Genomic DNA, 112,403 nt, shown 5'->3' with positions numbered 1-112,403 from the left:
CTGATCAACAGCGACAAGGTCGATGCGCTGTCGGTGATCGTGCACCGCTCCAACTCGCAATACCGCGGCCGCGAAGTAGCAGCCAAGATGCGCGAGATCATTCCGCGCCAGATGTACGACGTGGCGATCCAGGCGGCGATCGGCTCGAATATCATCGCGCGCGAGAACGTCAAGGCGCTGCGCAAGAACGTGCTGGCCAAGTGCTACGGCGGCGATATCAGCCGCAAGAAGAAGCTGCTGGAAAAGCAGAAGGCCGGCAAGAAGCGCATGAAGCAGGTGGGTACGGTCGAGATCCCGCAGGAGGCCTTCCTGGCCATCCTGCAGGTGGACGACAAGTAAGGCACCGGCAGCACGATGCCACGCGCAGCGGTTCGCCGTGCGCGTAACAGAACAGGCTGTACCAGGATTTCCAAGAACCAGAAGCCGTCATGAATTTTGCACTGATCCTTTTTGTGCTGGTGGTGATTACGGGTGTTGCGTGGGTCGCGGACAAGCTCGTGTTCGAGCGGCAGCGCCGCGCCTCGGCGCGGCTGGCGCTGGCCGAATTCGATTCCCGCCAGGCGGCGCTGCAAGGCGGCTTTGGCGCGACCGATGCCGACGCCACGCGCAAGCGCCTGGCCGAAGAAAAGCTGCGCCAGCCGTGGTGGCTGGAATACTCGGCCAGCTTCTTCCCGGTGATCCTGGCGGTGTTCGTGCTGCGCTCGTTCGTGGTCGAGCCGTTCAAGATCCCGTCGGGCTCGATGATCCCGACGCTGCTGATCGGCGACTTCATCCTGGTCAACAAGTATGAATACGGCATCCGCCTGCCGGTGGTGAACAAGAAAATCATGGACATGCGCGAGCCCCAGCGCGGCGACGTGATGGTGTTCCGCTACCCGAAGGACCAGTCGCTCGATTACATCAAGCGCGTCATCGGCGTGCCGGGCGACACGGTGCAGTATTTCAACAAGCGGCTGACCATCAATGGCAAGCCGGCCGAATACACGGTGCTGCCGGATTTCCTGGACGAAGAGCGCCTGGCGTATTCCAAGCATTTCCGCGAAAAACTGCCCGGCAGCGTCGACCATGGCATCCTTAACGATGCCGACCGGCCGGCGTTCGTGGCGGGCGCCGACCCGGATTTCCCTTACCGGGAAAACTGCACTTACAATCAGCAGGGTGTGACGTGCAAGGTACCTGCAGGTCACTATTTCGTGATGGGCGACAACCGGGACAACAGCCTCGACTCCCGCTACTGGGGATTCGTGCCGGACGAGAATATCGTCGGCAAGGCTTTTGTCATCTGGATGAACCTGGGCAATTTCGGACGCGTGGGCTCCTTTAAATAAGCCAATCCGCGCGGCGCAAGAACACTCAACACAACAGAGGGCAAGCGCAAATGGGTCAGACCGGGAAGGTTAAGGGGAAAGAACAAGGCCGGAAGTACGGGCAGGCCGGGCCACGGCGCCGCGGGCAGGGCGGTTTTTCCGTCTGGACGCTGCTGGTGGTCGTGGTCTTCGTGATTGGCGTGGCCTTGCCGGCCGTACGCTCGATCCCGAGCCTGGTGGAGTATTTTTCAGTCAAGCGCGCCGCCAGCTTCGCGAAGCAGCGCGCAGTCAACAAACGTGAAGTCGTCGAGTATTTCGACAAACAGGCAGCCATCGACCGGATTGCCGCAGTCAAGGGCGAAGACCTGCTGGTCCGCGAGGACGATAACGGCAACATCCGCTCGGTCGATTTTTCGTACCGGACCGAAGTGCCCGTCTACGGACCCCTGAGTCTTCTGATCACCTATTCGGGAACGCAGCACTGATATGAACCTCGACGCCTTGCAGCAACGACTCGGCTACCGATTCAGCAAGCCAGAATTGCTGCAGCAGGCGCTGACGCACCGCAGCCACAGCGCCCAGCACAACGAACGCCTCGAGTTTCTGGGCGATTCGGTGCTCAACTGCGCGGTGGCGGACATGCTCTATGGCATGTTCGGCAAGCTCGACGAAGGCGACCTGTCGCGCGTGCGGGCCAACCTGGTCAAGCAGCAGGCCCTGTATGAGATCGCCCAGATGCTGCAGCTGTCCGAGACGCTGCGCCTGGGCGAGGGCGAGTTGAAGAGCGGCGGTTTCCGCCGTCCGTCGATTCTCGCCGACGCGCTCGAAGCCATTGTCGGCGCGGTCTTCCTCGATACCGGCTTCGAGGCCGCGCGCGCGCTGATCCGCAAGCTCTATATCCCGATCCTGGAGCAGGTGGACCCGCGTACGCTCGGCAAGGACGCCAAGACCCTGCTGCAGGAATACCTGCAGGGCCACAAGATCGCGCTGCCGCAATATAACGTAATCGCCACCCACGGGGCCGCGCACAGCCAGCAGTTTGAAGTCGAGTGCACGGTGCCTAAACTGGAAGTCCGGGTGTTCGGCACCGGTGCCTCGCGGCGCGCCGCCGAGCAGGCCGCCGCCAAGCTGGCGCTGGACGAAGTCCAGAAGCTGGTACCGCAGCTGCTCAAGCGCAGCCGCGCCGAGCGCACCGGCAAGACCCGCAAGCAACCCCAGCCGCAGGACCCGCAGCTGTCTCTCAGGTTGAAGGAATGACCGAATCTAACCATCCGCAGCAAGACGCGGCGGATACCCCGGCCGCGGCGTTCCGCTGCGGCACCGTGGCCATCGTCGGCCGCCCCAACGTGGGCAAGTCCACGCTGATGAACGCGCTGGTCGGCCAGAAGATCAGCATCACCTCGCGCAAGGCGCAGACCACGCGGCACCGCATCGTCGGCATCCAGACCACGGATGACGCGCAGTATGTGTTCGTCGATACGCCCGGATTCCAGACCCGCCACGCCAGCGCGCTGAACCGTTCGCTGAACCGCGCGGTCACGTCGACGCTGTCGTCGGTGGACCTGATCCTGTTCGTGGTCGAGGCCGGCTATTACGGCGCCGACGACGAGAAGGTGCTGTCGCTGCTGCCGAAGAACACGCCGGTGCTGCTGGTGACCAACAAGCTCGACCGCATCGGCGAGAACCGCTCGGAAGTGATGATGCCCTTCCTGGAAAAGATGGGGCAGCTGTTCCCGTTCCGCGAAGTGGTGCCGATGTCGGCCAAGACCCGCGACCATATCGCGCGGCTGTTCGACATCATCCGGCCCTACCTGCCGGAAGGCGAGCCGATGTATGACGCCGATGCGATGACCGATCGCAGCGAGCGCTTCCTCGCCTCGGAAATCATCCGCGAGAAGGTGTTCCGCTGGACCGGCGACGAGCTGCCGTACACCAGCACCGTGGTCATCGACAAGTTCGAGACCGAGGGCCGGCTGCGCCGCGTCTTTGCCACGATCCTGGTCGAGCGCGACGCGCACAAGGCCATGATCATCGGCAACAAGGGCAGCAAGCTCAAGCAGATCTCCACCGAGGCGCGCCTCGACATGGAGAAGTTGTTCGACGGCAAGGTCTACCTTGAAATGTGGATCAAGGTGAAGAGCGGCTGGGCCGACAACGAAGCCGGACTGCGGGCCTACGGCTACGAGTGAGCGCACTGCGAGCGAAAGGCGAGCGACCCTTGAGCAAGACGGCTGACATCGCGCGCGCGCCGGCGCCCCGCGCCCGCCGCGCCGATCCGGTGGTGGACGAGGCGGCCGAACTGCTCGACAGCAAGGCGCTGCCCGGCATGGCTGGTGTTGGCGATGTGGCGGCGGCACGCGCCATGATGGACCGCGCCATGCGCATCGTGCCGGCACGGCCCGAATCGCGCGTCGCCGACGAGCCGGGCTTTGTGCTGCATGCCTGGCCGTATCGCGAGACCAGCCTGATCCTCGATGTCTTCACGCGCGACCATGGCCGCATCTCGATGGTGGCCAAGGGCGCCAAGCGCCCGCATTCGGCGTTGCGCGCGGTGCTGCAGCATTTCCATCCGGTGTCGGTGTCGTGGAGCGGCCGCGGCGAGGTCAAGACGCTGACCAAGGCCGAATGGGTCGGCGGCATGCCGCCGCTGGCTGGCGATGCGCTGCTGTCCGCGTTCTATCTCAACGAACTGGTGATGCGCTTCTGCCCGCGCGAAGATGCGTACCCCGTGCTGTTCCGCCATTACCTGGCCACGCTTACGCGGCTGGCGCATGGCGAGCCCGCCGGGCTGGTGCTGCGCAGCTTCGAGCGTGTGCTGCTGCAGGACACCGGCTTCGCCGTGGCCTTCGACCAGTGCCTGAGCACCGGCGAGCGCGTGCAGCCGGGGCTCGACTATGTCTACCAGCCCGAGCGCGGCGTGCGCCGCGCCCAGCCGAGCGACCCTTCGTCCTGGCCGGTGGTGTCGGGCCAGACGCTGCTCGACATGGCACAGGACGATTACAGCCGCGCGCAGACCGCGGCGCAAAGCCGGGCGCTGATGCGCTTCCTGCTGCATTATTATCTGCAAGGCGAACCGCTGAAAACGCGCCAGATACTGATCGACCTGCAGTATCTGTGACCGAATCATTCCAATCCGAATCTCTCCTGCTCGCATGATCTTCCACGCAAATCCGGGCGTCATCGACCTTGGCGTCAATATCGACCACGTCGCCACGCTGCGCAACGCGCGCGGCACCGTGTATCCCGACCCCATCCAGGCTGCGCTGCAGGCCGAGGAAGCCGGCGCGGACCTGATCACGCTGCACCTGCGCGAAGACCGTCGCCATATCCGCGACGCCGACGTGCGCGCGCTGCGCCCACAACTGGCCACGCGCATGAACCTCGAATGCGCGATCACGCAGGAGATGCTCGATATCGCCTGCGAGATCCGCCCGCAGGACGTGTGCCTGGTGCCCGAGCGCCGCGAAGAAGTGACCACCGAAGGCGGCCTCGACGTGGCCGGGCGCTTCGAGCAGGTCAAGGCCGCCTGCGCGCAGCTGGCCGGCGCCGGCATCCGTGTGTCGCTGTTCATCGATGCCGATCCCGACCAGATCGCCGCCGCGGCCGCGTGTGGCGCGCCGGTGATCGAGCTGCATACCGGCGCTTATGCCGATGCGCATGCGCCCGACCAGCAGGCGGCGGAATTCCGCCGCATCGCCGAGGGTGTCGACGCAGGCCTGAAGCATGGGCTGGTGGTCAACGCCGGACACGGCCTGCACTACACCAATGTCCAGCCCATCGCGGCGCTGCCCGGCATCAAGGAGCTGAACATCGGCCATGCCATCGTCGCGCATGCGGTGTTCGTCGGCTGGCAGAACGCGGTGCGCGAGATGAAGGCCATCATGGTGGCCGCGCGCCTGGGCACGCGCTATCCCATCGCGGGCGCGCCGGCGTGATCTACGGCGTCGGCACCGACATCATCCAGATCGCCCGCGTGCAGGGCGTGATGGAACGCACCCACGGCCGCTTCGCGGAAAAGGTGCTGGGACCCAACGAGCTGGCCAAGTACCACGCGCGCAAGGCGCGTTCCGAGAAGCGCGGACTCGCCTTCCTGTCCACGCGCTTTGCCGCCAAGGAAGCCTTTTCCAAGGCGATCGGCCTGGGCATGCGCTGGCCGATGACGTGGCGCGCGATGGAGCTGATGAACCTGCCTTCGGGCGAGCCTGCGCCGGTATGCCACGGCGAACTGGCGGCATGGCTTGCGGAACGCGGTCTCACCGTGCGGGTCAGTGTCAGTGACGAACATGACTATGCGGTCGCCTTCGCCATTGCCGAGCGCACCGGCGGGGCGGCTCCTCAAACCAAAGCCTTGTGAATCCAACCACTTCCATGTCCAAGAAGAACTCCGGCAAGCGGCCGGGCCCGGTGGTCCTCGACGTCGTCGGCAAGCAGCTCGATACCGACGATGCGCGCCGCATCGCGCATCCGCTGACCGGCGGCGTGATCCTATTCGCGCGCAATTTCGAATCGCGCGCGCAGCTGCAGGCGCTGACGCGCGCGATCCGCGCGGTGCGCGACGACGTGCTGATCTGCATCGACCATGAAGGCGGCCGTGTGCAGCGTTGCAAGACCGACGGCTTTACCCACCTGCCGGCGATGCATCGGCTGGGCGAGCTGTGGGACCGCGATGTGCTGGCGGCCACGCGCGCCGCGGTGGCATGCGGCTATGTGCTGGCGGCCGAGCTGCGCGCCTGCGACATCGATTTCAGCTTCACGCCGGTGCTGGACCTCGACTACGGGCGCAGTGCCGTGATCGGCGACCGCGCCTTTCATGCCGACCCGCGCGTGGTGACGATGCTGTCCGGCCACCTCAACCACGGCCTGCTGCTGGCCGGCATGAGCAACTGCGGCAAGCACTTTCCCGGCCACGGCTATGTCGAAGCCGACTCGCACGTGGCGATCCCGGTCGACGAACGTACGCTGGACGAGATCCTCGAACAGGACGCGCGTCCGTATGAATGGCTGGGCCTGGGCCTGTCGTCGGTGATGCCGGCGCACGTGATCTATCCCAAGGTCGACCCGAATCCGGCCGGCTTCTCGCGCTACTGGCTGCAGGACGTGCTGCGCGCGCAACTGGGCTTCGAAGGCGTGATTTTCAGCGACGACCTCAGCATGGAGGGCGCCAGCGTGGCCGGCAACGTGACCGAGGCCGCGCGCGCCGCGCTGGCGGCAGGCTGCGACATGGTGCTGATCTGCAACCACCCGGATCGCGCCGACCAGTTGCTGACCGAACTCGACACAGGCATCGACAAGGCCTCGCAGCGCCGCGTCCGCAAGCTGTTCCCGCGCCGCAAGCCGATGGACTGGAACAAGCTGCAGGGCGAAGGCGAATACCGCGCTGCGCTGCGCACGCTGCGCGAGTACGAGCTGATCGCCTGATCCGCGGGCGTACAAAAACAGAAAAGGCAGCCGAGGCTGCCTTTTTCCTTGCCGGTCCCGCTGTGCGAGCCGGGACCTTGCGCGCGCCTTAGTTGGCGCGGCTGCGGTATTCGCCGGTACGGGTGTCGATTTCGATCTTGTCGCCGATGTTGCAGAACAGCGGGACTTGCAGTTCGAAACCGGTGTTGATCTTGGCGCCCTTGAGCACCTTGCCCGACGAGGTGTCGCCCTTGACGGCCGGCTCGGTGTAGACGATTTCGCGGACCAGCGTGGTCGGCATTTCGACCGAGATGGCCTTGTCGTTGTAGAACACGACTTCGACGTTCATGCCGTCTTCGAGGTAGTTCAGCGAGTCACCCATGCTGTCCTGCTCGACTTCGTACTGGTTGTAGTCGGCGTCCATGAACACGTACATCGGGTCGGCGAAGTACGAGTAGGTGCACTCGCGGCGCTCCAGCACCACGACTTCGAACTTGTCGTCGGCCTTGAACACCGACTCGCCCGGGGCGTCGGTCAGCAGGTTCTTGTACTTCATCTTGACCACGGCTGCGTTGCGGCCCGACTTGTTGTACTCGGCCTTCTGCACGACCATCGGATCGCCGCCGATCATGAACACGTTACCGACGCGGAGTTCCTGTGCGATTTTCATCTGAACTGTTTTCCTGAATAAGAAAGTAGGAATCTGGAATGGCGAAGGCGCGCTGCCGGCATTACCGCTGCGGTCGGGCAAATGCTCCACCGAAAGCCGCCGAAGCCGGTATCCACGCGCTCGCGACCCCGTGCTCAGCTTGCATTCAGGTCTTCAGCCCCCGCGTTCGACGCATGGGAGAGGACCCGGTTCTCCGGCCCGGTCGCCATTTGAATCAACCGGTTATTTTACCTGATTTTCGCAAAACGCCACCAGGTTGGCGGCAAGATCTCCGGGATGCTGCAAGCGCCGCTCCCAGCGCGGCGCGGTTGCGGCAAGTGCCTCCAGATGCGCTCGCAGGCGTGGCCAGTCGACGGGAACGCCATAGCCGTTCCACGCGTGCCAAAAATCGGTTAATGCAGCGGCGGCGTCGGGTGCCATCCCGCTTTGGCGGAACAGGTCGAGCCAGGCATCGAGCTTGACCTCGTGTGCCGCATCGTCCTGCGGGTAGATATGCCAGACCAGTGGCCGCGCTGCCCACTGCGCGCGGACGAAAGAGTCCTCGCCCCGCACGAAGTTCAGGTCGCAGGCCCACAGCAGTTCGTCGAAGTGCTCCTGGCGTACGAATGGGATCAGCTGCACGCACAGGCTGCCACGTTCCACCGGGTCGCCGATCCGCAGCGGCGCGCCCAGCCATTCGGCGACCTGGTCCGCAGCCAGGCCGGCGGGCACCAGGCAATGGACCGTCTCGGCGCCTTCGCGCCATTGCTCCAGCAGCGCGGGCAGGGCCGGGTTGCGGTAGGCAAACAGGCTCACCCGCAGCGCGTCGGGCCGGGGCGTCACGCTCAGCCGATGCCACAAGGCAGCCTGGGCGGCTGTTCCGCCAAGGAAGGCGGCGCGCTGCGCGCCCAGCATCGATTCCCGCAACAGGCCGCCGGTGCCGGGCTCGAAGCCGGGGAAGAAGAAGTGCTTTACCAGCGGCAGCCGCGGATGGGGCGAGGGCATCGCATGATGCTCCCTCACCCACTGTTCGGCGCTCATGTATTCCAGGTTGATCCAGGCGGGCTTGGGGTCGCGCGCGGCCATGCGGGCCAGGAAGGCTTGCGGCACTTCGCAGGCGAAGGCTTCGATGACGGCATCGTGTGGCGCCACCCCGGCGGTGTCATCCACGTCGCTATCATCACCCGGGCCTGCCGGCCGCCACGGACGAATTTCCACGCCCGCCAGGCGCTGCACGGTGGCGCCGGTATCGAGTTCAGGCGCCAGCCGCGCGAAGCTCGCCAGGTCATCGACCCATAGCCGCACCGCGTGCCCGTGCTCCTGCGCGAGCTGGCGGGCCAGCCGCCAGCAGACGCCGATGTCGCCGAAATTGTCGATCACGGTGCAGAAGATGTCCCAGGAGCGGATAGGCATGGCGGGTAAAGGCGCGCGCGGGCGGGACGCGCGCTGAATTGCTCTAAACTTGCGATTTTAGAGGCCGCGTCACTTTGTTGCGCGCGAGCCGTGTAGCGGTCACCGTCCCCCAATGTCCGACCAGCAATCCGATTCACCGAAACCCGAGGCCGATGTGGCGGCCGAAACGCCGGCCGACGTTCCGGCTGACGTGCAGCCCGAGATCGCCGCCGAAGCTCCGGGCGCTCCGGGCGAATTGCCGCCGGAGCCCTTCGACCCCAAGCCGGTCATCTCGCGCCTGCCGGGCCTGCCCGGCGTGTACCGCTATTTCGATGCCGCCGGCAATGTGCTGTATGTCGGCAAGGCGCGCGACCTGAAGAGGCGGGTCTCGAGCTATTTCACCAAGACCCAGCTGTCGCCGCGCATCGCGATGATGGTCGCGCGCATCGCCCGTATCGAGACCACGGTGGTGCGCACCGAGGCCGAGGCGTTGCTGCTCGAGAACAACCTGATCAAGGCGCTGGCGCCGCGCTACAACATCCTGTTCCGCGACGACAAGTCGTACCCGTTCCTGAAGCTGACCGGGCACCGCTTCCCGCGCATGGCGTACTACCGCGGCGCCACCGACCGCAAGCACCAGTACTTCGGCCCGTTCCCGAGCGCCTATGCGGTGCGCGAGAGCATGCAGATCCTGCAGAAGGTGTTCCAGCTGCGCACTTGCGAGGACACCGTCTTCAACAACCGCACCCGGCCTTGCCTGCTGCACCAGATCCATCGCTGCACGGGCCCGTGCGTCAACGCCATCAGCGAAGAGAGCTACGCGCGTGACGTGGCCAACGCGGCGCGCTTCCTGCAGGGCCGCCAGACCGAAGTGCTGGAAGGCCTGCAGGGCAAGATGGAGCAGCATGCCGAGCGGCTCGAGTTCGAGCAGGCCGCCGCGGTGCGGGACCAGATCGCGGCGCTGTCGACCGTGCTCAAGCGCCAGGCGGTGGAGGAAGTGGGCGGGCAGGCGCGCGATATCGACGTGCTGGCCGTGGCGGTGGAAGGCGGGCGCGCCTGCGTCAACCTGGCCATGGTGCGCGGCGGGCGGCATCTCGGCGACAAGGCCTATTTCCCGGCCCATGCCGACGAGGCCGCGATGATCGTCGAGGATGCCGACCAGCGCGACACGCTGGACGAAGCCGGCGCCGCCGAGGCTGCACTACCGCTCACCGTCGAGCGCATCGCCGCCCGGGTGTTGTCCGCCTTCATGGTGCAGCACTACCTGGAGCAATCCGCACCCCCCATCATCGTCGTCAGCCATATGCCGGACGACGGCGCGGTGTTGGAGGCGCTGTCGCTGCACGCCGGCCGCAAGGTGACGCTGGTGCGCCAGCCGCAGGGCCAGCGCAAGGTGTGGCTGGAGATGGCGCAGCAGGGCGCGGCGCTGGCGCTGTCGCGCCGGCTGGCCGAGCAGGGCAGCCAGGAGGGGCGTACGCGCGCGCTGGCGGAAACCATCGGCCTGGACCTGGAAGACCTGGCGCTGCTGCGGGTGGAGTGCTTCGATATCAGCCATACCGCCGGCGAGGCGACGCAGGCGTCGTGCGTGGTGTACCACCACCATGACATGCAGAACAGCGAATACCGCCGATACAACATCCAGGACATCATCCCCGGCGACGACTATGCCGCCATGCGCCAGGTGCTTACGCGCCGCTACCAGAAGCTGGTCGAGCAGATGCAGGAAGACGGCGGCGGGCAGGCCGGCGGTGAGTCCGCCGCGCTGCTGCCGCAGATCGTGCTGATCGACGGCGGCAAGGGCCAGGTCGAGGTGGCGCGCCAGGTATTCGAGGAGCTGGGGCTGGATATCGGCTTGCTGGTCGGCGTGGCCAAGGGCGAAGGGCGCAAGGTCGGCCTGGAGACGCTGGTGTTCGCCGACGGCCGGCCGTCGCTGGAGCTGGGGCAGGGCAGCGCGGCGCTGATGCTGGTGGCGCAGATCCGCGACGAGGCCCACCGCTTCGCCATCACCGGCATGCGCGCGCGCCGGGCCAAGGCGCGCACGACCTCGCGGCTGGAAGAGATCGAAGGCGTGGGCGCACGCCGGCGGCAGAAGCTGCTGACCCGTTTCGGCGGCCTGCGCGGCGTGATGGCCGCCAGTATCGACGAGCTGGCCAGCGTCGAGGGCATCTCGCGCGGGCTGGCCGAGGAGATCTACCGGCAGCTGCATTGACCCGCGGCAGTTGCCGGCGCGGGCAGGAAAATGACCAATGATGGTCGATTGGTCCCGAAATCGGCGACAATCCCGGGATTGGTCACGTTCCCCCGCCGCCCGAGTTCCATGCCTTTCAATATTCCGATCCTGCTGACCTGGCTTCGTGTCGCCATGATTCCCCTGGTGGTGGGCGTGTTCTACCTGCCCGACGCATGGCTTCCCATGCACACCAAGAACCTGACGGCGGCGGCGTTCTTTATCATCGCCGCGGTGACGGACTGGCTCGACGGCTTCCTGGCGCGGCGCTGGAACCAGACCTCGTCGTTCGGCGCATTCCTGGACCCGGTCGCCGACAAGCTGATGGTGACGGCTGCGCTGCTGTCGCTGCTGGCGCTGGATCGGGTCACCGACCTGATCGCGCTGGTCATCATCGGCCGCGAGATCACGATCTCGGCGCTGCGCGAGTGGATGGCGCAGATCGGCGCGTCCAAGAGCGTGGCAGTGAACTTCCTCGGCAAGCTGAAGACCACAGTGCAGATGATCGCGATCCCGCTGCTGCTGTTCAGCGGTCAGCTGTTCGGCTTCGACGCCTATGTGCTGGGCACGTGGATGATCTACCTGGCCGCGGTGCTGACGCTGTGGTCGATGATCTATTACATGAAGCTAGCCTGGCCGCAGATCCGGGAGCGCAGCAGTGTCGTGGCGGGTGCCGGCGCCCGGAAGTGAAAAGAAATTCCAAAAAGGTGTTGACGCAGAGAAGAGCTTTTTGCATAATCTCATTCTCGTTGCTGACGACGCAAACGAAAGCAGCGAGATAAGGCGGGTTTGGCGCAAGATGTTGTGTGATAGTGCTAAATTGCGAAATAAAATGCCTTAGAAGGTTTTGAAGCAGTACCCTGCGGGAGTAGCTCAGTTGGTAGAGCGCAACCTTGCCAAGGTTGAGGTCGCGAGTTCGAGACTCGTCTCCCGCTCCAGGTTATCGAAGGGTTCGGCAACGTGCATGGCACTGGCCGGGCCGGCAGCAAAAAGTTGTACGCGGGAGTAGCTCAGTTGGTAGAGCGCAACCTTGCCAAGGTTGAGGTCGCGAGTTCGAGACTCGTCTCCCGCTCCAATCCCCAAAGGGAAGCAACGCTTCCCTTTTTGTTTGGGTTGAATTGCCGTGGCAGGCCAGCCGGCAGCATCGGCTGAATGCGGCTACAATCCAGCATCACGTCACCTGGCGGGGTGGCAGAGTGGTTATGCAGCGGCCTGCAAAGCCGTGTACGCCGGTTCGATTCCGACCTCCGCCTCCAGTTGCAAAGCAAAAACGGCGCCCAAGGGCGCCGTTTTTGCTTTGCGCATGTTTAGCGCTCGTTCGCCCAGCCTCGCGCAGCCGCCCCGCGCCGCGAATTGCCTCGCATTTCTGCGCTTTGAGCGCGCGGCGGGCATGTTACATTACTCCTGTCGTACGCTTTTCCGGGTGCGCCGCGCGATGGATCGCGGCGCAGCATGTCATACGCCATTCCCGATCCGTGATGCGCCTCCAGCGTGTCCGGGGCCGCTGCGGCACTTCCCGTTCTTTCCCTGCTTGTCCCGTTACGAGGCTGCCATCGTGCCGCGCCGACCGCTGGTGCGCGCCGCATGGTGGGTCATGGCATCGTGGCGCGCGGGGAGGGCGGGTGGAATCCAGCCATCGCCGTCCAGCCCCTGACACGAGGAACCCCGCGCGCATGCATCACGCCACCCCGCTCATCAGCACCATCGTCGGTGGTATCGTCCTGGCCTTCGTCCTTGGCGCTATCGCCAGCAAGCTGCGGCTGCCGCCGCTGATCGGCTACCTGTGCGCGGGGATCGTGGTGGGACCGCATACGCCGGGCTACACGGCCGACCAGGCGCTCGCGCCGGAGCTTGCCGAACTCGGCGTGATTCTGCTGATGTTCGGCGTCGGGCTGCATTTCTCGATCAAGGACCTGATGGCGGTGAAGCGCATCGCGATCCCCGGGGCGGTCGTGCAGATCGGTATCGCGACCTTCCTCGGCATGCTGGTGGCGTGGGGTTTCGGCTGGTCGTGGGGGCAGGGGCTGGTGTACGGCCTGGCGCTGTCGGTGGCCAGTACCGTGGTCCTGCTCAAGGCGCTGCAGGAGCGCGACCTGGTGGAATCGCCCCAGGGGCGGATCGCAGTAGGCTGGCTGATCGTTGAAGACCTGGCCATGGTGCTGGCGCTGGTGCTGTTGCCAGCGATGGCGGGTCTGCTTGCCGGCGCCGCGGACGCCGGCGCCGAAGGCAGTCCGGGCACCGGCGACGTCCTGCTGGCGGTGCTCTCGACGCTGGGCAAGGTCGCCGCCTTTGTCGCGGTCATGCTGGTGATCGGGCGCCGCTTTATTCCGTGGATGCTCGAGCGCATCGTCTGGACCGGCAATCGCGAGATGTTCCGCCTGGGCGTGCTGGCGACCGCGCTGGGCGTTGCCTATGGCGCGTATTCACTATTTGGCGTGTCCTTCGCACTGGGGGCCTTCTTTGCCGGCATGGTGCTGGCCGAATCTGAATTCAGCCATCGCGCGGCCGAAGAATCGTTGCCGCTGCGCGATGCCTTTTCGGTGCTGTTCTTCGTCTCGGTCGGCATGCTGTTCGATCCCATGGTGCTGGTCAACGACCCATGGGGCGTGCTGTCGACGCTGTTTATCATCGTGGTCGGCAAATCGCTGGCGGCGATGGGCATCGTACGGGTGTTCGGGCACTCCGGGCAGACCGGCATGACGATTGCCGTCAGCCTGGCGCAGATCGGCGAGTTCTCCTTCATCCTGGCGAGCCTGGGCGTGTACCTGAACATCCTGCCCGAGCGCGGCCAGGCATTGATCCTGGCGGGTGCGCTGCTGTCGATCATGCTCAATCCGGTGCTGTTCCACCTGCTCGACCTGTACACCGCGCGCAGCAAGCGCAGCGAGCCGCAGGCGGCATAGCTGTCCGCGCTCAGGCGGCCCGCAGGAGGCGTCACGCGCCGATACGCGGCGCCATGGTGCGCAGGTATTCGGTGAAGGCCAGCAGGCCTTGCGTCGGGAACTTGTCCTGGTGCACGACCAGTTGCAGCGGCCGCACGATGCGCGGCAAGCCTTCGCGGATCGCCACCAGCGTGCCTTGCGCGAGTTCGTCGCGCACCACGTACAACGACAGGCAACTGACGCCGAAGCCGCTCATCACCGCGCGCTTGATTGCTTCGGCGTTGCCCAGTTCCAGCGCGAAGCGCAGTTCGCCCAGCAACGGCACCAGGCGTTCCTCGATCACCTCGCGCGTGCCCGAGCCCGGTTCGCGCACGATCCATTCGGCGTCGCGCAGTGCCACCAGGTCGTTCGGCGTGAGCGCCAGCGGATGCGACGGGCCAACCACCACCACCATCTCGTCATCGCACCAGTGCATGCTGCGCAGGTCGCGCTCGTGGCTGGCGCCTTCCACCAGGCCGATGTCGGCTTCGAACTGCAGCAGCGACTGCAGCACTTCGCGGGTGTTGCCGATGCGCAGGTCCAGCGTGCAGGGCCCGCTGCGCGAATGACGGAATCCCGCCAGCAGCGGCGGCAGGATATAGCTGCCGATGGTATTGCTGGCCGCGATGCGCAACTGCACCCCGGTCTGTGTGGCAAAGCGCTCCAGCTCATGCGCCTGGTCCAGCAGCGCCAGCGCGCGCGGGAAGAACTGGCGGCCGGTCTCGTTGATGCTGAGCCGGCGTGCGATGCGATCGAACAGCGGGCTGTCCAGCGCACGTTCGAGCTCTGCCAGTGAAGCGCTGACCGCTGACTGCGACATCGCCAGCGCCTGCGCGGCTGCCATGGTGCTGCCGTGCTGGGCCACGGCGACGAAGACGGACAGCTGGCGCAGCGTGAGGCGCAGGGGGCGTTGCTCGGGGCGGGGCTCTGGACGGGATTCCATATCGAAAGAATAGATAACGCATAACGATATTACCCGTTTTACGGGTTAGGGGCGGGCCAGTACGCTGGAGTCACTACATAACAAGTGAACTGCCATGTCTTCCGCCACTTCCAGCAGCGCCCCCCGCACCGCAGTCGTCACGCCGGCAGCGGCTTCCCCGCCCTGGTCACAGCGCCTGCTGACGCTGGTGCCGCTGGGCGGCATTGCCTGGCTGGCACTGGCGCTGGCCGAGCATCCGGCGATTGCCCGCTACGGCCTGAGCGCGCTGACGCTCGCCATGTGCGCCGGCATGGTCGCCGCCAATACGCTGCCGAAGCACTGGCTGGCGCCGCTGGCACCCGGGATGCAGGTGGCGCGCCATTACCTGCTGCGGCTTGGCGTGGCACTGTACGGCCTGCGGCTGACATTCGCGTCCATTGTCGCGCTGGGCCTGCCGGGTATCGTGGTGCCGCTGACGATGCTGGTCGCCACGCTGCTGTTCGGCACCTGGGTCGGCACGACCTTCTTCGGCCTGAGCCGCCGCGAAGCGATCCTGGTCAGTTCCGGCAGCGCCATCTGCGGCGCGGCCGCGGCCATCGCGGTGTCGTCGGTGGTACGCACCGACGATCGCCAGACCGCGGTGGCGGTCGCCACGGTGGTGCTGTTCGGCACCGTCGGCATGCTGCTCTATCCCTATCTGTTCGAACTGGCCAACGGCCATTGGCACTGGTCGGTCAGCGAGCGCATGTTCGGCATCTTCACCGGCGCGACGTTGCATGAAGTGGCGCAGGTGATCGCCGCGGGCAAAATGATCAGCGAGCCGACCGCCGATGCCGCGGTGGTGGCCAAGATGGTGCGCGTGCTGGCGCTGGGGCCGCTACTGCTGGTGATGGCGCTGTGGCCGCAAGGCAAGGCCGAGGCAGGCCAGGCACCTGCCGGCAAGGGCCGCTTCTCCGGGATCCTGAAGTCGGTGCCGTGGTTTGCGGTGGGTTTTGTCGCGGTAATGGCACTCAACTCGGCCGGCACGGTGCCCGCTGCCTGGAAGGCCCCGTTGATCGCGCTGGATAACTGGCTGCTGGCGTGTGCGATGCTGGCCATCGGCCTGCATACCCGCATCGGCGACCTGGTGCGCGCCGGACGCAAGCCGCTGGCACTGGCCGGGGTGCTGTTTGTGTTCCTGATGGGGGTCGGTGCGCTGATGTGCTACGTAATGGCCTAAATGATGGCCTAAATGATGGCGTAAAGCGGCGTAAAGCACGACCCAGCGCGAAGGATCTGAAGAGGGGGCGAGAGCCTCCTCTTTTGTATTTGGCGCAAGGTTGCCGCTGCGGTGGCCCTGGTGCGGCCGACGGGACTCGAACCCGTACGCCTGGAAAGGCGGCAGATTTTAAGTCTGCTGAGTCTACCAATTTCTCCACGGCCGCACGGCAAGCCCGGTATTGTGGTGGCTTCGCAATCCGGATGCAAGCGCGCCGCAGGCTTTAATTTGCTTGGCCAAGCAGATGGCGTCGCGGAAGGAAAAAGTGACGCACTGTTACGGCTAGTAACAATGTCGTGCCTTCGGTTGCACCTGGAAAATTCAGGCCCTCTACAATACCGAGTAAGAGAAATCTCAAATTCTGAGAGGCGGATATGAAACGTTGGTGGCTCGCAGCATTCGGTGTCGCAGCCGGGCTGGCATCCGGGGCCGCGATGGCCCATGTGAGCGTCGGCGTCGCGATTGGCGTGCCGGGCGTCGTGGTTGGCGCGCCGGCCTACTATCCGCCCGCTCCGGCCTACTATGCGCCGCCGGTGGTGGTGGCCCCGGCACCGGTCTACTACGGCCCGCCGGCCGTGGTGGTGCGTCCGCGCCCGGTCTACTACGGCCCGCGCTACTATGGCCCGCCGCGCTACTATGGTGGCCATCACCACGGTTACTATGGTCCGCCGGGCTACCGCGGTCATGGCCGCTGGCGTCACGACTGACCGGCCGGCGCCGAAACGCTGTGGAATACAGGGCCCTGCGGGGCCCTTTCCTTTTGGCTTGCATATCGCGACACGAGCCGCAGGCGCCGGTTCCCTGGATGATTCCCTAGTTTGACGCCCATCAAATTATTTGAACGGACTGCTCAAAGCGTCACGTCTATCGTCTTAAGGGTTTTCCCTAAACTAGAGGCATGACATCGCGATGACGGCGGCTTTTTTTGTTTTAGGAGTCGTCCGCCGCGGTGCCTTACCGACCAGAATTGCAAGGGGAATCTCATGAAGCTCAAACAATCAATTGCCGCCGCCTCCGTGCTGGCCGCGCTGTGCGCAGTGTCCACCGCCTCGTTCGCCGCGACCGGCAAGCCTGACCCGTACCTGGACGGCGCCCGCATGGGCAAGGTCGATCCGTTCACCGATGGCGCCCGCGTCGGCAAGACCGACCCGTACACCGACGGCGCGCGCATCGGCAAGCCTGACCCTTACACCGACGGTGCCCGCATCGGCAAGCCGGATCCGTACACCGACGGCGCTTGATTGCCGCCGTGTCTGCATGACGAATGGCCCGCCTGTGCGGGCCATTTTCTTGCCCGCCGCTGCCGCGTGGGCGCGATGACGATGGCATGGGGTGCGGGGTATACTTCGGTCTCCAACCAAATGAATGACCAGGAGAGTGGCATGCAGCAAAAGACGGTTCTGACGGCAGACGATGTGAAGAAGATCATGGCCGCGGCGGAAACCGAAGCGAAGAACCATCACTGGGCTGTGTCCATCGTCGTGGTCGATGACGGTGGCCATATGCTGGCGATGCAGCGCCTGGACGGCGCCGCGCCGATCTCGGCCCATATCGCCGCGGAAAAGGCCCGTACGTCCGCCCTGGGCCGTCGTGAATCGAAGATCTACGAAGACATGATCAACAACGGCCGCTATTCGTTCATGACCGCACCGGTGTTGCAGGGCATGCTGGAGGGCGGCGTGCCTATCGTCGCCAACGAGCAGGTGGTCGGTGCCGTCGGCGTTTCGGGCGTGAAGTCGACCGAAGACGCGCAGATTGCCCGCGCCGGCATCGCCGCTCTGGGCCTGTAATAGCAGGGCCCGTTGCGCGGCACCAGCCGCGCATGAAAGAGCCCCGCAGGCCAGGGCCTGCGGGGCAGAATAAAAGAGGGCATGGCTGGGTGTGGCCGATATGGCGAGGGGTCTGGAATTCCCGCCGCGGCGCCAGCACCTGGCTACTGCCCAACACCTCGTTCCGAGGTGGTCCCCACAAAAGTCTGTACTGCCACTTGCGTGGCACCCGCGGCAGACGCGGCCCTCAAACAGTTCCCTTCGGCTTCAGCGCATGGCCTTGCCGCCAGGATGCGTCATTTGGTCAGGATCAGCTTGCCATAGCGCGTCACGCGCAGCGTGTAGACCTCGCCGTTATGCAGGATCGGCAGCGTGCTGTTGCCGCGCATGATCGCGTCAAGTGCGACCGGTTCGCCGGCGGGCGCCGACGACAGGCTGTCGCGCACCAACGCTTCCAGCCGGGCGGGCAGGGCGGCTACGGCCGATTTCATGGATGCGATCGTCGACGGGGCTGCTTTCGCGGCTGCGGTCTCGCGGCGCGGCTGGGCCACCTCGACACGGCGCAGCGACAGGCGGCGGCGGGTGACTTCACGCGGTTGCGACAGCGGCAGGGAAAGAGTGCTCATCATCTGGCTCCGGGTCGGCCTGGCGCCATGGGCGCGCAGGGGAAAAGGCATCAGGGGTGCGCCACCGATGGCGCAATCGATGGATGAATCATAAATGCGAATTGTTATCATTACAATAGCATGGATCGAAGATTCGACAAACAGCGATCCGGTCCAGCGCCCTGCAGCGGCGAGCGGCCAGTAAACGAAAAAGGGCATCCCGCGGGATGCCCTTCCAGTGCGCAACGCCTGCCGGCGCGCCTCCTTATTGCTTGGGTTCGGTGATAAAGCCGATCTTGCCCAGGCCGCCGTGCTGCGCGGCGGCCATGACTTCGGCCACGCGCTCGTAGCGCACCTCGCGGTCGGCGCGCAGGTGCAGCTCAGGCTGCGGCTGCTGCTGCGCGGCCAGCGAAATATTGCTTTCCAGCGTGGCCTGGTCCACCTCCACCTGGTTCCAGAACACCTTGCCGCTGGCGTCGATCGAGACGTTGATGTTCTGCGGCTTGGGATCGTTCGGGGAGTTGGTGGCGCGCGGCAGGTCGATCTTCACCGCGTGGTTGATCACGGGGATGGTGATGATGAAGATGATCAGCAGCACCAGCATGACGTCGACCAGCGGCGTCATGTTGATCTCGCTCATCACCTCGTCGTCGTCACCGTCGAGAGTACCGAATGCCATGATGACTTCCTTGCTTGCGGATTAGCGCTGGGCCGCGGCCAGGCGCACGGTGCCGTCTTCGCTGCGGGCACCGGTGGGGCGCACGCGGGCGCCGGTCACGAAGTAGGCGTGCAGGTCGTGGGCGAAGCGGTTGAGCTTGGAGATCACCGCCTTGTTGCCCCGCGTCAGTGCGTTATAGCCCAGCACCGCGGGGATTGCCACGGCCAGGCCGAAGGCGGTCATGATCAGGGCCTCGCCCACCGGGCCGGCGACCTTGTCGATGGTCGGAACGCCCGAGGCGCCGATGCCGATCAGCGCGTGGTAGATGCCCCACACCGTGCCGAACAGGCCGACGAACGGTGCGGTCGAGCCCACCGAAGCCAGCACCGCCAGGCCCGACTGCATGTGCGCCACGGCGTCGTCGATCGAGCTCTTAAGCGAGCGGGTCAGCCAGTCGGAGATATCCATCACGTCGTGCAGCTGCGGCTGGCTGGCGCGGTGGTGCTGGGCGGCTTCCTTGCCGGCGATGGCCAGCGTGCGGAACGGGTTGGCATCATTGGCGCCCAGGGTTTCCAGCGCATGGTCGAAGTCGTCCGAGTGCCAGAAGCGCTTTTCCGCGCCTTGCGCCATCTTCTTCAGGCGCACCAGATCCCAGGCCTTGGTGAAGATCACGATCCAAGAGGCGAGCGACATGATCAGCAGAATGATGGCGGTCGCACGCATGACGAAGTCGCCTTGCGTCCAGAGGTGGGAGAGTCCGAGGTCCTGCATGGGTTGGTTCCTGGTGAGTTCGCTTGGTTTAGGTCAGATCGGATGATCGGAAATCGGGTAGCGGATCGGTGATCAGTTCAGTTCGAAGCCGATTGGCTGCTGCGCCGTGACGGCGATGGCACGGCCGTTGTCCATGTAAGGCTTGCAGCGCATGGCCTGCACGGCTTCCACCGCGGCCTGGTCCAGGCGCGACGAGCCGCTCGACGACACCACGGAAGTCTTGACGACCTTGCCGCCTTCATCTGTGGTCAGGCGCACCACTGTCCTGCCGGTCTCGCCCATGCGGCGCGATTGAGAAGGATACTTCGGTTGGGGCGGCGTGCACTGGATTTCACCGATGCCGACGGCGCGCGGCGCGGCGGAAACGGGCGCCGGAGCGGGTTCAGGCGGTGCGGGCGGCGCAGGCGGTGCGGCCGGCGCTTCCGGCGCGCTCGGGGTCGGCGGCAGGTTGGCCACCGGCTGCGGAGTCGGCTTGGGCTGCGGCGCCGGCTTGGGCGTGGTCACCTTGACCTGCTTCGGCGGCGTTTCCTGCTTGGGCTTGGGTTTGGGCGGCTCGGGCGGGGCCTCTTGCTTGGGCGGTTCGAGCGGGATGATGCGGGCGACGATCTCGGGGGCGACCACCGCCTCGGTCAGCTTGCGGCCCAGGCCGCTCTGGATCAGGTAGAGCAGGCCGGCGTGGAACAGCAGGACGGCGAGCGTAATCTTGAAGAAGCGTTGATCGAACATGTGTCAACAACAAAAGTCTGCCGGCAGGCGCAGGAGGGCCTGGCTCGGTACAACCAGCGCCACGAGCAGCAGCGACCGTGCGCCATCACTTGCGGTAAAACAGGATCAGCGAGATGCCGCAACCGACCAGCAGGCTAAGCAGCAATTCCATGATAAACGCTCCTTCAACTAGGTTGACGTGGGAGCGCCACTCTGGGGCAGCGTGTCAGCGCGCTAGTATAAACGATAATGATTCTTATTTGTTGTGATTTGTGCGTCGCAACTGGAATTTTCTGCCGCGGCAAGTTATACCGCCAGATCAGGCAGCCGTGTGGAGCGGTTGGCGCTATCTTGCGCGGGTTTGCGCGCCCGCAAGGATCCGTAGCTTCGGTGGCACAGGCCACAGTCGCTGGTGGCAGCTTTGCCTATCCCCGCGCGGTGGGCAGCAAAGCGCGCTAGCATAGGAAGAAACTGCAGACGAGGCGGTGCGCCGGTCGGTCGGCCCCGCCACGGCGAACTCGGGGAACCGTCCATGGATTTCACACGTTCCGCTGAAGATGACCGATCGACGCTCCTGCGCTCCATGCCCGGGGTGTCGTCCAGCTCCGCGCTGGACTGGATGTGCGCGCAATTTGCCCTGCGCGTGGTGTGCGCATTGGGTCCGCGCTTCAACCTGCGCAGCAATATCAACGATGTGCTGACCGTCAGCGCGCAGGAAATGGTGTGGCCATACGGGGTGGTGCTGCGCGTGCAGCGCTTCCTGGCCGCCCGCTGCGCCGACATGCCCGCGTGGAAGGGCGCGGCGCGGCTGACGCCCGAGGAATTCCTGGACCGCCACGGCCAGTGGAACAGTGCCTTCGACGAAAGCGCGCTGTTCTATTACCTCGACGAGTACGTCAAGCACCACGCCAAGGACATGTTCGCCGTGTTCGACGCCTCGGCCGCCGCCATCGCGCAGCGGCTGGACGGCGAGCGCGTGCTGCTGGTGCGCAATATCGACATGCTCAGCCGCGTGCTGGACCTGCCCGACCACGAGCGCAAGCTGCTGCTGTACGCGGCGCTGGCCAAGTACAAGCGCGACCTGCGCGCGGTCATGGTCGATTGCAAGGTGGCGCACAGCCAGGAAGCCTTCCAGATCCTGGCCGGCCTGACCGGTGCCGGGGCGGCCGACGTGGCCGCGTCGCTGCGACCGGGCTCGCGGCTGGAAACGCTGAACCTGATCGAGCAGCCGCTGCCCGAGAACAGCGTCACCGACCTGGGCGACCTGATGCGCCTGTCCGACCGGCTGCTGCACGTGCTGCTGGGCAATTACGCCAACGAGGCCGAGATGATGGCGGTGTTCACACGCCCGGCCGCGCCGCCCACGCTGACCGTCGCCGACTACCCGCATGTCGAGACCGATGCCCGCTACCTGTGCGCGCTGCTCGCCAACGCCACGCGCCAGCACGCCAGCGGCGTCAACGTGCTGATCTACGGCCCGCCCGGCACCGGCAAGACTGAATTTGCGCGCCTGCTGGCGCGCGAGGCCGGTTGCGAGCTGTACGAGGTGGATTGCCTGGACCGCGACGGCAACAGCCTGTCGGGCAAGGACCGCTACCGCTCGCTGCAGGTATCGCAGGCCTTCCTGCGCGGCCGCGCGCATACCGCGCTGCTGTTCGATGAGGTGGAGGACGTTTTCCCCGGCAGCGCGCGCGAGCTGATGAGCCTGTTCGGCCAGGAAGATACGCGCGCGTCGGTCAACGGCAAGGCGTGGGTCAACCAGACCCTCGAGCAGAACCCGGTGCCGGTGATCTGGATTTCCAATTCGATCCGGCAGATCGACCCGGCCTACCTGCGCCGCTTCCAGTTCCACCTCGAACTGAAGATCCCGCCGCCGCTGGTGCGCGAGAACATCATCCGCAAGCACCTGGGTGGGCTCGATGTCAGCGATGCCTTCATCAGCGGCCTGGCCGCCCGCAAGACGCTGACGCCGGCGCAGGTGCAATCGGCGGCGCGTTTTGTCGAGCTGGCGCGGCCCGACGTGGCGGAACCGGTCGAAGCGCTGATCCTGCGCCAGCTGGAGCATGCCGACCGCGCCATGGGCCTGCGTCCGGAGGCCGAGGCCCGCCCGGTGGTCACGCATTACCGGCTGGAAAACCTGCACCTGGAAACCCGCTACGAGGTGGTGAAGATCGTCGATGCACTGCGCGTGCGCCAGCGCGGCACGCTGTGCTTCTATGGGCCGCCCGGCACCGGCAAGACCGCGCTCGCCGAGCATATCGCCGCCGAGCTGGACCTGCCGCTGATGATCCGGCGCGCCTCTGACCTGATGAGCAAGTACGTGGGCGAGACCGAGCAGCAGATCGCGGCCATGTTCGCGCGCGCGGAGGAAGACGGCGCGGTGCTGTTGCTGGACGAGGCCGACAGCTTCATGCAGAGCCGCCAGCAGGCGGTGCGCAACTACGAGATCTCAGAGGTCAACGAGATGCTGCAGGGCATGGAGCGCTTCAACGGCATCTTCATCTGTACCACCAACCTGTTCGACCGCATTGACGAGGCCGCGCTGCGGCGCTTCTCGTTCAAGATCCGCTTCCTGGCGCTGAGGCCGGAGCAACGGGCGGCGATGTTCGTCGACGAAGCGCTGGGCGGCGACGCCACGCTGCTGACCGATGCCATGCGGCGCGAGTTGGATGCGATGGATTGCCTGACGCCAGGCGACTTCGCCACCGTCAAGCGCCAGTGCGTGCTGCTGGGCGAGGCGCTGACGCCGGACGAATTCCTGGCGCAGCTGCGCCAGGAACATGCCATCAAGCCGGAGGTGCGGGAGCACCGGCCGCTGGGCTTCCTGCAATAACCTGCCGCAGGGCAGGCGCCGGCTAGAACGCTGGCGCCGGCTCGATCACCACCGTTTCCGCATCCGCGTCCACCCGCAGCAGCGCTGCTGCCATCGCGCGCAAGTGCGCGGCGTCCTTGGTGGAAACGAAGCGGTCGCGCGGCAGCGCGCCGGTGTCCGCGCAAAGGCCGTGCTCGGCCAGCTTGCGGGCGAGCTGGCGCGCAATGGCGCTGCCGGTGTCGACCAGCGCCAGTTGGTCTCCGACCATCTCGCGGATCGTGCCGGACAGGAAAGGGTAGTGCGTGCAGCCCAGCACCAGCGTGTCCGCGCCGGCTTCGAGCATGGGAGTGAGGTAGGCATCGAGGCGCTCGCGCACGGCGGGGCCGTCGAGGTCGCCTTGCTCGATCAGCGATACCAGGCCAAGGCCGGCCTCGCAGATAAAGCGGCTTTCGTGCTCGAGCGAGGTCAGCAGCCGGCCGAACTTGGCGCTCTTGAGGGTGTTGGCGGTCGCCAGCACGCCCACCACCTTGCTGCGGCTCGCCGCGGCGGCCGGCTTGAGGCCGGGCTCGACGCCGATGATCGGCACCGGCAGCCGCTCGCGCAAGGTCTGCACCGCGTGCATGGTCGCCGTGTTGCAGGCGATCACCAGCGCCTTGCAGCCCTGGCCGAGCAGCCATTCGCACGCCTGCAGCGTGCGCGCCTCGACGAACGTCTCGGGCTTCTCGCCGTAAGGCGCATATTTCGAGTCGGCGAGGTACAGCAGCGATTCTTGCGGCAGCAGCGCGCGGATCTCGCGCAGCACGGACAGGCCGCCAAGGCCGGAATCGAAGATGCCGATGGGTGCTGGGTTCACTGGGATGCGAGGACGACTGGAAAGGACTGGAAAGAAGAGGGCAGAAAAAAGCCGGGTCGGAACCCGGCTTTTTCGAGTGCTAGGGCAGATTCTACCGCCTCGGCGTGATGCGCTCGCGTGGCGATGCTTACAGCGCGGCGACCGGAATCTTGCCGATCTTGGCCTGCCACTCGGCGGGGCCGGTCTTGTGCACCGAGGTGCCTTCGCTGTCCACGGCGACCGTCACCGGCATGTCCTTGACGTCGAACTCGTAGATGGCTTCCATGCCGAGGTCTTCGAAGCCGACCACCTTGGCTTCCTTGATCGCCTTGGCCACCAGGTAGGCGGCACCGCCCACGGCCATCAGGTAGGCCGACTTGTGCTTCTTGATGGCCTCGATTGCCGCCGGGCCGCGCTCAGCCTTGCCGATCATCGAGATCAGGCCGGTTTCGGCCAGCATCATCTCGGTGAACTTGTCCATGCGCGTGGCGGTGGTGGGGCCGGCCGGGCCGACCGCCTCGTCGCGCACCGGATCGACCGGGCCGACGTAGTAGATCACGCGGTTCTTGAAGTCCACCGGCAGCTTCTCGCCCTTGGCCAGCATGTCGGCGATGCGCTTGTGCGCGGCGTCTCGGCCGGTCAGCATCTTGCCGTTGAGCAGCAGGGTCTGGCCCGGCTTCCACGAGGCGACTTCTTCCGGCGTCAGCGTGTTCAGGTCCACGCGCTTGGAGGTCTCGGTGTTGGGTGCCCACTCGACCTCCGGCCATTGCGACAGGTCCGGCGCTTCCAGCTTGGCCGGGCCGCTGCCGTCCAGCGTGAAGTGCACGTGGCGGGTGGCGGCGCAGTTCGGGATCATCGCGACAGGCTTGGACGCGGCGTGCGTCGGGCAGGCCATGATCTTGACGTCCAGCACGGTGGCCAGGCCGCCCAGGCCTTGCGCGCCGATGCCCAGCGCGTTGACCTTCTCGTACAGTTCGACGCGCAGTTCCTCGACCCAGTCCTTCGGGCCGCGGGCGATGATGTCCTGGATGTCGATGGATTCCATCAGCGATTCCTTGGCCATCACCATCGCCTTCTCGGCGGTGCCGCCGATGCCGATGCCCAGCATGCCCGGCGGGCACCAGCCGGCGCCCATGGTCGGCACGGTCTTCAGCACCCAGTCGACGATCGAGTCCGACGGGTTCAGCATCACGAACTTGGACTTGTTCTCCGAGCCGCCGCCCTTGGCCGCGACCTGGATGTCGACGGTGTTGCCCGGCACCACTTCATAGTGGATCACGGCCGGGGTGTTGTCCTTGGTGTTCTTGCGGCCGCCTTCGGGCGGGCTGACGATCGAGGCACGCAGCACGTTGTCGGGGTGCGTGTAACCGCGGCGCACACCCTCGTTGATCATGTCGGTCAGGCCCATGGTGGCGCCGTCCCAGCGCACGTCCATCCCCACCTTGACGAAGACCGTGACGATGCCGGTGTCCTGGCAGATCGGACGCTTGCCTTCCGCGCACATGCGGCTGTTGGTCAGGATCTGTGCGATCGCGTCCTTGGCCGCCGGGCTCTGCTCCAGCTCATAGGCGCGGCCCAGGCTGGTGATGTAGTCCATCGGGTGGTAGTAGCTGATGTACTGCAGGGAGTCGGCGACGCTCTGGATGAGGTCTTCTTGCTTGATGACTGTCATTTTGTGGGGTGGGCAGCGGTGAAACACAGGCCGAAATCATACACTGCCCCGGGGCTGTCTGCCCGGCTGCATACATTGGTCTACAGCCTCCTGGGGTGTCGCCGGCGCCTCATGGCGCGGACACCGAACGCCAAATGCAAAAACCGCGGCGCATGGCCGCGGTTCGGAGGCAAGTCCTGGCTTTTGGAAAGCTTAATGTGATTCGCGCTTGGCATGCGCGCCGGCCGGGTGCGACACCATCCGGTCGACATACGCCATCGCCACCGCAGAGGCCAGGAACGCCACGTGGATGGCCACCTGCCACATGATGGTGTGGGTAGTGCGCTGTTCCGCGTCGATAAACGTCTTCAGCAGGTGGATCGACGAAATCCCGATCAGCGCCATCGACAGCTTGACCTTGAGCACCCCTGCGTTGACATGGTCCAGCCATTCCGGCTCGTCCGGGTGGTTGTCGATGCCCAGGCGCGAGACGAAGGTCTCGTAGCCGCCCACGATCACCATGATCAGCAGGTTGGAGATCATCACCACGTCGATCAGCCCCAGCACCACCAGCATGATCTTGTTCTCGTCGAACTCGGTCACATGTGCCAGCAGATGCCAGACTTCGACCAGGAAATGGTAGACATAGACGCCCTGGGCCACGATCAGGCCCAGGTATAGCGGCAGCTGCAGCCAGCGCGACGCGAAGATGATGCTCGGGATCGGCCGCAGGCTCTGGGCCTGCGGCTTGGTCATTGGATTGGAAGCCATGGGCGGGGCGAAGAGTGGAAAAATTGCGGCGAGTTGAAAATCGGCGTGGATTGTACCAAGCGACGATGGCAGCGCTGTGTTACCAGCAGTAACCGGTGCCACGCCACGCCGTTCAGGTTCCCGCGCGCGGATCGGCGCCCGCCGCCTTGCCGCGCCACGCGCCGCGCGCAATCCGCCCCGGCCAGCTCGCAAGAACGATTCCGGCCAGCACGCAGGCCAGCGCCACGCCGTGCGGCCAGCCCGGCTGCTCGCCCAGCACAGCGATGCCGTAGGTGGCCGCTGCCACCGGCAGCACCGAGGTAAACACGCCCGCCAATTGCGCCGGCACATGGCGGATGCCCTTCATCCACAGCCAGAACGAGAACACGCTGGCCGACAGCGCGTACCACAGCAGCATCAGCCAGGTCTGCGCCGGCACCGTGGAGGCGTCGAAGGTCAGCAGCGGCACCAGCCCCAGCGGCAGCATCAGCAGGCCGCCGATCAGGTGGGTATAGGCGCAGATCTCGATCGCGGCCAGTGTCTGCGTGAGGCGGCGCGACAGGATCACGTAGACCGATTCGCACAGCACCGCGCCCAGGATCATCAGGTTGCCGAGCCAGGCCTGGCTGTTTTCGCCGGCGCCGTGCGCATCGCTGCGGGCGATGTTGAGCACGGCGATGCCGGCCACCGCCAGCAGCACCGAGGCCACGGTGCGGCGCGACAGCCGTTCGCGCAGCACCAGCCAGGACAGGATTGCCACCGTGGCGGGAATGGTGCTGGTGATGACCCCCGCGGCCATGGCGCTGGTCAGCCGCACGCCGTTGAGCATCAGCAGCGTGAACAGGAAGGTGCCGAAGAACGCCTGCAGGAACAGGTTCAGCCATTCGCCGCGCGACACCCGGCGCATGCGCGCCGGCCGGTACCACGGCGCCAGGCAGACGATGGCGATGACGAAGCGCAGCAGCGCGAACAGCAGCACCGGCACATGGGCGATGATCGATTTGCCCAGCCCCACATTGCTGCCGACCAGCGCCATCGATCCGACCAGGAACAGTGCGTGGATCGGGGAGAAAAGCCGAGAGTGGGCAGGGGCTGAAGTGGAGGTGTTGGTGGGCACGGTCGATGCCTCGGTCAGCCGGCGGCCACGATCGCGGGTGGCGCGAGGCGCGGCGAGCCGGTGCAAGCGTGGAGAGGCCGCGGCAAGGGTAAGCACCGCGTTCAGGTATAGGGCTCGCGGGATTATAGCTGTGCTAGCCTAATGGAGAAGGCTGCACTTTCGCCCCCGATGGCAGGACGTTTCCCGCTGCATTGCAGCATGCGGCGACCTCGGACACCGGCCAGTCACCATAGGCAGCAGCCGCCGACCGTCAGGTTTAAGTAAGCCGTCGGGCGTAACTTGGCAGCCAAAGCCATTCCAAAATCAGGAGACGAGTCTATGTCCGCCATCGAATCGGTGATGCAAGAGAACCGCGTGTTCAACCCGCCCGAGTCGTTCGCCAGCCAGGCCGCGATTCCCAGCATGGACGCCTACCGCGCGCTGTGCGAGGAAGCCGAACGCGACTACGAAGGCTTCTGGGCACGCCACGCCCGCGAGCTGCTGCACTGGAACAAGCCCTTCACCAAGGTGCTGGACGAGAGCAACGCGCCGTTCTACAAGTGGTTCGAGGATGGCCAGCTCAATGCCTCGTACAACTGCCTGGACCGCAACCTGGAAAACGGCAATGCCGACAAGGTCGCGATCGTGTTCGAGGCCGACGACGGCACGGTGACGCGCGTCACCTACCGCGAACTGCATGCGAAGGTGTGCCGCCTGGCCAACGGCCTGAAGACGCTCGGCATCAGGAAGGGCGACCGCGTCGTGATCTACATGCCGATGTCGGTCGAAGGCGTGGCCGCGATGCAGGCCTGCGCGCGCCTGGGCGCGACGCACTCGGTGGTGTTCGGCGGCTTCTCCGCCAAGTCGCTGCAGGAGCGGCTGGTCGACGTGGGCGCGGTGGCGCTGATCACCGCCGACGAGCAGATGCGCGGCGGCAAGGCGCTGCCGCTGAAGGCCATTGCCGACGACGCGCTGGCGCTGGGCGGCTGCGAGGCCGTGAAGAACGTGATCGTGTACCGCCGCACCGGCGGTAACGTCGGCTGGACCGAGGGCCGCGACCGCTGGCTCGACGACGTCTGCGCCAACCAGCCCGACACCTGCGAAGCCGAGCCCGTCGGCGCCGAGCACCCGCTGTTCGTGCTCTACACCTCCGGCTCGACCGGCAAGCCCAAGGGCGTGCAGCACAGCACCGGCGGCTACCTGCTGTGGGCGCTGATGACGATGAAGTGGACCTTCGACATCAAGCCCGACGACCTGTTCTGGTGTACCGCCGACATCGGCTGGGTCACCGGCCACACCTACATCGCCTACGGCCCGCTGGCCGCCGGCGCCACCCAGGTGGTGTTCGAAGGCGTGCCGACCTACCCGAACGCCGGCCGCTTCTGGGACATGATCGCGCGCCACAAGGTCAGCATCTTCTATACCGCGCCGACCGCGATCCGCTCGCTGATCAAGGCCGCCGAGGCCGACGAGAAGATCCACCCGAAGCAATACGACCTGTCGAGCCTGCGCCTGCTCGGCACCGTGGGCGAGCCGATCAATCCCGAGGCGTGGATGTGGTACTACAAGAACATCGGCAACGAGCGCTGCCCGATCGTCGACACCTTCTGGCAGACCGAGACCGGCGGCCACATGATCACGCCGCTGCCGGGCGCGACGCCGCTGGTGCCGGGTTCGTGCACGCTGCCGCTGCCGGGCATCATGGCCGCCATCGTCGACGAGACCGGCCATGACCTGCCCAACGGCAATGGCGGCATCCTGGTGGTCAAGCGCCCGTGGCCGGCCATGATCCGCACCATCTGGGGCGACCCGGAGCGCTTCAGGAAGAGCTACTTCCCCGAGGAGCTGGGCGGCAAGCTCTACCTCGCGGGCGACGGCTCGATCCGCGACAAGGACACCGGCTACTTCACCATCATGGGCCGCATCGACGACGTGCTGAACGTGTCGGGCCACCGCATGGGCACGATGGAGATCGAGTCGGCGCTGGTGGCGAATCCGCTGGTGGCGGAGGCCGCGGTGGTCGGCCGTCCCGATGACATGACCGGCGAGGCGATCTGCGCGTTCGTCGTGCTCAAGCGCGCCCGCCCGAACGGCGAAGAGGCCATCAAGCTTGCCACCGAGCTGCGCAACTGGGTCGGCAAGGAAATCGGCCCGATCGCCAAGCCCAAGGACATCCGCTTTGGCGACAACCTGCCCAAGACGCGCTCGGGCAAGATCATGCGCCGCCTGCTGCGCTCGCTGGCCAAGGGCGAGGCAATCACGCAGGACACCTCGACGCTGGAGAACCCGGCGATCCTGGACCAGCTCAAGCAGGCACAGTAACCCTTCCGCCGTGCCCCCTACCAGCCCGCCGCCGCGTTCCCGCGCGCCGGCGGGTTTGTTACGATAGCGCCCCACCGACCACGGACCGCCGCCCATGCCTGATGCCCAGTCGCGCTTCCGCCGCCGGCTGCTGCTGTACTACGGCCTGTTCACGCTGGGGTTGTTTGGCTTCGTCGGCATGATGGGGCTGCTGGAGCGTTCCAACGCCGATGCCTTGTGGCTCGGCTATGTCTTCCTCTTCATCACCATCGCGATCTATGCCTGCATCGGGCTGATCTGCCGCACCTCCGACCTCAACGAGTATTACGTCGCCTCGCGGCGCGTGCCGGCCCTGTTCAACGGCATGGCGATCGCCGCCGACTGGATGAGCGCCGCGTCCTTCATCGGGCTGGCCGGCATCCTGTTCGCATCCGGCTACGAGGGCCTCGCCTACGTCATGGGCTGGACCGGAGGCTATTGCCTGGTGGCCTTCCTGCTGGCGCCATACCTGCGCAAGTACGGCGGCTACACCATTCCGGATTTTCTCGCCGCGCGCTATGGCAACGGCAAGCCCGGCGGCAACCTGCCGGTGCGCGCGATCGCGGTGCTGGCGGCGTCGCTGTGTTCGTTCGTCTACCTGGTGGCGCAGATCCAGGGGGTAGGGCTGGTGGTGACGCGCTTCATCGGCGTGGAATTCGCCGTTGGCATCTTCTTCGGCCTGGCCGGCATCCTGGTGTGCTCGTTCCTGGGCGGCATGCGCGCGGTCACGTGGACGCAGGTGGCGCAGTACATCATGATGATCGTCGCCTTCCTGGTCACGGTCTCGATGATCGCGTGGAAGCATCACCAGGAAGCGGTGCCGCAGCTCAGCTACGGCACGCTGCTGGCGCAGCTCGATGCGCGCGAGCAGGAACTGGAGCGCGAGCCCGCCGAGCAGGCCGTGCGCGAGTACTACAAGCAGCAGGCCATCCTGCTGCAGGAGCGCATCGCCCGGCTGCCGGCATCCTTCCAGCAGGAGCGCGACACGCTGGACGCGCGGCTGCAGGACCTGCGTGCGCGCAATGCGCCGCTGCGCGAAATCAAGGCGCTGGAACGCGAGCGCCTGGAATTCCCGCGCGATCCCGCCGCCGCACAGCAGCAGTGGAACCTGCAGCGCGAAGACGCGCTTGCGCGCAGCCGGCATTCGATGTCGTCCACCGAGCCATACCCGGCGGCGTCCGAGCAGGAGCGCAAGACCAAGCGGCTCAATTTCGTGCTGCTTGTGTTCTGCCTGATGGTCGGCACCGCCAGCCTGCCGCATATCCTGACGCGCCTCTACACCACGCCCTCCGTCAAGGAGACCCGCAACTCGGTGGCCTGGGCCGTGTTCTGCATTGCGCTGCTGTACGTGTCCGCGCCGACGCTGGCCGCGCTGGTCAAGTACGAGTTCTTCGAGCACCTGGTCGGCACGTCGTATGCGGAACTGCCGCAATGGGTGGTGCAATGGCGCAAGGTCGATCCGCCGGTATTCGGCATCCGCGACGTCAACGGCGACGGCATCGTGCAATGGGCCGAGATCCTGCTGCAGCCCGACATGATCGTCCTGGCCGCCCCGGAGATCGCCGGACTGCCTTATGTCATCTCCGGCCTGATCGCCGCCGGCGCGCTGGCGGCGGCGCTGTCGACCGCCGACGGCCTGCTGCTCACCATCGCCAATGCGCTGTCGCACGACGTCTTCTATCACATGGTCGACCGCCAGGCGAGCCACCAGCGCCGCGTCACCACGGCCAAGATCGTGTTGCTGGGCGTTGCCTTGTTCGCTTCATACGTTACATCGCTGCGCCCAGGCAACATCCTGTTCCTGGTCGGCGCTGCCTTCTCGCTGGCGGCATCGAGTTTTTTCCCCGTGCTGGTGCTGGGCATCTTCTGGCGCCGGACGACTGCGGCCGGCGCTGTCGCCGGCATGTCCGCCGGGCTTGGCGTGGCGGTCTACTACATCTTCGTCAACTACCCGTTCTTCACCCGCATGACCGGCATTTTCGGCAACCGCTGGTTCGGCGTCGACCCGATCGCTTCCGGCGCCTTTGGCGTGCCCGCGGGGTTTGCGGTAGCGATCATCGTCAGCCTGCTCACGCCGCGCAACGCGCCGGTGATCGACAGGCTGGTGACGTATTTGCGTCGGGGCTAGGAGGGCGCCGCACGAACTTGTAGATTCGTCGGGCAACTCTGCTATAATCGCGGACTTCCCGGAGAGATGGATGAGTGGTTTAAGTCGCACGCCTGGAAAGCGTGTATAGGTTAATAGCCTATCGGGGGTTCGAATCCCCCTCTCTCCGCCAGAACATCCGCAGTGAGCCGAAGCCGTCCAATTGGACGGCTTTTTTGCTTTCTGCGCCGACCCGCACGGGATGCGCGCGGGGCGCCGGAACTGCCATAGCAGGGTCACCGGGCCTGTTGTTCGGACAGAGGCCGACTCCGGCAAAGAAAAGCCCTCGGCCAGGGTGGGCGAGGGCATGAAGGGCTTGAAGAAAGTGGGCAAGTCACGGAAACGCCCATAACCATGTTCGTGCAATCGCCCGGGGCGCGCATCCCTCTAAACAGAGGTGCCGCCACGTTCGGCAGCGTCCTGACAGGGCCTGCATGAAAAAAAGAGCCCGCACAGCGGCTAATGCCGTTCAGTTAAGGTCCTTTCTGAGGAACCGGACGGTGTAGCGCTTAGGCAGGGCTTTGACTTCACGGGGGCACTTACGCCCCCGTCGCTTTTGGACGATCGCCAACTGAAGTTTGGCGCGCATGCGCTGCAGGTGGGCCGGCAGCTTGCCTGGGGCCATGCCGGCTGCCCAGATCAACTCGCCCTGTATCAGGCGCAAGGCCAGCACAAAGCTCAAGTCGGTGGGCTCGGCGCGGGCCTCGAGCGCAGCCTTGGCCATCTCCAGACGCACCAGGTTGTACGCAATCAGTGCCCCCCAGATTTCCTGATGCACGCCCTCAGGCTGGCGGCTGCGCAAGGTCAGTTCGGCCCCGAGCATCGTCTGCTTCAGTTCCCGATAGCTGGTTTCGATTTCCCAACGGCGCTTGTAGCACCCAATGATGTCGGCTGCCTTGAAGCGCCGACGGTCTGTCAACGAGGTCAACAGGACGCGGTCTGAGTCCTCGTCCCGGATCGCGCGAGCTGTCCAAGTCTCTGGCAAGGCAGGATTCTTGCGGCGAGCCTGAGGCGAGACCTTCATCTGGACGATGCCATCGCCCTCGTTGCCTGAGAGCAACTCCCACTGCAGATTCTTCTTAGCGGGGATCAGGAAGTGGCGCTCGCTGCCGCCCATGCGCAAGCCCCACAGGATCTCTGCGGCCAGAAAGCCCTTGTCAAAGATCGTTAACGAATGATCCGGGATCCGCTCAATGAGCTCCTTGGCATAGAGCATCTCGTTGCGCCCATAGCAGCCAAAGGCGATATCGGCAACAAGATGGGTGGGAACAGCCGTGAGCGAGACCCCGCGGACTTGTGGATAGCTGGCGACCTTGCCGCTGGCGTAGCTCTGCGCGCCAAAGTGGAGGCGATTCTCAGGGCTATCGGCAGTGCGGAAGGTGGTCCCATCCATGGCGTAAAGCGCCAAGCCCTTCCATTTGTAGTGCGCAGCATCCTGAGCCACCCACGCCCGTGCGGTCTGCTCGAACAGCCACAACAGAGGCTTGTCTCCAAGCCGCTCGCGGGCTTGGGCGATCCCGCTCTTGCTGACACAGGCGTTGGCATCGTTGGGCAGTGCCAGGTCCAGCGTCTCCAGCACATCGGGAATCGATTGGTGCCGATAGAGCGCCAGCGCGATGACCAGCCAGACCACCTGCTCTGCTGGCAGTCGGCGCCGGCGAACGGACGCTGTCCCCGAGGCTGCCAGCGCTTGCTCAATCCAAGCCATCGGCAGGTGCTCGCTGAGCCGGGCAAAACTGGCCGGCTCACTAAGCTCAAGGGTGGCGTGGACTTGTTCCGATAGCATCGGAACGGCAAGTTAACAGCTCGACACCTTGTTTACAACCCCTGCAAAGAAAAATGCCGTTCAGACTTAACTGAACGGCATTACCGCACAGCGGCGGGCTTTGGGTAGAAAGCCGAGAGGGGTCAACTCACGACCCGAGCATTCTCCGGCAAATGTAAAGACATTTGCATCCCCATTCGGTGGGGAGCTATTTCCATCGCTGTTTCGACGAGGACGCAGCGCAGCCTTATTCGAAGGTCCCGGCCGCTTTGGAAAGCGTCCACCCAAGCCCCAGACACAATCCAATCCATGCCGCCGAAATCAAGGCAACGTCATGCCAGTTCATCGTCCGGCGCCCAGGGCGGCGCAGCTTGAATGTGTCCCGCGACGAAGGCATGGCCGTCTCCTTCGGAAAGCATGGGGGAAGGCTAGGGCAACCCTGCCGGAATTCACGGGCTCAGTTGTAAAGATTTGTTGCGGTGCGGATGGGCCACAGCCTCTTTGCGCCAACCAAAGAAAAAGCCCTCGGCCAGGGTAGTCGAGGGCTTGAAGTAGTGGTGGGCGAGTCGCGGAACCGCCCATGACGATGGTCGTATAGCCGCATGGGATGGCGCATCCCTCTAAATAGAGGTGTTGTGCCTGGACGACGACACCCGGTCAACGGATCGCGCCCTGGCGGGGCTTGCCCTAGTGAAGGCAAAGAAAAAGCCCTCGGCCAGGGTAGGCGAGGGCTTGAAATGGCGTTGGGCGTGTCGCAGTCCGCCCGGTCTTATCGTCGCCGTTGCCGGCACGGCGCGCATCCCCAATTCTGGGGATGAAAAAAAGCCCGCACGAATGCGGGCTGCGGGAAATGCCGAGAGGGGTCAACTCACGACACCTTGATTCTGGCCAGGAAGTGCTGCAACGAACACCCCCACATGGGTGAATGGCGTCACTGCTTCAACGCCGCGCCAGCCGGCAATCCGATGCAAATTGCGCATAACCTCGAGCTGGGGCGTGTGGAAGAATTGTTTCATTCTCTCCACCGCCTGAAGCACAATGACCGACCCCGTCGTCCACCTCAATGGTTCCCTCACCCCGCTATCCGAAGCCCGCATTCCGGTCCTCGACCGCGGCTTTATTTTTGGCGATGGCATCTATGAGGTCATCCCGTACTACGGTGGCAAGCCGTTCCGCGGTACACAGCATCTCGCGCGCCTGCACCGCAGCCTGGAGGCGATCGGGATACCCGACCCGCACAGCGCCGAGCAGTGGCAGGCACTGATCGGCGAAGTGGTCCGTGCCAACGGGATGTCGGACCAGATGATCTATATCCAGGTGACGCGCGGCGTAGCCCGGCGTGCGCATGCCTTCCCCAAGGAAGTCGTGCCGACGGTGCTTATCATGACCAACCCGATGGCGCTGCCGCCCGCTCACATGCGCGAACAGGGCGTGGCCTGCGTGACGATGGAGGACCGGCGCTGGCTGAACTGCCAGATCAAGTCGACCTCGCTGCTGGGCAACGTAATGGCAGCGCAGCATGCCGCCGAGCACGGCGTGACCGAGGCGATCCAGTTCCGCGACGGCTGGCTGACCGAGGCCTCGTCGTCCAACGTCTGGGTGGTGCGCGATGGCCGCGTGCTGGCGCCGCCCAAGGACAACCTGATCCTGGAAGGCATCCGCTACGGCTTTATGGAAGAGGTTTGCGCGGCGCTGGAGATTCCGCTGGAAGCGCGCCGGATCGCCAGGGAGGACGTGTTCGGGGCGGACGAAGTGTTGCTGTCGTCGGCAAGCAAGGAGCTGCTGCCGGTGGTTACGATCGACGGGCGCACCGTCGGCGCCGGCGTGCCCGGACCGGTCTTCGCGCGGCTCTACTCGGCCTACCAGGCCGCGATCGCCGCACTTTGAACCACGCGGGCGCACCATGCTAGGATGCCAGCGCATGCATCGAGGAGTCAGTCATGGCCAAGCGCGAGCGTGGCCGGCGTGCCCTTCGGGACGAGGTCAGCCGGCGCATCCAGCAAATCTATGAAGTCGGCGAGGACGGCGCCAAAGTCCGCGTGCCCGCGCCGGTGCCGCATGCGCGCGATGCCCGCGGCCGCAACTGGGACATGAGCGGCTTTGGCAACGCAACCGGTTATGAGGCCAGCATCCGCGCGGTGGTCGACAAGGTGCGCGACGAGTTCGACCTGAACGAGTCGCTCGAGAACCGCGCGCCCAATCCGTTCGGCGACTGAGGCGGCTCACAGCGTAAGCGGCTATGGTCCGGGCGCCGGTTCCGGGCGGTCAAGCGTTCGGACGGAGGGCTGGGCTGCCGGCCGGCGGTCGCCAGTGGACTGATTATCGGTTGCTGCGACGCGGACTGAAAGATCAAGCAGCCGGGCTTCGCGGTGCTTCACGCAACACTTGCAATGGGGCCGGGTAAGGTCAGGTGCGGCCGGGTGCGGCCGGGTGCGGTGGGGTAGGCCGGGTAAGCCGGGTAAGCTGGGTAAGCTGGGTAAGGGCTCGGACCGTGTGCTAGAGTTTTCAGACACCTTTGTGTTACGGCACTTCCCGCAACGACGTTTCCAGAACGTTTCTCAAGGAGATGGATCATGGCGAGTGAAACCCGGCCGAACCTGAAAGCTTTCGTGCAGACCGCTCCCCAGGCTGGGCGCTATGTCTGGGTGATCGCGCTGGTCGACTTCGATGCGCGGCAGGTCCGGCGCGCCATCGTCTCGGATGACACCTTCACCACTGCGGACGCCGCGCGCGATGCCGGCGACGCTCAGCTCAAGGCGATGGCAGAGGATCACTGATGCCGCCGGCGTGCAGGCGAGTGTTGCGCGCCGGCATCTTTGTGATCCACCGAAACCCTTTCTTACATGGCGCCGCGGCGGGCGCGCGCTAGACTGTGCGCGTGTTCCTCCACGAGAAAGGGATTCCATGACACATCTCGCGCTCCGGCCGGTCCGGATTGTCTTGCTGGCGGCAATGCTGGGTTCCGGCCTCGCCTTCAGTGCGGCGTCGATCGCCCAGGTGTCGGTCAATATTGCCATCGGCGTGCCGCCGCCGGCGCCGATGTACGAGGCCATTCCCATCCCGCGCCCTGGCTATGTCTGGATGCCGGGCTACTGGGACTGGGACGACCACCACCATAAGCACGCGTGGAAGAAGGGCCGCTGGGAACGCGAGCGGCCGGGCTATGTCTATGAGTCGCCGCGCTGGATCCAGTCGCGCGATGGCTGGGTGTTGGTGCCTGGCCGCTGGGACCAGGGCGGCCACGGTGGCAAGGGCAACGGCAAGGGAGGCAAGAAGGACTACCACTGTCCGCCGGGCCACGCCAAGAAAGGCGAATGCTGAGGCGTGCGCGGGCCGGCGCCGCAAGGTGACGCCGGCCATGGTTGCCATGCTACGATCCCCGCCATGACTCCCGCGCCCGCAGGGTGCATCGGCAGTGGATCTGGAGGTAGCGATGGCAAGGCACGTCTTCACGCGCGCGCAGTATCTCGACATCCTCAATGACAGCCTGCGCAAGCATCCGGGCTGGCAGCCCGGCATGGCCTTCGTCTTCCTGCCGCCGGGTGCGGATGCCAGCCAGGCGACGGCGGTAGGCTGCACCGGCCCGATGGACGCCATCCCGGTCTACGCGGAAATCCAGCGCGTGGCGGCCGAGCTGATCGAAGTCAGCGACACGTAACGCGACTCGTCGCATGTTCCAGCGCGCGGTCGTTGCCGTGCCCGGCCGCAGCCTGCGCGTACAATGCCGGCCTCGACAGACTTTCGGAAATTGCCGTGAAGAAAACGGACCTGGAAAAGAACAAGGGCCTGAAGATCGCCAACAGCCTGAAACAGGCCTCGGCGGCCCGGGGCGGGATTCCTGGCGGCGCCGGGGCGCGGCCGGATCGCCGTGAACAGCGCCGGCTGGACCAGGAGCAGGGCCTGGTGCCGTTCGCGTGCAAGCTGGACGGCACGCTGGCGCGGCGCCTGCAGGCGCTGGCCGTCAATCATCCCGGTGGCATGACCGGCCTGCTCAATGAACTGCTGACGGGCGCGCTGCCGCCGGAGCAGGACCAGGCCTGATAAATGCGCGGCCGCGCAGGCGGCCGCAACGATCCGGCGGGGCCGGAAGCGGGTGGGTCAGTCCTCTTCCTCCTCGTCGAGGAATTCGCGGCGCAGCATCCAGTTGGCAATGGCTTCGTCGCAGACGCGCTTGAACTTCTGCTTGTCCGGCATCTTGTCGAACAACTGGAAGTTGACCAGTGCCATGCCGGCGTCGGTGATATAGAACATCCGGCGCGGATCGTCATGGTGGACGATGCGGCCGTCGATGGCGTCTTCCTCGCTCTCGGCCGGCATGTCTTCCAGCTCGACCACGCGGCAGGTAAAGCGCGGGCTGCGGGTATGGGTCAGATACTCGAACTCGTCGTGCATGACCTCGCCGCTCTTGCCGGCGATAACGGCGAAGCCCCAGATAAAGCGGGGCATCGGCAGATCGGACAGATCTTCAATCTCGTCCATGGTGTTCTCCCTGATTCAATCCCCGCATTATCGCCCGGAACGCCGTTGCCTCAAACGTCGGCGTCGGATCCGGCAATGATGCTTGCCCGCGGCTAGGGCCTTGCCTGGCAATTCGACAGCGCCGCCGCGGCGTTTTCCTGCTGCATCAGGTCGCGCAGCGTGCCGGTGTCGCCCTTGGTCCACCACTCGTAGCGCCCGCCGACATAGCGCGCGCCGGACGCCGCGACCGTGGTCACCGCCAGCACCGGCTTGCCGTCCAGGCGGAACACGGCGGCCTGGTTGTCGGCGCTGTTGAAGTAGCGCACGGTCAGCGTCTTGTCGCCGTCGCATTGGTAGCGCACGGTACGCACGTCGGTAAAGCGCACGCCGTCGATGCCGGGGGGCCGCGCGGCACTGGCGCTGCCAACGGCGGCCAGCCATGCAAGCAGCACCGCGCCGCGGATTGCGTTCAAGGTCGGGCGAGTCACGTCGGTGGGCCCTTTCTAGCGGTTTTGGACCAGCCAGTTCAGACGCGGGCGGCGGCGGCCGGTTCCTCGGGTTGCGCAGCGCCGCCCAGCATGTAGCCGGCGGCGAGCGCGCGGAAACTGTCGAGCTCGCGCGCCTGCCAGGCCTCGCTTTCCCCGAACTCTTCGGCCAGGATCGCGGCCACTGCCGGCGCGGCCTGCAGCGCAGCGCGCGCGTCGAGGAACAGCACGCGGTTGCGGCGCGCCAGCACGTCCTCGACGCGCCGTGCCAGTTCGTGCCGGGCCGCGAAACGGACATGCGCTTCGGTCAGGCCCGATGCCGCCGCCAGCACGCGGTCCTGGCCGGGCAGGGCGCGCAGCGTGGCCAGCTCGTTGCCGTAGTAGCGGTCCGGGGCGGGCGCATCCGCCAGCGGCAGTTCCGCCGGCAGTCCGGCGGCGCCGTGCAGCGGCAGGTCGCCGGTCACGCAGGGCGCGGCGCGCACCATCTGCCGCTGGATCGCGGTGTCGATCACGTCCTCCGCCATCTTGCGATAGGTGGTCCACTTGCCGCCGGTGACCGTGATCAGCCCCGCCTTAGAGACCAGGATCGTATGCTCGCGCGACAGCGACGCGGTGGAAGCTTCGCCGGTAGCCTTGACCAGTGGCCGCAGCCCGGCCCAGACGCTGGTGACGTCTGCGCGGGTGGGATCCTTGGCCAGGTAGCGCGACGCGGTCTCGAGGATGAAATCGACATCGTCGGCGCCGGCATCGGGCTCGAGCGGCAGGTCGCGCCGCGGCGTATCCGTGGTGCCGACAATGGTATGGCCGTTCCACGGCACCACGAACAGCACCCGGCCGTCGTCGGTCTTTGGAATCAGGATGGCGCTCTCGCCCGGCAGGAAGCTGCGCGGCAGCGTCAGGTGCACGCCCTGGCTCGGGGCCACCAGGGTGCGGGCATGGCCGTCCTCCATCTGGCGCACCGCGTCGACCCAGACCCCGGTGGCATTGATCACGCAATCGGCGCGCAGCCGGAAGGTGGCGTCGCCCAGCGCGTCCTGCACCGTGATGCCGCAGATCACGCCGCCTTGCTGGCTCAGGCCGGTCACGCGCATGTAGTTGACCGCGGTGCCGCCCACGTCGAACAGGGTGCGCATCAGCGCCACCGCCAGCCGCGCATCGTCGAACTGGCCGTCGAAGTACAGGTTGCCGCCACGCAGCGGGCGCCCGCTGACGTGCTCGGCCAGGTTGGGGACGGCGGCCAGCACCTCCTGGTGGTTCAGCCAGCGGCTGCCGGCCAGGTTGAGGTTGCCGGCGAGCAGGTCGTAGACCTTCAGGCCGATGCCGTAGAAGGGCTGGTCGAACATCTGGTACGCCGGCACCACGAAGCCCAGCGGCCACACCAGGTGCGGCGCGTTGCGCGCGAGCAGGCCGCGCTCGTGCAAGGCTTCGCGCACCAGGCCGATATTGCCCTGGGCCAGGTAGCGCACGCCGCCGTGCACGAGCTTGGTGGCCTTGCTCGAGGTGCCCTTGGCAAAATCGGCGGCTTCGACCAGCAGCGTGCGGTAGCCGCGCGAGGCGGCATCGACCGCGGTGCCGAGGCCGGTGGCGCCGCCGCCGATGACGATGACATCCCAGCGCGGTTCGCGCTCCAGGGTGGAAAGCAGGGCGGCCCGGCTGGGGGGCTGGGTCGGGGGCTGGGTCGGGGTGGAGGCTTTCTGCATGGCGCTTGGTTCGGGGTGTGTACGGTCTTGGCGGAGCGTTGGGGGCGGCCGGCGTTCAGCCGGCGGCGCCGGCTTCGTCCTCGCGCGCCCAGTCGCGGGCGCGCTCGACGGCGCGGTGCCAGCGCGCCAGCCGGTGACCGCGTTCGTCAGCCGACAGGTTGGGCTCGAAGCGCTGCTCCACCTGCCATTGCTGCGCGATCTGCGCGGGGTCGCTCCAGTAGCCGGTGGCCAGGCCGGCGAGGTAGGCTGCGCCCAGCGCGGTGGTCTCGGTCACGCGCGGACGGACCACCGAGGTGCCGAGCAGGTCCGCCTGCATCTGCATCAGCAGGTCGCTGCGCGAGGCGCCGCCGTCCACGCGCAGCTCGGCCAGCGCGATGCCGGCGTCCTTCTGCATGGCTTCCAGCACGTCGACACTCTGCAACGCGATCGATTCCAGCGCCGCGCGCGCCAGCTGCGGCCGGCCGGTGCCGCGTGTCATGCCGACCAGCGTGCCGCGCGCGAAGGCGTCCCAGTGCGGGGCGCCAAGGCCGGCAAAAGCAGGCACCAGCACCACGCCGCCGGTGTCGTCGCACTGGCGTGCGAGTGGCTCAACTTCGGGCGCGCTGTTGATGATCTTCAGGCCGTCGCGCAGCCACTGGATGGTGGCGCCGCCCATGAAGACGCCGCCCTCCAGGCAATACTGGGTTTGCCCGCCCAATTGCCAGCCGATGGTGGTCAGCAGCCGGTTGTGCGATGCCACCGGTTCGGTGCCGGTATTCATCAGCAGGAAGCAGCCCGTGCCATAGGTGTTCTTGGCCATGCCGGGCGACAGGCAGGCCTGGCCGAAGGTGGCCGCCTGCTGGTCGCCCGCGATGCCCGCGATCGGGATCTCGACGCCGAACAGCCGCGCCGCGGTGCGCGCCACCTCGCCGCTGGACGGCACTACCTCGGGCAGCAGCGCGTGCGGGATGTCGAGCAGCGCCAGCAGCGCGTCGTCCCACTCGAAGCGGTGGATATTGAACAGCATCGTGCGCGAGGCGTTAGACACGTCCGTGACGTGGCGCGCGCCGTCGGTCAGCTGCCAGATCAACCAGCTGTCGACCGTGCCGAACGCCAGCTCGCCGCGCTGCGCGCGTTCGCGGGCACCTTCGATGTTGTCGAGCATCCAGCGCAGCTTGGTGCCGGAGAAATACGCATCGATGACCAGCCCGGTCTTCTCGCGGAACAGCTCGCCATGGCCGGCGTCCTGCAGCGCCTCGCACATCGGCGCGGTGCGGCGGTCCTGCCAGACCAGTGCGCGCCCGACCGGCTCGCCGGTCTTGCGGTCCCACAGCACCGTGGTTTCGCGCTGGTTGGTGATGCCGATGGCGCGCACCTGCGTGGCGGAGATGCCGGCATCGGCCAGCACTTCGTGCGCTACCGCCAGCTGCGACTGCCAGATTTCATACGGATCGTGCTCGACATGGCCCGGATGTGGGTAGTATTGGCGGAACTCGCGCTGCGCCAGCCGCACCACGCTGCCGGCGTGGTCGAACAGGATCGCGCGCGAGCTGCTGGTGCCCTGGTCGAGCGCCAGAACAAAGTGCGGCTCGGAAGCGTGCCGGCCTGGGCCGGCGTGCTGCGCCTGGGCTTGCGTTGCTGCCTGGTTCATGCGTTCAATCCTGAAAATGACAAGATGCGCCGGCCCGGCCGGCGCCCCGATCTGACATGGCCGACATCTTTTCCCTGCCGCCCGCGGTGCCGTCCGGCGTTCCGTCTGGAATTCCGTCCGGCGATGGCGCCGACGCCAGCCACATGGCACGCATCGCCGCCTCGCTGGCGGCGCGCACCCGCTTCGATCCCGCCAGCAAGCTGCGCCTGATGGTGGGCGGCCAGCAGGTCGGCTGGCTGCCCCGGGCGCATGCCGCGATCCTGCGCGGCATGGGTTGCATCCTCGGCCCGGAGGAGGGCGCCGCGGATGGCACCGCCGCGGTGGCATTGCTGCCGGGACGCTCCGGCTTCGAAGTGCTGAGCGCCGCGCTGGCCGCGCTCGCGCACCAGCTGGCCGAGGCCGGGCACGTGCGCGGCTGGCGCCATGAACTGTTCGCGGTCACCCCGGCGCTGGACGCGCCCGCGCTGGCGGCGGTCGAGCGCGCGGCGGCGCGCTTCCTGGGTTTGCTGACCTTTGCCTCGCACATGAACGGGATCGTTGACATGGCCGATACCGGCGCCGGCCCCGTGCTGTGGATCTCGCGGCGCAGCCCCGGCAAATCGGTCGACCCCGGCATGTGGGACAACCTGGTCGCCGGCGGCATGCCGCACGGCAGCGACCCGCTCGCCACGCTGGTGCGCGAGTGCGAGGAAGAGTCCGGCATCCCGCCGGCGCTGGCCGGGCGCGTGCAGCCGCACGGCATGGTCGAGGTGCTGCGCGACCTGCCCGAAGGCGTGCAGTGGGAACAGGTCTACATCTATGACCTGATGCTGCCGCCGGGATTCGTCCCAAGCAACCAGGACGGCGAGGTCAGCGAACACAAGCGCGTGGGGCTGGCCGCATTGCTTGATATCATGTCGAGCGGCGCCATGACGGTCGACGCCACGCTGGTGACGCTGGATGCCCTTCGCCGGCGCGGCTGGCCGGGCACCGAAGACCGTCGCGCCTGAGCGTGCGCAGCGGGCCTGGCCCGCGCTTTCACGGCTTTCACTGGCTTCGCGGCCTTGATGGCCCTTGGGCTCGCGCACCGGCTCGTACACCGCGCCCCTCCGACAGAACCACACACCATGAGCACCACCGGATTTATCCTGACCCTTTCGTGCCCCGACCAGCCGGGCATCGTCCACGCCGTCTCGGGCCTGCTGTTCCAGCACGGCTGCAATATCGTCGATTCGGACCAGTACGGTGACGCGTACACCGGCCGCTTCTTCATGCGGGTGCACTTCAGCGCGGCCGCCGGCGGCCCGGACCTGGGCACGCTGAAGGCAGCGTTCGCGCCGGTGGGCGACCAGTTCGGCATGCAGTGGGAGCTGAACGACGCCTCTGTCAAGCCGCGCGTGATGATCATGGTGTCCAAGATCGGCCACTGCCTGAACGACCTGCTGTTCCGCGCCAAGGTGGGCGGCCTGCCGGTCGAGATCGCGGCAATTGTGTCCAATCACCGCGACTTCTACCAACTGGCGGCGTCGTACGACGTGCCGTTCTTCCACCTGCCGCTGATGAACGCCTCGGCCGAGCAGAAGGCCGCGCAGGAGGCGCGCGTGTTCGACGTGGTGCAGGAGCAGAAGATCGACCTGGTGGTGCTGGCGCGCTACATGCAGGTGCTGTCCGACGACCTGTGCCGCAAGCTCGCCGGCCGCGCCATCAATATCCATCACTCGTTCCTGCCCAGCTTCAAGGGCGCCAAGCCTTATTACCAGGCGCACGACCGCGGCGTGAAGCTGATCGGCGCGACCGCGCACTACGTCACCGCCGACCTGGACGAGGGCCCGATCATCGAGCAGGAAATCGAGCGCGTCGATCACAGCATGGACCCGGACCAGCTCACCGCCGTGGGCCGCGACGTGGAGTGCGTGGCGCTGGCCCGGGCGGTCAAGTGGCACGCCGAACGCCGCATCCTGCTGAACGGCCACAAGACCGTCGTCTTCAAGTAAGCCTCGATTTCCCAGGGGGTTTGCTCCCCTCTGCCGCGTGCGGGAGAGGGGACGGGGGAGAGGGCAGGCGCGTCGCAATGCCGACGCAGCATGCACCGTCCCGCCCCCCGCCCTCAACGCCAGCCCCGCTCCCGCCAGCGCGGCAGCGGCAGCCGGACATCCGGCACGCTCACTCCCGCTCCGCCACCACACACTTCACCCCACTGTCGGCCAGGATCCGGTCGAACGGTGCCGCCAGCGGCTCATCGGTGAACAGCCGGTCGACCTGCGACACATGCGCCAGCTCCACCATGGCCTGGCGGTTGAACTTGCTGGTATCCGCCGCCAGCCAGACCTCGCGTGAATGCTCGATGATGGTCCGCGCCACCTTGACCTCGCGGAAGTCGTAGTCGCGCAGCGTGCCATCCGTCTCGATGCCCGAGATGCCGATCAGGCCGATATCCACCTTGAACTGTCGGATGAACTCGACCGTGGCCTCGCCGACGATGCCGCGGTCGCGCGAGCGCAGCACGCCGCCGGCGACGATGACCTCGCAGTCGGGGTTGTCCGCCAGGATATTGGCCACGTTCAGGTTATTGGTGATCACGCGCAGCCCGCGGTGCTGCATCAGCTCGCGCGCGATCTCTTCCACCGTGGTGCCGATGTTCAGGATCAGCGAGCAGCCCTCCGGCACCGCCGCCGCCACCGCGCGCGCAATGCGCGCCTTGCCCTCGGCATTCAGCACCTGACGCTGCCGGTAGGCAATGTTCTCGGTGGTGGAGCCCTCCACCCGCACCCCGCCGTGGAAGCGCGCCAGCATGCCGTTCTCGGCCAGCAGGTTGACGTCTCGCCGCACCGTCTGCAGCGTGACGCCGAACTTGCGCGCAAGTTCGTCGATGGAGGCAAAGCCATGGCTGCGGACTTCTTCGAGCAGGGCGGTCTGGCGTGGATTGAGCGTCATGCCGGGATTCTAGTTCAAACAGAAACGAAAACAAATGATGCGGTGCACACTTGTTTTCTGTTCGTTTTATTACTAAAACGGTCGAAAGCCAAGAACTGTGCGCCTGCATCGCGCGAAAAGTGGTGATGCGAAAAGCATATCGAACATGGAGACCGGATGCAGCTGAGTTTGGAGGCCGTGGCGCAGCACGCAGGTTCGCAGGCGTATCTCTATCCGATGACGCTGGCGCCGGTTCCCGGCGCGGTGACCATCCTGCTGGGCGCTACCCAGGCGGGCAAGACTTCGCTGATGCGCGTGATGGCGGGGCTCGACCGGCCCAGCGCCGGCCGCGTGCTGGTCGACGGCCACGATGTCACCGGCGTGCCGGTGCGCGAGCGCAACGTGTCGATGGTCTACCAGCAGTTCATCAACTACCCGTCGCTCAAGGTCTTCGACAACATTGCCTCTCCGCTGCGCTTGCGGCTGCGGCTGCGTCGCGATGGCGCCGCCGGCGCCGACATTGCCGCGCGCGTGCGCGAGCTGGCGGCGCGGCTGCATATCGACCACCTGCTCGACCGCTACCCGTCTGAGCTGTCGGGCGGCCAGCAGCAGCGCGTGGCGCTGGCGCGCGCGCTGGCCAAGGAAGCGCCGCTGATGCTGCTGGACGAGCCGCTGGTCAACCTGGATTACAAGCTGCGCGAGGAACTGCGCGAAGAGCTGTCGCAGCTGTTCGCGCATGGCGATGCGACCGTGGTCTACGCCACCACCGAACCCGGCGAGGCGCTGCTGCTGGGCGGCCATACGGCCGTGCTCGATGCCGGCGAGCTGCTGCAGTATGGGCCGACCGCCGACGTCTTCCACTATCCCGATTCGCTGCGCGTGGCGCGCGCCTTCAACGATCCGCCGATGAACCTGGTACCGGGCACGCTCAACGGCGGCTGGGTCACGCTTGCCGGCGGCATCTCGGTGCCGGTGTCCGGCGCCGGCGGAGGTGAGGGACCCGTCACCGTGGGCGTGCGCGCGTCGGCGCTGCGCCTGGCAGGCGAACCGGGCGCGGTCGCGGTACCGGGGCACGTGGCGCTGGCCGAGCTGTCGGGCTCGGACACCTTTATCCATGCCGATACGCCGGTGGGCAACCTAGTGGCGCAGTTCGCCGGCGTGCTCGACCTGCGGCTGGGCGAACCGGTGTCCTTGCACCTGTTGCCTGACCAGATCTACCTGTTCGACGCGGCCGGCCGGCGCATCCATGCGCCGCGGCGGCCCGGCGGGCTGGCCGCGGGGGTGCCGGGCGATGTGCCGGGCGGGGCGGCAGCCGGTGCCGCGGCGGCGGCGGGGGGCTGACGATGGCACGCATCGACCTGGACCTTGCGCACTCTTACCTGCCGCATCCGCGCAACGATGACGACTACGCATTGCTGCCGCTGAAGTTCACCTTCGAGGACGGCGGCGCCTATGCGCTGCTGGGCCCGTCAGGCTGCGGCAAGACCACGCTGCTGAACTGCATTTCCGGGCTGCTGCGGCCTTCGCACGGCACCATTGCCTTCGACGGACGCGACGTCACGGGCGCCACGCCGCAGGCGCGCAATATTGCACAGGTGTTCCAGTTCCCGGTGATCTACGACACCATGACCGTCGGCGAGAACCTGGCCTTCCCGCTGCGCAACCGCGGCGTGCCGGAGGCGCAGGTGCGCGAGCGCGTGGGACGCGTGGCCGAGATGCTGGAGCTGTCGGCCACGCTGGACCGCCGCGCCAGCGGCCTCGCCGCCGACGCCAAGCAGAAGATTTCCTTGGGCCGCGGACTGGTACGGCACGACGTCTCGGCGATCCTGTTCGACGAGCCGCTGACGGTGATCGACCCGCAGCTGAAATGGCAGCTGCGGCGCAAGCTCAAGGAAATCCACCACGAATTCGGCCTGACGCTGATCTACGTCACCCACGACCAGACCGAGGCGCTGACCTTTGCCGACCAGGTGGTGGTGATGTCGCGCGGCAAGGCGGTGCAGGTGGGGCCTGCCGATGCGCTGTTCGAGCGGCCTGCACACACCTTCGTCGGGCATTTCATCGGCTCGCCCGGCATGAACTTCCTGCCGGGCCAGTGGCGCGACGACGCCATCGAGGTGGCAGGCCGGCGCTACACGCCGGCGCTGGCGCCATCGGTGGCTGCGGCCTTGCGCGCGGCGGGCAGCTTCCGCATCGGCGTGCGGCCCGAGTACCTGCAACTGGCACCGGAGCGCGAGGAGCGCCCTATGCAGGCAGTGCCGATACAGGTGCAGCGCGCGCAGGACATCGGCACCTACTGGCTGGTGACCGGCAGCGTGCAGGAAGCGGGCGCGCAGGCTGCAACGCTGCGTGCCCGCCTGGGGGCCGAGGCGGCCGCCTTGCGCGCCGGCGACACGGCCTGGCTGTCGGTGTTCAACCGCCATACCTGCTACTACGTCAACGAGGAGCTGGTGTCATGAAGCCCGTCAACCAGAAGGCCTGGCTGCTGGTATTGCCGGTGGTGGCATGCGTGGCGTTCTCGGCGATCCTGCCGCTGATGACCATCGTCAACTACTCGGTGCAGGACATCATCTCGCCCGAGCGGCGCGTGTTTGTCGGCACCGAATGGTTCCGCACCGTGCTGCGTGACGGCGAACTGCACGACGCGCTGCTGCGCCAGCTGGGCTTTTCGCTGGCGGTGCTGCTGGTGGAGATTCCGCTCGGCATCCTGCTGGCGCTGTCGATGCCGGCCAGGGGCTGGAAGGCATCGGCGGCGCTGGTGATCATCGCGCTGTCGCTACTGATCCCATGGAACGTGGTCGGCACCATCTGGCAGATCTTCGGGCGCACCGATATCGGCCTGCTCGGCGCCGCGCTCGAGGCGATGGGCTTCGACTACAACTACACCGGCAGCGCCTTCGATGCCTGGGTCACGGTGCTGGTGATGGATGTCTGGCACTGGACGCCGCTGGTGGCGTTGCTCTGCTACGCGGGCCTGCGCGCGATTCCCGACGCCTACTACCAGGCCGCGCAGATCGATGGCGCCTCGCGGCTGGCGGTGTTCCGCCACATCCAGCTGCCCAAGCTGCGCGGGGTGCTGATGATCGCGGTGCTGCTGCGCTTCATGGACAGCTTCATGATCTATACCGAGCCCTTCGTGCTGACCGGCGGCGGTCCCGGCAACGCCACCACCTTCCTGTCGCAATACCTGACGCAGAAGGCCGTGGGCCAGTTCGACCTTGGCCCCGCGGCGGCGTTTTCCATCGTCTACTTCCTGATCATCCTGCTCCTGTGCTTCATCCTCTATAACTGGATGCAGCGCGCGGGCACCGCCGGCAGCGAGGACATGCCCCATGGCTGAAATCCGCACCCAGGCCACCACCACGACTTGGTGGCGCGCCGGTTTCCTGCTGGTCTACCTGCTGTTCGCCATCGTGCCGATCTACTGGATGGTGAACATGTCGTTCAAGACCAACGAGGAAATCGTCTCCACGCTGTCGCTGTGGCCGGCCGACTTCACGCTGGAGCACTACAAGACCATCTTCACCGATTCGTCGTGGTACTCCGGCTACCTCAATTCGATGATCTACGTGGCGATGAACACGGTGATCTCGATCGTGGTCGCGCTGCCGGCGGCATACGCGTTTTCGCGCTACCAGTTCATCGGCGACAAGCATGTGTTCTTCTGGCTGCTGACCAACCGCATGACACCGCCCGCGGTGTTCCTGCTGCCGTTCTTCCAGCTGTACAGCACCATCGGCCTGATGGACACGCACCTGGGCGTGGCGCTGGCCCACCTGGTCTTCAACGTGCCGCTGGCGGTGTGGATCCTGGAGGGCTTCATGTCGGGCGTGCCGCGCGAAATCGACGAGACCGCCTACGTCGACGGCTATTCCTTCCCGCGCTTCTTCCTGACCATCTTCCTGCCGCTGATCAAGGCTGGCGTGGGCGTGGCGGCGTTCTTCTGCTTCATGTTCAGCTGGGTGGAGCTGCTGCTGGCGCGCACGCTGACCTCGGTCAACGCCAAGCCGATCGTGGCCACCATGACGCGCACGGTGTCGGCATCGGGCATGGACTGGGGCGTGCTGGCCGCGGCCGGCGTGCTGACCATCGTGCCAGGCGGCATCGTGATCTGGTTTGTGCGGCACTACATCGCGAAGGGCTTCGCGATGGGGCGCGTATAGGACGCAGGTAAAAAGCGCGCGCACTCAAGACAAGGAGACATGGCAATGCTGAGCTGGATGGTGTGGACGACACCGGTCGCGGTGTTCTTCGCCTGCATCGTAGTCATGCTGATCGGCATGACCGTCCTGGAAATCCGTTCGCCTTCGGTGCTGCGCAAGGGCTTCCTGCCAATCGCCACCACCCGCGGCGACCGGCTGTTCATCGGCCTGATGTGCGCGGCGTGGGTCAACCTGGCATGGGTCGGGCTGGGCGAGAAGCTCACCGCGTGGCTGTCCCTGGCCGAGGAACCGTCTGTCTGGATCAGCTTCGGCGTATCGATGCTGGTGCTGGCGCTGATCCTGCGCAAGGGCTGAACGGGCCCATCGGGGCCAGCAGTTTCCGCTTCGATGGGAGATAACGGTATAGCGGCTTATCCCTGCCCCGGGGCCGCCACCCAGACCATAGCCGGGGAGGGGAATTCATGAGGAGACACCGATGAAAGTGCACGTGAAGTTGGGGATGACAGCCCTTGCCTGCGCGGCTGCGCTGGCTTGCGGTACCTCCGCCCTGGCGGGCGAGGCGGAAGCGAAGAAGTGGATCGACAATGAGTTCCAGCCCTCGTCGCTATCCAAGGACAAGCAGCAGGCGGAAATGAAGTGGTTTATCGACGCCGCCGCCAGGCTCAAGGCCAAGGGTGTCACGCAGATCAGCGTGGTGTCCGAGACCATCACCACGCATGAGTACGAGTCCAAGACACTGGCCAAGGCCTTCGAGGAAATCACCGGGATCAAGGTCAACCATGATTTGATCCAGGAAGGCGACGTGGTCGAGAAACTGCAGACCTCGATGCAGTCCGGCAAGTCGATCTACGACGGCTGGATTTCCGATTCGGACCTGATCGGCACGCACTATCGCTATGGCTCGATCCTGCCGCTGACCGACTACATGAACGGCGCCGGCAAGGAGTGGACCAACCCGGGCCTGGACGTGAAGGACTTCATCGGCACCAAGTTCACCACCGCGCCGGACGGTAAGCTGTACCAGCTGCCCGACCAGCAGTTCGCCAACCTCTACTGGTTCCGCGCCGACTGGTTCGCGCGCAAGGACCTGCAGGACAAATTCAAGGCCAAGTACGGCTACGACCTGGGCGTGCCGACCAACTGGTCCGCGTATGAAGACATCGCCAATTTCTTCACCAACGACGTCAAGGAGATCGACGGCAAGAAGGTCTACGGCCACATGGACTACGGCAAGAAGGATCCCTCGCTCGGCTGGCGCTTCACGGATGCCTGGCTGTCGATGGCGGGTACCGCCGACAAGGGCCTGCCCAACGGCATGCCGGTCGACGAGTGGGGCATCCGCGTGGCCGAGGACAAGTGCACGCCGGTCGGCGCCTCGGTCGCGCGCGGCGGCGCCACCAACAGCCCCGCGGCCGTCTATGCGCTGACCAAGTACATCGACTGGATGAAGAAATACGCTCCGCCGCAGGCGATGGGCATGACCTTCTCCGAGGCCGGGCCGGTGCCGGCGCAAGGGCAGGTGGCGCAGCAGATCTTCTGGTACACGGCCTTTACCGCGGACATGACCAAGAAGGGCCTGCCGGTGGTCAATGGCGACGGCTCGCCCAAGTGGCGCATGGCGCCGTCGCCTTACGGCCCGTACTGGAAGCAGGGCATGCAGAACGGCTACCAGGACGTGGGCTCGTGGACCTTCTTCAAGAACACCGATCCCAACAAGCTCGCCGGCGCGTGGCTGTACGCACAGTTCGTCACCTCGAAGACGGTATCGCTGAAGAAGTCGCTGACCGGGCTGACCTTTATCCGCGACAGCGACATCAACCACGACTACCTGACCAAGAACGCGGCCAAGTACGGCGGCCTGATCGAGTTCTACCGCAGCCCGGCGCGCGTGGCCTGGACGCCGACCGGTACCAACGTGCCCGACTATCCCAAGCTGGCGCAACTGTGGTGGAAGAACGTGGCCACCGCGGTGACCGGCGAGAAAACCCCGCTGGCCGCCATGGACACGCTCGCCGACGAGATGGACCAGGTGATGGCACGGCTGCAGCGCGCCGGCATGAGCAATTGCGCACCCAAGCTCAACCCGAAGGGCGACCCGGCCAAGTGGCTGTCGAGCGACCACGCGCCATGGAAAAAGCTGGCCAACGAGAAGCCGAAGGGCGAGACCATCCCCTACGACAAGCTGCTGCAGGCATGGAAGGAGGGCAAGGTGCGCTGACCAGCGGCGCCGGCTGGCCGCAAGGCCTGCCTCCCGGCGCGCTGTCACCAGCAACGGGCTCCTGGTGCGCCCGTTTTTTTATCCGTCAGGCCGGCAAGCCGGCAGGCTCCTGGGACGGCGCCGATACCACCATGGAGTCGGGGTTGTCCGCAGGGGTGCAATCGCGCTGGGCAGCATAGCGCGCCTTGCCGTGCCGCTTGGCCTCGTACAGCGCCATGTCCGCGTGCATGAACAGCTCGCTGACGGTCATGGCCTGGCGCCCCTGATGCAGCGCCGAACCGACGCTGGCCGTGGCCGACAGCGAATGCCCGTCGATCACCAGCGGCATGCGCGCGGACTGCACGATGGCGTTGGCAACCGAATCCATCGCGCCGCAGTCGGATACACCGTCAAGGATCACCGCAAACTCGTCGCCGCCGATGCGCGCGACCGCGTCGCCCTTGCGCACGCAGGCGCGCAGGCGCTGCGCGAACGCCACCAGCAGGCGGTCGCCGACCGGATGGCCGTAGTTGTCGTTGACCGCCTTGAAGTCGTCCAGGTCCACCAGCAGCAGGGCCAGCGCGCGGCCGCCGGCACTCGTGCGCGCCATGCATTCCGCCAGGCGCCGGTCGAAGCCCTTGCGGTTAAGCAGGCCGGTCAGATGGTCGGAGACGGTCTGGGCCTCCAGATTGCGCAGCTTCTGGCGCTCGTGCGTCACATTGCGCGCGAACATATGGAGCCCGACCACGGTGTCCTGGGCATCGTTCCAGGCCGGCTGGTAGGTGACTTCCATGCACTCGTTGCCATCCGGGCTTTCGCGCGTGAATGTCACCGCGCTGCCGGCGAAGGCCTGCTCGAGGTATGGCTGGCAGGCCATGTATTCGTGAGTGCCCCACAACTCGCGCAAGGACAGCCCGACGATCTGCTGCGCCGGCACTCCGTAATGCTGCGCGTAGGCCTGGTTGGCGAAGGCGTAGCGCTGTTGCCGGTCGATGAAGGAGACGAAGTCCGGCACGTGGTTGGCGATGGCCTCGATGCGCTTTTCGCTCTCGGCGGCGCGGTCCTTGGCGGCCTGCAGCGCGGCCTCGCGCTCGGACAGCTGCGCCACCACCTCGGCAAAACTGGTGGCAAGCTCGCCGATCTCGTCGGCCCGGCCGGTGGGAAGATCCGCCAGCGCCGAGGGGGTGGTGGCAATCTGGCGCACGGCGCGGTGCAGCCGCTGCAGCGGCGCCAGCAGCCGGCGCATCACCAGCCACATCAGCGCGGCGGCGAACAGCAGCGATAGCCCGGCAATGACCATCGTGCGCTGGCGCACATCGACCAGCACGCCGTAGGCCTCGGCCGCCGGCAGCACGGCCACCACCTGCCAGCCGTTGGACTGCAGCAGGTGGCGCGCCACGATGGGCTGCGTCGGCCGGACCACTTCCAGCATCGAGGCGGGACGTTCGGCGCCGCAGGCCTCGTCGACCGCGCGCGCCGGCGTCAGCACGCGGCTGGGGTCGGGATGCATGGCGTAGCGCGGACTGGCGCCGGCCGACACCAGGCAGAAGCTGCCGGTATCGCCGACCCGGCTGTGCGCCAGCTCGCGCAGGAAATTGCTGGCCGACAGGTTCAGCACGCCGCCGACCACGCCGCGCAATTCGCCGTTGGGCCCGAGCAGCGGCACGGCCAGCACCATGCCCGGTGCGTTGGTCAGCTTGCCCTGGATCAGGTCCGACACCGCCAGCGGCTGGCCGCGCAGGACATCACGGAAATAGTCGCGGTCGTCCACCCGCAGGCGCACGTTGTCCGGCACGGCGGTGCTGAACACCAGCTGGCCGTCAGGAGCGGCAAGGAAGATGCCGTTGAACTGGTCCGGCATGTCGACCATGCCTTCGGCGGCACGTCGCAGCTCCGCCGGCCTGGCTGCGAGCATCGGCGACAGCTGCCGGGCTACACGGCGCAACGTCGCGGCCCGGCTTTGCACCTTTTCGTCCAGTTGCTCCGCCACCAGTTCGACCAGCGTGTCCTGCTGTTGCTGCCGCAGGTGCTTGAGGCTGTCGTAGGCGTAGTACTGGGCGTACAGGGCGCGCAGCACGATGATCAGCGTCACCACACCCGCCGTGGCGAACGCCATCCGGTACTTCAAAGAGTGCTGCATGATTGACGTCTTTCTTGTGCGCACTGACCCGTGTCCCGGTCCGGGGCTTATCTTGCCTGCCTCGCCCATTGCCGAGCCACGCGTTCAAGATTAGCAGATGTCAAGGGAGAATTCGAAACTGTTTGCAACAGATCAGGGGTTGTTGCAGGTGTGCGGAAAGGCGCGATTGAGGGTGCATCTTGCGCCTCGCAGGAGTGAGGCGCAGCAGGCGCAAAAGAAAAAAGCCAGCGCGAGGCTGGCTTTTCCTGAATGCTGGTGGGTGGTACAGGGATTGAACCTGTGACCCCTGCCGTGTGAATCGGAATCATTGCCCTTAATTTACAACAGGTTAGCAAAAAGGCCTTTGCGAAACAAGAGTTTACGTTGGCGCTCGTTAGCAGGTGGGGTTCAAGTTAGCTTTTCGTATGTGGCGCAATTGTGGCATGCCGCATTCCCCTCACTTCCATGCCATATGCGCTTGTTCGCCGTAGCAACCGAGCTGAAAGAGAGAGTCGCCAGGGGACACAGAAATTTCACTTTACAGAATTCTATAATTCGAATATTTTCGAAAAATGGAAACCGACCACGCCCTTGAAGCGCTCGCCGCGCTCGCCCATTCGATACGCCTGTCCGTGTTCCGGCTACTGGTGCAGGCCGGTCCCGCGGGACTTCCCGCCGGCCGGATTGCCGAGTTGATGGCAATGCCGGCGTCCTCCCTCTCCTTTCATCTGAAGGAGTTGCACCGCGCCAAGCTGCTATCCAGTAGGCAGGACGGTCGTTCAATTATTTACATGGCTCATTTCGAGACCATGAACGGATTGCTGGGTTACCTCACGGAGAACTGCTGCAGCGGCAATCCGTGCTCGCCTGTGTCCACCTGTTCCGTCGCCTTGGAGCCCAAATCATGAAGCGCTTCCACGTTCACGTCAGCGTCGCCGATCTCTCTGCCAGTATTCGCTACTACTCGGCCCTCTTCGCAGCCGAGCCAACGGTCGTGAAAGTGGACTATGCGAAGTGGATGCTGGAGGATCCCCGCGTGAACTTCGCCATCTCGGCCCGTGGCGCGGAGACTGGCGTCGACCACCTCGGATTTCAGACAGACGACGCGGCCGAACTGGCCGAACTGAAGCAGCGAGCCGAAGCAGCCGACATGGCGTTGCTCGACGAAGGTGAGACCACCTGCTGCTATGCGAAAAGCGAGAAGTACTGGGTCACGGACCCCCAAGGCATCGCGTGGGAGCACTTCCATACCTTGGGCAATGTGCCGGTGTACGGCGAATCCCGAAAAGTCGACGCTGCTGGCCAGGAGTCGGCCTGTTGCGCCCCCCGAGCTCCGAAGGGCAAGCCGATCGGCATTGCGGTCAACGCCAAGCCTTCCTGCTGCTAAGGGTCCGTCATGAACGAAAAGACCTACAACGTGCTGTTCATCTGCACCGGCAATTCGGCACGCTCGATCTTGTCGGAAGGGTTGATGAACCATCTGGGCAAGGGGAGCTTCCGCGCCTATTCGGCCGGCAGTCATCCGACTGGCGTAGTCAATCCCCTCGCACTGGCGGCACTAGCTCGCCACGGGCTGGACACGACCACCTTTCGCAGCAAGAGCTGGGATGAGTTCTCACAAGACGGGGCGCCGAAACTCGATTTTGTCTTCACGGTGTGTGACAAGGCAGCGGGCGAAGTTTGTCCGGTATGGCCAGGCCAGCCGATGACAGCGCACTGGGGCGTCCCCGACCCGGCTGCCTGTGAGGGTACCGAGGCCCAGAAGCAGCAAGCCATCAACGACGCAACCATTACGCTCAAGCGCCGTATCGAATTGTTCCTGTCATTGCCGCTTCCGAAGCTGGACGCCGTCGCACTTCAGAAGGCTGTTAAGGACATCGGGAAACAGTGATACGCATTCCCTCCGCATCTGACTATTTCGTAGCGCCCCATGACCACCAACGTACTGATTTTGTGTACCCACAACTCGGCCCGCAGTGTGCTGAGCGAAGGAATGTTGAACCATCTGGCCAAGCAGTTTGGCCGCGATGTGCGCGCCTATAGCGCCGGAAGCTCGCCCAGCGGACGCATCAATCCGTTCGCCATCGAGGTGCTTGGCAATGCTGGCGTCGACGTCAGCGACTTCCGCAGCAAGAGCTGGGATGAATTTGTCGGCGAGAATGCCCCTGAGATGCGGGTGGTCATCACCGTGTGCGACAGTGCCGCCGCAGAGGCGTGCCCGTATTGGCCGGGCAGCCCGGTGAAGGTGCATTGGGGCTACCCTGACCCGTCGAACACGGAAGGCGGCGACGACAAGAAGCGGCAGGCTTTCGAGCTGACCCGGCAGGCCATCGGCTACCGCATGCTGCAACTGCTGACGCTGCCGCTGGACACGCTGAGCAATGCGGAACTGCAGGACCACCTTAACCGTATCTCGCAAAGCTGAGCGTCATGGTCGATCTGCGTAACAGACTGGGCGCCGAAGCCTTGGGAACGGCGCTGCTGCTGGCCATCGTTATCGGCTCGGGCATCATGGCAGAGCGGCTTGCCGGCGGCAATGTCGCCGTCGCCCTGCTGGCCAACACGGCGGCCACGGTCGGTGGCTTGTACATCTTGATTGAAGTCTTTGGCCCGATCAGCGGCGCGCACTTCAATCCAGCCGTCAGCGCGGTCATGGTGGCGCGAGGTGAACTGCCTGGCGCGGCGCTGCTGCCATACATCGCCGCCCAGCTCGTAGGCGCGGTGCTGGGGGCTTGGCTCGCCCATGCCATGTTTGACATGACGATCCTGCAGCTTTCCACCAAGGTCCGCAGCGGTCCGGGGCAATGGATTGCTGAAACCGTTGCGACCGCCGGCCTGCTTTTGGTGATTCTGCGCGCCCCGAACGGGCGCGCCTCTGCCATGGTGGCGGCCTATATCGGCTCGGCATACTGGTTCACCGCATCCACCTCGTTTGCCAATCCCGCAGCCGCGTTCGGGCGCATGTTCAGCGACAGCTTTGCGGGCATCGCACCGGCGAGCGTGCCGGGATTCATGCTGGCGCAATGTCTCGGCGCGGCCATCGGGCTGGGGCTGCATCGGCTGCTTGAGCCGCGTGCGTTACCCCACGGCCACCCAAATGTCATCGAAGCCTCCGGCGAGCACCAGGCAGACTGACGCTGACCGGAACCGGGGCGCCACTCTTGCCGCCTTGGTTGGAGTCCTTTCAACTGCCTGCAACCAGATACCAACTGAACCCGGGAAACCATGTCCGTCACCATCTATCACAACCCCGCCTGCGGCACATCGCGCAACACACTGGCCATGATCCGCAATGCGGGTATCGCGCCGAATGTCATCGAATATCCGAGCACGCCGCCTGACCGACAGACGTTGCAACAGATGATTAGCCTTGCGGGCCTCACAGTTCGTGAAGCCATCCGCGAAAAGGGTACGCCCTACGCCGAACTGGGCTTGTCCGACCCGGCCCTGACCGATGAGCAGTTGCTCGAAGCGATGCTGGCCCATCCGATCCTGATCAACCGGCCGTTCGTCATCACAGAGCGGGGCGTGCGGCTGTGCCGGCCATCGGAACTCGTGCTCGACATCCTGCCCTCGCCACAGCAAGGTGCCTTCACCAAGGAGGATGGCGAAGCCGTCATCGACGCGCAAGGCCGGAGGGTCAAATGACCATGGCGCTGCCTAACGTTATCCCGGCCGTGCTCGATACCCCGGACCTGAACAAGCTGGAACCGGTGCGCGTCAGCACGCATCCACCGCGCATCCTGCTGCTCTATGGCTCGCTGCGCGAAACGTCTTATAGCCGGCTGCTGGTGCAGGAAGCCGAGCGGATCCTGCAGCATTTCGGCGCGGAGACGCGCGTGTTCGATCCGCATGACCTTCCGGTGTGCGACAGTGTTCCCGCCGATCACCCCAAAGTGGTTGAACTGCGCAAGCTCTCGGAGTGGTCGGAAGGCCAAGTGTGGTGCAGTCCCGAGCGGCACGGCACGCTGACCGCGGTTTTCAAGAACCAGATCGACTGGCTGCCCCTGGAGATCGGATCCATCCGACCGACTCAGGGTCGCACGCTCGCGGTGATGCAGGTCTGCGGCGGCTCGCAGTCGTTCAACGCGGTCAACGCGCTACGCGTGCTGGGGCGCTGGATGCGCATGGTGACGATTCCCAATCAGTCATCGGTAGCCAAGGCATACCAGGAGTTCGACACGAACGGCCGCATGAAGCCGTCCTCCTACTATGACCGGGTGGTCGACGTCATGGAGGAACTGTACAAGTTCACTCTGCTGGTGCGTGATCGCAGCGACTATCTGACGGACCGCTATAGCGAACGCAAGGAAGCGGCGCCTGCGAACGTCGCCGCGCTCGCCGCGGCCGCCATGAGCCATGAACGGGACGCGCAGGTCACCGACACAGATAGCGGCGAAGTCGAATAAAAAACGGACGGGATGGCCATGGAGCCAACGAGTCGTGTGATTGCCAGCCAATCTCAGCACGCCTAACAGTACGGCCACGGACCCGCCACCCGCAAAGACTGCGTCCTCCCAGGCTCCTAAGGATGGCGTGCCCTCTCAGCGGCTTGCCTCGTTCACACTCGCCTTTGTCTTCGCCGCCACCTGGTTCATTAGCACCGCCATGGCGGCGCTCCTGCCGCGATTGCTGCAGGCAGGTGGTGCGACACTCGCAACTGCCGTGATGGTCGGTGCGCTGATCGGCCCCGCTCAGGTGGGTGCCCGGATATTGGAGTTCGGGCTGCTGCGCAAGATCCACCCGCTGCTTTCGGCCCGCATCGCTGCTGCGCTTCACCCTGCGGGTGCCATCGCGTTCGGCATTGTTGGGGCTGCTCTGGCGCAATGACCGCAAGCTTGCCCGACTCTTGCAGCGAGCCCGGCTCAAGTACCCCCAGGCCGCCATCGAAGACCTCGATGCCCGCCCCGGACGGGGCATTGATCGCAACCATCGCCGATGCGATTCTCGATCGACTGATGCACCGCATTCACCGCATCACGCTGGCCGGCGACTCAATGAGAAAGACTGCTCAAAAAACAAGCGCCACAGCCAGCGGCAACCCCACTGCCTAGCCTGGCAGAGTAGAATCCGTCCCCGCGCAACACCCTCAACCGATCACCGGTCACGATGCCGGAATTGCCGGTCACGACCAACCGGAAACCGCTGGGAAACAGCGGTCACGATAAAGCGGAATCCGCGGTCACGATGCCGGAATCAGCGGTCACATTCACCGGAATACGCACTCGGGCCAGTAAGGCGACCTCTTGGGTCGCGTGGAGGCGTTTCGAGCGCGGCAAGGAGTCGTTCCTATTCCCGTGTCCCAAGCGACGATTGCGCCCGCGGTTTTCGGCGGGCCGGCGAACCATCGACACGGCATTGTCAATGTGGATTCCCCATTCTTTGCCTGCCACATTGATTACATGGGAAATCAGGTTCAGGTCGCGGTTCGTTGTGGAGCCGGACACCTGCTTCAGTCGTTTGTCGCGCCATTCGGCGATGAGCTTGCCAGACAGGGCGGCAACCTTTACCTGTGCGAGTGGGTCGCGGAGCATCGCAGTGAGCCGATATCGTTCGGATTCGGCCCCTTTTTTCTGGCCGGACACCTCTTGTAGGTACCTTCGAATCAGATCGCCCAGGGTGTTTTTCTCAGCTTCGGTGCGATCAATGAAGACCCCGCGCTCGATCTCGGATTCGATTACCGTCGCCCATGCACGGGCGTCTGCCTTGGTGGAGAAGCTGCGGGAGAGGGTAGGCCAGCCTTTGCGCCGAATCTGGGCTTCCCAGTTCGAGCCCCGTTGCCGAATAGTCGCCATTCGTGGTCCTCACAAGTTTGCGTGTGGCAAATTTGTGGCAATCGGACCGATTCGAGGGAGGCCAGAAATCGCGGGGTTAGTGTGTCCTAACCCCAGAAATGAGAAAAGCCAGCACGAGGCTGGCTTTCCGTGTTCTGGTGGGTGGTACAGGGATTGAACCTGTGACCCCTGCCGTGTGAAGGCAGTGCTCTACCGCTGAGCTAACCACCCCTTTCTGCATCGTCGTTGCCGTCGTGCAGCGGAGAAATGAGATTATGCAGGGCTCCCTGTATCTTGTAAAGCCCTTTTCCCAACTTTTTGTTCAGGCGGCCATCGTGCCGGGTTCCTCGGCCGTGGCTTCCTGCCATACCGTCTTGCCGCCGCTGGCCTTGTCCAGGCCCTTGAGCAGATCGAAATGGGCTTCCAGTTCCGCCTCGGTGGCGCGCAGCACCGGCAGTACCAGCCGAGAGAGGTCGGCCGTAGCGGTGGCCCCGCCTGCGCCAGTGCCGCTTTCCATGGTGTCGATTACCAGCGAATCCTGGCCGCGGGTCATTGCCAGGTAGACCTCTGCCAGCAATTCCGCATCGAGCAATGCGCCGTGCAGCGTGCGGTGCGCGTTGCTGATCCCCAGCCGGTCGCACAGGGCGTCGAGGGAGTTGCGCTTGCCGGGGAACATCTGCCGCGCTTCGCGTAGCGTATCGATCACGTTGCCGACATGCTCGCGGAAGGGAGGCATGCCCAGCAGCTGGAATTCCATGTCGAGGAAGCCCAGGTCGAACTGCGCGTTGTGGATGATCAGCTCGGCATCTGCGACGAATTCGCGGATCTCGTGCACGACCTCGGCAAAGCGGGGTTTGTCCGCCAGGAACTCGACCGTGATGCCGTGGACGGCGATCGCACCTTCGTCGATGTCGCGCTCCGGGTTGACATAGAAGTGCAGGTGGCGCCCCGTCAGGCGGCGGTTAAGCAGCTCCACGCAGCCGATTTCGATCAGGCGGTCGCCGGTGGCGGCATTCAGGCCGGTGGTTTCGGTGTCGAGAACGATTTGTCGCATGGCGGGCATTCTAGCGGAGCGGCATTGCCCCGCGGTTCTTGTTGTGGCGTTGCGGCGGTTCAGCGGCCGATCGATTCGACGCCGCGGTTGGCCAGCGCATCGGCGCGCTCGTTGCCGGGATGACCGTTGTGGCCGCGCACCCAGTGCCACGAGATCTGGTGTCCCTGGGTCAGCGCGTCGAGTTCCTGCCACAGGTCGGCGTTCTTCACCGGCTTCTTGTCGGCGGTCTTCCAGCCGCGGGCTTTCCAGCCGGGCAGCCATTCGCTGATGCCTTTCTGGACATATTGCGAGTCGGTGTAGACCCGCACGGTGCAGGGCCGCTTGAGCGCGCGCAGCGCTTCGATCACCGCGGTCATCTCCATGCGGTTGTTGGTGGTGTTGGGCTCGCCGCCGAACAGTTCTTTTTCATTGGTGCCGGCGACGAGCACCGCACCCCAGCCGCCGCGGCCGGGATTGCCTTTGCAGGCGCCGTCGGAGTAGATCGTGACTTCTTGCATGGAATTCCGTTGGGGGCCGGCCGCGCAGCGCGGCCGGCGCATGGGTTGTCCGCCGTGGCTCCGGCTCAGTGGTCGTCGCCGGGCGTCTTGCCGTGGGTGCCGGTGGGCGTTGCCACGGGCGTTGCCACCGGTGCCAGCGCCGGCTTGGCTTTCCACGCAGGGCCGACCAGTCGTATGTTGCGCACGCGCTTGATCGCCGAGATCATATAGACCGCGCCGAAGATCGGCCACCAGCGGTCGCCGGCCTTTTCCATGAAGGCGGTGCGCTGCAGCCAGCGCTCGGTGCGATAGGGCGGGCAGTAGCAGCCGAAGCGGCCGCGGATGATATCGAAGCCGAGCAGCTTGAGCCAGTCCTTGATGCGCACGAAGCCGATCTGCTGCGCATCGGTCGGCAGGAAGGGCGTGGCGCCGAGCCGGTTCATGCCCTGGCGCGCGCCCCACAGGCTCATCGGGTTGAAGCAGGTGACCACCACGCGCCCTTCGGGCATCAGCACGCGCGAGACTTCGCGCAGCACTTCGTGCGGGTCTTCGGCAAACTCCAGGATATGGGGCAGGGTTACCAGGTCTACGCTCTGCGTGTCGAACGGCAGCTCGTCGAAGCGGCACAGCAGCTGGCGCGCGTCCGGATGTGCCGCGCGCGGCCCGTGCGGCCCGCTGGCCGGATCCAGCGCCAGCGCCGAGAACGGCATCCGGTTCTCGCGCAGGGTATCGACGTACGGCATGCCCAGCTGTACGGCGTGGTAGCCGAAGATGTCCGCCACGGTGCGGTCGTACTGCTGCGCTTCCCAGCGCAGCATGTACTTGCCGGGCGGCGAGGCCAGCCAGTCTTCCCAGCTTACAATCGGGCCATTGGGACCATTGGGGCCATTCAGGCCGCGCTGGCCGTACTCGCCGTTCCGGCGATTGGGACGATTGGACATAGGAGCATGCGCATGTTGAAGGTTGAGCCGATCCCGGCGTTCCAGGATAACTATATCTGGGCCATTCACGATGGGCATCATGCCGCCGTGGTCGATCCCGGCGAGTCGGCGCCGGTGGAGGAATTTCTGGCGCAGCGGGGGCTGGCTCTGGGCGCTATTGTAATCACTCACCACCACGGCGATCACCAGGGCGGCGTTGCCGGCCTGCTGGCGGCACACCCGAGCACGCCATCGGGCGCGCCGATGCCGGTGCTCGGGCCCGCCGGCGAACGTATCGGCGGACGCACCCGGGCGCTGCGCGAAGGCGACGAGGTGACACTGGCCGAGCCCCCGGTGACGTTGCGGGTGCTGGACGTACCCGGGCATACCGCCGGCCATATCGCCTATGTGGGCGACCTGGGCGAAGCGGGCCGCGCCGTGTTCTGCGGCGACACGCTGTTCGCCAGCGGCTGCGGGCGCCTCTTCGAGGGCTCGCCGGCGCAGATGCTGGCGTCGCTGGACAAGCTGGCGGGCCTGCCGGGCGACACCCGCGTCTACTGCGCCCACGAGTACACGCGCAGCAACGTGCGCTTTGCCCGGGCGGTCGAGCCGGATAATGCCGCGCTGGCGGCGTGGGAGCAGCGCGTCGATGCGCTGCGTGCCGCGGACACGCCTACGTTGCCGACCACCATCGCCCACGAGCGCGAGGTCAACCCGTTCCTGCGCTCGCGCGAGCCGTCGGTACGCGCAGCGGTGTCGGCGCACGGCGGTGCCACCGACAGCGATGCCAAGGCATTTGGCGCGCTGCGCAGGTGGAAGGACAATTTCCGCTAAATTAAAGGCAGGCCCGGCCGAAAACCCTTGCGGGTCAAGGCTTTCGGGGCGCTACCTAGAAAAATCTGATTGACGCGATAGGCCGTTTTTTTTAGCATCACGCATCCTTTTAGCGTCACGATTCGAGAACTTAATGAAAATTGGTCGATTACTGGCGGTAGTTGCGTGTGCGGCGCTGCTTGCAGCCTGCGCCAGCACCCCTACGCCGCCTGACGCCGATGCCAACGGCGCGACCGCCCAGACTGCCAGGCGCCAGGATCCGCTCAATTCGCTCAGCGACAAGTCGGCGCTGTCATCCTCTTCCACCATCAATGTCGACCAGGGCGGCCTGGACTGGCTGCGCGGCCCGTCCAACGATATCTGGGACCGGATCCGGCGCGGCTTTGCCATGCAGGACCTGGAGGGCACGCTGGTCGATGACCGCACCCAGTGGTATGCGCAGCGCCCGGAATACATGGAGCGCATGGTCGGGCGGTCGAGCCGCTACCTGTACCACATCGTCGAGGAACTGGAACGCCGCAAGATGCCGACCGAGCTGGCGCTGCTGCCGTTCGTCGAGAGCGCGTTCAACCCGCAGGCCCAGTCCAGCGCCAAGGCCGCCGGCATGTGGCAGTTCATCCCCAGTACGGGCAAGTCATACAACCTGAAGCAGAACATGTTCCGCGACGAGCGCCGCGATGTGCTGGCCTCGACCGATGCCGCACTGGACTATCTGCAGCGGCTCTATGACATGTTCGGCGACTGGCACCTGGCGCTGGCCGCGTACAACTGGGGCGAGGGCGCGGTGTCGCGCGCGATCGCGCGCAACCAGGCGCGCGGGCTGCCGACCGACTACGCCAGCCTGACCATGCCCAACGAGACGCGCTACTACGTGCCGAAGCTGCAGGCGGTCAAGAACATCATCGCCAACCCGGCCATCTATGGCGTCAGGCTGCCGGAGATCCCGGACCATCCGTACTTCGTCACGGTGACCACGTCGCGCGATATCGACGTGAACCTCGCCGCCAAGCTGGCGGACATGACGCTGGAAGAGTTCAAGGCGCTGAACCCGTCGTTCAACCGCCCGGTGATCCTGGGGGCATCCAACCCGCAGATCCTGCTGCCGTTCGACAATGCCGAGCGCTTCCAGTACAACCTGAACACCTACCGAGGCGGGCTGTCGAGCTGGACCGCGGTCACGGTGGACGGGCGCGAGCGCGTCGAGTCGCTGGCGGCGCGGCTCAATGTCGATGCCGACACGCTGCGCGAAATCAACAGCATTCCCAAGGGCATGCGCCTGAAGGCCGGCTCGACCGTGATGATCCCGCGTTCGGGCCGCCACGACCAGGACATCAGCGCGAGCCTGGCCGACACCGCCATGCTGGCGATGGAGCCCGACCTGCCCGACGCGCGCCGCGTGGTGGTGCGTGCAAGCCGGCGTGATACGGTGACGTCGGTGGCGCGGCGCTACGGCGTGTCGCCGGGCCAGGTGCAGTCCTGGAACAAGCTGTCCGGCACCAAGCTGGTGGCAGGGCAGAGCCTGGTGCTGATGGTGCCGGTGCGCGGTGCCGGCGCGGTCCGCGCGGCGCGTGCCGAACGGGCCGACCGGGCCGAGCGCGAAGACCGCGCCGAGCGCGCCGAACGTGGCAGCAAGGGCAGAATCGTGCGCGTCTCGACACAGGGGGGCAAGGCCGAGCCGCGCAAGCGCATCACTGTGGAAGCCTCCCCGCGCCGCGGTACCAAGGCGGCGCCGACGGCCAAGGTGGCGCGCGAGGCCAAGGCGGCCCCGGTGAAGGCATCGGCCAAGTCCAGCGTCAAGGCCAGCAGCAAGGGCAGCAAGGCGCGCTGAGCGCAGGGCTTGAGAGCAAAAAGGCGTGCCGGCGGCACGCCTTTTTTGCATCTGCCGTGTGCATCGGCCGGGGGCGGCACCCCTCTGAATCCCGTTTCCTCCACGCCCGCGCCGGTGGCAAACTACCGTCATCATCACAATGACCGCAGACGCGGAGGAGACTGCCATGACGGCAAGCCATGCCGTGCATGCCCGTTCGCTGGCCGACCCGCAGGGGTTCTGGGCCGAACAGGCGGCACGCATCGATTGGGAAACTCCCTTCGATCAGGTGCTCGACAACAGCCACGCGCCGTTCACCCGCTGGTTCGTGGGCGGACGCACCAACCTGTGCCACAACGCGGTAGACCGCCACCTGGCGGCGCGCGCCAGCCAGCCCGCCTTGCACTGGGTTTCGACCGAAGTCGACCAGTCCCGCAGCTACTCCTATGCCGAGCTGCACGACGAGGTCAACCGCATGGCGGCGATCCTGCAGGGGCTCGGGGTGCAGAAGGGCGACCGCGTGCTGGTCTACATGCCGATGATCCCGCAGGCTGCGTTTGCGATGCTGGCGTGCGCGCGCATCGGCGCGATCCATTCGGTGGTGTTCGGCGGCTTTGCCTCGGTGAGCCTGGCGGCACGGATCGACGACGCCCGCCCGCGCGTGGTGATCAGCGCCGACGCCGGCTCGCGCGCCGGCAAGGTCGTGCCGTACAAGCCGCTGCTGGACGAGGCCATCCGGCTGTCGTCGCACCAGCCGGAGAAGGTGCTGCTGGTCGACCGCCAGCTGGCCGACATGCCGCGCACCGAAGGCCGCGATGAAGACTACGCCACCTGGCGCGACCGCGTGGCCGGCGCGCAGGTGCCGTGCGCATGGCTGGAGTCGAGCGAGCCGTCGTATGTGCTCTACACCTCCGGCACCACCGGCAAGCCCAAGGGCGTGCAGCGCGATACCGGTGGCTACGCGGTGGCGCTGGCCACGTCGATGGAATACATCTTCTGCGGCAAGCCGGGCGACACCATGTTCACGGCCTCGGATATCGGCTGGGTGGTCGGCCACAGCTATATCGTCTACGGGCCCCTGCTGGCCGGGATGACCACGCTGATGTACGAAGGCACGCCGATCCGCCCGGACGGCGGCATCCTGTGGCGGCTGGTCGAGCAATACCGGGTCAACCTGATGTTCAGCGCGCCCACCGCGATCCGCGTGCTGAAGAAGCAGGACCCGGCCTGGCTGACCCGCTACGACCTGTCCAGCCTGCGCCTGCTGTTCCTGGCCGGCGAGCCGCTGGACGAGCCCACCGCGCGCTGGATCCAGGACGGCCTGGGCAAGCCGGTGGTCGACAACTACTGGCAGACCGAGTCGGGCTGGCCGATCCTGGCGATCCAGCGCGGCATCGAGCCGCTGCCGCCCAAGCTGGGCTCGCCGGGCGTGCCGGCCTACGGCTACGACCTGAAGATCGTCGACGAGAACACCGGCGAGGAATGCCCGCCCAACCAGAAGGGCGTGGTCGCGATCGACGGGCCGCTGCCGCCCGGCTGCATGAGCACGGTGTGGGGCGACGATGACCGCTTCGTGCGCACCTACTGGGAGGCGGTGCCGAACCGGCTGTGCTATTCCACCTTTGACTGGGGCGTGCGCGACGAGGACGGCTATGTCTTTATCCTCGGCCGCACGGACGATGTGATCAATGTCGCCGGCCACCGGCTGGGCACGCGCGAGATCGAGGAAAGCCTGTCTTCGAACGCCGCCGTGGCCGAGGTGGCGGTGGTGGGCGTGCAGGATGCGCTCAAGGGCCAGGTGGCGATGGCGTTCTGCATCGCGCGCGATCCGGCCCGCACCGCAACGCCGCAGGAGCGGCTGGCGCTGGAAGGCGACCTGATGAAGACGGTGGAACAGCAACTCGGCGCCGTGGCGCGGCCGGCGCGGGTATTGTTTGTCAATGCGCTGCCCAAGACGCGTTCGGGCAAGCTGCTGCGGCGCGCCATGCAGGCTGTGGCGGAGGGCCGCGACCCGGGCGACCTGACCACCATCGAAGATCCGGGTGCGCTGGAGCAGATCCAGGCGGCGCTGAAGGGATGAAGGGTTGAAGCGGTCGACGGTGCGGAGTGCGTGGCGAGGCACTCCGCACCGAATGCTTGCCTTATCTCGTGATGCAATCTAATATTTGAAGCATAAAATATTTAGACATGATCTACATGACGGCACGGCCGGCAGGAGATGAAGCGATGCGAGTGCTTTGTATTGGCGGCGGCCCCGCCGGACTGTACTTCGGCCTGTTGATGAAACTGCAGGACCCGGCTAACGAAGTGATCGTGGTCGAGCGCAACCGGCCGTACGACACCTTCGGCTGGGGCGTGGTGTTCTCCGATGCCACCATGGACAACCTGAAGCAAGCCGATCCGGTGAGCGCCGACGAGATCAACGCCGCCTTCAACCACTGGGACGACATCGACATCCATATCGGCGGGCGCACCATCCGTTCCGGCGGCCATGGCTTTATCGGCATCGGCCGCAAGCGCCTGCTCAACATCCTGCAGGCGCGCTGCGAAGCGCTCGGCGTCAGGCTGGTGTTCGAGAACGATGTCACCGACGACCAGGCGCTGGCAATGCAATACCAGGCTGACCTGGTAATCGCCTCGGATGGCCTGAACAGCCGCATCCGCACCCGCTACGCCGAGACCTTCCAGCCCGACATCGATACGCGCCAGTGCCGCTTCGTCTGGCTGGGCACGCACAAGCTGTTCGACGCCTTCACCTTCGCCTTCGAGAAGACCGAGCACGGCTGGTTCCAGGCGCATGCCTACCGCTTCGACGACAACACCTCGACCTTTATCGTCGAAACACCGGAATCGGTCTGGCGCGCCGCCGGCATCGACGAGATGAGCCAGGAAGAGGGCGTGGCGTATTGCGAGAAGCTGTTTGCGCGTTACCTCGACGGCAACAAGCTGATTACCAACGCGGCGCACCTGCGCGGCTCGGCGATCTGGATCCGCTTCCCGCGCGTGATCTGCCGCCAGTGGGTGCATTGGAACACGCTGCCGGACGGTCGCCGCGTGCCCGTAGTGCTGATGGGCGATGCCGCGCACACGGCGCACTTCTCGATCGGTTCCGGCACCAAGCTGGCACTGGAAGATGCGATCGACCTGGCCGAAGAGATCCGCGGCAGCGGCCACGACGGCCTGCCTGATGCGCTGGCGCGCTATGAAGCCACGCGCGGCGTGGAAGTGCTGAAGATCCAGAATGCCGCGCGCAACTCGACCGAGTGGTTCGAGAACGTCGAGCGCTACGCCGGCAGCTTGCCGCCGGAGCAGTTCGCCTATTCGCTGCTGACGCGTTCGCAGCGCATCTCGCACGAGAACCTGCGCGTGCGCGACGCCGATTATGTGGCGCAATTCGAGCACTGGCTGGCGCAACAGGCCGGCGTGCCGCAGCAAAGCCTGAAGCTGCGCGAGCATGAGCCGTTGCCGCCGATGTTCACGCCGTTCCGGCTGCGCGGCGTCACGCTGAAGAACCGCGTGGTGGTGTCGCCGATGGCGATGTACTCCTGCACCGACGGCATGCCGGGCGACTTCCACCTGGTTCACCTCGGTTCGCGCGCGCTGGGCGGCGCCGGCATGGTGGTGGCGGAAATGACCTGCGTGTCGCCCGATGCGCGCATCACGCCGGGCTGCCCGGGCTTGTGGAACGATGAGCAGCGCGACGCATGGAAGCGCGTCGTCGATTTCGTCCATGCCAACAGCGATGCGCGCATCGCCATGCAGATCGGCCACTCGGGCCGCAAGGGGTCGACGCAACTTGGCTGGGAAGCGATGGACCATCCGCTGCCGCAGGGCAACTGGCCGGTGATGTCGGCCTCGCCGCTGCCGTACCTGCCCGGCGAGTCGCAGACCCCGCGCGAGATGACGCGGGACGACATGGACCGCGTGCGCGACGACTTCGTGGCCAGCGCGCGGCGCGCGGCCGAAGCGGGCTTCGACTGGCTCGAGCTGCACTGCGCCCACGGCTACCTGCTGTCGAGCTTTATCTCGCCGCTGACCAATACGCGCAACGACGAATACGGCGGCTCGCTCGCGGCGCGGCTGCGCTATCCGCTGGAGGTGTTCGAGGCCGTGCGCGCGGTATGGCCGCAGGACAAGCCGATGTCGGTGCGCATCTCGGCGCACGACTGGGTCGAAGGCGGCATCACGCCCGACGACGGCGTCGAAATCGCCCGCGCCTTCAAGGTCGCCGGCGCCGACATGATCGATTGCTCGTCGGGGCAGGTCAGCCCGGACCAGGCGCCGGTCTATGGCCGCATGTACCAGACCCCGTTCGCCGATCGCATCCGCAACGAGGCGGGCATCGCCACCATCGCCGTGGGCGCGATCTTCGAGGCCGATCATGTCGACTCGATCATCGCCGCGGGCCGCGCCGACCTGTGCGCGATCGCGCGGCCGCACCTGGCCAACCCGGCGTGGACGCTGCAGGAAGCCGCGCGCATCGGCTACCGCGACATCAACTGGCCCAAGCAGTACCTGGCGGGCAAGCGGCAACTGGAAACCAATCTCGAACGCGCCGCGGCGCAGGAGAAGCAGGCATGACGGGCAGCATGGCGACACTGGCCGGCAGGCACGCGCTGGTCACCGGCGGCGGGCGCGGCATCGGCGCAGCGATCGCGCGGCGGCTGCTGGCCGACGGCGCCAGCGTCACGCTGCTGGGGCGCGATGCCGGCACGCTGCAAGCGACGGTGCAAGTCCTGCGCGAGCAGGCACCGGCAGGCGCCAACGTTTCGTTCGTCACGGCCGATATCGCCGATGCCGGCAGCGTAGCGCGCGCCTTTGCCGCGGCCACGGAGCAGGCTGGTCCGGTATCGATGCTGGTCAACAACGCCGGGCAGGCGCACAGCGCCCCCTTCATGAAGACCGATGCCGCGCTGTGGCAGCGCATGCTCGACGTCAACCTGACCGGCACCTTCCTGTGCACGCAGGCCGCTCTGCCTGCGATGCTCGAAGCCGGCTGGGGCCGCATCGTCAACGTGGCCAGCACCGCCGGGTTGATCGGCTACGGCTACGTCAGCGCCTATTGCGCGGCCAAGCATGGCGTGATCGGACTGACGCGCGCGCTGGCGCTGGAGACCGCGGCCAAGGGCGTGACCGTCAACGCGGTTTGCCCGGGCTACACCGAGACCGATATCGTGCGCGACGCCGTCGCCAACATCGTCGGCAAGACCGGCCGCAGCGAGGACCAGGCGCGCGCCGAACTGGCCGCGCGCAACCCGCAGCGGCGACTGGTGCAACCCGAGGAGGTGGCCGACGCCGTGGCATGGCTGTGCCAGCCGTCCGCCGGCGCGATCACCGGGCAGGCGATCCCGGTGGCCGGCGGCGAAGTGATGGCGGGCTGACAAAACAAGGACCTGAGAGAGAACCATGACTGAAATCGCACTCGACATGCGCCACCACAAGCGCAGCTTTGCCGGCTACGAACCGCGGCACTTCCTGTGGTCGGTGTCCGACGACGGCAAGGTCGGCACCATCACGCTGAACCGGCCGGAGCGCAAGAACCCGCTGACGTTCGACTCCTATGCCGAGCTGCGCGACCTGTTCCGCGCGCTGTGCTACGCCAGCGACATCAAGGCGGTGGTGGTCACCGGCGCCGGCGGCAATTTCTGCTCGGGCGGCGACGTGCACGAGATCATCGGGCCGCTGACGCAGATGACCATGCCCGAACTGCTCGACTTCACGCGCATGACCGGCGACCTGGTCAAGGCGATGCGCGCGTGCCCGCAGCCTGTGATCAGCGCGGTCGACGGCATCTGTGCCGGCGCGGGCGCGATGATGGCGCTGGCTTCGGACATGCGGCTGGGCACGGCGCAAGCCAGGACCGCGTTCCTGTTCGTGCGCGTTGGGCTGGCTGGCGCCGACATGGGCGCGTGCTCGCTGCTGCCGCGCGTGATCGGACAGGGGCGTGCCAGCGAGCTGCTCTATACCGGCCGCGCCATGAACGCGGAGGAGGGGCTGCAGTGGGGCTTCTTCAATGCGCTGCATCCGTCCGAGGCCGTGCTGGCACAGGCGCAGGCACTGGCCGCGCAGCTCGCCGCCGGGCCGACCTTCGCCCACGGCGTGACCAAGAAGCTGCTGCACCAGGAATGGAACATGGGGCTGGACGAGGCCATCGAAGCCGAAGCCGAAGCCCAGGCCATCTGCATGCAGACGCGCGATTTCCGCCGCGCCTACGATGCCTTCGTGGCCAAATCGAAGCCGGTGTTCGAAGGCGACTGAGCCAGGGAGCCGCGATGTCAGACAAGACCTATCTCGACCTGCCGCTGTTCGACGACGCGCACCGCACGCTGGAGCGCGAGCTTGACGCCTGGTGCGCGCAGCACCTGCATGTCGACCACGGCGATGCCGATGCCGCCTGCCGCGCCCTGGTGCGCCAGCTCGGCGAAGCGGGCTGGCTGCGCTATTGCGTGCCGGCCACGCACGGTGGCGCGTTGCCCGCGCTCGACTCACGCTCGCTGTGCCTGCTGCGCGAGACGCTGGCGCGCCATGACGGCCTGGCCGACTTTGCCTTCGCGATGCAGGGGCTGGGCTCGGGCGCGATCTCGATTGCCGGCAGCGAAGCGTTGCGCGCGCAATACCTGCCGCGCGTGGCGCGCGGCGAAGCGATCGCCGCCTTTGCCCTGTCCGAGCCCGAGGCCGGTTCCGATGTCGCGGCGATGCAATGCAGCGCGCGGCTGTCGGAAGACGGCAAGCACTATGTGATCGACGGCACCAAGACCTGGATCTCCAATGGCGGCATCGCGGACTTTTATTGCGTGTTCGTGCGCACCGGCGAAGCGCCGGGCGCGCGCGGCATCTCGGCCTTCGTGGTCGATGCCGACACGCCGGGCCTGACCATCGCCGAGCGCATCGACGTGATCGCGCCGCACCCGCTTGCCACGCTGCGCTTCGACAACTGCCGCGTGCCGGTCGGCAACCGGCTGGGCGAGGCGGGGCAGGGCTTCAAGGTGGCGATGATGACGCTCGACATCTTCCGCGCCTCGGTGGCGGCGGCTGCATTGGGCTTCGGGCGCGCCGCGCTGGACGATGCGCTGGCGCGTGCCTGCGAGCGGCCGATGTTCGGCGGCGTGCTGGCCGACCTGCAACTGACGCAGGCCGCCATCGGCGACATGGCAACGGCCATCGACGCGGCCGCGCTGCTGACCTATCGCGCGGCCTGGCTGCGCGACGTCAGGAAAGAGCGCACCACGCGCGAAGCGGCGATGGCCAAGATGGTCGCGACCGAGAACGCGCAGCAGGTCATCGACCGCGCGGTGCAGATGTTCGGCGGCCTCGGCGTCAAGGTCGGCACGCGCGTGGAAAGCCTGTACCGCGAGATCCGCTCGCTGCGCATCTATGAAGGCGCCACCGAGGTGCAGAAGCTGATCATCGCCCGCGAAACACTGGCCGGCCGGAAGGCCTGAGCCATCCGACCGGAACTGCCGTACCGACAGAGCAGACAGGAGACAAGCCATGGCGACCACCGCCCACCTCGATACCTTCGCCCGCGACCGCCTGCCGCCGCCCGAGCAGTGGCCGGTGTTCCGCTTCAATGCCGACACTGACTACCCGGCGCGGATGAACTGCGCGGTGGAACTGGTCGATCGCCACGTGCGCGAAGGTCGCGGCGAGCGCATCGCCATTCGCCATCGCCCTGCGAGTCAAGCAGGCCAGGCGGGCCAGATCGAGACGGTCACCTACGCGCAACTGGCGGCGCTGGTCAACCGCATCGCCCATGTGCTGGTCGAGGACATGGCGCTGGTGCCCGGCAACCGTGTGCTGCTGCGCGGGCCCAACAACCTGATGATGGCCGCAAGCTGGCTCGCCACCATCAAGGCCGGCCTGATTGCCGTGCCGACCATGCCGCTGCTGCGCGCCAGGGAACTGAAGCAGGTCATCGACAAGGCGCAGGTCACCGCGGCGCTGTGCGATGCGCGGCTGCGCGAGGACCTCGACGCCAACCAGCGCGCCGGCGGCGCATACCATTGCCCGACCCTGGCGCGCGCGCTGTATTTCAACGGCACCGGCGAGGGTTCGCTGGAAGCCGCGATGGCGGGCAAGCCCGACAGCTTCGATGCCTGCGACACCGCCAGCGACGATATCTGCCTGATTGCCTTCACCAGCGGCACCACCGGACAGCCCAAGGGCACCATGCATTTCCACCGCGACGTGCTGTCCATGTGCGACCTGTTCCCGCGCCATGTGCTGCGCTCCGTGCCGGACGATATCTTCTGCGGCACGCCGCCGATCGCCTTCACGTTCGGGCTGGGCGGCATGCTGTGCTTTCCGTTGCGCATCGGCGCCAGTACGGTGCTGGCGGAGAAGCTCACGCCGGAATCGCTGCTGGAGCTGATCCACGACTTCCGCGCCACCATCGTCTTCACCGCGCCCACGTTCTACCGGCAGATGGCGGCGCTGGCGCCGCGCTTCGATATCTCCAGCCTGAGGCATAGCGTATCGGCCGGCGAGGCGTTGCCGGACGCCACGCGCCAAGGCTGGAAGGCCGCTACCGGCATCGAGATGACCGACGGCATCGGCGGCACCGAGATGATGCATATCTTTATCTCCAGCGCCGGTGCCGAGGTCAGGCCGGGTGCCATTGGCAAGGTGGTGCCCGGCTACGTGGCGCAGATCGTCGACGACGAGATGCGGCCGCTGCCTCCGGGGCAGGTGGGCAAGCTGGCGGTGCAGGGCCCGACCGGCTGCCGTTACCTGGACGACCCGCGCCAGGCCAACTACGTGAAGGCGGGCTGGAACCTGCCGGGCGATACCTTCACGGTCGACGCAGACGGCTATTACTTCTACCAGGCGCGCTCCGACGACATGATCATCTCGGCCGGCTACAACATCGCCGGCCCCGAGGTGGAGAGCACGCTGATGCAGCACGAATCGGTGGCCGAGTGCGGCGTGGTCGGCGCACCCGACGACGGGCGTGGGCAGGTGGTCATGGCCTACGTGGTGCTGCGCGAGGGCGTGCCCGCGGACGACGCCACGCGCACCGCGCTGCAGGACTACGTCAAGCGCCAGATCGCGCCGTACAAGTATCCGCGCCGCATCGAGTTCGTGCCGGCGCTGCCGCGCACCGAGACCGGCAAGCTGCAGCGCTTCCGGTTGCGCCAGATGGCGGAGCAGGGCAATGGCGGCAACCACGGTGGGAGCAAATCATGAGCCCGGTCTTCCGCAGCACCGTCCTGGTGCGCTTCAAGCACTGCGACGCGGCCGGGATCGTGTTCTACCCGCGCTACTTCGAGATGCTCAACGACTTCATCGAAGACTGGTTCGGCGAAGCGCTGGGCTGGCCCTTCGACGTCATGCACGGCGAGGGCCGGGCCGGCGTGCCGACCGCGGAGCTGGAATGCCGCTTCCTGGCGCCGAGCCGGCTGGGCGAGGTGCTCACGCGCGAACTGCGCGTGCTCAAGCTCGGCCAGTCCAGCTTCACGCTGGCGATCCGCTTTGCCGGCCCGCACGACGATACCCGCATGGAAGTGACGCAGCGGCTGGTCTGCGTCGACACCGGCTCGATCGCGCCGCAGCCGTTGCCGGAGGCCGTGCGCCAGGCCATGGCGGCCTACCTGGTGGCAACGGCCTGACTGGCCGGCTACCGCATTCCCGACCGAATTCCCGATCCATCAATCAGAAAGCAAAAGGACATCAACCATGAAAATCCTGCAGCCGCCCGACTGGGCGCCCCCGCGTGGCTACGCCAACGGCATGATGGCCGAGATCCAGGCCGGCAGCCGCCTGCTCTTTGTCAGCGGCCAGATCGGCTGGAACGGCAAGTGCGAGTTCGAGACCGACGATTTCGGCCTGCAGGTGGCGCAGGCGCTGCGCAATGTGGTCGACGTGCTGGCCGCCGGCGGGGCGAAGCCTGAACATATCGCGCGCATGACCTGGTATGTGAAGGACAAGGCGGAATATGTCGGTGCCTATGGGGCGATCGGCCAGCACTACCGCGCCATCATTGGCCGGCACTTTCCGGCGATGACGGCGGTCGAGGTGGCCGACCTCGTCGAGCCGCGCGCCAAGGTGGAAATCGAGGTGACGGCGGTCGTGCCGCCGGATGCGTAACGGGGTCTGCACACCGCCGGACCTGGGCGCGGGCACCGGCGGGCCGGGTGCCCGCGGCGGCGCCCGTGTGATGCAAGTCCTTGAAAACTTGAGAAATTGGGTGGCGCGGGATATAATTCGAAAGTTTCGCTTTCAGAACCCTTCACCCTAGCGCCAACCGCTTTCCACCTTCCGCCGCCCCCATCCGCGCCGCCTTTGCCGTTCGCACCTGATGTGATGCAAAGAGCATGCCGCAACCGGATCCGACCGCATCGGCGCAATGCCGCTGCCGACGTCACGGATCCAGCCTGGGAGGCACGAGGCGTCGATTGGTCGGTCACGGGGTGAGTCCAGCAGGAGCCTACCCGTGTTACCGTCTTTTCCGTCCGCCATTCTCGCGCTAGCAGACGGCACGGTCTTTCGTGGCTATTCCATTGGCGCTTCCGGCCATACCATCGGTGAAGTGGTGTTCAACACCGCCATCACCGGTTACCAGGAAATCCTCACCGACCCGAGCTATTCGCGGCAGATCGTCACGCTGACGTATCCGCATATCGGCAACTACGGTGTCAATCCTGAGGATGTCGAAGCCACGAAAGTCCATGCCGCCGGCCTGATCATCAAGGATCTGCCGATCCTGGCCTCCAATTTCCGCAAGGAACACACCCTCGCGCACTACCTGAAGCAGGAAAAGGTGGTGGCGATCGCCGGCATCGATACCCGCAAGCTGACCCGCATCCTGCGCGAGAAGGGCGCCCAGAACGGCTGCATCCTGGCCGGCGAGGACAACGTGCAGAAGGCCATCGACCTGGCCCGCTCGTTCCCCGGCCTGGCCGGCATGGACCTGGCCAAGGTGGTCTCGGTCAAGGAACCGTACGAGTGGACCCAGTCCGAGTGGGCGCTGGGCGAAGGCTACGGCAAGCAGGACAAGCCGCAGTTCCACGTGGTTGCCTATGACTACGGCGTCAAGTTCAACATCCTGCGCATGCTGGCCGAGCGCGGCTGCAAGGTGACGGTGCTGCCGGCCCAGGCCACCGCCGCCGACGCGCTGGCGCTGAATCCGGACGGCGTGTTCCTGTCCAACGGCCCCGGCGACCCGGAGCCGTGCGACTACGCCATCGCCGCCACGCGCGAGTTCATCGAGCGCGGCATCCCGACCTTCGGCATCTGCCTGGGCCACCAGATCATGGCCCTGGCCGTCGGCGCCAAGACGCTGAAGATGAAGGCCGGCCACCACGGCGCCAACCACCCGGTCAAGGACCTGGAGGATGGCCGCGTGATGATCACGTCGCAGAACCACGGTTTCGCGGTCGATGCCGACACGCTGCCCGCCAACGCGCGCGTGACCCACGTGTCGCTGTTCGACGGCACGCTGCAGGGCTTCGCGCTGACCGACAAGCCGGCGTTCTGCTTCCAGGGTCACCCGGAAGCCTCGCCTGGCCCGAACGACGTGGCTTACCTGTTCGACCGCTTCATCCAGCACATGACCGACGCGCGCAAGTAAGCGCGACCGGAACAGCGCTGGACCAAGGGACATCCCATGAACGCCTTCATGCAAACCGCCTTCGGCATCACCGATTTCTGGACCTACCTGCTCGGCACGATCTTTATCGTGCTGCTGCCGGGGCCGAACTCGATGTACGTGCTGTCGGTGGCGGCGCAGCGCGGCGTGCGCGCCGGCTACAAGGGCGCGTGCGGGGTGTTCCTGGGCGATTTCGTGCTGATGGTGCTGTCGGCGGCGGGCGTGGCCTCGCTGCTGAAGGCCAGCCCGGCGCTGTTCTACGTGGTGAAGTACATCGGTGCGGCCTACCTGGCGTGGATCGGCTTCAGCATGCTGCGCGGCGCGGTGCGCAACTGGGCCGCGCGCGGCGATGCGGCCGCGACTGCGCCCGTGGGCAAGGCCGACCAGTCCGACCCGTTCCGCAAGGCGTTGCTGATCAGCCTGCTGAACCCGAAGGCGATCCTGTTCTTCATTTCGTTCTTCATTCAGTTCGTCGATCCGGCCTTCGCCTATCCGGCGCTGTCGTTCTCCGTGCTGGGTGTGGTTGCCCAGCTATGCAGCTTCGCCTACCTGACCACGATCATTTTCGTGGGCGCGACGCTGGCCGATGCGTTCCGGCGCCGCCGGCGCCTGTCGGCGGGCATGTCGAGCGGGGTGGGCGCGATGTTCATCGGCTTCGGCGCCAAGCTGGCCACGGCCACCATGAACTAACCGCAGCGGCGGACAGACTGACATTTTCGAATCCCGACGGATTCCCTGATTACCGGCACGGCCCGCATGCAAGCGGGCCGGCCCATAAAGAGAGCGTGCAATGCCAAAACGCACAGACATCAAGAGCATCCTGATCATCGGCGCGGGCCCCATCATCATCGGCCAGGCGTGCGAGTTCGACTACTCCGGCGCCCAGGCCTGCAAGGCCCTGCGCGAAGAAGGCTTCAAGGTCATCCTGGTCAATTCGAATCCGGCGACCATCATGACCGACCCGGCCACGGCCGACGTGACCTACATCGAGCCGATCACCTGGGAAGTGGTCGAGCGCATCATCGAGAAGGAGCGCCCCGACGCGATCCTGCCGACCATGGGCGGCCAGACCGCGCTGAACTGCGCGCTGGACCTGCACCGCCACGGCGTGCTGGACAAGTACAAGGTCGAGCTGATCGGCGCGTCGCCCGAGGCCATCGACAAGGCCGAAGACCGCCAGAAGTTCAAGGACGCGATGACCAAGATCGGCCTGGGCTCGGCCAAGTCCGGCATCGCCCACTCGATGGACGAAGCCGTGGCCGTGCAGGGCCGCATCGCCCAGGAAACCGGCACCGCCGGCTACCCGATCGTGATCCGTCCGTCGTTCACGCTGGGCGGCACGGGCGGCGGCATCGCCTACAACCGCGAGGAATTTGAAGAGATCTGCAAGCGCGGCCTGGACCTGTCGCCGACGCGCGAGCTGCTGATCGAGGAATCGCTGCTGGGCTGGAAAGAGTATGAGATGGAAGTGGTCCGCGATAAGAAGGACAACTGCATCATCATCTGCTCGATCGAGAACCTGGACCCGATGGGCATCCACACCGGCGACTCGATCACCGTGGCCCCGGCCCAGACCCTGACCGACAAGGAATACCAGATCCTGCGCAACGCCTCGCTGGCCGTGCTGCGCGAGATCGGCGTGGACACCGGCGGCTCCAACGTGCAGTTCTCGATCAACCCGAAGGACGGTCGCATGATCGTCATCGAGATGAACCCGCGCGTGTCGCGTTCGTCGGCGCTGGCCTCCAAGGCAACCGGCTTCCCGATCGCCAAGGTCGCGGCCAAGCTGGCCGTCGGCTACACGCTGGACGAGTTGAAGAACGAGATCACCGGCGGCGCGACGCCGGCGTCGTTCGAGCCGTCGATCGACTACGTGGTCACCAAGGTGCCGCGCTTCGCCTTCGAGAAGTTCCCGCAGGCGGACAGCCACCTGACCACCCAGATGAAGTCGGTGGGCGAGGTGATGGCGATGGGCCGCACCTTCCAGGAATCGTTCCAGAAGGCGCTGCGTGGCCTGGAAGTGGGCGTGGATGGCCTGGACGAGAAGTCGACCGACCGCGACGAGATCGTCGAGGAAATCGGCGAAGCGGGTCCGGACCGCATCTGGTATGTCGGCGATGCGTTCCGCATCGGCATGTCGCTGGAAGAGGTCTACAGCGAGACCGATATCGATCCGTGGTTCCTGGCCCAGATCGAAGACATCGTCAAGACCGAAGGCCTGGTCAAGGCACGCACGCTGGAAAGCCTGTCGGCCGCCGAACTGCGCCACCTGAAGCAGAAGGGCTTCTCCGACCGCCGCCTGGCCAGGCTGCTGAAGACCGACGCCCGCGCCGTGCGCGAAGCGCGCATCGCCCACAAGGTGCGCCCGGTCTACAAGCGCGTGGATACCTGCGCGGCAGAGTTCGCCACCAACACCGCCTACATGTACTCGACCTATGAGGCCGAGCATGGCGAGTGCGAAGCCAACCCGACCGACAAGAAGAAGATCATGGTGCTGGGCGGCGGCCCGAACCGGATCGGCCAGGGCATCGAATTCGACTACTGCTGCGTGCACGCCGCGCTGGCGCTGCGCGAAGACGGGTACGAGACCATCATGGTCAACTGCAACCCGGAAACCGTGTCGACCGACTATGACACCTCGGACCGCCTGTATTTCGAGCCGGTGACGCTGGAAGACGTGCTGGAGATCGTCGCGATCGAGAAGCCGGTCGGCGTGATCGTGCAGTACGGTGGCCAGACCCCGCTGAAGCTGGCACTGGACCTGGAAGCCAACGGCGTGCCCATCATCGGTACCAGCCCCGACATGATCGACGCCGCGGAAGACCGCGAGCGCTTCCAGAAGCTGCTGCAGGACCTGGGCCTGCGCCAGCCGCCCAACCGCACCGCGCGTGCCGAGGACGAAGCGCTGCGCCTGGCCGAAGAGATCGGCTACCCGCTGGTGGTGCGCCCGTCGTACGTGCTGGGCGGCCGCGCGATGGAAATCGTGCACGAGCCGCGCGACCTCGAGCGCTACATGCGCGAGGCCGTCAAGGTGTCGAATGACTCCCCGGTGCTGCTGGACCGCTTCCTGAATGACGCTATCGAGTGCGATGTCGACGCCCTGAGCGACGGCAAGCGCGTGTACATCGGCGGCGTGATGGAGCACATCGAGCAGGCCGGCGTGCACTCGGGCGACTCCGCCTGCTCGCTGCCGCCGTACTCGCTGTCGGCCGAGACCGTGGCCGAACTGAAGCGCCAGACCGCCGCCATGGCCAAGGCGCTGAACGTGGTCGGCCTGATGAACGTGCAGTTCGCTATCCAGCAGAACAACGGTGTCGACACCGTCTATGTGCTCGAAGTGAACCCGCGCGCTTCGCGTACGGTGCCGTACGTGTCCAAGGCCACCGGCATGCAGCTGGCCAAGATCGCCGCGCGCTGCATGGCCGGCCAGTCGCTGGACGAGCAGGGCATTACCGACGAGGTGGTGCCGCCGTACTACAGCGTCAAGGAAGCCGTGTTCCCGTTCAACAAGTTCCCGGGTGTCGATCCGGTCCTCGGACCTGAAATGCGCTCCACCGGTGAAGTGATGGGCGTGGGCAAGACCTTCGGCGAGGCACTGTTCAAGAGCCAGCTGGCAGCGGGTTCGCGCCTGCCGGAAAAGGGCACCGTGCTGATCACCGTGAAGGACAGCGACAAGCCGCGCGCGGTTGCCGTGGCCCGCATGCTGCACGACCTGGGCTACCCGATCGTCGCCACCCGCGGCACCGCGTCGGCCATCGAGGCCGCCGGCATCCCGGTCAAGGTGGTGAACAAGGTCAAGGACGGGCGTCCGCACATCGTCGACATGATCAAGAACGGCGACCTGGCGCTGGTGTTCACCACCGTCGACGAGACCCGCGGCGCGATCGCGGACTCGCGTTCGATCCGTACCTCGGCGCTGGCCAACCGCGTGCCTTACTACACCACCATCGCCGGCGCCAGCGCCGCGGTGGAGGGCCTGAAGCACATGCAGAGCCTGGAGGTCTATGACCTGCAAGGCCTGCACGGCACGCTGGCGTAAGCCACGCTGCACATTGCCATCCCGCCGGGCGCTCGCGTCCGGTCAAAGGGACGGCAAGGCCCGGAAGCCCGCCGGTGTTGATGCCGGCGGGCTTCTTGGCCTAAACTACGTCAAATTCATCGATCGAATCGGCCTGGCACCAGTGCATGCAGTGTGCGGCCCTTCGGTCCTGTCTGAAAGCCGCGGTTGAGCGGAAGTGCCCTGGCAGGTATTGCCAGGATGGCTCCTGCTCCGCTGCGGCTCATTTTTTTGTTGAACGAAGACATGAGCACCATTCCGATTACCAAGCGTGGCGCCGAACTGCTCAAGGAAGAGCTGCAGCGCCTCAAGGCTGTCGAGCGTCCGGCGGTGATCAATGCCATCTCCGAAGCACGCGCTCAAGGCGACCTTTCCGAAAACGCCGAATACGACGCTGCCAAGGAAAAGCAGGCCTTTATCGAAGGCCGCATCCTGGAAGTGGAGTCCAAGCTGTCGACCGCGCAGGTCATCGACCCGACCCAGCTGGATACCGACGGCCGCATCGTCTTTGGCGCGACCGTTGACCTGGAAGACCTGGAGTCCGGCAGGCCGGTCAGCTACCAGATCGTGGGCGATGACGAGGCCGACCTCGACACCGGCAAGATCTCGGTCAGCTCGCCGATCGCGCGTGCGCTGATCGGCAAGTTCGAAGGCGACGTCGCCACCGTGCTGGCCCCTGGCGGCGAGCGCGAGTACGAAGTCATTACCGTCCGCTATATCTGAGGCCGGTCGGGCCGGGTATGGCGCTCGCCCGCCATCCGGCCCCCGGAAAGACCGGCACGTGTTCTCTTCTTCCTATAACAGCCTGCCGCCGCTGCCGCACCGGCTATTCCTGCTGCTGACGGTGGTGTGGGCGGGCAGCCTGTGGACGGTTGGCTACATGGTGGCGCCGACGCTGTTCTCGGTACTGCCCAGCCGCGAGATGGCTGGCATGATCGCAGGTCACCTGTTTCATACCGAAGCCATCATCGGCGTGACCATCGGCGTGCTGCAGCTGGTGCTGTGCAACGTGATGATCCGCCGCGGCGCCAACCGCTATCGCAGCCTGCGCTGGCTGGTGCTCGGCATGCTGTGCTGCGTACTGGTCGGCTACTTCGGCATCCAGCCGTTCATGGGGAGCCTGAAGGAAAAGGCGCAGGCGCTGGGGCTGGGGGTTTCGGAATCGCCTTACCGGGCACAGTTCGGCATGCTGCACGGCGCGTCGAGTGCTTTCTACCTGCTGCAAAGCCTGCTCGCGCTGGTGCTGGTGTGGCGCGCTTCGGCGCCGCGTTCGGCCGGGGAGTGAGTGGAGTGCTGCGGCCACCTGGCGGTGGCCGCAATAGAAGCAGCGGGCGGGATCAGCCCAGGGCCTTCTTCTTCTGGCTGGTCGGCCGCGCGCGCGCGCGCTTGACGTTGCCGCCGGCCGTGACGCGCTCGTTGCCGAGTACGGTCACTTCCTTGCGGGTCGGGCGACGGTTCGGTGCGGCGCTGGGCTTCTTGACCGTCACCGTGCGCGGCGCGGCGCCGCCACGGCGGGCCGGGGCAAGGCGGCCCAGGCTATCCGGCTGGTTTTCCTTCAGGCGTGCCTCGCCCGGGCGCCAGACCACCAGCAGCTTGCCGATGTGCTGGATCGGCGCGGCGTGCAGCGCGTCACAGATTTCTTCGTAGATGGCAATGCGCGCGTCGCGGTCATCGCCGAACACGCGGATCTTGATCAGGTCGTGCGCAGCCAGGCTGCGGTCGATTTCGGCCAGTACGGCGCGGGTCAGGCCCTCGGCGCCGACCATGACGACCGGGTTCAGGGCATGGGCACGGGAGCGCAGTTCGGAGCGCTGGGCGGGAATCAGTTGTAGTGCAGGCATAGGTTGGCGCCGGTGGCGCTGGAGTTTGGTGCGCGGCGGGCCCGGCAGATGCCGGTTCGGCAGGCGGGCGGAGCGCGAATTGGCGCGTATTATCCGTCAATCCGGCACTGTCGGGCGGCAAAATCATCAAAACAGTAGAAAAACCTTGAGCATGCGGCGCACGCCGCGTGCCGGGGCAGGCAACAGGCTGGATCTGGCATGGCAAAGAACAAGTTCAACCATTCGTGGCTGCACGACCACATCAACGACCCGTACGTAAAGATGGCGCAACGGGAGGGCTACCGTGCCCGCGCCGCCTACAAGCTCAAGGAAATCGACGAGCAGGACAAGCTGATCCGCCCGGGGCAGGTCATCGTCGACCTTGGCGCCGCCCCGGGCAGCTGGAGCCAGTACGCACGCAACAAGCTGGCTGCGTCGACCCGGGCCAAGGACGGGAAGATCGACGGCGCGGTGGTGGCGATCGATATCCTGCCGATGGAGCCTGTCGCTGACGTCACTTTTATCCAGGGCGATTTCCGCGAGGAAGAGGTGTTCCGGCAACTCGAAAGCCTGGTGCTGGAAGCCTCCGGCGGCGACAAGATCGACCTTGTTATCTCCGACATGGCCCCCAATTTGTCAGGTGTGGCCTCCGCCGATTCGGCCCGGATCGAGTACTTGTGCGATCTGGCCCTTGAGTTTGCGCAGGCCCATTTGAAGCCGGAAGGCGCATTGCTGGTAAAGTGTTTCCACGGGAGCGGCTACAGCCAGATCGTGGAGAAGTTCAAACGGCAGTTCAAAGTGGTCGCGAAGCGCAAGCCCAAGGCGTCACGCGACAAATCTTCCGAAACCTTTATCCTTGGGCGCTACCTGAAGGCGGTGGATTAACTGAATCCGATCAGGCCAGGGCAAAATAAGAGGGCAAAAGTGCCCCACCCGCGGCTATCGGCGTCATAGTTTCGCTGTTTCCCCCCGAGGGCGGGCGCTGCATTACAATGCAGCTATCCGTTGGCAAGGCAATTGCAAAGGAGTTCGGCCTTGAATAACAACCTGTTTCAAAAGGCGGCAATCTGGCTCGTGATCGCGCTGGTGTTGTTTACCGTCTTCAAGCAGTTCGACAAGCCCCGTGCGCAGGACAGCGTCACCTATTCGCAGTTCATGGATGACGCCAAGAACGGCAAGGTGTCGCGTGTCGACGTGCAGGGCCGCAACCTGGTGGTCTCGCCGAAGGAAGGCGCCAAGTACACCATCATCTCGCCGGGCGACATCTGGATGGTCGGCGACCTGATGAAGTACGGCGTCCAGGTGACCGGCAAGGCGGATGACGAACCCAACGTGCTGGTCCAGGCCCTGTACTACCTCGGACCGACCCTGCTGATCATCGTGTTCTGGTTCTACATGATGCGCCAGATGCAAGGCGGCGGGAAAGGCGGCGCATTCTCATTCGGCAAGTCGCGTGCGCGCCTGATCGACGAGAACCAGAACGCCGTCACGTTCCAGGACGTGGCCGGCTGCGACGAGTCCAAGGAAGAAGTGGTCGAACTGGTCGACTTCCTGAAGGATCCGCAGAAATTCCAGAAGCTGGGCGGCCGTATCCCGCGCGGCGTGCTGCTGGTCGGCCCTCCGGGTACCGGCAAGACGCTGCTGGCGCGTGCCATCGCCGGCGAGGCCAAGGTGCCGTTCTTCAGCATCTCGGGTTCCGACTTCGTTGAAATGTTCGTCGGCGTGGGCGCGGCGCGTGTCCGCGACATGTTCGAGAACGCCAAGAAGCAGGCCCCCTGCATCGTGTTCATCGATGAAATCGACGCGGTCGGCCGCCATCGTGGCGCCGGCATGGGCGGCGGCAACGACGAGCGCGAGCAGACCCTGAACCAGATGCTGGTCGAGATGGACGGCTTCGAGGCCAACTCGGGCGTGATCGTGATTGCCGCGACCAACCGTGCCGACGTGCTGGACAAGGCGCTGCTGCGTCCGGGCCGTTTCGACCGCCAGGTCTACGTGGGCCTGCCGGACATCCGCGGCCGCGAGCAGATCCTGAAGGTCCATATGCGCAAGGTGCCGATCGGCAACGACGTCGACGCTTCGGTGATCGCGCGTGGTACCCCGGGTTTCTCGGGCGCCGACCTGGCCAACCTGGTCAACGAGGCCGCGCTGTTTGCCGCCCGCCGCAACAAGCGCGTGGTCGACATGCAGGACTTCGAGGACGCCAAGGACAAGATCTACATGGGTCCGGAGCGCAAGTCGACGGTCATGCGCGAGGAAGAGCGCCGGGCCACGGCTTACCACGAGTCGGGCCACGCGGTGGTGGCCAAGCTGCTGCCCAAGGCCGACCCGGTGCACAAGGTCACCATCATGCCGCGTGGCTGGGCGCTGGGCGTGACCTGGCAGCTGCCCGAGCATGACAAGTATTCGAAGTACAAGGACAGCATGCTGGAAGAGGTCGCTATCCTCTTCGGCGGCCGCGCGGCGGAAGAGGTCTTCCTCAACGCCATGAGCACCGGCGCGTCCAACGACTTCGAGCGCGCCACCAAGATCGCCCGCGACATGGTGACCCGCTTCGGCATGAGCGATTCGCTCGGCGCCATGGTCTACGTGGATACCGAGCAGGACGGCATGTTCGGCAAGCTGTCTTCGAAGACCGTGTCGGAAGCCACGCAGCAGAAGGTCGACGCCGAGATCCGCCGCATCATCGACGAGCAATACGCGCTGGCCAAGCGCCTGCTCGAAGATAACCGCGACAAGGTCGAGGCCATGACCAACGCGCTGATGGAGTGGGAAACCATCGACGCCGACCAGGTCAACGACATCATGGCCGGCAAGCCGCCGCGTCCGCCGCGCGGTGTGTCGGGCCCGAACGGTGGCGGGAGCACGCCTCCGGGCGGCTCGCCGGTGGCGCCGACCAACGCGCCTGCCACGGCCTGATCGCATCAGCTCGTCGACCTGACGACGCCTGCATGCTGGCTGTGTAATGCATGACCCTGAAGCCGGTGCCTGATGCACCGGCTTTTCCTTTTGCGCGGCCGGGTTCGCGCACCGCTTGATTGAGTATTCAGACCTTGCAGCAGACTCCAGAGACCCGGTATTTCCAGTGCGGACGCTTCCGCTTTGCGCTTGGCCAGCGCCCGCTCGTGATGGGCATCCTCAATGTCACGCCCGACTCTTTCTCGGACGGCGGCCAGCACGCCGGCCGCGACGCCGCCGTGCGCCACGCCGAGCAGATGATCGCCGAGGGCGTGGACATCATCGACATCGGCGGCGAATCCAGCCGCCCGGGCTCGGCCGCGCTGCCGCTCGAGGATGAACTGTCGCGCGTGATCCCGGTGGTCGAGGCGCTGCGCGACTGCGGCAAGCCGCTGTCGATCGACACCTACAAGCCCGAGGTCATGCGCGCCGCGCTGGCGGCCGGTGCCGATCTCATCAACGATATCTGGGGCTTCCGCATGCCGGGCGCGGTGGAGGCACTGGCGGCGCCAGAGGCGGGCCAGGCGGGGCTGTGCGTGATGCACATGCAGCGCGACCCGCAGACCATGCAGGAAGACCCGCACTACGAGGATGTGGTCAGCGAGGTGGCGGATTTCCTGGCCGAGCGGATTGCCGTGCTGCGCGCCGCCGGCATCGACGACGCGCGCCTATCCCTCGATCCGGGGTTTGGCTTTGGCAAGACGCCGGATCATAATCTGCGCCTGCTCGGCCAGTTGCCGCGGATGGCGCTGGAGGGTCTGCCGGTTCTGGCGGGGATCTCGCGCAAATCCACGCTGGGCGCGATCCTGGGCGGGCGCCCGCCACAGCAACGAATTGCCGCCAGCATTGCCGCCGCGGTGTGTGCGGTTGAGCGCGGTGCGTTTATCGTACGCGTGCATGATGTGGAGCAGACCGTGGACGCGGTCAAGACCTGGTGGGCCGTGCGCAATGAGTCCGTCACGGCAGCCTGAACACCCCGTCCACCCGGGGCAGGCGCCGCAGAGCGCCAGGTAGTGCAACGCAGGACAGAACAGAAAGGGAACAGCGAATGACACGCAAATATTTCGGGACCGATGGCATCCGGGGGCGCGTTGGCGAGGCGCCGATCACCCCCGACTTCGTGATGCGCCTGGGCCATGCGGCCGGCAAGGTGCTGGCGCACGGCGCCAAGACCGGGCAGGGCCGCCCGACCGTGCTGATCGGCAAGGACACCCGCATTTCCGGCTATATGCTCGAAGCTGCGCTGGAAGCCGGCTTTACCTCGGCCGGCGTGCACGTGCTGCTGACCGGCCCGCTGCCCACGCCGGGCATTGCCTACCTGACGCGCGCGCTGCGCCTGTCGGCCGGCGTGGTGATCTCGGCCAGCCACAACCCGTACTACGACAACGGCATCAAGTTCTTCTCCGCCGACGGGGACAAGCTGCCCGACGCGGTCGAGGCCGAGATCGAGGCCGCCATCGACGAGCCGATGTTGTGCGCGCCCTCCGACGACCTGGGCCGCGCCCGCCGCATCAATGACGCCCCAGGCCGCTATATCGAGTTCTGCAAGAGCACCTTCCCCCATGAGCAGGACCTGCACGGCCTGAAGCTGGTGGTCGATTGCGCCCATGGCGCCGCCTATCACATCGCGCCGCACGTCTTCCACGAGCTGGGCGCCGACGTGGTCTCGATCGGCAACCAGCCGGACGGCCGCAATATCAACGCAGGCTATGGCGCCACCGCGCCCGCCAGGCTGATCGAGGCGGTCAAGGCCAACGGCGCCGACCTCGGCCTGGCCTTCGACGGCGACGCCGACCGGCTGCAGGTGGTGGATGCCGACGGCCGGCTTTATAACGGCGACGAGCTGCTGTACCTGATCGTGCGCGACCGCCAGGCCAATGGACAGGTGGTGCCCGGCGCAGTGGGCACGCTGATGACCAATATGGCGGTGGAACTGGCGCTGCAGCGCCAAGGCGTGGAATTCGTGCGCGCCAAGGTCGGCGACCGCTACGTGCTGGAAGAGCTGAACAAGCGCAAGTGGACGCTGGGTGGCGAGGGCTCCGGCCACCTGCTGTGCCTCGATCGCCACAGCACTGGCGACGGCATCGTCTCGGCGCTGCAGGTTCTGGCGGCACTGCGCCGCAGCGGCAAGACGCTGGCGCAGCTGCTGGATGGCGTCTCGCTGTTCCCGCAGACACTGATCAACGTGCGTGTGCAGAAGGGATTCGACTGGCAGTCGCACGCTGGCCTGCAAGCCGCGCGCGCCAAGGTCGAGCCGGCCCTCGAAGGCCGTGGCCGGGTGCTGATCCGCGCCTCCGGCACCGAGCCGGTGGTACGGGTGATGGTAGAGGCTGAACAGGCCGAGATGGCCGAGCGCGCCGCGAAGACGCTGGCTGATGCGCTGAGCGCCTGATCCGCCGCAGCGGTGACGCAAACGCCGGGTTCATCCCGGCGTTTTTTCTGGGTATTCTGCAATTAACCGCCGTTACATTGCACCCCCATGAGAGATCGAGGGCGCGTTGAAACCTAAGCTGGCAGCGGCTTTCAAGAAGATTTAAAGATGTCACGGAATTGTCATATGGGGAGCATACAGTTCGTCTTGTCAAAAATTTGTCATTCCCAACCAATGTTCTCTGGAGGACATATGAAGCTGGTCAAGACTGCCGTGGCAGGCATCGTTTCGATGGTCGTAGCGGGTACTGCGTTCGCGGCGGAAATTACCGGTGCAGGCGCTTCCTTCCCGGCGCCCGTGTATTCCAAGTGGGCCGACGCATACAACAAAGCAACGGGCAACAAGGTCAACTATCAATCCATCGGCTCGTCGGGCGGCATCAAGCAGATCGGTGCCAAGACGGTCGATTTCGGTGCCTCGGACGCGCCGCTGAAGGACGAGGAACTGAACAAGCAGGGCCTGGTCCAGTTCCCGACGGTGATCGGCGGCGTGGTGCCGGTGATCAACCTGCAAGGCGTGAAGCCGGGCGAGCTGACCATCACCGGCGAGGTGCTGGCCAATATCTACCTGGGCAAGATCAAGAAGTGGGACGACCCCGCCATCAAGGCGCTGAACCCGCAAGCCAAGCTGCCGAGCCAGGACATCCTGCCGGTGCGCCGCGCCGACGGTTCGGGCACCACCTTCATCTTCACCAACTACCTGTCCAAGGTCAGCGCTGACTGGAAGGGCTCGGTGGGCGAGGGCACCACGGTCAACTGGCCGGGCGGCGGCACCGGCGGCAAGGGCAACGAGGGCGTGGCCGCTTTCGTGCAGCGCCTGAACGGCGCCATCGGCTACGTCGAGTACGCCTACGCCAAGCAGAACAAGATGACCCACGTGAACATGAAGAACGCGTCGGGTGCCGTGGTCAAGCCTGGCGACGATGCCTTCAAGGCCGCCGCTGCCGGCGCGGACTGGAGCAAGAGCTACTACCAGATCCTGACCAACCAGCCGGGCAAGGATGCATGGCCGATCGCCGGCGCCACCTTCATCCTGGTGCACAAGAACCAGGAAAAGCCGGCGCAGGGCGCGGAAGTGCTGAAGTTCTTCGACTGGGCCTACAAGAGCGGCGCCAACATGGCCGCCGACCTGGACTACGTGCCGCTGCCGGAGAGCGTGGTCAACCAGATCCGCTCGACCTGGAAGACCAGCGTGAAGGACGCCTCGGGCAAGGCGCTGTACTGATCTGACGGTATCGCCGGCCCCGCGCTCGCGCGGGGCCGGTGTCGGGCAGCCTGACTCCCGCCCCGACACCGCGCTCCCGCCCAGGCGGGAGCGGCGATCCACCCTGAATTCTCCGACATGGCGACTATCCCCTCCGACACCCGCGGCGTCCAGCCTCCGAGCCGGCTCGGCGACATCCTGTTCGGCGGCCTGACCCGCGGCGCCGCCATCGTGACGCTGCTGCTGCTGGGCGGCATCATCGTCTCGCTGGCGATCAGCGCCTGGCCCTCGATCGAGGCCTTCGGCGCGCGCTTCCTGTGGTCCGCGGAGTGGGATCCTCCTGCCGATGTCTACGGCGCGCTGGTGCCCATCTACGGCACCATCGTGACCTCGCTGATCGCGCTGATCATCGCGGTGCCGGTTAGCTTCGGCATCGCCCTGTTCCTGACCGAGCTGTCGCCCGCCTGGCTGCGCCGTCCGCTCGGCACCGCCATCGAGCTGCTCGCCGCGGTGCCGTCGATCGTGTACGGCATGTGGGGCCTGCTCGTGTTCGCGCCGATCTTCGGCGAGTATTTCCAGAAGCCCCTGGCGGCCACTGTGGGCCAGCTGCCGGTGATCGGCAAGCTGTTCCAGGGCGCGCCGCTGGGTATCGGCCTGCTGTGCGCGGGCGTGATCCTGGCGATCATGATCATCCCGTACATCGCCTCGGTGATGCGCGACGTGTTCGAAGTCACCCCCGTGCTGCTCAAGGAATCCGCCTACGGCGTGGGCTGCACCACCTGGGAAGTGATGTGGAACGTGGTGCTGCCCTACACCCGCGCCGGCGTCATCGGCGGCGTGATGCTGGGCCTGGGCCGCGCGCTGGGCGAGACCATGGCTGTCACCTTCGTGATCGGCAATACCAACCTGCTGGACAGCGCCTCGCTGTTCTCGCCGGGCAACAGCATCACCTCGGCGCTCGCCAACGAGTTCGCCGAAGCCGGCGCCGGCCTGCATACGGCCGCGCTGATGGAGCTGGGCCTGATCCTGTTCTTCATTACCTTCGTGGTGCTGGCGTTGTCGAAGCTGCTGCTGCTGCGACTCGCCAAGAATGAGGGCGCCAAATGAGCCAAATGACCCAAGCGAGCCAGGCTGTGTCTTCCGTATCGATCCCCGCCGTCCGTCCCGATGCCGATGCCGTGCGCGCGCGCCTGCAGGCCCGCCGCCGCCGCGTCAACCTGTATGCGCTGACCGCTTCGCTGGTGGCGATGGGCTTCGGGCTGTTCTGGCTGGCGTGGATCCTGTGGACCACCGTCACGCTGGGCGTGGGCGGCCTGTCGCTGGACCTGTTCACGCAGATGACGCCGGCACCCAACACCGCCGGCGGCGGCCTGGCCAACGCCATCTTCGGCAGCTTCGTGATGGTGGGCATGGCCACACTGTTCGGCACGCCGCTCGGCATTCTGGCCGGCATCTACCTGGCCGAGTATGGCCAGCGCTCGCCGCTCGCCAGCTTAATCCGGTTCATCAACGACATCCTGCTGTCGGCGCCGTCGATCGTGATCGGCCTCTTTGTCTACGCGCTGGTGGTGACCCGCATGGGCCACTTCTCGGGTTGGGCCGGCATCTGCGCGCTGGCGCTGCTGCAGGTACCGATCGTGGTGCGCACCACCGAGAACATGCTGAACCTGGTGCCCAACGCACTGCGCGAGGCCGCCTTCGCCCTGGGCACGCCCAAGTGGAAGATGGTGCTGTCGATCACGGTGAAGTCATCGTACGCCGGCATTGTGACGGGCGTATTGCTGGCGGTGGCTCGTATTGCCGGTGAAACCGCGCCGCTGCTGTTCACCGCGCTGTCCAACCAGTTCTGGACCTCCGACCTGAACAAGCCGATGGCCAACCTGCCGGTGACCATCTTCCGCTTCGCCATGAGTCCGTTCACCGAATGGCAGCAACTGGCCTGGGCGGGTGTGTTCCTGATTACGATCGGCGTGCTGGCCCTGAACATCCTGGCGCGCATCCTGTTCCAGAAGAAATAAGCGGCGGGACGACCATCCCGCCCTGAAGACTGCAAGCTGACTGCAAGCGAGAGAACGCAATGACCTCCACCGTCATCGACATTCCTGATTCGGTACGCGCCAAGATCGACGTGCGCAACCTGAACTTCTACTACGGCCAGTTCCATGCGCTGAAGAACATCAACATGTCGATCCCCGACCGCAAGGTCACGGCTTTCATCGGCCCCTCGGGCTGCGGCAAGTCGACGCTGCTGCGCACCTTCAACAAGATGTATGCGCTTTATCCCGAGCAGCGTGCCGAGGGCGAGATCAACATGGACGGCGACAACCTGCTGACCGCCAGGCAGGACATCGCCCTGCTGCGCGCCAAGGTCGGCATGGTGTTCCAGAAGCCGACGCCGTTCCCGATGTCGATCTACGACAACATCGCCTTCGGCGTGCGCCTGTTCGAGAAGCTGTCGCGCTCGGAGATGGATGACCGCGTGGAATGGGCGCTGACCAAGGCCGCGCTGTGGAACGAAGCCAAGGACAAGCTGAACCAGTCGGGCTACGGCCTGTCCGGCGGCCAGCAGCAGCGCCTGTGCATCGCGCGCGGCATCGCCATCCGCCCCGAAGTGCTGCTGCTCGACGAGCCGTGCTCGGCACTGGACCCGATCTCCACCGGCCGCATCGAAGAGCTGATCGCCGAGCTGAAGGACGAGTACACGGTGGTGATCGTCACCCACAACATGCAGCAGGCCGCGCGCTGCTCCGACTACACCGCGTACATGTACCTGGGCGAGCTGATCGAGTTCGGCGAGACCGAGAAGATCTTCATCAAGCCGCACCGCAAGGAAACGGAAGACTACATTACCGGCCGCTTCGGTTGATTAGGCCGATCGTCACCGCAGGGCGTAGCATACCAACAGCGGCCAGGAGAAACCCATGCCAGACAAGCACCTTTCGACCCAGTTCGACGCCGACCTCAACGCGATCAATACCAAGCTGCTGCAGATGGGCGGGCTGGTCGAGTCGCAGATCGAAGTTGCCATGCGCGCGCTGGCCGACTTCGACGCCGACCTGGCCGACCAGGTCATTGCGCGCGAGCAGCAGCTCAACGCGCTGGAAGTCGAGATCGATGCCGATTGCGGCAATATCATCGCCCGGCGCCAGCCGACCGCGCGCGACCTGCGGCTGGTGATGGCCATTTCCAAGACCATCACCAACCTGGAGCGTGCCGGCGACGAGGCGGAGAAGATCGCCAAGCGCACCAAGCACATCATGGAAGACGCGTCGGCGCACAGTATCAACTACGCCGAGGTGAAGCTGTCGGGCGAGATGGCGATCTCGCTGCTGCGCCAGGCGCTGGATGCCTTTGCCCGCCTGGATACCGTGGCGGCCGCGCGCATCGTCAAGGACGACAAGGCGATCGACGAGGAATTCCGCGGCTTCGTGCGCAAGCTCATCACGTACATGATGGAAGACCCGCGCACGATCTCGGTCGCGCTGGATTTCCTCTTTATCGCCAAGGCGGTGGAGCGCATCGGCGACCACGCCAAAAATATCGCGGAATTTATCATTTACATTGTCAAGGGGACGGACGTCCGCCATGTCTCGCGCGAGGACATGGAGCGCGAAGCCCTGAGCTGACCCGCCTGATTGCGGAGAACGATACACATGCCGAGCAGTATTCTCGTTGTCGAAGACGAACCGGCGATCGCAGAACTGATCGCTGTCAACCTGCAGCACGCGGGGCACTATCCGATCCGGGCCTATAACGCCGAGCAGGCGCTGTCGCTGATGAGCGACGTGCTGCCCGACCTGGTGCTGCTGGACTGGATGCTCCCGGGCAAGTCGGGTGCAACCTTCGCCAAGGAGTTGCGGGCCAACGACCGTACCCGCCAGATCCCGATCATCATGCTGACCGCCCGCGGCGAGGAGCAGGACAAGGTGATGGGCCTGGAAGCCGGTGCCGACGACTACGTCACCAAGCCGTTTTCGCCCAAGGAGTTGCTGGCCCGCATCAAGGCCGTGCTGCGCCGCCGCGCGCCGCAGCTGACCGATGACGTGGTGGCGATCAATGGCCTGCGGCTGGACCCGGCCACGCATCGTGTCACCGGCGAGGACGACAGCGGCCCGATCAAGCTGGACCTGGGCCCGACCGAGTTTCGCCTGCTGCACTTCCTGATGACCCATCCGGAGCGCGTGCACAGCCGTTCGCAGCTGCTCGACCAGGTCTGGGGCGACCATGTCTTTGTCGAAGAGCGCACCGTCGACGTGCACATCAAGCGCCTGCGCGCAGCGCTGACCCCGGGCGGCTACAGCAATATGATCGAAACCGTGCGCGGCAGCGGCTACCGCCTCGCGCGCGCCCCCGGCGCCTGACAGGCCGGGCTGGCACGGGGCGACGCCGTTCGCCCCGTGCTACTCCCCACGCTGCTGGCAGGGCGCGGCGAAATCGTGGCACACTCCGTCGCAACCCATGCGGCCGCTGCCGGCCGCTAGCCTGAACCCTGCGCATGAACGTCATCTGGGCCCGTTCCGCGGCCATCCTGATCAGCCTGGTGGTGGTAGCCGCCGGCGTTTACCTGGCCCTCGGTCCGCTCGCCGCGCTGGCACTGGCCTGTGCGGTGCTGTTCGGGCTGCTTTGCTTCTACCTGTACCAGATCAACCGCCTGTGGAAAGTGCTCGACGCGCCCGTCTACGGCGAGATCCCGAGCGCCGTGGGCCTGTGGGGCGAGGTGTATTACCGGCTGCACCGTCTGGTCAAGCGCTGGCGCACGCAGGTACTGCAGGTCGAGCAGCAGCACACCCGCTTTATCCAGGCGATCCAGGCCTCGCCCAACGGCGTGCTGATGCTGGACGATGCCGACCAGATCGAATGGTGCAACGACGTGGCCGAGCAGCACTTCGGCCTGAACGCGCGCCGCGACGTGCGCCAGCGCATCACGCACCTGATCCGCCGGCCCGAATTCGTCCACTACCTGACGCGGCAGCGCTTCGACGATCCGCTGGTGATGCGCGACATGGGCACACACAAGCACAGCGTGATCGCGGTCCAGATCCTGCCCTACGGCGATAACCGCAAGTTGGTGATCACGCAGGACATCACCAAGCTGGAAAACACCGAGGCGATGCGCCGCGACTTCGTCGCCAACGTTTCGCATGAACTCAAGACGCCGCTGACGGTGCTAACCGGTTTCCTGGAAACCGTGCGCGACCTGCCGGTGTCGGACGACGATCGCCGCCGCTATGTCGACATGATGCTGGTGCAGTCGATGCGCATGCAGAGCATCGTCGAAGACCTGCTGGCGCTGGCAAAACTTGAAAGCGATGCGCAGCCGCCGGGTAACGACATGGTCGCCGTGCAGGCAATGGTTGCGCACCTGATGCATGATGCCGAAGCGCTGTCGCAAGGCCGGCACAGGATTACGGCCGAGATCGACCCCACGGTGGGATTCCGCGGCGCGGAGACCGAGCTGTTGTCGGCGCTGGGCAACCTGGTGTCCAACGCAGTGCGCTACACGCCGGACGGCGGGCGCATCTCGTTGCGGCTGGGCTGGGAAGAGGGCCATGCCGTGTTCTCCGTGGCCGACACCGGGCTTGGCATTGCCGCCGAGCATATCCCGCGGCTGACCGAGCGCTTCTACCGCGTCGACCGCAGCCGTTCGCGCGATACCGGCGGCACCGGGCTGGGCCTGGCCATCGTCAAGCATGTGCTGTCGCGCCACCATGCCGACCTGCGCGTGACCAGCGAGGAAGGGCGCGGCAGCGTGTTCCGCATCATCTTCCCGCTGGAGCGCAGCGTGCGCAGCCTGAGCGACGCGGCCGCCGCCGTGCCGGCATCGCCGCAGGCGCCGGATTCTTCGCGCCGGGCCGCCTGAGCGGACTGCCTCGCCGGTCCACCAAAGCAACAAGCCCCGCTTGGCGGCCGCCATGACGGGGCTTGTTGCTTTTCAGGCAGCATTCACGGATTGCCGCCGAACATCGCCAGCATGTCGTTCTGGCTGACGCGCGGATGCCTGGAACGCGTCTGCTTGCGCACGTAGTTGCCGTCTGGCTGCATGATCCACGCGGAAGCATTGTCGCGCAGGTGCACCTGCAGGCTTTCCTTGATCACGCGCGCCTTCAGCGCCTTGTCCAGCACTGGGAAGGCTACCTCGACGCGGCGGAACAGGTTGCGATCCATCCAGTCGGCGCTGGACAGGTACAGCACCTCTTCGCCGCCCGCGCGGAAATAATAGACGCGATGGTGTTCCAGGAACCGCCCGACGATCGACCGCACCGAGATGTTCTCGGACATGCCCGGCACGCCTGGCATTAGCGCGCAGACGCCGCGCACGATCAGGTCGATCTTCACGCCCGCGCGCGAGGCCTTGTACAGCTCGTCGATGATCGACGCCTCCAGCAGCGCATTCATCTTGGCGATGATCCGGGCCGGCTTGCCGGCGCGCGCGTTGCGGGCCTCGGCGCGGATATGCTCGACCAGGTTGGTCTGCATGGTGAACGGAGATTGCCACAGGTGGTTCAGCCGGATCGTGCCGGCGGTGCCGGTCAGCAGCTGGAACACGTGGTGCACGTCTTCGCAGATCGCCTCGTCGGCGGTCAGCAGCCCGAAGTCGGTATAGAGGCGTGCGGTGCGCGGATGGTAGTTGCCCGTGCCCAGGTGCGCGTAGCGGCGCAGCTTGACCTGCTTGGCCTTGGGACCGGTTGGCTCGCGGCGCACGATCAGCAGCATCTTGGCGTGGCACTTGTGGCCGACCACGCCATAGATCACGTGCGCGCCGGCCGATTCCAGCCGCTCGGCCCAGTTGATATTGGTCTCTTCGTCGAAGCGCGCGAGCAGCTCCACCACCACCGTGACTTCCTTGCCGTTGCGCGCGGCGGTCATCAGCGCTTCCATCACCAGCGACTCGTTGCCGGTGCGGTACACGGTCTGCTTGATCGCGACCACGTTGGGATCGGCGGCGGCCAGCTGCAGCAGGTCGAGCACCGAGCTGAAGCTCTCGTACGGGTGGTGCAGCAGCACGTCCTGCTGGCGCATCACGTCGAACATCGAGGCCCCCGTGGCAAACGCCTTCACCGGCGCCGGCACATAGGGCGGGTACTTGAGGGCGGGGCGATCGACCATGTCGGGGATCTGCATCAGCCGCGCCAGGTTCACCGGGCCGGAGACACGGTACAGGTCCTGCTCGCTCAGGCCCGATTCCAGCAACAGCCGGCGCGCCAGCGGCGTCGGCGTATCGGAGGACACCTCCAGCCGCACCGTGTCGCCGAAATGACGCGTCGGCAGTTCGCCCTGCAGCGCTTCGCGCAGGTCGGTGATCTCGTCCTCGGAAACGAACAGATCGGAATTGCGCGTGACGCGGAACTGGTAGCAGCCGTGCACCGCGATCGCCGGGAACAACTCATGCACAAAGCCCTGCATGAACGACGACAGCATCACGAAGCCGAACGGGTAGCCCGACAGCTTCTCCGGCATCTTCACCACGCGCGGCAGCGCGCGCGGCGCCTGCACGATGGCAAGGTCGGCCTCGCGGCCGAAGGCATCCTTGCCGGACAGCTCGACCACGAAGTTCAGGCTCTTGTTGAGCACGCGCGGGAAGGGGTGGGCGGGGTCCAGCGCGATCGGCGTCAGCACCGGCGCCAGCTCGCGCTGGAAGAACTCGCGCGCCCATTCGCGCTGCGCGTCGGTCCAGGTCGTGGTCAGGTGGAAAAAGACACCTTCTTTTTCAAGTAGTGGAAAAATGGTGTTCTGCAGCATGTCATACTGCGAAGCCACAAGCCGCTGCGTGCGCTCGGTGACAAGCTGGTAAGTCTGCTGGAAGGACAAACCGTCCGGCGTCAGCCCCGAAGCGTTGTCGCGCATCTGTTCCTTCAGGCCCGCCATGCGGATTTCAAAGAACTCGTCCAGATTGCTGGACACGATGCAGATAAACTTCAACCTCTCCAGCAGCGGTACCTTGGGGTCCGCGGCTTGCGCCAACACGCGGGCATTGAATTCCAGGATGCCCAGCTCGCGGTTGAGCAGCGTGCTGGACGGCGTCGTCGACATGGTCATGACCTTCTTTTGGTAATGTGGCGACTTTTTCATAAAATCGTGTCACTTTTATGACAGTTTGATTTTGTCATGAGGCGGACATGACACGGACATATTTTTGCGGGGCGCGTGCGCCGGCGGCGGGACACCTAGCCTGGACCGGGCCACGCAACACGAACGCGAACCAGCTCTCTAGCACACGATGAACAACACTCCACGCCTGCTCGCCGCCGTCGACATGGGCTCGAACAGTTTCCGCCTGATGATCGGGCGGGTGGACGAGACCACCACGGCCAACGGCACCGCGAGCCAGATCTTCCAGGTCGACGCCCTGCGTGAGCCTGTGCGGCTGGCGGCTGGCCTGACGCCCGACAAGTACCTGGACCAGCCCGCGCGCCGGCGCGGCATCGATGCGCTGCGGCGCTTCGGCGACCGCCTGCGCGACTTTGCGCCCGACCAGGTGCGTGCGGTCGCCACCAATACGCTGCGCGTCGCCAAGAATGCATCCGAGTTCCTGATCGAGGCCGAGAACGCGCTCGGCTTCCCGATCGAAGTCATCGCCGGGCGCGAAGAAGCGCGGCTGATCTACCTGGGCGCCTCGCACGATGCGCCGGCCTGCCAGGGCAACCGGCTGGTGGTGGACATCGGCGGCGGCTCGACCGAATTCATCATTGGTAGCGGCTACCAGTCCAAGCTGATGGAAAGCCTGTACATCGGCTGCGTATCGCATAGCCGGCAGTTCTTCCCCAGCGGCAACGTCGACGAATACGCGATGAAGCAGGCCGAGCTGGCCGCGCGCCGCGAGATCCAGGTGCTGGTGCGCCAGTACCGCGCCGCCGGCTGGCAGCAGGCGGTCGGTTCGTCCGGTACGGCGCGCGCGCTGGCCGAGCTGATCGAGCTCAACGGCATGAACGACAACCCGGCTGACCACGGCATCACGCGCGAAGGGCTGGAGCGGCTCAAGCGCGCGCTGATCAAGGCCGAGAACACCAACCGCGTCAAGCTTACCGGGCTGAAGGCGGACCGCATCCCGGTGCTGCCGGGCGGGTTGTCGATCATGCTGGGCGTGTTCGCCGAGCTCGACATCGACCGCATGGACGTCACCGACGGCGCGTTGCGCCTGGGCGTGCTCTACGACCTGCTGGGGCGCAGCCACCATGAGGACATGCGCACCGTCACGGTCGACCAGTTCATGCGCCGCTACGGCGTCGACCGTGCCCAGGCGGGGCGCGTGCGCGGTACCTCGCAGGCGCTGCTGTCCCAGTTCCCGGATCCCGCCAACGAACGGCGCGATGACAACCTGGCGCTGCTGGGCTGGGCTGCGAGTCTGCATGAGATCGGCATGTCGATCTCGCACAGCGGCTACCACAAGCATTCGGCGTATATCGCCACGCATGCGGACATGCCGGGCTTTTCCAAGACCGACCAGGCGCGGCTGGCCACGCTGCTGCTGGGGCATGCGGGCAAGCTTGGCAAGCTGTCGGGCAGCGGCAAGTTCGTCGACTGGCGCATGCTGTTCAGCCTGCGCCTGGCCTTCGTGCTGTGCCGGCGCCGTTCGGACGTCGGCTCGCCCGATATCCGCGTCAGCCAGCTCGCCGAGGCGCTCGACGAGGGCTTCGAGGTGCGCCTGCCCAAGATGTGGATCGAGGCCAATCCACTGATCGAATACAGCCTCGCGCAGGAGGCCGACGAATGGCAGCGGATCGGCAAGCGCTACAAGGTCGTCTACGACTGACCAACGGCTGAGCGCGGAAGAAGGGGCCGCCGCTCGGGCGGCCCCGATCATACGGCCTGGTTCAGGCCGAGGAAGTGGCGGGCGTAGCGCGGGTTCATGTCGTTCACGCGCAGCAGCGTCAGGAAGTCGGCCACGTTGAAATCCGGATCCCAGGCCGGCTGGCCGCAGATCTTTGCCCCGAGGCGCAGGTAGCCCTTGATCAGCGCGGGCGGCTCGACCTCGAGCTGCTGGTTCAGGTCCTCGACCGGCAGCGGCAGGCGCGGGAAGGCATGGTATTCGATCGGTGCCAGGTAGCGCTCGCTGAACAACCGGTGCAGGCTGGCAGCATAGTGGCCGCCGTCGCTCATCGGCACGCTGGCGCAGCCCAGCATCGACTCGATGCCCCAGCGCTGCAGGTACTCGCCCAGCCCGCCCCACAGCGCCATGATGACGCTGCCCGAGCGATAGTCGCGGTGCACGCAGGAGCGGCCCAGTTCCAGCATCTTGGGGCGCAGGTGGGACAGGCGCACCAGGTCGAATTCCGATTCCGCGTAGAGGCAGCCCAGGCGCTTGGCCTGGTGCGGCAGCAGCACGCGATAGGTGCCGACCACGCGCAGCGTGGCCATGTCGCGCACGATCAGGTGGTCGCAGTAGCCATCGAACATGTCGATGTCCAGCTCCGGCACCGAAGACGTCAGGCGTGCGCCCATCTCCTCGGCGAACACCTTGTAGCGCAGGCGCTGCGCCTCGACTACTTCGTCCTGGTGGCGCGCCCACGCCACGCTGAGAGCAGGCGACTCACTTGCCTTATCCGATTGGCGATGAAGACGGCTCCGCGCCGTCTGGCAGGCAAGGCCATTGGGCAAAGAGTCAAAAAGCGGCTGGGTCGGCGTGGGGAGGTCTCGCATCAGTATGTCCTTTTGGTGACGAAACTGTTGCGATGCAATGTAGTGAGCCGCGGTGACATTGCCGTGACCTGGCGATGACGCTTCCGTGACGTCCGGCGAGGTGCTGGTGCTGGTGCCGGTGGCGCCGTTGCGCGACCGGCCAGCTTCGGGGGATGGTTCTGCCGGCGCGCCTGCGGGTTGGCGGGGAAGATGGGGGTCCGACGGGCAATCCATGGAAATCTCCGTGACACCTGTGGTCGAAGCCCATGCCTGGCATGGCGAGGGCGGCGCGGCCAGAGGGCTGCGCCGTAGCGACTCTAGGGAGCGGAGAATGCGGCTGCCATCAGCTATTTCGGATTTTTGCCGGGCGCGACCATGCCGGCCATGCCAGAAGCTGCAGCCGGCTCATGCGTGCCGGCTGCAATGGCGAAGTCGGAAATATCTGGGCCGCGTCAGAGAAATTCGGGATTGATAACCGCGCGCAGCACGGTCTGTGCCTCGCTTTCGCGGGTCCGTCCAGTCAGCCACCAGATGCCTGCCTTGCGCACGCTCCAGTCCATCTCGTTGCCGGCCAGAAGCAGGCTGGCGACGCGGCCGATCCATGGCTGGTGCCCGACGACCACCACGTGCTCGGTGCGTTCGGGCCATTGCACCGCGGCCAGCACCGCGCTGACGTCGGCGCCGGGGGCCAGCTCCTCGACGATCTGCGCGTTGCCCGTCAACGCCGCCGCGGTTTCGCGGGTGCGTATGGAGGGGCTGCACAGCACGCGCGTGTCCGATGGCAGGTGCGCACGCAGCCATTTGGCGGACGCCTCCGCCTGCTTGCGGCCGCGGCGCGTCAGGGGCCGCTGCATGTCGGCGTGGCGGCTCAGGCTGAGGGCGTCGGGGAGGTCTTCGGCTTCGGCGTGGCGCCAGAGGATCAGGTTCATGTCGGGCGTGGCGAGGGTGATGCTTCGAGTATGGTGAAGCTGCCCGACCAGCGCAAGCGGATGGCCTGGTGCCACGAATTGCCGTAAACGAAGTCGGGCCGCCCGTCGGGCAGCCCGCAAGTGTGTCCGGGCGCGGTGTCAGCTCCATGACAGCGCGTCGGCAACGCCCCGGAATTCACTTGTACGGCGGGAGCGGCGGGCTCCGGCCGTGCGAAGACTCAGGACTTGTGGCGGAAGTTGATGCGGCCCTTGGTCAGGTCGTAGGGCGACATTTCCAGGGTGACGCGGTCGCCGGCCAGGATGCGGATGCGGTGCTTCTGCATCTTGCCCGAAGCGTATGCCCAGATTTCCACGCCGTTTTCCAGCGTGACACGATAGCGGTTGTCGGGCAGGGCTTCCGACACCACGCCGCCAAATTCAATGAGTTCTTCCTTAGCCAATCTGCTTTCCTTTTCGGCAGCCCGCGAAGGCTGCATGGTTGCGTTATCAATAATTCCGGTCCGGTTCGTCCGGCCCGAGGGTACGGCGCGAACCGGCGCACATTCGCCAGGCTGGCGAACCGCGCCAATGAAGTCGTTCGGGGCAGGCGCACGCGGACGATGCCGCGCGGCGCCACGCGTGGCGCCAGATACTCGATCCATGCCGGTCGCGCCCCGGCCAGGCGGGCACGGATTGCCTGGCGTGGACACTGCCGGTGACGGCCTGGGTGGCCGTTCGCTACGCGGAGCAGGGCGGGCAGGTGTACCCGGTGGTTCGCCAGTTCTGGTGTCGCCGCGGATGGCCGCGCCGGCTGCTGCTGAGCGCTCGCGAGAGCGCGCTGGTGAGAACGCCCGGTTACAGGGATGCACGGACACCCCGGGGCTACTTGCTCTCATATTGTATCACGTACGCAGTTGCAGCATTGCCCCTGCGAACATGGGGAAGCCGTGGGACAACTGCGCATTGTGCAGCGCATGGTCCATGCGATGTCAGGTGATGTATGAAGCGCTTTGCGTATCCGGCATGCCTTGGTATTTGCCTCGTATGAGCTAGAACTAACTCGTACGGCCGCCGGGAGTCAGCGGGGCCGGAATCTCGCAAGGAGACTGCCATGGAACTCCATCTGGACTCGCACCGCTTCGTCCGCTGCACTCCGGACTGGCGGGCCGCCGTGGTGGCCGGGCTGATCGCCGGTGCAGTGTATATGGTGCTTGAGCTGCTGACGGCGCGCTTCCTGATGTACCAGGGCGCCTGGGGCACGGTGAAGATGGTGGCGGCCATTATCCTCGGCCGCGAAGCGCTTTCCGCCGATGCCTTCAACTGGACCGTGGTGCTGTCGGCCGGCACGGTTCATTTTGCGCTGTCGATCATACTTTCGGCAGTGCTGGCGATGATCCTGTCCTCATTCCGTCTCGATTCCAGCATGGGGTTGGCGTCGCTGGTCGGCATCGTGTTCGGCGTGGTGGTCTACCTGGTCAATTTTTATGTGTTCGGCAGCTATTTCAACTGGTTCGACGAGGCGCGCGGGTGGGAAAGCCTGTTCGCCCACGCACTGTTCGGGCTGGTCGCGGCGGATGTGTACGTGAATCTTGAGCGGCGCCGCGGCGATTCCACCGGCCCGCAGCAGGCCTGAGATGGCCGGCCTGGTGCCGAGGCGCCGGCCTATCTCCAACCGATGGCGCCTCCGGCTAGCCCATCTGGTTGATATGACGTTTGGCACCCCCGCACTACGCTAGAGGCAAACGACCATAGCGGCCGCCGCCAACGTGCCTTGCGGACGGCTACACCGGAGTGCCCATGCGGGTCGCAATCGTCAGTACCGAGACAACCGGGCTCACGCCAGTGGACGAGCCTGTCAGCATCGGCCTGCTGCTTGTCGAAGTAGCGCCGAGGGCGGGCAGTCTCGTGCGCGAAATCACTGACTACTACGGTTCGCAGGAGCCCACCGTGCCGATCAGCGAGGCCGCTACCGGCATGCACGGCCTGACCGCCGAGATGCTGCGCGGGCAGCGCTTCGATGTCGGTGCGATCCGTGCCATCGTCGAGGATGCTGACGTGCTGGTCGCCCATGGGGCCGAATTCAATGTGCGCATGCTGGAAAAGGTGCTGCCCGAGGTACAGCGCAAGCATTGGCGCTGCTCGGTGCGCCAGGTGCGCTGGTCCCAGTATTTCCATGCTCCCAACCACAAGCTCGATACGCTGTGCGAACACCTGCGCATCTTCCGGCCGCGACCGCAAATCGCGCTGGACGACTGCCTGGCGCTGTCCAAGCTCCTCTTCCAGCAGATGGGAGCGGTAGGGCAAGCCACGCCGATGGGCTTTCTGCTGGCGCAGCCGGACTATGTGCCGCGGACTGTCGTGCACGGCGCGGCGGCCTCCCCGGCCAATGCGGCGCCGACAGCGCCCGTATCGCCACAACGGGACGGCGGCCCGGGCTGGCAGCCTCAGGTCGACAAGCAACACGACAGTGCCAGCCGCGGCCTTGTGCTGGCGGCCGTGGTGCTGCTGCTGATCGCGGCCGCACTGCTCTGGCCCGACATGATGCCGCGGTGGTGAGCGGGGCCGACGCAGTCGCGCGGGGGCGGGCAGAAAAGAAAAACGGCCTGGACATTGCTGTCCAGGCCGTGTTCCTTGAAGCCAAACTTAAAACTGGTCGGGGCGACATGATTCGAACATGCGACCCTCTGATCCCAAATCAGATGCGCTACCAGGCTGCGCTACGCCCCGAAGCCGAGCATTGTAGCGCGCGCCGGCAGGGCCGGTCAATCTGGCGTATCCGGCACATCGCGGTGCGCGAGCCGTCCCGCGGGCGCGCTCCCCCTTTTGGCGGGGGACACTTTGGCTTGACTTGGGTTTGCGCGCTGCGATAATCCGCACACCGCTCTTAGTCCGACCGGCGTGATGTCGGGAATGCCGGTTTGCAGATTCCTTCCGGACTGGCCTGATCACCATAACAAGAACGGCGCTCCCTGTCCTGGCGAGCGCCTCGGCGCGTTGGCTTTGCCGCTGGCAACGCCACGGCGGCCCGACACAGGATATGCGGCAATCGATGAAAACGGTCCGGCACAGGACCGGCATAAAAAGGGGAAAGGCGGCGCCTGGCGGGGCGCCGTTGGTCGCCTTGGACGGGAATGAAGATGTTTCAGTCGCATATTGTGGTGCTCATCGCAGGGCTGTTTGCCGTGCAGATGGCGGTGGTTTGCGTCGTATTGCGTCGATCCGCGGGCATGGGCCGCAGTGGCCTGACGTCATGGGCACTGGGCAATGCCGCCGCGGCGATCGGCTCGGTGCTGGCTGCGGTGCAGGACGCGCGCCCCGCGTGGCTGGTGCCGGACGCAACCGATCTCGCGTTGCTGGCTGCGTTCGCCTTGATGGCGATCGGGGCGCGTCATTTTGCTGGTCGCTCCGGCAAGACCGGGCTCCTACTGGGAACCTGCCTGGCTGCCGCTGTCGGCGTGGCATGGCAGTTGGTGGCAGCCGGCATCCCCGATGCGCCGCTGGCAGGGCTGCAGATGGCGCCGCTGCTGACGGCATGCCATATCGGCTTGCTGCTCGACGTGACCCGCAGCATCGGCCCATCGGTGCGGACTTCCCGCGGCGTCGGGCGCCTGGCTGCTGCTTCGCTGGTGCTGATTGCCCTTGCCGTGGCCGCGACCAATGCATGGACCATGGCCTTGCCGGTTGCCGCGCTGGTGCAGGGCGGCGCCTGGCCGCGGCCATTGCCGTGGGACGGCGAACTGGCCATGCTCAACGTCTTTGCGCTGGTTGGCCTCTCGGTCAGCTTTGCGCTGATGGCGCATGACCGGTTGCGGCGCATGCTGGAGCGGCGCGCGCGGCATGACGACCTGACCGACGTGCTGCTGCGCGGCGCCTTCTGGGAAGCGCTGGAGCAAGCCTGCCTGCAGGCCGAGCGCCAGCGCAAGCCGTTGACCGTGGCCTTTGTGGACCTGGACCACTTCAAGGCGATCAACGATGTCTACGGCCACCTGGCCGGCGACAGCGTGCTGCGCCACTTCGCCGGGCTGCTGCGGCGTACCAGCGGCCCGCACGACGTGCTCGGGCGACTCGGCGGCGAAGAGTTTGCCATCGTCATGCCCGATACCGTGATGGAAAATGGCCGGCTGGCCTGCATGCGGCTGGCGACCGCCGTGCGCGCGAGCCCTTGTCCTTCCGAGCCGGATGCAATCGCTTACACCGTCAGCATCGGCCTTGCCACGCGCAACCCCGGGGAGGGCGCCGACGCGCTGATGCGCCGCGCCGACCGCGCCTTGTATGACGCCAAGCTCAAAGGCCGCAACGGCGTATCGATGCACCCGGTTGCCGGCAACCATGCGTCGGCGGCGGGCCGCTACGTCACCCGCGCGAACGAGCGCCTGGCTTCCTGAACGCCTCCGATCCGCACTGCGGGCCGGCGCTGCGGTAGAATGCACGCCTTCGCGTCCTTAGCTCAGTTGGATAGAGCACTCGCCTTCTAAGCGAGCGGTCAGAGGTTCGAATCCTCTAGGACGCGCCAAGCACGTTTTGCGGCCGATCGCCTGCATGCTCCGGTCACCGGCGTGGCCCCGGGAAATGCCGTTCCGGCCATTTGCCGTGTGCCACCGCGCCTTGCCTTACTTGTGCCGTAGGTCAATCACTGTCGGCTTCCCTTCGATCGTGTCGAAGATAGCGGAAACCGACTCGCCTTCCTTGAAGTTCTTCAACGAAGCAGGGTCCTTGACCGGGAACGCCATGGTCATGGCCTGCATCCCGAGGTTCTCGATCGGCCCATGCTTGAGCGTGACCTTCCCGGCCCGCGCATCAATCTTTTTGATTTCGGCCGCAACGGCGCGTGGGGCTTGCCGGGTTGCGGCAGGCGTCTTCATGTCCATGCTGTCCATCGAGCCGGCAGCAAATGCGACCGGCGTGGCAGCAAGGGCCAGGGCGGCAGCGAACGTCTTGACGTGGTTCATTTCGGGTCCTCCTGAAGTGAGGGATTGGGGGAAAGAGAAGAAGCCGCCTTCGCGTGACGGCGGCGCAGTAACAAGTAGACGGCCGGTACCACGAACATCGATAGCAGCGGGGCGGTCACCATGCCGCCGACCATGGGGGCCGCAATACGCTGCATGACCTCGGAGCCGGTGCCGTGCGACCACATGATGGGAACCAGGCCAGCCAGGATGACGGCGACGGTCATCGCCTTGGGGCGAACGCGCAGGACTGCACCTTCCTGGATCGCATCCAGCAAATCCGTGACGCCGGTCTCTCCGTTCTTGATGCGCTCGGCCCATGCCTGCTTCAGGTAGAGCAGCATGATCACGCCGAACTCCGCCGCGACGCCAGCCAGCGCGATAAACCCGACAATGCCGGCCACGGACAGGTTGTAGCCGAGCAGATAAAGCAGCCAGAATCCACCGATCAGGGCGAGCGGCAGGGTGCCCATGATCAGGATCGCCTCATCCAGGCGGCCGAATACCAGGTAGAGCAGCACGAAGATGATCAGCAGCGTGAACGGTACCACGACCTTCAGCCTGCCGGTGGCGCGCTCCAGGTACTCGAACTGGCCCGACCAGCTCAGCGAGTAGCCCGCGGGCATCGGCACCGCCTTTGCCACCGCGGCCTGCATGTCGTGCACGGCGGAACGCAGGTCGCGTCCGCGAATGTCGACATAGATCCAGCCGGACAGGCGCGCATTCTCGCTGCGCAGCATCGGCGGGCCCTGCACGACTTCAACGCGGGCCACGTCGGACAGCATGATCTGCAACCCCTTGTCGGTCACGATGGGGAGGCTTCGCAATTGCTCGATGGAATCGCGGTAGTCGCGCGGATACCGGACGTTGATCGGAAAGCGCGCCAGTCCGTCGACCACTTCGCCGACATTCTCGCCACCGATCGCGGATGACACGATGCCTTGCACGTCCTCGATATTGAGGCCATACCGGCCCGCGGCCCTGCGGTCGATATCGACGTCGATATAGCGGCCGCCGGTAAGGCGTTCGGCCAGCGCGGAGGTGACGCCCGGGACGTTCTTGACGGCTTCCTCGATGCGGGTGGCCAGCCGGTCGATCTCCTTCAGGTCCGTGCCGGCCACCTTGATGCCGACCGGGCTCTTGATCCCCGTGGCGAGCATGTCGATCCGGTTGCGAATCGGCGGCACCCAGATGTTCGACAAGCCCGGCACCTTCACCACGCGATCCAGTTCCTCCACCAGCTTGTCGGTGGTCATGCCCGCACGCCACTGATCGCGTGGCTTGAACCGGATGGTGGTCTCGAACATCTCGATCGGAGCCGGATCGGTGGCGGTATCGGCGCGGCCGGCCTTGCCGAACACGGTCGCAACCTCGGGCACGGTCTTGATCAGGCGGTCGGTCTGTTGCAGCAGCTGCGCCGCCTTGCCGGCGGAGAGCCCGGGCAACGCCGAAGGCATGTACAGCAGGTCTCCTTCATCGAGGGGCGGCATGAACTCGCCACCGATGCGCATGATCGGCCAGGCGCTCGCTACCAGCAGCAGCGCCGCGATTGCCAGTGTGATCTTCGGATGCGAGAGCACCCTGGCGAGCAATGGCTGGTAGCCACGGATCAGCCACCGGTTGAGCGGATTGGCCTGTTCCGGCGGAATCTTGCCGCGGATCATGTAACCCATCAGCACCGGCACCAGCGTGATCGACAAGCCCGCGGCGGCGGCCATCGAGTAGGTCTTTGTAAACGCCAGCGGCGAGAAGAGCCGCCCCTCTTGCGCTTCAAGCGTGAATACCGGGATAAACGAGAGCGTGATGATCAGTAGCGAGAAGAACAGGGCCGGACCGACTTCCGCAGCGGAATCGCCGACGATGCGCCATCGCTCCCGTGCGGACAGTTCCACTCCCGGGTTGTCGGCGTGCCAGTGCTCCAGGTGCTTGTGCGCATTCTCGATCATCACCACCGCCGCATCGACCATCGCGCCAATGGCGATGGCGATGCCGCCAAGGGACATGATGTTGGCGTTCACGCCCTGATAGCGCATGACCAGGAACGCAGCCAGCACGCCGAGCGGCAGCGAGACAATGGCGACCAGGGCCGAGCGCAGGTGAAACAGGAACACCAGGCAGACCAGCGCCACCACGATGAATTCCTCGATGAGCTTGGCCGTCAGGTTATCCACGGCGCGATGGATAAGCGCCGAGCGATCGTAGGTGGTCACGATCTCCACGCCCTTTGGCAGGCTTGTCTGCAGGGCGGCAAGCCTGGCCTTGACCGCGTCGATGGTCTCCAGTGCATTCTTGCCGGATCGCATCACGATGACGCCGCCCGCGACTTCGCCCTGGCCATCGAGCTCGGCAATGCCGCGCCGCATCTCGGGGCCGAACTGAACGGTGGCCACGTCGCCGAGCCGTACCGGGATGCCGGCCTCGCTGGTTACCAGCGGGATCTGGCGGAAGTCATCGAGCGTCTTCAGGTAGCCACTGGCCCGCACCATGTACTCGGCTTCTCCCAGCTCCAGCACGGACCCTCCGGTTTCCTGGTTCGCACCCTTGAGCGCCGCCAGCACCCTGGCCTGCGATAGGCCATGGGCACGCAGCCGGTCTGGCATCAGCACGATCTGGTACTGCCTGACCATCCCGCCCAGCGACGCGACCTCGGCCACATTGGGCAGCGATTTGAGCTCGAAGCGCAGGAACCAGTCCTGCATGGCGCGCAACTGGCTGAGGTCGTGCTGCCCGGTCTTGTCGATGAGGGCGTACTCGTAGATCCAGCCCACGCCGGTCGCGTCGGGCCCAAGCGCCGGCCTGGCGGCGGCGGGGAGCCGGGATTGCACCTGGTTCAGGTATTCCAGCACGCGCGAGCGCGCCCAGTAGAGGTCCGTCCCATCCTCGAACAGCACGTAGACGAAGGAATCGCCGAAGAACGAATAGCCGCGTACGGTCCTGGCGCCGGGCACGGACAGCATCGTCGTGGTCAGCGGATAGGTGACCTGGTTCTCCACGATCTGTGGTGCCTGGCCGGGGAACGGCGTACGGATGATCACCTGTACGTCGGACAGGTCCGGCAATGCGTCGAGCGGCGTACTGCGCACGGCCCACAAGCCCCAGGCGGTGAGCATGGCGGTGGCCAGCAGGACCAGGAAGCGATTCCGGATGGAAGCAAGGATGAGCCGCGCAATCATGGCCTGGCTCCCTGTGCAGAGCTGGCGGGCTCCACCGACGACAGGATCGCCGCGCCTTCGTTGTTCACGCGGAAGCGGAAGCGGATGCGGTCACCTGGCTTGAAGCCCTTCGCCATGCCTGTCGGCGGTGCGGCAAAGTCCATGGTCATGGCGCCCCACTGCATCGACTGGATCGGGCCGTGGGAAATCGTCATGCCTTCAGCGCTCACCGCCTCCACACGCCCGACGCCTTCGTGCTCCGGCCCTGCGGCCGCGGCGGCGGGTGCCGAAGCGGCTGGCGCTGCCGTCATGCGCTGCGCGGTACCGCGCAGGCTGGCTTCGGAGTCGATCAGGAACTGGCCGGATACCACGACCTTCTGTCCGGCCTTGAGGCCCTCGATCACTTCGGTCTGTCCGCCGGCCTCGGCACCTGTCTTGACCTCGACGGGACTGAAGCCACCCTGGCCGGCTTCCACTATGGCAAGCGTGCGCGTCCCGGTGCGGATCAGCGACTCGGTCGGGACAAGCAGCCGGTCCGGTCCGGGCGGGGCACCAAAGCGGGCAGTCACGAACATGCCAGGCAGCAACTGACGGTCCTTGTTCTGCAACTCAATCCGTACCTTGATCGTCCGGGTGCCTGGGTTGATGTCCGGAAGGATGGCGTCGACCTTGCCAGTCAGCGCTTGTCCGGGCAGCGCTGCCGCGATTGCCGACAAGGCTTGTCCGGGCCGTAGCTGCGCGGCCTGGCTCTCTGGCACTTCGGCCAGCACCCATACCGTGGCCAGGCTGGCAATGCGAAAGAGCGTCGTGCCGGGGGACACCGTCATGCCCTCGCGCGCGCCGATCTCGGTGACGATGCCGTCTGCGGGACTTGCAACGGTGAGCCGCGGCTGCAGCTTGCCGGTGTCCTGCACCAGGCGGATGTGGCTGTCGGCCATGCCGGCCTGCCGCATGCGGGCAATGGCGGCTTCGCGCAAATCGCCCTGCAGGTTACCGCTCATGCGGGCCACGGCCAGGTACTCCTCTTGCGCGGCGACCCAGTCAGGCGAGTAGATCTGCGCCAGTGGCTGGCCTTTACGGACCGGGTCCAGCGTCGTCCTGGCATAGGTGTGCTCGACGAACCCAGTCGTACGGGCCTGCAGCACTTCGATGCCGCGTTCGTCGATCGCGACATTCCCTGGAACTTCCAGTGCGGATGCCAGGCGACCCAGCTTGACTTCCGCGGTTCGAATGCCGAGGCTTTGGCTGACACGGCTATCGATGGTGACAGCCGCGCCGCCACCGGCGTCTTCGTACACGGGCGACAGCGCCATATCCATGAATGGCGACTTGCCAGGCTTGTCAAAGCGCTGGCCCGGCACCATCGGGTCATGCCAATAGAGGATGCGCTTGCCGTTTCGGGGATCGATATCCCCGGCCTTCAGGCTCGCATCGCCAGGGTCGCCCGCGGGCGTCGTCGACGCGGCCGTATGCTGGCGTCCCTGTTGCTGGCCGAGGTAGTAGGCACCGGCGACGCTCGCCACCACAGCGAGGGTTGCTCCTGCCCGTGCAATCGTGGTCCTTTTCATTGCTGGACTCCTTGCGGAAACATGGCTTGTGCGGCAGTCGGCAAAGGCATCAGGAAAGCGAGCTCGGCCCAGAGCCTGGCGGTAGCTGCCTCCAGCTTGAGCCGCTCGAGCGAGAGGTCGAGCGCCTTGCGGCTGGCCTCGGCCACCGCTGTCAGGCTGCCGGCGCCGGCGCGATAGGCGCTCAGGGCCGCCTCGGTCTGCGCCTTCGCCAATGGCAAGGTGGCATTTCGATAGCGCTCCAGGCGCGAGCGGCCGAGTTGCAGTTCGGCCTGCTTGCCGCGGAGCTGTCCAATCACGCCGCGGCGTACCGATTCGGCTTGCGCCCGTGCGGCATTGGCCTGCGCGAGCCTGGAGGCCAGTTCGCGATCCTGGCGATTCTTCTGGTCCCACGGCACCGGCAGCGAAACATTCAGCGACACCATGTTCGAATAGGCGGGACCGCGCTGGCTGTACATCAGTTCGACGCTGACGTCCGGAACCTTGCTCTCGCGCGCGAAGCGGCTTTCCGCGTCGGCCACGCCGACCTGGGCCTCCGCGGCGGCAACCTCTGGCAGTTGCGTGGCGCCGGCAGCGTCGAGCGTATCGAGCCAGGCCGGCGCATCGAGCGCGGGGCGCTCGGTCAGCGGCAGTTCCGCAGCGTCGCCGACCCACCGGCGCAGCATCGCCCGGGACGAAGCGACCGCGGCGCGGGCTTCGTCTTCGCGATCCTGCAGTCGCTGCCATTCAATCTCGGCCGCCAGGATATCGGCACGCGAACCGCGGTTGCCGCGATAGGCGGCCTGTGCCGCATCCACCAGCAGCTTGATCGACTGCGACTGTTCGGTGAGCACGCCGTATGCGCGCTCGGCATACCAGCGCTCGAGCCATGCCGTGGCGGCGCCGCGCTGCACGGCGGCCAGCGCCACCGTGCGTTGGGCCTCGGCCGAAGACGCTTCGGCCTCGAAGCGCTCGGCGCGGGCCTGGCGCTTCGCCGCGCGCGTGAATTCCTGCATGACGCTGATCGACCTCATGGTCATCGAATCCGTGCCAAGCGAGAACCGGTCAGGGCCATTCGCCGGCACGTTGTTGACGCCGACCTTCAGCACCGGGTCCGGCAACTGCTTGCCTGCTACTGCCATCTCAATGGCTGACTGGACCGCCGACCGCGATGTCTCGGCATCCGTCGAACGCGACGATGCGCGTGCGACCGCTTCTTGCAGGGAGAGCGCGGCCAGGGATTCCGCCCGTGCCGGATGGACAATGGCAAGCAGCGTGATGGCGAGCACCAGCCGGCGCCCGCACATGGTGGGGAAACGCAAATGCATAAAGCCTCCGCAAAGCAACGACCGCCCTGACGCCTATGGCTCAGGGCACGATGGCAGGCGTTGCTTCGGAGGCTACGTTCGGAAGCAGCAGTTGAGGATAGGGAGGGGGCGTGGCGGCGCGCGCGGAATTGCGTCGCGGGAAACCGCTACGCGATGTGCCAGTACCGGTACCGGGGTGGGCACCACAATATTGACGAGCACCGGATGGAAGGCGGGAACCTGGGGTGTTGCATGGTCGGCCGACTTGGAGCCGAGCTGGCAGTGCTCCTGGCAAAGCCCGTCATGCATGCCCGGCGCGGCGTCTTCCTTTGCCATGTCGGGGCAGGCTTCCGTCATGCCCGGCATTCCCTCCATCGAGCCAAGCGAATACCGGCTGCCCTCGCAGGCATACGCTGCCGCTGCCAGCTGCACTGTCAGGAAAGCGCTCAGCAGGAATACGGCAAGCAAGAGCCGATGAAGGGGAGTACGCATGTTGTGATGCCGGTGTGGCACGAATGGTAGCAGCCTTTGCCTGCTTGCAGCATATGCCGGTTGTGGCGCTTTGTCGCACGTCAAGCGCATGCTGCCGGCCATGGATGGGAGCGCCAATTCGCCAGACACCTTACCGGGATGTAATGGCCGCGTAACGTCCTGGTGAGAGAAGGCCTCATACGATGGATTCGCGGGTGCGCCCGCGTTTGGGAGCCAATGTGGGAGCCACATTGCCTCCCGGCCGCCCTTTGCGATAGTGTTGCCGTACCCGCTGATGCATTTCTTCCATGGCAGCCAAAAGGAGCCAGGGGCAACGCCACGGTAACAGGCAAAGCGGATGCCTCGATGGGTCCCGGCCGCCGATGATTGCGGCGCTGGCGATGAGCCTGAGTTCTGCCTCGGTCATTACCAATGCGTTGCGGCTCAGGGGGGCTGCTACTTGACGCGAGCCAACATGGAAGATTCAAGCAAGCGACGCTGGCGCATCGCTGGACTGATCGCACTCGGCGCGGCGGCTGCCGCCGCCGTTGCGCTGCAGGCCAAGCGATATATCGAGGCGCCCATCCCTGCCGGAAAGGCAAGCGATGCGCGGCAGCTTCGCATCGATGCCTCCGATACGGTACTGGTTGCGCAGGGTCGGAAGATCTACGCGCAGCAGTGCGCGTCGTGTCATGGCGCCAGCCTGCAGGGGCAGCCCGAGTGGCGCCAGCGACTGCCAAGCGGCCGGATGCCGGCGCCTCCGCATGATGCTTCCGGCCACACGTGGCATCATCCCGACGCCGTGCTGTTTGCCATTACCCGGAATGGCCTGGTCCCGGGCGTTACCGCGCCGGAGGGCTATGAGAGCGACATGCCGGCGTTCGCACCGTTGCTGTCCGATGCAGACATCATCGCCGTGC

The 112,403-nt window shown here is 65.9% G+C and carries 105 protein-coding genes, 8 tRNA genes and 2 pseudogenes (2 of these 115 cut by a window edge); 79 read left to right on the top strand and 36 right to left on the bottom strand.

Annotated features, from left to right (window positions below; all coding sequences use genetic code 11):
• The 9 genes from lepA to nagZ all read left to right on the top strand — a co-directional run.
• Positions 1–339, top strand: the final stretch of a protein-coding gene (gene lepA, locus E0W60_RS22125; RefSeq protein ID WP_135705564.1) for a translation elongation factor 4. Its footprint begins 1,455 nt before the window's first position; 339 of the gene's 1,794 nt are visible here — the last part of the coding sequence; its start codon lies beyond the left edge, outside the window; the stop codon is at positions 337–339.
• An 89-nt stretch (positions 340–428) separates the two neighbouring features.
• The gene (gene lepB, locus E0W60_RS22120; protein WP_029046313.1) at positions 429–1,328 is read left to right on the top strand and encodes a signal peptidase I; all 900 of its coding nucleotides are present in this window, start codon (positions 429–431) and stop codon (positions 1,326–1,328) included.
• Positions 1,329–1,378: 50 nt separating this feature from the next.
• Entirely contained in the window at positions 1,379–1,792 is a 414-nt protein-coding gene (locus tag E0W60_RS22115; RefSeq protein WP_135705563.1) for a DUF4845 domain-containing protein, read from the top strand.
• A 1-nt stretch (position 1,793) separates the two neighbouring features.
• Entirely contained in the window at positions 1,794–2,564 is a 771-nt protein-coding gene (rnc, locus tag E0W60_RS22110) for a ribonuclease III (RefSeq protein ID WP_133095538.1), read from the top strand.
• On the top strand, positions 2,561–3,496 hold the full coding sequence (gene era, locus E0W60_RS22105; RefSeq protein WP_133095539.1) for a GTPase Era: 936 nt from the start codon (positions 2,561–2,563) through the stop codon (positions 3,494–3,496). The genes rnc and era overlap by 4 nt, the downstream gene beginning before the upstream one ends.
• Positions 3,497–3,525: 29 nt before the next feature.
• Complete coding sequence (gene recO / locus E0W60_RS22100) at positions 3,526–4,425, top strand: DNA repair protein RecO (RefSeq protein ID WP_135705562.1); 900 nt, start codon at positions 3,526–3,528, stop codon at positions 4,423–4,425.
• Between the two features lie 34 nt (positions 4,426–4,459).
• A complete protein-coding gene (gene pdxJ / locus E0W60_RS22095) occupies positions 4,460–5,242 on the top strand; it encodes a pyridoxine 5'-phosphate synthase (protein ID WP_135705561.1) in 783 nt (260 codons plus the stop codon).
• Entirely contained in the window at positions 5,239–5,661 is a 423-nt protein-coding gene (acpS, locus tag E0W60_RS22090; RefSeq protein WP_133095542.1) for a holo-ACP synthase, read from the top strand. The genes pdxJ and acpS overlap by 4 nt, the downstream gene beginning before the upstream one ends.
• A gap of 14 nt (positions 5,662–5,675) precedes the next feature.
• Complete coding sequence (gene nagZ, locus E0W60_RS22085; protein ID WP_135705560.1) at positions 5,676–6,725, top strand: beta-N-acetylhexosaminidase; 1,050 nt, start codon at positions 5,676–5,678, stop codon at positions 6,723–6,725.
• 88 nt (positions 6,726–6,813) lie between these two features.
• Here the strand turns inward: nagZ and efp are convergent, their stop codons facing one another.
• A complete protein-coding gene (efp, locus tag E0W60_RS22080; protein WP_133095544.1) occupies positions 6,814–7,374 on the bottom strand; it encodes an elongation factor P in 561 nt (186 codons plus the stop codon).
• A gap of 222 nt (positions 7,375–7,596) precedes the next feature.
• Positions 7,597–8,766: an elongation factor P maturation arginine rhamnosyltransferase EarP gene (gene earP, locus E0W60_RS22075; protein WP_135705559.1), complete on the bottom strand. Its 1,170-nt coding sequence runs from the start codon at positions 8,764–8,766 to the stop codon at positions 7,597–7,599.
• A 112-nt stretch (positions 8,767–8,878) separates the two neighbouring features.
• Between earP and uvrC the strand changes: the two genes are divergently transcribed.
• The 6 genes from uvrC to E0W60_RS22045 all read left to right on the top strand — a co-directional run bounded on the left by uvrC (position 8,879) and on the right by E0W60_RS22045 (position 13,875).
• Positions 8,879–10,954, top strand: coding sequence for an excinuclease ABC subunit UvrC (uvrC, locus tag E0W60_RS22070; RefSeq protein WP_135705558.1), 2,076 nt, complete (start codon positions 8,879–8,881; stop codon positions 10,952–10,954).
• Positions 10,955–11,062: 108 nt separating this feature from the next.
• A complete protein-coding gene (gene pgsA, locus E0W60_RS22065; RefSeq protein WP_133095547.1) occupies positions 11,063–11,662 on the top strand; it encodes a CDP-diacylglycerol--glycerol-3-phosphate 3-phosphatidyltransferase in 600 nt (199 codons plus the stop codon).
• Between the two features lie 172 nt (positions 11,663–11,834).
• Positions 11,835–11,910 (top strand) — tRNA-Gly (locus tag E0W60_RS22060).
• Positions 11,911–11,971: 61 nt separating this feature from the next.
• Positions 11,972–12,047 (top strand) — tRNA-Gly (locus tag E0W60_RS22055).
• A 107-nt stretch (positions 12,048–12,154) separates the two neighbouring features.
• A tRNA-Cys gene (locus tag E0W60_RS22050) sits at positions 12,155–12,228 on the top strand.
• A gap of 417 nt (positions 12,229–12,645) precedes the next feature.
• On the top strand, positions 12,646–13,875 hold the full coding sequence (locus E0W60_RS22045) for a cation:proton antiporter (protein ID WP_133095548.1): 1,230 nt from the start codon (positions 12,646–12,648) through the stop codon (positions 13,873–13,875).
• 31 nt (positions 13,876–13,906) lie between these two features.
• Here the strand turns inward: E0W60_RS22045 and E0W60_RS22040 are convergent, their stop codons facing one another.
• Positions 13,907–14,836, bottom strand: coding sequence for a LysR family transcriptional regulator (locus E0W60_RS22040; RefSeq protein ID WP_133095549.1), 930 nt, complete (start codon positions 14,834–14,836; stop codon positions 13,907–13,909).
• A 94-nt stretch (positions 14,837–14,930) separates the two neighbouring features.
• Between E0W60_RS22040 and E0W60_RS22035 the strand changes: the two genes are divergently transcribed.
• Positions 14,931–16,034: a YeiH family protein gene (locus E0W60_RS22035; RefSeq protein WP_135705557.1), complete on the top strand. Its 1,104-nt coding sequence runs from the start codon at positions 14,931–14,933 to the stop codon at positions 16,032–16,034.
• Positions 16,035–16,152: 118 nt separating this feature from the next.
• Here the strand turns inward: E0W60_RS22035 and E0W60_RS22030 are convergent.
• Positions 16,153–16,239, bottom strand: a tRNA-Leu gene (locus E0W60_RS22030).
• Positions 16,240–16,447: 208 nt separating this feature from the next.
• Between E0W60_RS22030 and E0W60_RS22025 the strand changes: the two genes are divergently transcribed.
• From E0W60_RS22025 to E0W60_RS22015, 3 genes are all read left to right on the top strand, one after another.
• Positions 16,448–16,780: a hypothetical protein gene (locus E0W60_RS22025; protein WP_133095551.1), complete on the top strand. Its 333-nt coding sequence runs from the start codon at positions 16,448–16,450 to the stop codon at positions 16,778–16,780.
• Between the two features lie 276 nt (positions 16,781–17,056).
• Positions 17,057–17,314 (top strand): hypothetical protein, encoded by a 258-nt coding sequence (locus E0W60_RS22020; protein WP_133095552.1) that lies wholly within the window; start codon positions 17,057–17,059, stop codon positions 17,312–17,314.
• 141 nt (positions 17,315–17,455) lie between these two features.
• On the top strand, positions 17,456–17,863 hold the full coding sequence (locus tag E0W60_RS22015; protein ID WP_133095553.1) for a heme-binding protein: 408 nt from the start codon (positions 17,456–17,458) through the stop codon (positions 17,861–17,863).
• A gap of 275 nt (positions 17,864–18,138) precedes the next feature.
• Here the strand turns inward: E0W60_RS22015 and E0W60_RS22010 are convergent, their stop codons facing one another.
• From E0W60_RS22010 to E0W60_RS21995, 4 genes are all read right to left on the bottom strand, one after another.
• Entirely contained in the window at positions 18,139–18,468 is a 330-nt protein-coding gene (locus E0W60_RS22010; protein ID WP_133095563.1) for a hemin uptake protein HemP, read from the bottom strand.
• 244 nt (positions 18,469–18,712) lie between these two features.
• Complete coding sequence (locus E0W60_RS22005) at positions 18,713–19,126, bottom strand: ExbD/TolR family protein (RefSeq protein ID WP_133095554.1); 414 nt, start codon at positions 19,124–19,126, stop codon at positions 18,713–18,715.
• A gap of 21 nt (positions 19,127–19,147) precedes the next feature.
• Complete coding sequence (locus E0W60_RS22000) at positions 19,148–19,876, bottom strand: MotA/TolQ/ExbB proton channel family protein (RefSeq protein WP_133095555.1); 729 nt, start codon at positions 19,874–19,876, stop codon at positions 19,148–19,150.
• A gap of 72 nt (positions 19,877–19,948) precedes the next feature.
• Positions 19,949–20,602, bottom strand: coding sequence for an energy transducer TonB (locus E0W60_RS21995; RefSeq protein ID WP_135705556.1), 654 nt, complete (start codon positions 20,600–20,602; stop codon positions 19,949–19,951).
• Between the two features lie 511 nt (positions 20,603–21,113).
• On the opposite strand from E0W60_RS21995, the gene E0W60_RS21990 reads away from it, so the two are divergent.
• A complete protein-coding gene (locus E0W60_RS21990; protein WP_135705555.1) occupies positions 21,114–23,414 on the top strand; it encodes an AAA family ATPase in 2,301 nt (766 codons plus the stop codon).
• Positions 23,415–23,436: 22 nt separating this feature from the next.
• Here the strand turns inward: E0W60_RS21990 and murI are convergent, their stop codons facing one another.
• The 4 genes from murI to E0W60_RS21970 all read right to left on the bottom strand — a co-directional run bounded on the left by murI (position 23,437) and on the right by E0W60_RS21970 (position 27,743).
• Positions 23,437–24,246: a glutamate racemase gene (gene murI, locus E0W60_RS21985; RefSeq protein ID WP_135705554.1), complete on the bottom strand. Its 810-nt coding sequence runs from the start codon at positions 24,244–24,246 to the stop codon at positions 23,437–23,439.
• A gap of 127 nt (positions 24,247–24,373) precedes the next feature.
• Positions 24,374–25,897 carry a fumarate hydratase gene (locus E0W60_RS21980; protein ID WP_133095559.1) on the bottom strand — a complete coding sequence of 508 codons (1,524 nt, stop codon included), beginning with the start codon at positions 25,895–25,897 and terminating at the stop codon, positions 24,374–24,376.
• A 192-nt stretch (positions 25,898–26,089) separates the two neighbouring features.
• On the bottom strand, positions 26,090–26,647 hold the full coding sequence (locus E0W60_RS21975; protein ID WP_133095560.1) for a TIGR00645 family protein: 558 nt from the start codon (positions 26,645–26,647) through the stop codon (positions 26,090–26,092).
• Between the two features lie 112 nt (positions 26,648–26,759).
• Positions 26,760–27,743 carry a DMT family transporter gene (locus tag E0W60_RS21970; RefSeq protein WP_276609576.1) on the bottom strand — a complete coding sequence of 328 codons (984 nt, stop codon included), beginning with the start codon at positions 27,741–27,743 and terminating at the stop codon, positions 26,760–26,762.
• A 318-nt stretch (positions 27,744–28,061) separates the two neighbouring features.
• On the opposite strand from E0W60_RS21970, the gene acs reads away from it, so the two are divergent.
• The 3 genes from acs to E0W60_RS21955 all read left to right on the top strand — a co-directional run bounded on the left by acs (position 28,062) and on the right by E0W60_RS21955 (position 32,341).
• The gene (gene acs / locus E0W60_RS21965; RefSeq protein ID WP_135705553.1) at positions 28,062–30,044 is read left to right on the top strand and encodes an acetate--CoA ligase; all 1,983 of its coding nucleotides are present in this window, start codon (positions 28,062–28,064) and stop codon (positions 30,042–30,044) included.
• A 94-nt stretch (positions 30,045–30,138) separates the two neighbouring features.
• Entirely contained in the window at positions 30,139–32,190 is a 2,052-nt protein-coding gene (locus E0W60_RS21960) for a sodium:solute symporter family protein (protein WP_133096055.1), read from the top strand.
• Between the two features lie 60 nt (positions 32,191–32,250).
• A tRNA-Ser gene (locus tag E0W60_RS21955) sits at positions 32,251–32,341 on the top strand.
• 336 nt (positions 32,342–32,677) lie between these two features.
• Here the strand turns inward: E0W60_RS21955 and E0W60_RS21950 are convergent.
• Both E0W60_RS21950 and E0W60_RS37070 read right to left on the bottom strand, forming a co-directional pair.
• Positions 32,678–33,994 carry an IS4 family transposase gene (locus tag E0W60_RS21950; RefSeq protein ID WP_135704128.1) on the bottom strand — a complete coding sequence of 439 codons (1,317 nt, stop codon included), beginning with the start codon at positions 33,992–33,994 and terminating at the stop codon, positions 32,678–32,680.
• A gap of 842 nt (positions 33,995–34,836) precedes the next feature.
• Complete coding sequence (locus E0W60_RS37070; RefSeq protein WP_167884593.1) at positions 34,837–34,989, bottom strand: hypothetical protein; 153 nt, start codon at positions 34,987–34,989, stop codon at positions 34,837–34,839.
• 22 nt (positions 34,990–35,011) lie between these two features.
• Here E0W60_RS37070 and E0W60_RS21945 point away from each other — a divergent pair, with 22 nt between their 5' ends.
• The 6 genes from E0W60_RS21945 to E0W60_RS21920 all read left to right on the top strand — a co-directional run bounded on the left by E0W60_RS21945 (position 35,012) and on the right by E0W60_RS21920 (position 38,014).
• Complete coding sequence (locus E0W60_RS21945) at positions 35,012–35,860, top strand: D-amino acid aminotransferase (RefSeq protein WP_135705552.1); 849 nt, start codon at positions 35,012–35,014, stop codon at positions 35,858–35,860.
• Between the two features lie 53 nt (positions 35,861–35,913).
• On the top strand, positions 35,914–36,189 hold the full coding sequence (locus tag E0W60_RS21940) for a hypothetical protein (RefSeq protein WP_135705551.1): 276 nt from the start codon (positions 35,914–35,916) through the stop codon (positions 36,187–36,189).
• A 357-nt stretch (positions 36,190–36,546) separates the two neighbouring features.
• Positions 36,547–36,750 carry a hypothetical protein gene (locus tag E0W60_RS21935; protein WP_133096058.1) on the top strand — a complete coding sequence of 68 codons (204 nt, stop codon included), beginning with the start codon at positions 36,547–36,549 and terminating at the stop codon, positions 36,748–36,750.
• 127 nt (positions 36,751–36,877) lie between these two features.
• On the top strand, positions 36,878–37,294 hold the full coding sequence (locus E0W60_RS21930) for a YXWGXW repeat-containing protein (RefSeq protein WP_133096059.1): 417 nt from the start codon (positions 36,878–36,880) through the stop codon (positions 37,292–37,294).
• A 112-nt stretch (positions 37,295–37,406) separates the two neighbouring features.
• On the top strand, positions 37,407–37,631 hold the full coding sequence (locus E0W60_RS21925; protein ID WP_029046345.1) for a hypothetical protein: 225 nt from the start codon (positions 37,407–37,409) through the stop codon (positions 37,629–37,631).
• Positions 37,632–37,720: 89 nt separating this feature from the next.
• Positions 37,721–38,014, top strand: a complete 294-nt coding sequence (locus tag E0W60_RS21920) for a hypothetical protein (RefSeq protein ID WP_167884615.1) — start codon at positions 37,721–37,723, stop codon at positions 38,012–38,014.
• A 57-nt stretch (positions 38,015–38,071) separates the two neighbouring features.
• Here E0W60_RS21920 and E0W60_RS21915 read toward each other — a convergent pair whose 3' ends face one another.
• The 4 genes from E0W60_RS21915 to glpK form a co-directional block, all read right to left on the bottom strand.
• The gene (locus tag E0W60_RS21915; RefSeq protein WP_133096061.1) at positions 38,072–38,452 is read right to left on the bottom strand and encodes a hypothetical protein; all 381 of its coding nucleotides are present in this window, start codon (positions 38,450–38,452) and stop codon (positions 38,072–38,074) included.
• Between the two features lie 92 nt (positions 38,453–38,544).
• A complete protein-coding gene (locus tag E0W60_RS21910) occupies positions 38,545–38,904 on the bottom strand; it encodes an MliC family protein (protein ID WP_218959749.1) in 360 nt (119 codons plus the stop codon).
• A 53-nt stretch (positions 38,905–38,957) separates the two neighbouring features.
• Complete coding sequence (locus tag E0W60_RS21905; RefSeq protein WP_135705548.1) at positions 38,958–40,616, bottom strand: glycerol-3-phosphate dehydrogenase/oxidase; 1,659 nt, start codon at positions 40,614–40,616, stop codon at positions 38,958–38,960.
• Between the two features lie 55 nt (positions 40,617–40,671).
• Positions 40,672–42,246, bottom strand: coding sequence for a glycerol kinase GlpK (glpK, locus tag E0W60_RS21900; protein ID WP_135705547.1), 1,575 nt, complete (start codon positions 42,244–42,246; stop codon positions 40,672–40,674).
• A 56-nt stretch (positions 42,247–42,302) separates the two neighbouring features.
• On the opposite strand from glpK, the gene E0W60_RS21895 reads away from it, so the two are divergent.
• A complete protein-coding gene (locus tag E0W60_RS21895; protein ID WP_133096064.1) occupies positions 42,303–43,235 on the top strand; it encodes an NUDIX hydrolase in 933 nt (310 codons plus the stop codon).
• Positions 43,236–43,352: 117 nt separating this feature from the next.
• The gene (gene purU / locus E0W60_RS21890) at positions 43,353–44,219 is read left to right on the top strand and encodes a formyltetrahydrofolate deformylase (RefSeq protein WP_063238204.1); all 867 of its coding nucleotides are present in this window, start codon (positions 43,353–43,355) and stop codon (positions 44,217–44,219) included.
• A 169-nt stretch (positions 44,220–44,388) separates the two neighbouring features.
• Here purU and E0W60_RS21885 read toward each other — a convergent pair whose 3' ends face one another.
• Entirely contained in the window at positions 44,389–45,159 is a 771-nt protein-coding gene (locus E0W60_RS21885; protein ID WP_133096065.1) for a DeoR/GlpR family DNA-binding transcription regulator, read from the bottom strand.
• 156 nt (positions 45,160–45,315) lie between these two features.
• On the opposite strand from E0W60_RS21885, the gene E0W60_RS21880 reads away from it, so the two are divergent.
• From E0W60_RS21880 to E0W60_RS21855, 6 genes are all read left to right on the top strand, one after another.
• Positions 45,316–46,479: an ABC transporter ATP-binding protein gene (locus tag E0W60_RS21880; protein WP_135705546.1), complete on the top strand. Its 1,164-nt coding sequence runs from the start codon at positions 45,316–45,318 to the stop codon at positions 46,477–46,479.
• Between the two features lie 2 nt (positions 46,480–46,481).
• Positions 46,482–47,597 carry an ABC transporter ATP-binding protein gene (locus tag E0W60_RS21875; RefSeq protein ID WP_135705545.1) on the top strand — a complete coding sequence of 372 codons (1,116 nt, stop codon included), beginning with the start codon at positions 46,482–46,484 and terminating at the stop codon, positions 47,595–47,597.
• Positions 47,594–48,478, top strand: coding sequence for a carbohydrate ABC transporter permease (locus tag E0W60_RS21870; protein ID WP_133096068.1), 885 nt, complete (start codon positions 47,594–47,596; stop codon positions 48,476–48,478). Before E0W60_RS21875 ends, E0W60_RS21870 begins: the two co-directional genes overlap by 4 nt.
• A complete protein-coding gene (locus E0W60_RS21865; RefSeq protein WP_133096069.1) occupies positions 48,471–49,301 on the top strand; it encodes a carbohydrate ABC transporter permease in 831 nt (276 codons plus the stop codon). The genes E0W60_RS21870 and E0W60_RS21865 overlap by 8 nt, the downstream gene beginning before the upstream one ends.
• A gap of 45 nt (positions 49,302–49,346) precedes the next feature.
• On the top strand, positions 49,347–49,655 hold the full coding sequence (locus tag E0W60_RS21860; protein ID WP_133096129.1) for a DUF2160 domain-containing protein: 309 nt from the start codon (positions 49,347–49,349) through the stop codon (positions 49,653–49,655).
• Positions 49,656–49,788: 133 nt separating this feature from the next.
• The gene (locus E0W60_RS21855) at positions 49,789–51,519 is read left to right on the top strand and encodes an ABC transporter substrate-binding protein (protein ID WP_135706292.1); all 1,731 of its coding nucleotides are present in this window, start codon (positions 49,789–49,791) and stop codon (positions 51,517–51,519) included.
• An 85-nt stretch (positions 51,520–51,604) separates the two neighbouring features.
• Here the strand turns inward: E0W60_RS21855 and E0W60_RS21850 are convergent, their stop codons facing one another.
• Positions 51,605–53,638 (bottom strand): sensor domain-containing diguanylate cyclase, encoded by a 2,034-nt coding sequence (locus E0W60_RS21850; protein ID WP_135705544.1) that lies wholly within the window; start codon positions 53,636–53,638, stop codon positions 51,605–51,607.
• A gap of 551 nt (positions 53,639–54,189) precedes the next feature.
• On the opposite strand from E0W60_RS21850, the gene E0W60_RS21845 reads away from it, so the two are divergent.
• The 10 genes and pseudogenes from E0W60_RS21845 (at position 54,190) to E0W60_RS21800 (ending at position 58,671) form a co-directional block, all read left to right on the top strand.
• Complete coding sequence (locus E0W60_RS21845; RefSeq protein ID WP_135705543.1) at positions 54,190–54,525, top strand: ArsR/SmtB family transcription factor; 336 nt, start codon at positions 54,190–54,192, stop codon at positions 54,523–54,525.
• A complete protein-coding gene (locus E0W60_RS21840; protein WP_133096072.1) occupies positions 54,522–55,004 on the top strand; it encodes an ArsI/CadI family heavy metal resistance metalloenzyme in 483 nt (160 codons plus the stop codon). The genes E0W60_RS21845 and E0W60_RS21840 overlap by 4 nt, the downstream gene beginning before the upstream one ends.
• Before the next feature lie 9 nt (positions 55,005–55,013).
• Entirely contained in the window at positions 55,014–55,508 is a 495-nt protein-coding gene (locus tag E0W60_RS21835; protein WP_135705542.1) for an arsenate reductase ArsC, read from the top strand.
• A 39-nt stretch (positions 55,509–55,547) separates the two neighbouring features.
• Positions 55,548–56,042, top strand: coding sequence for an arsenate reductase ArsC (locus tag E0W60_RS21830; protein ID WP_135705541.1), 495 nt, complete (start codon positions 55,548–55,550; stop codon positions 56,040–56,042).
• A gap of 5 nt (positions 56,043–56,047) precedes the next feature.
• On the top strand, positions 56,048–56,752 hold the full coding sequence (locus E0W60_RS21825; RefSeq protein WP_133096075.1) for an aquaporin: 705 nt from the start codon (positions 56,048–56,050) through the stop codon (positions 56,750–56,752).
• A 90-nt stretch (positions 56,753–56,842) separates the two neighbouring features.
• A complete protein-coding gene (arsC, locus tag E0W60_RS21820; RefSeq protein ID WP_135705540.1) occupies positions 56,843–57,265 on the top strand; it encodes an arsenate reductase (glutaredoxin) in 423 nt (140 codons plus the stop codon).
• The gene (gene arsH, locus E0W60_RS21815) at positions 57,262–58,026 is read left to right on the top strand and encodes an arsenical resistance protein ArsH (protein ID WP_133096077.1); all 765 of its coding nucleotides are present in this window, start codon (positions 57,262–57,264) and stop codon (positions 58,024–58,026) included. The genes arsC and arsH overlap by 4 nt, the downstream gene beginning before the upstream one ends.
• Positions 58,027–58,066: 40 nt before the next feature.
• A pseudogene (locus E0W60_RS38355) lies at positions 58,067–58,441 on the top strand (MFS transporter); the annotation flags it as partial.
• A pseudogene (locus E0W60_RS38350) lies at positions 58,437–58,541 on the top strand (AAA family ATPase); the annotation flags it as partial. The pseudogenes E0W60_RS38355 and E0W60_RS38350, both read left to right, overlap by 5 nt.
• Entirely contained in the window at positions 58,516–58,671 is a 156-nt protein-coding gene (locus E0W60_RS21800; RefSeq protein ID WP_431189918.1) for an ATP-binding protein, read from the top strand. The pseudogene E0W60_RS38350 and the gene E0W60_RS21800, both read left to right, overlap by 26 nt.
• A gap of 105 nt (positions 58,672–58,776) precedes the next feature.
• On the opposite strand, the gene E0W60_RS21795 is transcribed toward E0W60_RS21800, so the two are convergent.
• From E0W60_RS21795 to E0W60_RS21775, 5 genes are all read right to left on the bottom strand, one after another.
• Complete coding sequence (locus E0W60_RS21795) at positions 58,777–59,412, bottom strand: Shufflon-specific DNA recombinase (protein WP_135705539.1); 636 nt, start codon at positions 59,410–59,412, stop codon at positions 58,777–58,779.
• A 135-nt stretch (positions 59,413–59,547) separates the two neighbouring features.
• Positions 59,548–59,622: transfer RNA gene (locus E0W60_RS21790), tRNA-Val, on the bottom strand.
• Positions 59,623–59,713: 91 nt separating this feature from the next.
• Positions 59,714–60,445 (bottom strand): DNA polymerase III subunit epsilon, encoded by a 732-nt coding sequence (dnaQ, locus tag E0W60_RS21785; protein WP_133096078.1) that lies wholly within the window; start codon positions 60,443–60,445, stop codon positions 59,714–59,716.
• A gap of 59 nt (positions 60,446–60,504) precedes the next feature.
• Positions 60,505–60,942 carry a ribonuclease HI gene (gene rnhA, locus E0W60_RS21780; protein WP_029046361.1) on the bottom strand — a complete coding sequence of 146 codons (438 nt, stop codon included), beginning with the start codon at positions 60,940–60,942 and terminating at the stop codon, positions 60,505–60,507.
• A 65-nt stretch (positions 60,943–61,007) separates the two neighbouring features.
• Positions 61,008–61,739, bottom strand: coding sequence for a class I SAM-dependent methyltransferase (locus E0W60_RS21775; RefSeq protein WP_195432029.1), 732 nt, complete (start codon positions 61,737–61,739; stop codon positions 61,008–61,010).
• Positions 61,740–61,874: 135 nt separating this feature from the next.
• Here E0W60_RS21775 and gloB point away from each other — a divergent pair, with 135 nt between their 5' ends.
• From gloB to E0W60_RS21700, 15 genes are all read left to right on the top strand, one after another.
• The gene (gene gloB, locus E0W60_RS21770; protein WP_135705538.1) at positions 61,875–62,675 is read left to right on the top strand and encodes a hydroxyacylglutathione hydrolase; all 801 of its coding nucleotides are present in this window, start codon (positions 61,875–61,877) and stop codon (positions 62,673–62,675) included.
• 133 nt (positions 62,676–62,808) lie between these two features.
• Positions 62,809–64,503 carry a transglycosylase SLT domain-containing protein gene (locus E0W60_RS21765; RefSeq protein ID WP_135705537.1) on the top strand — a complete coding sequence of 565 codons (1,695 nt, stop codon included), beginning with the start codon at positions 62,809–62,811 and terminating at the stop codon, positions 64,501–64,503.
• Positions 64,504–64,642: 139 nt separating this feature from the next.
• Positions 64,643–66,562, top strand: a complete 1,920-nt coding sequence (locus E0W60_RS21760; RefSeq protein WP_133096081.1) for a propionate--CoA ligase — start codon at positions 64,643–64,645, stop codon at positions 66,560–66,562.
• A 146-nt stretch (positions 66,563–66,708) separates the two neighbouring features.
• Positions 66,709–69,063, top strand: coding sequence for a bifunctional salicylyl-CoA 5-hydroxylase/oxidoreductase (locus E0W60_RS21755; protein WP_135705536.1), 2,355 nt, complete (start codon positions 66,709–66,711; stop codon positions 69,061–69,063).
• Positions 69,060–69,863 carry an SDR family NAD(P)-dependent oxidoreductase gene (locus E0W60_RS21750; RefSeq protein ID WP_133096083.1) on the top strand — a complete coding sequence of 268 codons (804 nt, stop codon included), beginning with the start codon at positions 69,060–69,062 and terminating at the stop codon, positions 69,861–69,863. Before E0W60_RS21755 ends, E0W60_RS21750 begins: the two co-directional genes overlap by 4 nt.
• A 25-nt stretch (positions 69,864–69,888) precedes the next feature.
• Positions 69,889–70,740, top strand: a complete 852-nt coding sequence (locus E0W60_RS21745; protein WP_133096084.1) for an enoyl-CoA hydratase family protein — start codon at positions 69,889–69,891, stop codon at positions 70,738–70,740.
• Positions 70,741–70,754: 14 nt separating this feature from the next.
• Positions 70,755–71,924, top strand: a complete 1,170-nt coding sequence (locus E0W60_RS21740; RefSeq protein ID WP_135705535.1) for an acyl-CoA dehydrogenase family protein — start codon at positions 70,755–70,757, stop codon at positions 71,922–71,924.
• 49 nt (positions 71,925–71,973) lie between these two features.
• Positions 71,974–73,668, top strand: a complete 1,695-nt coding sequence (locus tag E0W60_RS21735; protein WP_135705534.1) for an AMP-binding protein — start codon at positions 71,974–71,976, stop codon at positions 73,666–73,668.
• Positions 73,665–74,090: an acyl-CoA thioesterase gene (locus tag E0W60_RS21730; protein ID WP_133096087.1), complete on the top strand. Its 426-nt coding sequence runs from the start codon at positions 73,665–73,667 to the stop codon at positions 74,088–74,090. Before E0W60_RS21735 ends, E0W60_RS21730 begins: the two co-directional genes overlap by 4 nt.
• A 67-nt stretch (positions 74,091–74,157) precedes the next feature.
• Positions 74,158–74,568 carry a RidA family protein gene (locus E0W60_RS21725; RefSeq protein WP_133096088.1) on the top strand — a complete coding sequence of 137 codons (411 nt, stop codon included), beginning with the start codon at positions 74,158–74,160 and terminating at the stop codon, positions 74,566–74,568.
• A 346-nt stretch (positions 74,569–74,914) separates the two neighbouring features.
• Positions 74,915–76,051: a glutamine-hydrolyzing carbamoyl-phosphate synthase small subunit gene (carA, locus tag E0W60_RS21720; RefSeq protein ID WP_133096089.1), complete on the top strand. Its 1,137-nt coding sequence runs from the start codon at positions 74,915–74,917 to the stop codon at positions 76,049–76,051.
• A 36-nt stretch (positions 76,052–76,087) separates the two neighbouring features.
• Complete coding sequence (leuE, locus tag E0W60_RS21715; RefSeq protein ID WP_133096090.1) at positions 76,088–76,759, top strand: leucine efflux protein LeuE; 672 nt, start codon at positions 76,088–76,090, stop codon at positions 76,757–76,759.
• A gap of 100 nt (positions 76,760–76,859) precedes the next feature.
• Positions 76,860–80,108 (top strand): carbamoyl-phosphate synthase large subunit, encoded by a 3,249-nt coding sequence (gene carB / locus E0W60_RS21710; protein ID WP_133096091.1) that lies wholly within the window; start codon positions 76,860–76,862, stop codon positions 80,106–80,108.
• A 264-nt stretch (positions 80,109–80,372) separates the two neighbouring features.
• Entirely contained in the window at positions 80,373–80,849 is a 477-nt protein-coding gene (gene greA / locus E0W60_RS21705; RefSeq protein WP_063238187.1) for a transcription elongation factor GreA, read from the top strand.
• 58 nt (positions 80,850–80,907) lie between these two features.
• Positions 80,908–81,411 (top strand): DUF4149 domain-containing protein, encoded by a 504-nt coding sequence (locus E0W60_RS21700; RefSeq protein ID WP_133096092.1) that lies wholly within the window; start codon positions 80,908–80,910, stop codon positions 81,409–81,411.
• Between the two features lie 52 nt (positions 81,412–81,463).
• Here the strand turns inward: E0W60_RS21700 and E0W60_RS21695 are convergent, their stop codons facing one another.
• Complete coding sequence (locus tag E0W60_RS21695; RefSeq protein ID WP_133096093.1) at positions 81,464–81,967, bottom strand: YhbY family RNA-binding protein; 504 nt, start codon at positions 81,965–81,967, stop codon at positions 81,464–81,466.
• 198 nt (positions 81,968–82,165) lie between these two features.
• Between E0W60_RS21695 and E0W60_RS21690 the strand changes: the two genes are divergently transcribed.
• The 11 genes from E0W60_RS21690 (at position 82,166) to phoR (ending at position 94,398) form a co-directional block, all read left to right on the top strand.
• Entirely contained in the window at positions 82,166–82,831 is a 666-nt protein-coding gene (locus tag E0W60_RS21690) for an RlmE family RNA methyltransferase (RefSeq protein WP_133096094.1), read from the top strand.
• Between the two features lie 150 nt (positions 82,832–82,981).
• A complete protein-coding gene (gene ftsH / locus E0W60_RS21685) occupies positions 82,982–84,865 on the top strand; it encodes an ATP-dependent zinc metalloprotease FtsH (RefSeq protein ID WP_133096095.1) in 1,884 nt (627 codons plus the stop codon).
• 134 nt (positions 84,866–84,999) lie between these two features.
• Complete coding sequence (gene folP, locus E0W60_RS21680) at positions 85,000–85,875, top strand: dihydropteroate synthase (RefSeq protein WP_135705533.1); 876 nt, start codon at positions 85,000–85,002, stop codon at positions 85,873–85,875.
• Between the two features lie 77 nt (positions 85,876–85,952).
• The gene (glmM, locus tag E0W60_RS21675) at positions 85,953–87,296 is read left to right on the top strand and encodes a phosphoglucosamine mutase (RefSeq protein WP_133096097.1); all 1,344 of its coding nucleotides are present in this window, start codon (positions 85,953–85,955) and stop codon (positions 87,294–87,296) included.
• 231 nt (positions 87,297–87,527) lie between these two features.
• On the top strand, positions 87,528–88,559 hold the full coding sequence (gene pstS / locus E0W60_RS21670; protein ID WP_133096098.1) for a phosphate ABC transporter substrate-binding protein PstS: 1,032 nt from the start codon (positions 87,528–87,530) through the stop codon (positions 88,557–88,559).
• 117 nt (positions 88,560–88,676) lie between these two features.
• Positions 88,677–89,645, top strand: coding sequence for a phosphate ABC transporter permease PstC (gene pstC, locus E0W60_RS21665; RefSeq protein WP_018007824.1), 969 nt, complete (start codon positions 88,677–88,679; stop codon positions 89,643–89,645).
• Between the two features lie 5 nt (positions 89,646–89,650).
• The gene (pstA, locus tag E0W60_RS21660; RefSeq protein WP_135706291.1) at positions 89,651–90,556 is read left to right on the top strand and encodes a phosphate ABC transporter permease PstA; all 906 of its coding nucleotides are present in this window, start codon (positions 89,651–89,653) and stop codon (positions 90,554–90,556) included.
• A 59-nt stretch (positions 90,557–90,615) separates the two neighbouring features.
• Positions 90,616–91,404, top strand: coding sequence for a phosphate ABC transporter ATP-binding protein PstB (gene pstB, locus E0W60_RS21655; RefSeq protein ID WP_022535815.1), 789 nt, complete (start codon positions 90,616–90,618; stop codon positions 91,402–91,404).
• 55 nt (positions 91,405–91,459) lie between these two features.
• Positions 91,460–92,164 carry a phosphate signaling complex protein PhoU gene (gene phoU / locus E0W60_RS21650; protein WP_029046387.1) on the top strand — a complete coding sequence of 235 codons (705 nt, stop codon included), beginning with the start codon at positions 91,460–91,462 and terminating at the stop codon, positions 92,162–92,164.
• Between the two features lie 27 nt (positions 92,165–92,191).
• Entirely contained in the window at positions 92,192–92,899 is a 708-nt protein-coding gene (gene phoB, locus E0W60_RS21645; protein ID WP_133096101.1) for a phosphate regulon transcriptional regulator PhoB, read from the top strand.
• 134 nt (positions 92,900–93,033) lie between these two features.
• Positions 93,034–94,398 carry a phosphate regulon sensor histidine kinase PhoR gene (phoR, locus tag E0W60_RS21640; RefSeq protein WP_135705532.1) on the top strand — a complete coding sequence of 455 codons (1,365 nt, stop codon included), beginning with the start codon at positions 93,034–93,036 and terminating at the stop codon, positions 94,396–94,398.
• An 83-nt stretch (positions 94,399–94,481) separates the two neighbouring features.
• Here phoR and ppk1 read toward each other — a convergent pair whose 3' ends face one another.
• Positions 94,482–96,608, bottom strand: coding sequence for a polyphosphate kinase 1 (gene ppk1, locus E0W60_RS21635; RefSeq protein ID WP_133096103.1), 2,127 nt, complete (start codon positions 96,606–96,608; stop codon positions 94,482–94,484).
• Positions 96,609–96,756: 148 nt separating this feature from the next.
• On the opposite strand from ppk1, the gene ppx reads away from it, so the two are divergent.
• The gene (gene ppx, locus E0W60_RS21630) at positions 96,757–98,289 is read left to right on the top strand and encodes an exopolyphosphatase (protein WP_133096104.1); all 1,533 of its coding nucleotides are present in this window, start codon (positions 96,757–96,759) and stop codon (positions 98,287–98,289) included.
• Between the two features lie 47 nt (positions 98,290–98,336).
• Here ppx and E0W60_RS21625 read toward each other — a convergent pair whose 3' ends face one another.
• The 3 genes from E0W60_RS21625 to infA all read right to left on the bottom strand — a co-directional run bounded on the left by E0W60_RS21625 (position 98,337) and on the right by infA (position 100,524).
• Positions 98,337–99,176: a GNAT family N-acetyltransferase gene (locus E0W60_RS21625; RefSeq protein WP_135705531.1), complete on the bottom strand. Its 840-nt coding sequence runs from the start codon at positions 99,174–99,176 to the stop codon at positions 98,337–98,339.
• Between the two features lie 431 nt (positions 99,177–99,607).
• Positions 99,608–100,084, bottom strand: a complete 477-nt coding sequence (locus E0W60_RS21620) for a SixA phosphatase family protein (RefSeq protein WP_135705530.1) — start codon at positions 100,082–100,084, stop codon at positions 99,608–99,610.
• Between the two features lie 218 nt (positions 100,085–100,302).
• Entirely contained in the window at positions 100,303–100,524 is a 222-nt protein-coding gene (gene infA / locus E0W60_RS21615; protein ID WP_008641674.1) for a translation initiation factor IF-1, read from the bottom strand.
• A 650-nt stretch (positions 100,525–101,174) separates the two neighbouring features.
• Here infA and E0W60_RS21610 point away from each other — a divergent pair.
• Together E0W60_RS21610 and E0W60_RS21605 are read left to right on the top strand one after the other, a co-directional pair.
• The gene (locus tag E0W60_RS21610; RefSeq protein ID WP_135705529.1) at positions 101,175–101,696 is read left to right on the top strand and encodes a hypothetical protein; all 522 of its coding nucleotides are present in this window, start codon (positions 101,175–101,177) and stop codon (positions 101,694–101,696) included.
• 164 nt (positions 101,697–101,860) lie between these two features.
• On the top strand, positions 101,861–102,619 hold the full coding sequence (locus tag E0W60_RS21605; RefSeq protein ID WP_133096107.1) for an exonuclease domain-containing protein: 759 nt from the start codon (positions 101,861–101,863) through the stop codon (positions 102,617–102,619).
• 94 nt (positions 102,620–102,713) lie between these two features.
• Here E0W60_RS21605 and E0W60_RS21600 read toward each other — a convergent pair.
• Positions 102,714–102,790 (bottom strand) — tRNA-Pro (locus tag E0W60_RS21600).
• A 410-nt stretch (positions 102,791–103,200) separates the two neighbouring features.
• Here E0W60_RS21600 and E0W60_RS21595 point away from each other — a divergent pair.
• Positions 103,201–104,448 (top strand): GGDEF domain-containing protein, encoded by a 1,248-nt coding sequence (locus tag E0W60_RS21595; protein WP_133096133.1) that lies wholly within the window; start codon positions 103,201–103,203, stop codon positions 104,446–104,448.
• A gap of 51 nt (positions 104,449–104,499) precedes the next feature.
• Positions 104,500–104,576, top strand: a tRNA-Arg gene (locus E0W60_RS21590).
• A 97-nt stretch (positions 104,577–104,673) separates the two neighbouring features.
• Here E0W60_RS21590 and E0W60_RS21585 read toward each other — a convergent pair.
• The 5 genes from E0W60_RS21585 to E0W60_RS21565 all read right to left on the bottom strand — a co-directional run bounded on the left by E0W60_RS21585 (position 104,674) and on the right by E0W60_RS21565 (position 111,504).
• Positions 104,674–105,012 carry a copper-binding protein gene (locus E0W60_RS21585; RefSeq protein ID WP_135705528.1) on the bottom strand — a complete coding sequence of 113 codons (339 nt, stop codon included), beginning with the start codon at positions 105,010–105,012 and terminating at the stop codon, positions 104,674–104,676.
• Positions 105,009–108,182 (bottom strand): efflux RND transporter permease subunit, encoded by a 3,174-nt coding sequence (locus E0W60_RS21580; RefSeq protein WP_135705527.1) that lies wholly within the window; start codon positions 108,180–108,182, stop codon positions 105,009–105,011. Before E0W60_RS21580 ends, E0W60_RS21585 begins: the two co-directional genes overlap by 4 nt.
• Positions 108,179–109,729 (bottom strand): efflux RND transporter periplasmic adaptor subunit, encoded by a 1,551-nt coding sequence (locus tag E0W60_RS21575; protein WP_135705526.1) that lies wholly within the window; start codon positions 109,727–109,729, stop codon positions 108,179–108,181. The genes E0W60_RS21580 and E0W60_RS21575 overlap by 4 nt, the downstream gene beginning before the upstream one ends.
• Positions 109,726–111,033: a TolC family protein gene (locus tag E0W60_RS21570; RefSeq protein ID WP_135705525.1), complete on the bottom strand. Its 1,308-nt coding sequence runs from the start codon at positions 111,031–111,033 to the stop codon at positions 109,726–109,728. The genes E0W60_RS21575 and E0W60_RS21570 overlap by 4 nt, the downstream gene beginning before the upstream one ends.
• A gap of 72 nt (positions 111,034–111,105) precedes the next feature.
• Positions 111,106–111,504, bottom strand: coding sequence for a copper resistance protein (locus tag E0W60_RS21565; protein WP_133096112.1), 399 nt, complete (start codon positions 111,502–111,504; stop codon positions 111,106–111,108).
• A 454-nt stretch (positions 111,505–111,958) separates the two neighbouring features.
• Between E0W60_RS21565 and E0W60_RS21560 the strand changes: the two genes are divergently transcribed.
• Positions 111,959–112,403: the 5' portion of a c-type cytochrome gene (locus E0W60_RS21560; RefSeq protein WP_133096134.1), read on the top strand. 83 nt of this gene lie beyond the right edge of the window; 445 of the gene's 528 nt are visible here — the first part of the coding sequence; the start codon lies at positions 111,959–111,961; its stop codon lies beyond the right edge, outside the window.

The sequence above is a fragment of the Cupriavidus oxalaticus genome, assembly GCF_004768545.1.
Classification (GTDB): Bacteria; Pseudomonadota; Gammaproteobacteria; order Burkholderiales; family Burkholderiaceae; genus Cupriavidus; species Cupriavidus oxalaticus_A.
Note: the sequence above shows the minus strand (reverse complement) of the source record. Positions and strands in the feature narration are given on the sequence as shown.

Excerpts from the sequence above, each read along its gene's own strand:
- lepB (WP_029046313.1), top strand. The coding sequence starts at position 429 with ATGAATTTTGCACTGATCCTTTTTGTGCTGGTGGTGATTACGGGTGTT.
- E0W60_RS22115 (WP_135705563.1), top strand. The coding sequence starts at position 1,379 with ATGGGTCAGACCGGGAAGGTTAAGGGGAAAGAACAAGGCCGGAAGTAC.
- rnc (WP_133095538.1), top strand. The coding sequence starts at position 1,794 with ATGAACCTCGACGCCTTGCAGCAACGACTCGGCTACCGATTCAGCAAG.
- era (WP_133095539.1), top strand. The coding sequence starts at position 2,561 with ATGACCGAATCTAACCATCCGCAGCAAGACGCGGCGGATACCCCGGCC.
- pdxJ (WP_135705561.1), top strand. The coding sequence starts at position 4,460 with ATGATCTTCCACGCAAATCCGGGCGTCATCGACCTTGGCGTCAATATC.
- nagZ (WP_135705560.1), top strand. The coding sequence starts at position 5,676 with ATGTCCAAGAAGAACTCCGGCAAGCGGCCGGGCCCGGTGGTCCTCGAC.
- efp (WP_133095544.1), bottom strand. The coding sequence starts at position 7,374 with ATGAAAATCGCACAGGAACTCCGCGTCGGTAACGTGTTCATGATCGGC.
- earP (WP_135705559.1), bottom strand. The coding sequence starts at position 8,766 with ATGCCTATCCGCTCCTGGGACATCTTCTGCACCGTGATCGACAATTTC.
- uvrC (WP_135705558.1), top strand. The coding sequence starts at position 8,879 with ATGTCCGACCAGCAATCCGATTCACCGAAACCCGAGGCCGATGTGGCG.
- pgsA (WP_133095547.1), top strand. The coding sequence starts at position 11,063 with ATGCCTTTCAATATTCCGATCCTGCTGACCTGGCTTCGTGTCGCCATG.
- E0W60_RS22045 (WP_133095548.1), top strand. The coding sequence starts at position 12,646 with ATGCATCACGCCACCCCGCTCATCAGCACCATCGTCGGTGGTATCGTC.
- E0W60_RS22040 (WP_133095549.1), bottom strand. The coding sequence starts at position 14,836 with ATGGAATCCCGTCCAGAGCCCCGCCCCGAGCAACGCCCCCTGCGCCTC.
- E0W60_RS22035 (WP_135705557.1), top strand. The coding sequence starts at position 14,931 with ATGTCTTCCGCCACTTCCAGCAGCGCCCCCCGCACCGCAGTCGTCACG.
- E0W60_RS22025 (WP_133095551.1), top strand. The coding sequence starts at position 16,448 with ATGAAACGTTGGTGGCTCGCAGCATTCGGTGTCGCAGCCGGGCTGGCA.
- E0W60_RS22020 (WP_133095552.1), top strand. The coding sequence starts at position 17,057 with ATGAAGCTCAAACAATCAATTGCCGCCGCCTCCGTGCTGGCCGCGCTG.
- E0W60_RS22015 (WP_133095553.1), top strand. The coding sequence starts at position 17,456 with ATGCAGCAAAAGACGGTTCTGACGGCAGACGATGTGAAGAAGATCATG.
- E0W60_RS22010 (WP_133095563.1), bottom strand. The coding sequence starts at position 18,468 with ATGAGCACTCTTTCCCTGCCGCTGTCGCAACCGCGTGAAGTCACCCGC.
- E0W60_RS22005 (WP_133095554.1), bottom strand. The coding sequence starts at position 19,126 with ATGGCATTCGGTACTCTCGACGGTGACGACGACGAGGTGATGAGCGAG.
- E0W60_RS22000 (WP_133095555.1), bottom strand. The coding sequence starts at position 19,876 with ATGCAGGACCTCGGACTCTCCCACCTCTGGACGCAAGGCGACTTCGTC.
- E0W60_RS21995 (WP_135705556.1), bottom strand. The coding sequence starts at position 20,602 with ATGTTCGATCAACGCTTCTTCAAGATTACGCTCGCCGTCCTGCTGTTC.
- E0W60_RS21990 (WP_135705555.1), top strand. The coding sequence starts at position 21,114 with ATGGATTTCACACGTTCCGCTGAAGATGACCGATCGACGCTCCTGCGC.
- E0W60_RS21980 (WP_133095559.1), bottom strand. The coding sequence starts at position 25,897 with ATGACAGTCATCAAGCAAGAAGACCTCATCCAGAGCGTCGCCGACTCC.
- E0W60_RS21975 (WP_133095560.1), bottom strand. The coding sequence starts at position 26,647 with ATGGCTTCCAATCCAATGACCAAGCCGCAGGCCCAGAGCCTGCGGCCG.
- acs (WP_135705553.1), top strand. The coding sequence starts at position 28,062 with ATGTCCGCCATCGAATCGGTGATGCAAGAGAACCGCGTGTTCAACCCG.
- E0W60_RS21960 (WP_133096055.1), top strand. The coding sequence starts at position 30,139 with ATGCCTGATGCCCAGTCGCGCTTCCGCCGCCGGCTGCTGCTGTACTAC.
- E0W60_RS21950 (WP_135704128.1), bottom strand. The coding sequence starts at position 33,994 with ATGCTATCGGAACAAGTCCACGCCACCCTTGAGCTTAGTGAGCCGGCC.
- E0W60_RS37070 (WP_167884593.1), bottom strand. The coding sequence starts at position 34,989 with ATGAAACAATTCTTCCACACGCCCCAGCTCGAGGTTATGCGCAATTTG.
- E0W60_RS21945 (WP_135705552.1), top strand. The coding sequence starts at position 35,012 with ATGACCGACCCCGTCGTCCACCTCAATGGTTCCCTCACCCCGCTATCC.
- E0W60_RS21940 (WP_135705551.1), top strand. The coding sequence starts at position 35,914 with ATGGCCAAGCGCGAGCGTGGCCGGCGTGCCCTTCGGGACGAGGTCAGC.
- E0W60_RS21935 (WP_133096058.1), top strand. The coding sequence starts at position 36,547 with ATGGCGAGTGAAACCCGGCCGAACCTGAAAGCTTTCGTGCAGACCGCT.
- E0W60_RS21930 (WP_133096059.1), top strand. The coding sequence starts at position 36,878 with ATGACACATCTCGCGCTCCGGCCGGTCCGGATTGTCTTGCTGGCGGCA.
- E0W60_RS21925 (WP_029046345.1), top strand. The coding sequence starts at position 37,407 with ATGGCAAGGCACGTCTTCACGCGCGCGCAGTATCTCGACATCCTCAAT.
- E0W60_RS21915 (WP_133096061.1), bottom strand. The coding sequence starts at position 38,452 with ATGGACGAGATTGAAGATCTGTCCGATCTGCCGATGCCCCGCTTTATC.
- E0W60_RS21905 (WP_135705548.1), bottom strand. The coding sequence starts at position 40,616 with ATGCAGAAAGCCTCCACCCCGACCCAGCCCCCGACCCAGCCCCCCAGC.
- glpK (WP_135705547.1), bottom strand. The coding sequence starts at position 42,246 with ATGAACCAGGCAGCAACGCAAGCCCAGGCGCAGCACGCCGGCCCAGGC.
- E0W60_RS21895 (WP_133096064.1), top strand. The coding sequence starts at position 42,303 with ATGGCCGACATCTTTTCCCTGCCGCCCGCGGTGCCGTCCGGCGTTCCG.
- purU (WP_063238204.1), top strand. The coding sequence starts at position 43,353 with ATGAGCACCACCGGATTTATCCTGACCCTTTCGTGCCCCGACCAGCCG.
- E0W60_RS21885 (WP_133096065.1), bottom strand. The coding sequence starts at position 45,159 with ATGACGCTCAATCCACGCCAGACCGCCCTGCTCGAAGAAGTCCGCAGC.
- E0W60_RS21880 (WP_135705546.1), top strand. The coding sequence starts at position 45,316 with ATGCAGCTGAGTTTGGAGGCCGTGGCGCAGCACGCAGGTTCGCAGGCG.
- E0W60_RS21875 (WP_135705545.1), top strand. The coding sequence starts at position 46,482 with ATGGCACGCATCGACCTGGACCTTGCGCACTCTTACCTGCCGCATCCG.
- E0W60_RS21870 (WP_133096068.1), top strand. The coding sequence starts at position 47,594 with ATGAAGCCCGTCAACCAGAAGGCCTGGCTGCTGGTATTGCCGGTGGTG.
- E0W60_RS21865 (WP_133096069.1), top strand. The coding sequence starts at position 48,471 with ATGGCTGAAATCCGCACCCAGGCCACCACCACGACTTGGTGGCGCGCC.
- E0W60_RS21860 (WP_133096129.1), top strand. The coding sequence starts at position 49,347 with ATGCTGAGCTGGATGGTGTGGACGACACCGGTCGCGGTGTTCTTCGCC.
- E0W60_RS21850 (WP_135705544.1), bottom strand. The coding sequence starts at position 53,638 with ATGCAGCACTCTTTGAAGTACCGGATGGCGTTCGCCACGGCGGGTGTG.
- E0W60_RS21845 (WP_135705543.1), top strand. The coding sequence starts at position 54,190 with ATGGAAACCGACCACGCCCTTGAAGCGCTCGCCGCGCTCGCCCATTCG.
- E0W60_RS21840 (WP_133096072.1), top strand. The coding sequence starts at position 54,522 with ATGAAGCGCTTCCACGTTCACGTCAGCGTCGCCGATCTCTCTGCCAGT.
- E0W60_RS21835 (WP_135705542.1), top strand. The coding sequence starts at position 55,014 with ATGAACGAAAAGACCTACAACGTGCTGTTCATCTGCACCGGCAATTCG.
- E0W60_RS21830 (WP_135705541.1), top strand. The coding sequence starts at position 55,548 with ATGACCACCAACGTACTGATTTTGTGTACCCACAACTCGGCCCGCAGT.
- E0W60_RS21825 (WP_133096075.1), top strand. The coding sequence starts at position 56,048 with ATGGTCGATCTGCGTAACAGACTGGGCGCCGAAGCCTTGGGAACGGCG.
- arsC (WP_135705540.1), top strand. The coding sequence starts at position 56,843 with ATGTCCGTCACCATCTATCACAACCCCGCCTGCGGCACATCGCGCAAC.
- arsH (WP_133096077.1), top strand. The coding sequence starts at position 57,262 with ATGACCATGGCGCTGCCTAACGTTATCCCGGCCGTGCTCGATACCCCG.
- E0W60_RS21800 (WP_431189918.1), top strand. The coding sequence starts at position 58,516 with ATGCCCGCCCCGGACGGGGCATTGATCGCAACCATCGCCGATGCGATT.
- E0W60_RS21795 (WP_135705539.1), bottom strand. The coding sequence starts at position 59,412 with ATGGCGACTATTCGGCAACGGGGCTCGAACTGGGAAGCCCAGATTCGG.
- dnaQ (WP_133096078.1), bottom strand. The coding sequence starts at position 60,445 with ATGCGACAAATCGTTCTCGACACCGAAACCACCGGCCTGAATGCCGCC.
- rnhA (WP_029046361.1), bottom strand. The coding sequence starts at position 60,942 with ATGCAAGAAGTCACGATCTACTCCGACGGCGCCTGCAAAGGCAATCCC.
- E0W60_RS21775 (WP_195432029.1), bottom strand. The coding sequence starts at position 61,739 with ATGCTGCGCTGGGAAGCGCAGCAGTACGACCGCACCGTGGCGGACATC.
- gloB (WP_135705538.1), top strand. The coding sequence starts at position 61,875 with ATGTTGAAGGTTGAGCCGATCCCGGCGTTCCAGGATAACTATATCTGG.
- E0W60_RS21765 (WP_135705537.1), top strand. The coding sequence starts at position 62,809 with ATGAAAATTGGTCGATTACTGGCGGTAGTTGCGTGTGCGGCGCTGCTT.
- E0W60_RS21760 (WP_133096081.1), top strand. The coding sequence starts at position 64,643 with ATGACCGCAGACGCGGAGGAGACTGCCATGACGGCAAGCCATGCCGTG.
- E0W60_RS21755 (WP_135705536.1), top strand. The coding sequence starts at position 66,709 with ATGCGAGTGCTTTGTATTGGCGGCGGCCCCGCCGGACTGTACTTCGGC.
- E0W60_RS21750 (WP_133096083.1), top strand. The coding sequence starts at position 69,060 with ATGACGGGCAGCATGGCGACACTGGCCGGCAGGCACGCGCTGGTCACC.
- E0W60_RS21745 (WP_133096084.1), top strand. The coding sequence starts at position 69,889 with ATGACTGAAATCGCACTCGACATGCGCCACCACAAGCGCAGCTTTGCC.
- E0W60_RS21740 (WP_135705535.1), top strand. The coding sequence starts at position 70,755 with ATGTCAGACAAGACCTATCTCGACCTGCCGCTGTTCGACGACGCGCAC.
- E0W60_RS21735 (WP_135705534.1), top strand. The coding sequence starts at position 71,974 with ATGGCGACCACCGCCCACCTCGATACCTTCGCCCGCGACCGCCTGCCG.
- E0W60_RS21730 (WP_133096087.1), top strand. The coding sequence starts at position 73,665 with ATGAGCCCGGTCTTCCGCAGCACCGTCCTGGTGCGCTTCAAGCACTGC.
- E0W60_RS21725 (WP_133096088.1), top strand. The coding sequence starts at position 74,158 with ATGAAAATCCTGCAGCCGCCCGACTGGGCGCCCCCGCGTGGCTACGCC.
- leuE (WP_133096090.1), top strand. The coding sequence starts at position 76,088 with ATGAACGCCTTCATGCAAACCGCCTTCGGCATCACCGATTTCTGGACC.
- carB (WP_133096091.1), top strand. The coding sequence starts at position 76,860 with ATGCCAAAACGCACAGACATCAAGAGCATCCTGATCATCGGCGCGGGC.
- greA (WP_063238187.1), top strand. The coding sequence starts at position 80,373 with ATGAGCACCATTCCGATTACCAAGCGTGGCGCCGAACTGCTCAAGGAA.
- E0W60_RS21695 (WP_133096093.1), bottom strand. The coding sequence starts at position 81,967 with ATGCCTGCACTACAACTGATTCCCGCCCAGCGCTCCGAACTGCGCTCC.
- E0W60_RS21690 (WP_133096094.1), top strand. The coding sequence starts at position 82,166 with ATGGCAAAGAACAAGTTCAACCATTCGTGGCTGCACGACCACATCAAC.
- glmM (WP_133096097.1), top strand. The coding sequence starts at position 85,953 with ATGACACGCAAATATTTCGGGACCGATGGCATCCGGGGGCGCGTTGGC.
- pstS (WP_133096098.1), top strand. The coding sequence starts at position 87,528 with ATGAAGCTGGTCAAGACTGCCGTGGCAGGCATCGTTTCGATGGTCGTA.
- pstC (WP_018007824.1), top strand. The coding sequence starts at position 88,677 with ATGGCGACTATCCCCTCCGACACCCGCGGCGTCCAGCCTCCGAGCCGG.
- pstA (WP_135706291.1), top strand. The coding sequence starts at position 89,651 with ATGACCCAAGCGAGCCAGGCTGTGTCTTCCGTATCGATCCCCGCCGTC.
- pstB (WP_022535815.1), top strand. The coding sequence starts at position 90,616 with ATGACCTCCACCGTCATCGACATTCCTGATTCGGTACGCGCCAAGATC.
- phoU (WP_029046387.1), top strand. The coding sequence starts at position 91,460 with ATGCCAGACAAGCACCTTTCGACCCAGTTCGACGCCGACCTCAACGCG.
- phoB (WP_133096101.1), top strand. The coding sequence starts at position 92,192 with ATGCCGAGCAGTATTCTCGTTGTCGAAGACGAACCGGCGATCGCAGAA.
- phoR (WP_135705532.1), top strand. The coding sequence starts at position 93,034 with ATGAACGTCATCTGGGCCCGTTCCGCGGCCATCCTGATCAGCCTGGTG.
- ppk1 (WP_133096103.1), bottom strand. The coding sequence starts at position 96,608 with ATGAAAAAGTCGCCACATTACCAAAAGAAGGTCATGACCATGTCGACG.
- ppx (WP_133096104.1), top strand. The coding sequence starts at position 96,757 with ATGAACAACACTCCACGCCTGCTCGCCGCCGTCGACATGGGCTCGAAC.
- E0W60_RS21625 (WP_135705531.1), bottom strand. The coding sequence starts at position 99,176 with ATGCGAGACCTCCCCACGCCGACCCAGCCGCTTTTTGACTCTTTGCCC.
- E0W60_RS21620 (WP_135705530.1), bottom strand. The coding sequence starts at position 100,084 with ATGAACCTGATCCTCTGGCGCCACGCCGAAGCCGAAGACCTCCCCGAC.
- E0W60_RS21610 (WP_135705529.1), top strand. The coding sequence starts at position 101,175 with ATGGAACTCCATCTGGACTCGCACCGCTTCGTCCGCTGCACTCCGGAC.
- E0W60_RS21605 (WP_133096107.1), top strand. The coding sequence starts at position 101,861 with ATGCGGGTCGCAATCGTCAGTACCGAGACAACCGGGCTCACGCCAGTG.
- E0W60_RS21595 (WP_133096133.1), top strand. The coding sequence starts at position 103,201 with ATGTTTCAGTCGCATATTGTGGTGCTCATCGCAGGGCTGTTTGCCGTG.
- E0W60_RS21585 (WP_135705528.1), bottom strand. The coding sequence starts at position 105,012 with ATGAACCACGTCAAGACGTTCGCTGCCGCCCTGGCCCTTGCTGCCACG.
- E0W60_RS21580 (WP_135705527.1), bottom strand. The coding sequence starts at position 108,182 with ATGATTGCGCGGCTCATCCTTGCTTCCATCCGGAATCGCTTCCTGGTC.
- E0W60_RS21575 (WP_135705526.1), bottom strand. The coding sequence starts at position 109,729 with ATGAAAAGGACCACGATTGCACGGGCAGGAGCAACCCTCGCTGTGGTG.
- E0W60_RS21570 (WP_135705525.1), bottom strand. The coding sequence starts at position 111,033 with ATGCATTTGCGTTTCCCCACCATGTGCGGGCGCCGGCTGGTGCTCGCC.
- E0W60_RS21565 (WP_133096112.1), bottom strand. The coding sequence starts at position 111,504 with ATGCGTACTCCCCTTCATCGGCTCTTGCTTGCCGTATTCCTGCTGAGC.